Origin of the sequence: uncultured Campylobacter sp. (assembly GCF_938041645.1) — a bacterium.
In the GTDB taxonomy this organism is placed as follows: domain Bacteria; phylum Campylobacterota; class Campylobacteria; order Campylobacterales; family Campylobacteraceae; genus Campylobacter_B.
The window spans coordinates 1-114,570 of record NZ_CALIST010000055.1; the positions used below are offsets into that span (position 1 = coordinate 1).

Genomic DNA, 114,570 nt, shown 5'->3' on the forward strand with positions numbered 1-114,570 from the left:
TTCCGATCTTATATCTTTAATAAATTTAGAGTAAAATTATATAAAATTTTATATGCAAAGGAGCTTAAATGAAAGAAATTTATCCAAGCGGTTTCGCGCCGAAAAAGGCGCATTATGCGCCGGGCATCTTAGACGACGACGGCACGCTCTACGTCTCGGGGCAGCTAAGCGTGGATCCGCGTACGGGGGCCATCGCGGAGAGTCTTGCTGCGCAGACCGCGCAGGCTCTAAGCAACGTCGCGGCAGTGCTGGCCGCCGCGGGTGCGGATAAAGGCGACGTGCGGATGTGCCGCGTCTATACGCCTGACGTCGCGAATTGGGACGTGATCGACGAGCAGTACGCGCTGTTTTTCGGCGCGCACAAGCCCGCCCGCGTCGTGGTGCCGACTACGGCTCTACACTTCGGCTGCCTTGTAGAGATCGAGGCCCTCGCAAAAATCAAAGAGAAAAAATAGGAGTGAAAATGAGCGATTTCATCTGCACGGGCTGCGGTAAGCACGCGCCCATCGATACTTTGAGTTATAAATGCGACTGCGGCGGGCTGTATAAGCTAAACTCCGACGCGCCTAAATTTAACCCCGCGCTCGTAGATCAAAGCGAGTTTAGCATCTTTAGATACCGAAGATTTATGGGCATCGACACGGCTAAATTTAGAGAAATTTCGATGGGCGAGGGGCTTACGGCGAGCGTAAAATTCGGCGAAGACCTCTATCTCAAGCTCGATTACGCGATGCCTACGCTTTCATTCAAAGATCGCGGCGCGGCGGTTTTGGTGTTGCATGCTAAAAATATCGGCGTGAAAAAGGTGCTGCAAGATTCCAGCGGCAACGCGGGCAATGCCGTGGCGGCGTACTGCGCTCGCGCGGGCATCGAGTGCGAAATTTACGTCCCGAAGGGCACGTCGCCTAAAAAGATCGATATGATCAAAAGCCACGGCGCGCACGTCACGGTATTTGACGGCAGCCGCGACGAAACGGCGGATGCGTGCCGCAAAAAGGCCGCGCAGGAGCAGATCTATTACGCCAACCACGTTTATAATCCGATCTTTTACGAGGGCACGAAGAGCTACGTTTATGAGATCTACGAGCAGCTGGGCAGGGTGCCGCGCAATATCTTTATCCCCGTGGGCAACGGCACGCTACTGCTGGGCGCTCAAGCGGCGCTGGGCGAGCTATATGAGGGCGGTCTTATCGAGGCGTTGCCAAAAATTTTCATCGTTCAGGGCGAGCGTTGTGCCCCGCTTTTTGATGCCAAAGGTGCGGCGCGAGCGATAGAGCCGCAGCCGACGCTAGCGGAGGGCATCGCGATCGCAAGACCGATGCGTGCGGGCGAAATTCTTGGCTCTAGCTACGCGGGCGAGCGCGAGGTGATCTTGGCGAGCGAGGGCGACATACTGCCTGCTAGAGCGGCTCTTGCGCGTGGCGGATTTTACGTCGAGCATACGACTGCGGCTACCTACGCGGCATATCTGCGCTACAAAGAAAGCCGTGATCTGCAAGGAGATAGCATCATCCCGCTTTGCGGCGCGGGGCTAAAGAGCGATCATTAAATTTAAGCGCCAGACGGATTTGTGCGGCTAGCTAGCGGCGAGGAATTTAAAATTTTCGCCGCTTTAAATTTAGTGAGTTTGTGAGCCAATGTTTTAGCGAGATGTTTAAAATTTACGACGCTTAGGCTTTTAAATTTAAATTTACACCGAAGCGCGGAAATGAGCCTTAGCCCTTGGTGTGATGCAATGATACGGCGCGTTTTATGAGAGCGACTTTACTGCTGGCGGAATTTGTAAAATTTTATAAAAATAAGCTCACGGGGCAGGGCGCAAGCCCTCTGTTTTGTTTATAAAATTTAGTCATTTTTTATCGCTCTTGGCGAGCGAGCTTCTACGCAGAGGATAAATTTGTGCGGCTATTTCGAGTTTTCTTTAGCAATAAGCGTAAATTTAAGCACAAATTCGCTTTTTACCGCAGTGTAGGCGTCTCGGTCAAACTCGTAGCGCTTGCAAAGCTCTAATTTAAGCGCCTCGTACCGCTTGGCGATATCCGCATTCGCCCGCAAAAAATCTCTAAAAAATATCTCATCCGCATCGCCGAAATTTCGCAGATGCACGTGAAAAACGCGCTCGGCAAATCCCGCTTCGGTGTAGCCCTTATTTAGGCTGCAGCGGCTCCCCTTTTCACTCATTAGCAGATAGCCCGCGTCTATCAGGCGCTGTTTGGCGGCGGCGATATCCGAGCACTCGATCAAAATATCTATGATAGGCTTCGCCCAAATACCGCTTACCGCGGTGCTGCCGATATGGTGGATCTTGGTCTCGCCATGATCTCGCAGCAGACCGCGCAGAATTTCGCGCTCCTGCCTAAACCAAACGCTCCAGCGCGGATCGTGCGGCACGAGACGTATTGGAAAGAGTCGCCACAGCTCCTGCAGGCTCATCGAAAGGAGTTTATTGCTCATCTTAACTCCAAAGTATTGGGTGAAATTTGAATGAATGGCGGGTAGATAGGGATTCGAACCCTAGAAGGCTGACGCCTTACGCGCTTTCGAGGCGCGCTCCTTCGACCGCTCGGACATCTACCCGAATGAAAATGTAATTTAAGCCAAAAATGGCTTAATAACAGATTTAAAAATAAAATTCCGCCTGAAATTTCGCCTGATTTTGCGATCGGGGGTTGAAATTTAACGGCGCAAATTTAGATTTCGTTTTAAATCCACGGCTTAAGGTACGGCGCGCTTTGGGCATAAAATTTGCTTTCGCGCATAGTTTTGGGCACGGAATTTTACCGCTTTATGGATGAAATTTTACGCAAAAGCATATCGTCGCGGCGGAGAAAAATCACTCGCCGTTTATAAATTTCATGCGCCGCCCTACAAAACCGAGATAAAAATTTTGATCTCGTCTCCGCCGTAAAACTCAAAATCCGTTCCAAACGCTCTTTTTAGTTCGCCGGCCTCAAAAAAGCTCCAAATCTTGCTCCAAAATTTTGCTACATTTTGCGGCTCATTTGGGAAACTAAAAACGGCGTATTTGCCGCTTCTGATCTCCAAGGCTTCGTCGCCGCGGGGCGCTTTAGCGCCGATAAAGATATCGTAAAGCCCGTCGGCGCCGTCTTCGTAATCGTAATAGATGCCGTAAATCTCGCTCTGCCCGTCATAGCACTCTTTCATAAATTTTGCCCACAGCGCGGGAATTTTGCCGCTTTCGCCTAACTCGTCCGCATTTTTCGTGCGGGCTTTTAATCCGTAAATTTTAAATCCGTCTAAATACGAAATTTTGATTTTTTCGCTCAAATTTTACCCTTTCCGCTACTGCTCTAAAAGCTCCCTTGCTTCTTTTGCGATCGCGACGTCGGTGAAGCCGAAAAGCTTAAATAGCTCGCTCGCGTTGCCGCTCTCGCCGAAGCTTTGCATGCCGTGTACCGCGTCTGCAAATTTATACCACTCAAGCGCGCTTGCGGCTTCGACGGCTAAAATTTTAGTTTGTGGCTGCAGGATTTGCGCCAAATAATCTGCGTCCTGCTCGCACAAAAGCTCGAAGCACGGCGCGCTTACGACGTTTGCGCCGATGCCTTGCTCTTGCAGGATCGCTGCCGCTTTTAGGCAGAGCGAAACCTCGCTGCCGCTTGCGATGAGCGTGATACGTGCCTCTTTGCTCTGCCTTAGCAGATACGCGCCGTTTTGCACGTCGCCCAAAACCGCCTTAGGTAGCGGCTCAAGTCCCTGACGCGAGCAGACGAACGCTGCGGGGGCATTTAGAGTAAGCGCCGTGCGCCAGCATTTTACGTTTTCGTTGCCGTCCGCGGGGCGGAAGGTGTAGAAGTCTGGCATCGCGCGGAAGGTGCTAAGCTGCTCGATAGGCTCGTGCGTCGGCCCGTCCTCGCCCACGCCGATACTGTCGTGCGTGAAGACGAAATAGTGGCGCAAGCCCATCAGTGCCGCGAGTCGCGCACCCGTTTTGAGATAGTCGCTGAAGATAAAAAACGTCGCGCTAAACGGGATGAAAAGCCCGTACCTCGCAAAGGCGTTGCCGATCGCCGCCATCGCGTGCTCGCGGATGCCGAAGTGTAGATTTTTGCCGCACGGAAAGTCGCCGCCGCCTTTTAGCTCGGTCTTGTTCGATGCCGCCAAATCGGCGCTTCCGCCCAAAAAGCCCGGCACCGCGTTTGCGATAGCGTTTAAAATTTTACCGTTGCTATCGCGCGTGGCGACCTTAAGCCCGCTAAAATCAGGGAATTCTATCTTGCTAAAATCGGGATTTAAAAGCTCGTTTAAAAGCGCTCTTTTTTCATCGCTTAGTTTCGCGAGCTTCTCCTTCCAAAGCCGCTCTTCCAAATCACCCCTCTCAACCGCGGCGCGCGTCGCAAAAAGCACGTCCTCGCTTACGACAAAGCTTTGGGCGGGATCAAAGCCTAGACTTTGCTTGGCGCGCGCAAGCAGTTCCTCTCCAAGCGGCGCGCCGTGCGTCTTGGCCGTGCCCTCAAGCTCGAGCGCACCCTTGCCGATCGTGGTGTTTGCGATGATGAGGTAGGGTTTGGTTTTATTTTTTACCTCGTCAAGGACAAATTCTATCTGATCGAAATTATGTCCGTCGATGCGCGCGACCTCAAAGCCCTGCGCTTCAAATCGCACTTTCACGTCCTCAAACCACGCGATATCGGTGCTGCCGTCGATCGTGATGCCGTTAGAATCATAGATTATGGTGAGATTATCGAGGTTGTGTCTGCCCGCAAGCGCGCACGCTTCGTAGCTGATGCCCTCCTGCAGATCGCCGTCGCCGCAGAAGCAATAGACGCGGTGATCGATGATCTCGCTTCCTTCCTCGTTGAGCAGATGCGCGGCGTATTTTGCGGCCATCGCAAATCCGACTGCGTTTGCGACGCCCTGACCGAGCGGTCCGGTAGCGATCTCAACGCCCGGAGTAGTGATCTCCGGGTGGCCCGGGGTTTTGGAGTGTAGGCGCCTGAAGCTTTTCAGATCGTCCATGCTCAAATCGTATCCGCTAAGATAGAGGTAGCTATACACGAGCGCGCTTGCGTGCCCGCCCGAGAATACGACGCGGTCGCGGTTTAGCCACGCGGGATTTTTGGGATTGTGGCGGACCTTGCTCATAAAGACGCTCATCACGTCGCTTAGCCCCATCGGCGTGCCGGGATGGCCCGAGTTGGCGCTTTGGATCATATCCGCGCTTAGAAATTTGATCGTGTTTGAAATTTTACTTAGCTGCTCGCTCGACATTTTTCATCCTTTCAGGTATTTTTCTATCAAATTTAAAACCAAATCGCGTAGGCTCGCATCATAGCCGCTCATTGCGCCGCTTACCTCGTCTATTAGGCGCTGCTTGTAGCTTCTAGCACCTGCAAGTCCGAGTAAATTTACGAAGGAATTTTTCGCGCCGTCCGCTCCTACCGGCTTGCCCGCGCTTGCTTCGTCGCTCGTGGCGTCGATGATGTCATCCTCGATCTGAAATATAAGCCCTAGTTTCAGGCCGATCTTATAAAGCTCATGCGCGAGCTCGTCATTTAGCCCGCCGATTATGGCGCCTAGCTCAAACGCCGCAGCGATGAGCGCGCCAGTTTTATGCAGATGCAAAAACTCAAGCTCGTTTTGCTTTAGCGGGCTGTTTTCAAAACGGCAATCGATCGCCTGACCCAGCACCATGCCGCTGCTGCCTGCGTTTCGCGCTAGAGTTTTAATGCATTTTATCTTGATCTCATCGCTTAGGCTTGCGCTTGCGGCGATCAAAAACGCGTCGGTATTTAACGCGTCGCCGACCAAAATCGCCGTGACCTCGTCGTATTTTTTATGCAGGCTCGGTCGCCCGCGGCGCAGATCCGCATCGTCCATCGCGGGCAGATCGTCGTGGATAAGCGAGTAGGTGTGGATCATCTCAAGCGCCATCGCCATCGCCAGCGCACCCTCAAAGCGCCGCTCATCCACCGCCGAGACGACGCCTAGCAACAGCTGCGCGCGAAAGTGCTTGCCGCCCGCTTGCAGCATGTAATTGAGCGCCTCCTCAAAGTACGGATGAAAGCTCGGCGCCTTCAGCTCGTTGCGCTCCAAGTAGTCTTTAAATTTTTCTAAAATATCCATCAAATTCCTATCGCATGGTTGGGCTTTGGAGCCGCTTTTTACGCGTGGCTCGTTCGGCTACTCTTACTTTCCTGTGTTTATCAGCTTTTACGCTCGTTTCGTTTGCCGCGCTCGTACTTTTTACTATCTGTTTTATGACATTTGGTTGCGTCTTGCGTATCGTTTAAATTTTATCTCTTTTGTGTTCGCGCAGAGGCAAACGATCGAAGCACATCGCGATCGCTGCTTGTAAATTTTAAACCCTCCGATCGGCTGCTTCGCAAATTCTGAAACTATAAAATTTTAAAATTTCATCCGACTGGTCTGTTCAAATTTACCGCCTCAGCCCTTATCGCCGAGTAGATCGCCTAGGCTGCCGAGCCCTCCTAGCATGGACGCTGCGGCACCTTTCTTTTCATTTTCGACGAGTTTTATCGCGTCGCCTATCGCCGAAATTAGCAGGATCTGCAAGCTTTCCTTGTCGTTAAAAAGGCTATCGTCGATGCTTAGATCGAGCACCTCGCCCGCGCCGTTTAGCCTGATGGCAACCATACCCGCGCCTGATTTTACGGTAAATTCCTTGCGCGCATTTTCCTCCTCGATCTGCTTGGCCTTAGCCTGCATCTGATCGAGCATCTGCCCCATTTTCGAAAAATCCATTCCTTCGAACATCAAAAATCCTTTAAATTTTGGCTATTTTAGCAAATTTAAGCTAAATTTAGCGTTTGACTTGGCGTTGCGAGTTTTGTTCTCGACTTTGATTTTGCGGCGGGCACGCGCAGTCAAAAAGCGGCTTAAAATTTAGCTTGGGCAGGTAAAATTTAAATAAGAGACGTCATTAAAGCTTGGCGATGAAATTTATTTTAAAAGGAACAAAATGGGCGATTGGGGCTACAAAGCTTACGAAAACGACGAGGCGGCGGATTGGTTTGCTAGATTTTGGGAGAGCAAAAATTTTGATCTGCTGCAAAGCACGGCAGGAGAGTTCGATCCAAAAAATGAAAACTACGATGAAATCAGGGCTGCCGCGCACGTTTTGGCCTGCTTTGGCTCGCCGTATGCGTGTCCGTCGGATTTTTTAGATAAATTGCAACCGACTATCCGGAAAGTCGTTGCGATTTTGGAAAATATGATCAACCCGCCAAGCGACGAATGGGCTTTTCTTGAAATTTGGGAAAACTCGCCGCAGATAATAGACGAAGTTAAGCGGCAAATCACGGAGCTAAAAGAGCATTTAAAATAGCGCGGGCAGGATGACCGCTAAATTTGAAATCTTTTGACGAGTTAAAAAGCGATAAAATATGTCGGCAGATCAAGACCGCCCGAACGAACGCACGTCAGATATCTTTAAACTCTGCCGCGACCGATTTTTCCAGATTTTTCGCCTTGCCAAGGATCGTTATCGCCTTTTGCCTGCACTTGTTCACGCATCTGTAGCAAATCGTACAGCGCTCGCCAAATCTCGCCTTGCCGTGCGTGATTTTTATATTTTGCATCGGACAGGATTTCGCGCACTCTCCGCATCCGCTGCATCGCGCCGTATCTAGGATCGGTTTGCGCCTGGCAAACGGCGTTTTGTCCCAAATTTTCATCCAGAGCCGTTGTCCCAAAAGCCCCGCGATGCGGCATAGCATGCCCAGCCCCTCTTGCGGTGGATTGCCCGCGGCAAATGCCTCCGAGGCGCGCTCTAGCTTGGCGTTTGCCTCCTTGATTAGGCGCTCGTTTTTCTGCGCCGAATAGCTAAAAATCGCCACGTCGAGGATAAACGCGGGCATTTTCACGTGCGCGCCGCCCATTATCTTCGCGCCAGCCCGTTTTAGGATCCTAGCCGCGCAGCCCTCTCCGTCGCCGCTAAAAATCTCCATCGTAGCGATGATAAAGACGTTTTTGCCACGAAAATTCGCGCTGTTTTCGCAAATGAACTCGCGCACGATCTGCGGCAGGTCGCTAAAGTAAACGGGATAGGCAAGGATCACGTCATCGTGGTGCTTTAGCAGCTCGCCGCAGCACTCATCCTCGATCGAAACCGCGGGGATGTCGCCGCCCAGACGCTCTATAAATCTCTCCACGCAATGCTTGGTATTGCCTGTGGAGCTGAAATAAATCGCTATCATTTTGTGAATCCTTTTAAATTCAGGCGCCAAATTTGCCCATTTTCGCCGAATTTTGCCGACCGCGTCAAATTTAACGCCAAACACTGACAAATATTTGGCGCGCTTCCCTTTTGTCCGTTTGATAACAATGGCTGTGTACCTTTGCCCAAATTTTACCGCAAATTTGGCAAATTTATTTTTGGAATTTCCCTAAATGCGGTAGTTTTTGAAAAAATTTATCTCAAATGGGCTCAAATTCGCACTATGCTGTAATTTTTGCGCTTTATAGGCAAGCGTAAATTTTATTCTCTGTAAACCATTGCGTTTTGGCTAGCGATGCGGTAAATTTTAATTCGTAAATTTCAAAAACAACAAAAATTCGGCGCAAAAGTTCATCCGCGGCACCAAACTTCACGCTCGAAAATCTAAATTTAGCGACGTAAAATTTGCCGAGCAAAGCAGCGTGGCTAAATTTAGCTTTAATTTAAGGATATTGCCCAAAATTCGCCGCTTACTCGTACGTCCGTCCCATTTCGAGCAGTTCGCCGAGCATTTCCCAGCCACCGCGCAGGGGCGCATCCTCGCCCGCGTGATCCATCAGGCCGCGCGCTCCGCACTCTAGCAGCGAAAACGGATCGAAATTATACCAGCCATGCCCGCCTGACGATACGATGCCGAAAAACTTGCTCTCGTCCGCAAGCTGTCCGCTAGCGCGCATCCTGCTAAGCTCCGCTAGCTGAAATTTTATAACCTCTGCGGAATACGCAAGCCAGCCGTGCTTGTCTGCGGCCTCGAATTTCAGGGGCCCCATTGGTCTTTTGCCCAAAGGACTCGCCTCGCGCTGTTTTTGCAGAGACGCTACCGCTTACGGCGATGGAATTTTGCTCTTGCGTTTTGCTCTCGTCGTTTTTTAGCTCGTCGTTCGTAAATTTTGCCTCGCTTGGCGCGGTTTTAAAATTTGCGGATCTGCTTTCGTCAAATTTTATCTCAAAGCCCTCCGGTAGGTAGCGCATTATATCTGCAGCGGTTTTTGGCTCCTCCGCCGAACGAAACGTATCGCCGCCGCCCGCAGGATCATCTTTGCAGAAGTGCGCAAGCTCGGGCGCTCGCTCTATCTCAAGCCACGCCTCATTAAATCCCGCCCTCTCGCTTTCAAACGCCGCGCTTAGGATTTCAAGCATTAGCTCTGCGCTAAAGGGCTCGCCGCTGCGCGCTTCAAGCAGCCTCAAAAGCGCGAGTAGATATGCGTCCAGCTCCTTGTTCGCAGCCCCGCTCGCTTCAAATTTTTCCACCATTTCGCAGACGGCGCCATAAAATTCTTCGTAGTTCAAATTTGCTCCTTTTTTGTGGACTGACAAGCGGCTAGAGCGGGCTGTTTGGAGTAAAATTTAGCGCAAATTGCGCCTCTTGCGCGTGATGTGGCAGGCGCGCTTGCACACAAGAGGGCAAAACTCCGCGTAAAGAGCTAGCGTTTGTAGCCGTAAATTTTTAAGCTTTGCTCGCCCGACTCCATCTCAAATCCAGGCGCTCTAAATAGCGCGCTATGGTATCAAGGTCCTGGCTTTTGTGCCCCGGCGGTAGCAGTGCGCCGCGGCTTGTGAAGTCGTAAAATTTCGCAAATTCTATGTATTCTATCTCGGCGTAGAAGGTGGGCTTTTCGCTCGTCGTGAGGCGCTGCGAGATGTAGTTTTCGCAGATGCCTTGCGCGTACTCTGCGGCGGGCAGAGCGAATCTGATCTCGTTTACGCAGGAGTCGAAGAAATCATAAATTTCGCACTGCCTTGCGGGCGAACTCTCGGCGCAGATCGTCGCAAAGAGCTTGCGCCATTTTGCGTCGCTCATAAAGCCAAAGCGAAACTCGGCTAGTTTTTTACCCAACTGCGCTTTGTATTTTTCGTAGTGCTGCGGCGAGGCGAAAAGCTCCTCGAGGCGCGGTGCCATGCTATTTTACGATTTCGTTTTGTGCGTTTACCTGCACGATTTTTGGCTCGAAATCTTTCGCTTTTTTAGCGCTAATCTGAGCGTAGGCCACGATGATGACGATATCTCCGACGCAGACTTTGCGCGCAGCCGCGCCGTTTAGGCAGATCTCGCCCTTTTTCTCGCCGCGGATCACGTATGTGGCGAACCGCTCGCCGTTATTGATGTTTAGGATTTCGACTTTTTGATATTCGTAAAGCCCCGCAGCCTCGATGAGCTCGGGCCCGATCGTAATGGAGCCCACGTAGTTGAGGTTGGCGTCCGTCACGCGCGCGCGGTGGATTTTGCTTGATAAAATTTCGATTTTCATCGGCCGTCCTTTAAATTTAGTCTAAATTTGACCCGCCTCGCGCCGCGACGAGCTCGCTCACGACCTGCTTGTCGCTGAAGGGGTGCTTCACGCCCTTGATCTCCTGGTAGGTCTCGTCGCCCTTGCCCAAAATAGCGATCATCTCGCCGTTTTTGGCAAGATCTATCGCGCGCGCGATAGCCTCTTTGCGATCCGCAATCTTTAAAATTTTATCCTTTCGGCGCATACCGGCGCAAATCTGCTCGATGATCTCGCTCGGCTCTTCGCTGCGCGGGTTATCGCTCGTGACGATGCAAATTTTGGCAAAGTGCTCGGCGATGGCGCCCATTTTCGGACGCTTGCCGTGGTCGCGATCGCCTCCCGCACCGAAAACCGCGATGATCTCGCCGCTTGTGCGCAGCGCGTTTAGCACCTTTTCGATACCGTCTGGGGTATGGGCGAAATCGACGATTACAAGCGGGTTTTTATTTACGATCTGCACGCGACCCTCGACGCCGCCGAAGTTTGCCAGGGCTTTTGCGATCTTTTCGTTCGGCAGCTTGGTCAGAATTTTAACCGCCGCAAACGCCGCGGTAAGGTTGTAGAGGTTAAACTCGCCGATCAGATCGCTTTGTAGCTGCGCATTATCGCCGTTTGGGGTGCGCACGAGCGCGTCGATGCCGCCCTTTAGTCCATACCCGCTTACGCCGAAGCTCGCGGCGTTTTTGATGCCGTAGGTAAGGGCGTTTACAGGGTTAAATTTAATATGCCCATCGTCGGCGTTTATGAGCTTTGGCGCGTCGTCTGCGAAAAACGAGCTTTTTACCGCGGCATATTCTTGCATACTGCCGTGATAATCGAGATGATCTTGGCTCAAATTCGTAAAAATTTTAAGCGCAAAATTTAGCCCCTGGATGCGGTTCTGCGCGATCGCATGCGAGCTTACTTCCATAACGAAATACTCGCAGCCCTGCTTGCTGGCTTCATAAAGATAGCTCATCGTCTTAAAAACCGAGCTCGTCGTAAGCCCCTTCTCGTCGATTCTACGCTCGCTTATGAAAGCGCCGCGCGTGCCGCTTAGACCGCAGCTAAAGCCCAGATCCAGCAGCGTCGAATAGATCGCCGCCGCGGTCGTCGTTTTGCCGTTCGTGCCCGTAATGCCCACGATTTTGATGCGCGGATCGATATTTAAAAGCTCCTTCGCTTGCGAGATAGAGATGATCTGCGCGCCTTTTTGCGCCGCTTCGGATTCAAATTTAGCGTTTGCGTCTGTGCGCATAAAAAAGCAGCCCATCTCGCACTCGGCGGAGTTGTCGGTGATAAAGCTATTTTCGAGTCGTATTTTCATGATTTTTGATTTTTTGCATCAGCGCTTCGAAGCGCTCGTCGCCTGCGTACGCAGCAGCCGAGCTTTCGACGTAATTAAGCCCCATCTCGTAGTAGCCGTTTTCTATTAAATTTTCTAAAAATTCTATCATCTCGCTTTTATCCGAAATAGCGATTTTAGAGGAAAAAATGATCGATTCGAAGGCGTCTTTAAAGCCCCTTTGGCCTACCGCCCGCATAAAATCGGCATAGGCGATAACGGCGATCTCGTCCTCGGCGCCGGGTTCGGAGGCTGCTTCGCTCGCGATCTTTTCGTTGATGGAGTTTAAAATTTTAAAAAGCTCCGCGGTTTGAGTTTTGGGGCTGAGGTTGTAAAAATCAAAGAGCATAAGCGCTTCTTCGCGGTCTGCCAGCGCGGTCTGGCAAAGCTCAAGTAAAAATAAAATTTCTTCCTCGCCGCTTTTTTCGTAGGCGAGCGAAAAATACAGCTTTGCAAGCTCGAATTCCCCGCGCGAAAAGGCTTTTAGCCCCAGCTTTTTATAATTCAAACTCTTCGCCTTCGGGGATGTTTACGACGCTAAGCTCCGGATGTATATCCATGCGAAGCTGGCGCTCGACGCCGTATTTTAGGGTCTGCGCACTTGCAGCGCAGCCGTGGCAATGCCCGGTAAGGCGGACATAGACGACGCCGTTTTTTATGCCTAAAAGCTTCATATCGCCGCCGTCGTTTTGAAGCATCGGACGGATTAGCTCCAAGCTGCCTTGTACCGGAGCTAGAAGCTCTTCATCGCTAAATGGTATCATTAAAATTCCTTATTTTAGTTTTGGCGCATTATATCCAAAAGCGATAAAAAAAGGCTTATCGGGGATGAAATTTAATCTTAAATTTTGCGCGAGGACGCGGATTTTGTGCCATAGATCGCAAAGAATTTTATACGGTGCGGAGGAATGGAACTATGATTTTAAAATTCTATCGATTCGGTAAGGACGAAGCCCGCGAATTATCGGGCTTGCATATATTTAAATTTGACCTATTTGCGCCATAAATTTGGCATGAAATTTCAGCTGAGCCGATGGTTAAATTTGAGATGAAATTTTGCTTGAGCGGGAGAGGAAATTTAAAGTGATTTTGTCTAAAATTATTGGGATAAACGCCGATACGATTAAATTTTATAAAAACAACCCTGCTTTTAATCGTAAAATTTTGCGGCATACAAAAGCCTGGACGGCGAATATTATTTTAAAGCTCGCAGATGAAATTTACGCTATGTTTTATATCGATCGCGGCTGTGAAATTTCAGTGCGGGCGCGTGCAATCACGGCAAAATTTCTATCGGAGTGCCGATTTTTACGTGCTCAAAAAGCTCGTCCATATCGTCATTGACGAGCGCTATGCAGCCCTCCGTCCAGTCGCCGAACGCCGCGATACTCTGCCCTAGGTAGCTAAATTTATTCGGTAGCCCGTGGATCTTGATATCGCCGCCTGCGCTCTTGCCGAGAGATTTTGCGTGCGCTACGTCGGTTTTGTTCGGATAGGAGATGCCTAAATTTAGATGATACGCCGAGTTTGGATTTTTGCCGTTTATGGTGTAGTTGCCCTCCGGGGTTTTGCCGTCGCCTTGAACCTCCTTGTGCCCTTCAGGCTCGCGTCCGAGGGCGATTTTGTAGCTTTTCGCGACGCCTTTTGAGGTTAAAATTTCAAGAATTCGTTTGGATTTATAGACGCGGATTTTAGAAATTTGCTCGCCGTCCAATGCTTGCTTTAGCGGAATTTCGGAGTTGATCGTTTCGATATTTTTATAGCTAAGATAATTGTCCAATGCCCATGCCAAGCCCGCAGCTACGATAACAAGCGGAAGTAAAATTTTAAATTTCATAGAAGAAATTTCGGGAGTGATCCCGAAATTTTATTTGCTGATTAGCTCGATATAAGCCATCTCTGCGGCGTCGCCCTTGCGAAGGCGGGTTTTGATGATGCGAGTGTAGCCGCCGTTTACGCCTGCGTATTTTGGGGCAATCTCGGTGACCAGCTTATTTGTCGCAGCCTTATCTTGAAGCGCCGCGAAAACAAATCTATGCGCCTCGCTGTCGCCTTTGCGCGCGCGAGTGATTAGCTTCTCGGCATAGCTTCTTAGCTCTTTTGCCTTAGGAAGCGTAGTTTCGATCTTGCCGCTAGTAACTAAAGCGATGGTTAAATTTTTAAGCAGGGCGGCACGGTGAGACGAAGTGCGCCCTAGCTTCCTATATCCGTGATTATGTCTCATTTATTGTCCTTCATTCTTTTGTCTTTGAGCCTTCAGCTCGTCAAGCTTGCGTTTTAGCTGCTCTTTTTTATCGCCGAGCTCTTGGTTGCCGATAGGATAACCGATCTCCTCCATTACGGCTTTGATCTCCTCAAGCGATTTTTTGCCTAAATTTTTAAGGTCTTTAAGCTCGCTCTCCTCCATAATTGCTAGCTCACCGATAAATCTAATATCCGCGCGATCTAGGCAGTTAAAGCTTCGCGCGCTTAAGCTTAGATTGCTAACGCTCTCAAAAAGCTTTGCAAACTCGGAATTTGCGGGGATCGCTCTACCGAAAGTGTCCGCAGCGCTGATATTTACGATACCTTTGAAAACCGCCAGCTGCTGATACATCGCCTCAAGTGCGTTTTTAAACGCATCTATCGCGCTGATCTGACCGTCGGTAGTGATCGTAAAGACCACCTTTTCGTAGTCGGGATTATCCTCTACGAATACGTTTTCGATATCGTAAACAGCCTTGGTTACCGGGGTAAAAAACGCATCCAACGCGATAAAATCGGCGTCTAAATTTTCTCTGATCTCTTCGCTTGGGACGTAGCCGATGCCCTTTTCGATGATGAGCGTAAATTTAAGATCGGCATCCTCGTTTATCGTAGCCAGATAAGCGCTTGGATTTACGATCTCTACGGCGTCGTTATTTAGGTCGCTGCCGTAAATTTCCTTAGGTCCTTTGAAGCTGTATTCTACGACCTCGCGCAGGGAATCGCCCTTGATTTTAAACCTTAAGCCCTTTAAATTTATGATAAAAGCCGCCATATCCTCGAGCATACCGCGCATGCTGTCGAATTCGTGGCTTACGCCTTCGATTTTAACCGCAGTCGGCGCAAAACCGACCGTGCTCGTATAAAGTAACCTTCGTAAAGGATGAGCTAGAGTGACGGCATATCCCGTTTCAAAGGGATATGCTATGATTTTAGCAACATTTTCGCTGACATTCTCAACCTTTATTTCAGTTGGCATATGAGCTGATGTTGTGATTTTTCTCATATTAGCACCTACTATTTCGAGTAAAGCTCTACGATAAATCTTTCCTCTACAGGAATAACAACTTCTTCTCTCTCCGGAACTCTAGAAAAAATTCCGTATCTTTTCTCTTTTTCTACATCTACCCACGCTACGATGCCGGTCTGTGCAGTAAGATCCAGCGCTCTTGAAATTTGCGGGTTATTTTTGCTCTTTTCGATCACTTCGATCTTTTGTCCTGCGCGGACGGAGTAAGAAGGGATATCGACGCGCTTGCCGTCTACCAAGATATGTCCGTGCGTAACGAGCTGGCGCGCAAATCGTCTAGTCGTAGCAAAGCCCATGCGGTAAACGACATTATCTAGTCTCTGCTCTAAAAGCTGAACCAAAATCGCTCCGGTGTTACCCTCTCTGCGAGCCGCTTCGGCAAATAGCCTACGGAACTGCTTCTCGCTTACGCCGTACATAAATTTAGCCTTTTGCTTCTCGCGAAGCTGTGAGCCATATTCGCTTAGTTTAGCGCGTCTTTGTCCGTGCTGACCCGGAGCGTAAGGGCGTTTTAAAAGCGCGCTCTTGCCCGCAAGCCTTCTTTCGCCCTTCATAAATAGATCGACACCGAGCCTTCTTTCTAATTTTTCAACCGGTCCTGTATATCTAGCCATAAATTTCTCCTTTTATAATTACACGCGACGTCGTTTAGGCGGTCTGCAACCGTTGTGCGCAAGAGGAGTGATGTCTTTGAAATATGTAACTTTAATCCCTTCTACGCTACCTACGCTTTTAACGGCGGTCTCGCGTCCGCTTCCCGGACCCTGAACCTTGACGCCTACCTCTTTGATGCCGTGCTCTTTGGCTTTGTTTAACGCGTCCTCGACGGCTTGCTGCGCCGCATAAGGGGTGGATTTTTTGCTGCCTTTAAAATTTAAAGCGCCCGCACTGCTCCACGCGATCGCGTTGCCCATCTCGTCTGTTACGGTAATCATAGTGTTGTTAAACGTAGCGGAGATGTAAACTATGCCTTTGGCGATATTTTTTCTGACGGTTTTTTTCTTAACTACTTTTTTTTGTGCCATATCTCAATCCTTATTTAGCTGCCGCGCCGACGGTTTTGCGTTTGCCTTTTCTGGTTCTGGCGTTCGTTTTTGTTTTTTGACCGCGAACCGGGAGGCCCTTTCTGTGTCTTAAGCCGCGATAGCCGCCCAAGTCCATAAGCGCTTTTATATCCATAGCCACTTGTTTGCGAAGATCGCCTTCGACCATATAGTGCTCTTGGATCTCTTTTCTGATAGCGGCGGCTTCATCTTCGCTCAGATCGGCGACTCTTTTATCGTAAGAAATTCCTGCCGCATCGAGAATTTTTCTCGACGTAAATAAACCTATACCGTAGATATAAGTTAGTCCGTATTCAATCCTTTTTTTCTTTGGTAGATCTACACCTGCGATACGAGCCATAACTTATCCTTGTCTTTGTTTATGTTTTGGATTTTCACAAATAACGTGAACAACACCTTTGCGCTTGACAATTTTACATTTGTCGCACATTTTCTTAACGGATGGACGAACTTTCATTCCACTCTCCTAAAATTTTCTCCACTTTAAATGCAAACTGCACCTAGGTTTAATGAAATTTCAAAAGCGAAAGTATCAAACCAACTGTTTTCAAAATAGTGGGGATTTTGAAAACACTTCTTCCTACAGTTTAGTCGCAAAATCGCGAGTATATCTAAATTTAACTTTATCCTTACTTATAGCGGTAGGTGATCCTGCCTTTATCGAGGCTGTACGGGGTCAGCTCAACTTTTACGCGATCGCCCGGCATTATCTTGATGTAGTGCATACGCATCTTGCCCGCGATATGACATAAAATCACGTGTTTGTTATCGAGCTCGACCTTAAAAGTCGCGTTCGGCAGCGCTTCTATGACGTTGCCGTCGATCTCTATGACGTCGTCTTTTGCCACAAATTCTCCTTTCTTTTAAATTTAAAAAGGGCGATTATATAGAATTTAAAATTTTAAACAGCTTAAAAGAAATTTAAAATAAGCAAAATTTCAGATTTATTTCGCTACGCGCGCAGTATTTTACAAAAGCGAGGCGGCGCTCTTTTTAAAATTTTAGTATAATGGCTCAAAAAATTTTAAAGGAAAAACATGAAATGGCAAGACGGCAGACGAAGCTCAAACGTAGAGGATGACCGCGCAAGCAGCATGCGCACGAGCTCGGGCTCGCTTGGGATGCTGATCCCGATCATTAGGTTTTTGCTCGGCTCAAAGATCGGGCGAATAGTGCTCGTAATCGGCGTCGTAGCGTATTTTATGGGTTACAACCCTTTGGCGCTTTTAGACGGAGGCGCCAGCACGCAAAGAGAGCCGACCGATAGCCCGCAGGAGCAAGAAAAGCTTGCCTTCGTCTCGGCAGTGCTAGCTCAAACTGAAGACGTTTGGGGCGAGATATTTAAAAGTGCGGGCGCGCGCTACGAGGAGCCCGGACTTCGGCTTTTCCGCGATCAGATCGCAAGCGGCTGCGGCTTTGCGAGCGCGCAGACGGGACCCTTTTATTGCCCGAGGGATCATAAAATTTATCTCGATCTCGGCTTTTTCGACGAACTTGCGAATAAATACAAAGCGGGCGGTGACTTCGCGCAGGCCTACGTCATCGCGCACGAAGTAGGGCATCACGTTCAAAATTTAGTCGGCACGCTGGAGCAGGTCGCCACTCTAAAAAGGCGCGCTCGCAGCGAAGCCGAGCAAAACGCGCTTCAGGTCAAAGTCGAGCTGCAGGCGGACTGCTACGCGGGGGTTTGGGCGCATTATCTAGCAAAAGCCGGGCGCGTGCTGGAGGCGGGCGACATCGACGAGGCGCTAAATGCCGCCAGCGCGATCGGCGACGATACGTTGCAGCGCAAATTTAGCGGTCGCGTCGTGCCCGATTCCTTCACGCACGGCACCTCGGCACAGCGCAAAGAGTGGTTTAAAAAGGGCTTAGCGGGCGGAAACCTAAAAGCCTGCTCGTTTGAGCCGTAAGGATGGGCTTTGAGCTAGCTTGCGGACCAAATCAAGGGCAGTCTAAATTTTAAAAATTAACGCCGAGCTTGAAGGCAGAATTTTAGAATTTTAATGGTCGGCGATTAAGAAGCTTGGCTTTCGCGCGATATTTTATATAAAAGCCTTATCTTAAACAATACGCGAGCAATCTATATGCTAATTATGCTTCAGTAAAATTTACTACTTTTGAGCAAACATTAAAATTCCAATTTAAATTCTTATTTTAAATCTTATGACTTTACTTATAATTATAAATTTGTATAAATTCTATAAATAAATTATTTATTTACCTCTATTTTTTATCTCAAATTCAGGGGGGGGGGTAGAATATCGCCGTATTTTCTAAATGAGGAGTTTTTATGAAAAACGTATTTTTAGTTGCCTTTTTGGGTGGAATTATGGTGCTATTTAGCGGTTGCGCTAGTATTATTAAGGGCGGAGGCGACGAGAACTTTACCTTTAAATCCGATCCTACGAGCGCACAGGTTACTATACTGGACTTGAAAGATGCCAATAAAACTATCGTCCAAAACCATACTCCTTTTAGCATCGCGCTACATAAAAAACATGCGTTTTTTAGCGGTGGAAAATATTGGGTGCAAGTTACCAAACCTGGTTATAAAGATATCGGTTTTGAAATTAAAGGCACCGTAAATGGTTGGTATGCAGGGGGTAATCTGATATTTGGCGGACTTCTTGGCTATCTGATTGTTGATCCTGCGACAGGTGCTATGTGGAATTTGACCCCACAGTTAGCTAAAGATGAAAAGCAGATTGAAGCCAACGAGGGGATAATTACCATAAAGCTTTTGAGTGATCTAAGTAATGAGGATCAGGCTAAAGTAAGGGTAATGAAGCCTATAGAATACAAGTAGCGCTGCTAAATTTAACTAGGTAAAGCAAATGATTTTTTTAAATGCTTTACCTAAATCAAAAGAATGAGATATGGAGAATTTAGGATTAATATTGGGGGTAAAGCTTCTAGTTGGTTTTTTTAGTTGGGGCTATAATATCGGTTTGTCTAAAATTTTATTATCGTGCTAAAAATATTCAAATGCCTGAAAATACTATAGCAAAAGTATTTGGTGCTACGTTATTTTACGCTCTGTTTTTATTGGAGGCATTATTTGCCCTCGTCGTTTTACTTGTGCTATATGCGCTGGACTTAATAGTGTGTTCGCTTAAAATTCCATTTAGGGTAATTAACCGAACGGATTTCGAGAGATTTTATTATCTCCATTTGCCGATAGCGACGATAATAGTTGTAGCTATAATGTTTCTGGCACCGGCATTAAATTCTATGAAGTGAAAAAAAGGATAAAAAATGAAAATTTTAGTAATTATTTTGCTGTCTATTACCGCAAGCTTTTGTTATGGAGAATGTGATAGTTTTGAATGCCAAATTAACGCTATTTTGAATAAGTATCCAAATTATAATAAAGAAGCAATGCAAGAGCTTACCGCTCTTGCGCAGCAAAATTCTGAGAATTTGCGAATTATGCAAAATATGGGACCCATGGCTTTCTATGATAGAAACTATATGCCAACCAATAAAACCAGAACTAAACAACAAGAAGCTCAAGATAATCAACAAATTATGAAAAGATTGGCTAATCTGGACATAGGTGGTACAGAGGCACAAAATGCTGCAGCCAATGTATTAGCTTCTAGGGCTACAGCCCAAGAAAGGCAATTGATTGATTTACAAGAGGAAGAATTGGATTATATGCAAGTAAAAGCTCAACAGGAATTTGATAATGCTAAATATATTAACAAATTGCGAATGCTTGAGGCCCTTAATACGCCGGCTCTAGCTGATATAGGCTATGGAAGCAAAGGCGGATACTCTATGTCTCCAGAGGAAAGAGCTGCTTATGTTAGAAAGTTGACTGGTGATCCTTTGGCTCAAGCGTCTGCAATATCAGAAATCAATGCTTTAAATAGCAGATTAGATGCCGATAGAGATAGGCAAACTGCGGAATATAATCTTAAAAGATTTAAACTGGCTGAGAGCAGAAAAGTCAATACTAAAAAACGCGAGGATATAGCGTGCTTTAGTTACCGAATTTCAAAATAGATAGAATTATATTGCTTTGACGAGTAGCCTTGCCTTAAATAGAAAATATTTTTAAAATTTTGTAATTTAGTTGTAGAGCATAAAACTTGTTATCGTCGGCTATACTCTTGCTTGCAATTTACCTATAGCGTTTATATATTGATAGGCACTTATTTTTTGTGCTCTACTTTCATCATAAGGTAAAATTTTGAAGCTTTGATATAATTTACGAGGTAAGTTTTGCGCGAGGCTAAAATTTGTGTATCGTACCTCGCTGCACTGCTTTACCTCCGCTCGGCAGCCTTATCAGCATCGCATGCCGCTACGTAAAACAAGAAAGCGGATATTTCGCAGCGTTTTTGCCCGTGAGTGCGGCAAGGAAAAAGCGATAAGCTCCTAGAAGCTTTGCGCGGCGGCCTCTTTCAAAAACCGCTTGTTTATGAGCGAATTTTCGATGTCGGGGTGAGCTAGAATGATTAAGTTTTTCATATTTTCCTTTAAAATTTTGGTGTGGGGCGATAAAATTTGCCGCTAAAATCGCAGATATAGCTCCGATTTAGAAATTTCGCTTTCAAATGATCGGCGGAATTCTAAGGCAAAATTTCAAAGCGAAATTTTAATGCCGAAGCTTCGACGCTTAAATTTGACGCCGAAATTCCGTAGCAAATTTCAGCGCATAAATTTCATATAATTAAAATTTAGCGCCCAAATGCGCCGGAGCCCCGCTTCAAAACGCCGCTTGGCGCTTTATTTCCCCGCAGCTAGCAGATCCGCGAGCACCTTTGCCGCGTGATCTTTCGCCTTGACGCTTTTATAGACCTTTAAAATTTTGCCGTCCTTGCTGATCAAAAAGGTCGAGCGCACGATGCCCAGATACTCGCGCCCGTAGTTTTTGCGCACCTGCCACGCGCCGTATAGCTTGGCTACTTCGTGCTGCGGATCGCTCAGCAGGATGTGTTTTAGGCTCTGCTTGGCGATGAAGCCCGCGTGGGATTTGGCGCTGTCGGGGCTGATGCCTACGATCACGCAGTCTGCGGCGATGAAATCATCGTATGCGGCGCTAAATTCGCACGCTTCGGTCGTGCAGCCTGGGGTGTTATCCTTGGGGTAAAAATACAGCGCGACCCTCTTGCCTGCGAAGTCTTTTAGCGCGACGCTCGCGCCGTCGGCATTTTGCAGCGTAAAGGCGGGTGCTACGTCTCCTGCTTGCAGCGTGATTTTGCGCTCGCGATCCTCTGCGCTAAACTCGCCTTCGATCTGTGTTTTTTTCTGCATATCGTGTCCTTTTTTTTGAAATTTTCGGGCTCGTAGCCCAAATAGCGGCTAAATTTTAATCTTTTTTCATAAATTTATCCTTGCTTGGATAAAATTTTGCCCCGCGCCGCAGCTGCGCGCGATCGGGTGGATCGCAAGCGAGATCGTTCCAGACAAGAGCGGGCTAGGGGCTTACTTTGCGGCACGCGTAAAAACATTTTGTTGCACATGCCTTGAGGCAGTATGGTACGAGAGCGCTTCGTATCTATCGTGCCACGCAAATCCAGGTTCCTTACAAGCAAAATAACGCTCGTTTTCACAACCCTTCTTAATCTACTTTTAGCTTTTTAACGATATGATTCTGCAAATTTTAACAAAGGAAATAACATGAAAACGCTCGTGATCTTATCGCATCCCAATTTCGCCGCCTCACGTGTGAACAAAGCCCTATCACAGGTCGCAAAGGGGGCTACCGGCATAGAGGTACGCCATTTGGAGGGACTTTACGGCACCGATACTGCGCGCATTGACGCTCGCGCAGAGCAAGACGCGCTATTGGGCGCTGAGCGCATCGTATTTTTGTACCCGATGTACTGGCTAAACGTACCGCCTATGCTAAAAGCCTATATCGATATCGTCTTTTCGCATGAGCTGGTGGGTTCCGGCGCGCTTAAAGGCAAGGTCTTGCAGCTTGCGCTAAGCGTCAGCACTCCGCTTGGCGAATACTCCAAACAGGGCGCTATCGGCTTTAGCTTGGATGAAATTTTAACGCCGCTTAAGATCACGGCAAACTATTGCGGGATGGACTTTGCCGTGCCGTTTATCAGCAGTGGATTTGAGCCGGGCGAGTTTGGCGACGATGCCGTAGAGGCTGCAGCTGCACGCTTTGGTAAGCTTTTGCGAGGCGAACTAGGCCCCGACGAGTATCAAATTTAGCAAAGCAAATGCCCGCTACCCGCGGTTACGAGCTGAAATTTTACAAGAGTGATTTTATCCGCGGAATCTACGCCTTTTAACGAGCCGATCGGTTCGATGATCTGTCCGTGCTGCTATCTATCGGCGGGCGCGGTTAGCGCGTGTCGCTTTGATCCGGATCGGCTCACTCTCGGTGCGGACATCTGCGCGAGGATCGATCACTACTGCGCAAAGCGGCGGCGCATCGCGAGCGCGTAAAATATGAAAGCGCATTGCTATAAGCGAGCGGGCAGAGTGAAGAGGGGTCTGCGTTTCATAAATATATCGCGCGTGGACTTACCTGCTGCATAGATGCAAAGCCTGCGCGAAACGTGCACTGCGGCAAAATAGGGCAAGACCGCTCTTGGTGTTATTGGGGCTGGATGTCGCCGCGCGGGGTGCATCTGCGCGCATGAGAGAAAAGAGCGCTTATAGCGCGATTTGAGCTGCTACGAAATTTGATTTATCAAAAGAGATTTTTGAAGAAGGAGCGAAATTTATAAAATTTCACTCTTTGATTTTGTGATGTTTAAAGCGTGCACATCGGTTCGCACAATGCAGGATTATTTTACGCCGACGATGATTTGAGTAGCTTTTATGATCGCGGTTACTTCGTCGCCGACTGCTAGCGCCAAATTTTTAACAGAGCTGTTTGTGACGATCGCGCTTAGATTCTCACCGCCTGCGGTTCTGACATCGATTTCAGCATTGATTGCGCCCTCTTTAACGGCGGTGATTTTGCCTTTTAGCTGGTTCGCAGCACTTAGACGAAGATCATTTTCTCCCTTTGAAATGATGACATTTGGGGCTTTGAATAAAAATACCGCCTCTTTGCCCGCTTTTAAGTCCAAAGTTTTTTCAGAATCAACCGTCACGGTCGCTTTTAACACGTCGCCGCCTCTGGTTTTAGCTGTGATTAGCGAATTTACCGCACCTATTTTTACGTCGCTTATCGCGACGTGAAGCTGATTTCTAGCACTTATTGCCATAGTTTCTCCTTGTAAAAAAATTACGAGCAATGTTAGCGGCAAATCCTTAAATGAAATTTAAAAATGCTGCATGTAAGAAATTAATTTGATTTGTTGCGAATTTATATTAAGTCCACTTTTTAAATTCCTAGCTTGCATTATGAAAAATAGCGTTAAAAAATAGATGAAATTCTAAATTTGCATATTAAATCGAGTCATTTTCCTTGAAATTTTGCGTTTTTTTAGAGCTCTGACGCAAAATTTAGCGTTTGTTTTGCGCATCTGCGAAGTGTACATCCGGATAGAAAATTTATCTCAAATTACGCCTAGTAAGGCTTTAAGAGCGCTCCGCTCACGCCTGTTCGCTGAATTTTACGCCTCGCGCATCGGTTTTTACGAGTGGATTTTGGCGAGCGAGGCGATTTTACATTTGCTTTAAAATATGGCGAGCAGTGCGCTTTGAGCGCAAAATTTTAGCGCACCTTGCTTTGCAGAAAATCACGCAGAATCATCGCGTGGTTGCAGTGCTCGTCTTTTGCAGCGTATAGTAGCGTGACGACCGGCTCGTTTTTAACCTCTTTCAAAAATTCAGCTACGGCGGGATTTTGCTCAAGCTCAGCTAAGTAAAGCTCCTTAAAATGGGCGAAATTCTCAGGCTTATGCGCGAAAAGCTTGCGTATTTCGGTGCTAGGCGTTATGTCTTTTGCCCACATATCAAGCTCCAACGCATCTTTTTTTACGCCGCGCGGCCATAGCCTATCGCAAAGCACGCGAAATCCATCCTCTTCCTCTGCGCTCTCATAGACGCGCTTAATTTTAAATTTTGTCATAGTTTGCTCCTTTAAATTTGCTAATCCTTGATGAAATAATCGCCGTCGAAGCTTACGAGCGAGTATTTGCGCTCGCCCCCAAGCGCTTCTACGAGCTCCGGTACGCTAAGAAACGTGAGGCTGTCGGCGCCTATAAATTTGCAAATTTCATCCGTGCTCATATTTGCGGCGATCAGCTCGCGCACGCTCGGCGTGTCGATGCCGTAGCGCTCGGGATACTTTAGCTCCGGGCTTGCGATGCACATATGTACGCGCGCCGCGCCCGCATGGCGCAGAAGCTCGACGATCTTTTTGCTCGTGGTGCCGCGCACGATGCTATCGTCCACGACGACGACGCTTTTGCCGTGCAGTGCCGCCGCGATCGGATTTAGCTTGAGTTTGACCTTTAAATTTCGCACCTCTTGCGTAGGCTCGATGAAGGTGCGGCCGATGTAGTGGTTGCGCACGATCGCCATCTCGAAGGGCAGCTTGCTCTCTTGCGCGAAACCAAGCGCCGCCGGCACGCCGCTATCGGGCACGGGCACGACGAAATCGGCCTTTAGCTCTTTACATTTTCGCGCGAGCGCCGCGCCCAGCTTTTTTCTGACCTCGTATACGTTTTTGCCCTCTACGACGCTGTCGGGGCGCGCGAAGTAGATGTATTCAAACGCGCAAATTCTAGCCTCCGCGGCTTTTAAAATTTCAAGCGAGCTAAACTCATCCTTGCCCTCTTCGAAGATCACCATCTCGCCGGGCTTTACGTCGCGGATGAACTCGGCCCCTACGAGATCAAATGCGCAGGTTTCGCTCGCGACGATGTAGCCGCCGTCTTTTAGCCTGCCGATGCTGAGCGGACGCACGCCGTAGCGATCGCGCACGGCAAACATCTTCGAGCGGCTCAGGATTAGAAGCGAATACGCGCCCACGCACTGCTGCAGCGCCTCGACGATGCGATCTTTTAGATGCTCCTGCTTGCTGCGTGCGATGAGGTGCAGAATGTTTTCGGTGTCCATGCCGGACTGAAAAATCGCCCCCTCGCTTACGAGCTTGCGGCGAATTTCGTCTTTATTGATCAAATTTCCGTTATGAACGATCGAGATCTCTCCTAGCGCGTAGTTGCCAGCTACCGGCTGTGCGTCCTTTAGGCTGTCTGCGCCCGCGGTGCCGTAGCGGTTGTGGCCGATCGCGATATTGCCCTTTAAAATTTCAAAGCTTGCGGGGCTAAAAACCTCCGTCACGAGCCCCGTGGCTTTGATCGTTTTGATATGATGATTAAAGCTCGAGCTGATGCCGCTTGCCTCCTGGCCGCGGTGCTGCATGGCAAAAAGCCCGTAATACGCGGTTTTAGCCGCACCTTCGGAATTTATGACTCCCACGATTGCGCACATTTTCTAACCTCTTAAATTTTATTTTTTAGAAATTTATCTATATTTTGTTTTATCATTTACGGCTCGCCGTCCGGCATTTTGCCGACGCCTTATTAAATAGATCGACTGAAATTTTAAACATCTCGGCGATATTCTCTCCATCTTTGGCGTAGCTACCGAATAGACCGACTTTGTAAATTCCAAAGCTTTCAAGCTCGGGCTTTAGCTCACGTAAAAAATTTAAAATTTCATCTTTAGTTGGCATTTTTTCCTCTTAAATTTAGCCGCAAAGGCCTAGATTCCTAAGCAGTCGTCGATACCGTAAAGCCCGCTATTTTGGGACGCTAGCCAAACTGCGGCCTTTATCGCGCCTCTGGCAAAGGTCGCGCGCGAAGTTGCCGTATGATTTAGCTCGATAAATTCGCCATCTCCGTAAAATCCCACGGTGTGGCGCCCGACTATATCGCCTCCGCGCAGCGACATCACGGCGATCTCGTCCTTGCCGCGCTCGCCGATGAGCCCGTCGCGACCGCTTACGCGCACGTCTTTTAAGCTTAGCTCGCGTGCGCTTGCGGCGCTTTCCGCAAGGCTCATCGCCGTGCCGCTCGGGGCGTCTTTTTTGTGGCGGTGGTGCATCTCTAAAATTTCGCAGTCAAAATCGCGCAGGCTCCTGCTGGCAAGCGCTACGAGTTTATTTAGCACCGCGACGCCCAGGCTCATATTCGTAGCGTGCAGTACGGGCATCTTCGCGCCGCATTCGTGCAGTAGCCGCTCGCCCTCTTCGCCCAGAGCCGTCGTGCCGATGCAAAGCGGCTTTGGGTGCGAAAGCGCAAATTTCATTAAGCTTATCGCGCCGTCTCGGATCGTGAAGTCTATCACGACGTCACAGCAGCTAAAAAGCTCGTCGTAGCTGCTTACTACGGCGCAGCTTGGCGTATAATCAAGCGGAGCAATCGTGTAGATCACGCTTGCTCGCGCCTGATCGAAATTTTTCAGGCATTCGTAGATCATCGTGCCCATTCTGCCACTTCCGCCGTGAATTCCTATATTTATCATCGCCGCTCCTTAAATTTTAATCCGCTTAGTATAGCCAAATTTTGCTTACACTACCTCTCTACGCCGAGATTTAGCGGGATGAAGCTGTTTTGTTTAAGCTCGGCTTCGCTTGGTTTTTTGATCTCTATGCGAGAGGCTCTTACACCGCGCTGCACGAGTGCCGCTTGCACGGCAGTCGCCCTGGCAAGGGCTAACTCATCAAGACGTGAACGGGTAAATTTCTGCGCCCCTATCAGCTCCTCCATCGCCTCATCGCCGCCGGATTTGATGCCGTATTTGATCTTAAGCGCCGCTATGGCTTCATCCGTGGAGAGGCCTTGTTTATTGGACATCAGCGTGAGGGTATTTTGCAGCGAGCGCCTCTTAAACTCGTGAGTATCGAACTTTTCGTTATACGCAGAGTTTAGGATGATCTTAAGTTCGGGCTTGGCTTTTGCGACCTTGGCTAAATCATCTATTTTAGAGTTTTCGCTGATTAAAATTTCGCTGCTCGCCGCCTCAAAATCGATACTTTCGAGCTTTTTCGTATCTACGCCCGCGATCTTTCCCATAAATCTAAACGGACTTAACACGATGTCAGATAGCAGCTTTTTGACCGCGCCCCAAACGAGCGCGCCGTAGCTAAATTTCGGATCGCTCAGCGTGCCGCTTAGAGGCAGGCTAATATCGATCTGATCGTCGCTGTCCTTTAGGATCGATACCACTAGACCGATCGGAAGGCTAAGCGCGTCCTTGCTCGCTACCTCTTTGCCGAGCTCGAAGCGGTCTAAATTTAGATCATTGCTTGCGTTTAGCTTGCCATCGTCGATTTTGTAGGCAAGTTTTAAATTTAACTTGCCGCCCGCGATTTCGTTGCCGATATATTTGGCGGTATATGGCGATGCGGGCACAAGCGGGATCTCCTTTAAAACGACGTTTATGTCGCTTTTGCGTTTAAAGTCCATCGGATAGGCGCGCGCCGTGATGCTCGCTAGCCCGCTTCCGCTTACGAGCGAGCTAAGCTTGATATCCGCCGCTCGCTTCGGGCTGATCTCGCTGATGCTTGCTTTCATATCGCTGATGCGCAGTTTAAAGGGTGTTGCTAGACTCTCATCGGTGAAATTTAAACTTCCGCCGCTAAGCGAGATATTTTTTACGCTCCATGCAAAGTTTGCCTTGCTTTTTGCGGGTCTACTAGGCACAGCTTCGGCGGGCTTTGCGGCCTGTTTTGCCTGCGCGGCGGGTTTTATCAGCGAGAGCAAATTTAAACGCCTGTCTTTATTTAGCGAGATATTTGCCGCGGGTGAGCCAAGAGCGATCTTGTTTAACGTGAGAGAACTTGGGCTTAGCGCGATTTGCGCGACATTCAGCGACGCAAGGGAGAAAATTTTATCTCTGCCCGAGCTTAGCGCCAAGCCCTTGCCGGATAGCTTTGCTTCGAGCGATAATGCGTTTGAAAGCTTCAGCTGCCCTTGCATAGCGAGCTCGCCTGCGATGGAGCCCGTGATAAATTCCGCCGCATATTTGTTAAAGACGCCCAAGTTCGGCGCGTTTAGGCTGAAGTTCACGCCTATATTAAGCGGCGCGATGCTAGCCTTGCCGTCCGCGTTAGCGGTGATCTCGCCCGTGATAAGGCTTGCTTTTATACCGAAAGGCTCGGCGAAATTCGAGCTTAGCCCGCTTAGCGTGGCGCTGAAATCCTTGATCTCGTGCACGTTGTTTTTGACGATAAAGCTCTCGCCGATCTTAGCCTTTGCGCCCGTTACGGAGGCTTCGCCGATCTTAAATTTTAAAGCGGGGCTTTTGGAGGGCTTTTTAGAATCTAAATTTGCACCGCTTGCCGTAGAATTTGCATCCGCTTGGTTTGTGGCGCTAGAACTCGCCGTTTTTTTGGGGCTTGCGGGATTTTTAGAGATCGCGCTTAAAATCGCCAGATCGTTTATGCTTTTGGCGCCGCTAACGCCCACCTCCGAGTTGAAAAACGGCGCGTTTAGCAAAATTTTATCCACGCCAAGATTTAGATCCGCGACGTTAAATTTCACCCCTTGTACGCCGAAGCTTTCAAATCCGCTAAAAATTCCGTTTTTGTTTGCGATTTTGGAGTTTGAAATTTTAGCAAACTTCAGACTTGCGCCGTTTTGCATGCCCTCTTTGTCATAGCTAAACGCGCCCAGCTCGGTTGCGGCGACCGAAATTTTATCGCTGCGCGCTAGCGTAATCTGCGTGTCCGCGATATTAAAGGCGCCAAAGCCCGTATGAAGGGCTGTATCGTTACCTTCGGCGTTAAATTTCAAAAAATTTTCGGTGATTTTAGTGTCGTTTGAGACGACCGAAATTTGCGGGTTTGCAAAGCTTGAGCGGTTTAGATCTACGCTTTTTACGGCTGAGTTTAGCCGCAAGTTCGCGCCCGTTTTATTAAAATCCAGCGCAAAATCCGCGACCTGCGCCCCTTCAAAGCCCGTGGAAATTTTGGTTTCGTTCATATCGTATTTTGCGCCCGAAAGCAGCATCTGCGGGATCGCTACTTCGCCAGAAATTTCATCAGAAACGTCCGTATTTAGGCTGAAGCTCGGGATTTTTAGCGAGCCAAGAGAAATTAAGCTTTGATCTTGCAAAATTTCTAAGTTTTGCAGCTCGAGCTTTGAGTTTTCAAGCGCAAATTTTATATTTTCATCGAGGCTCAATCGGTAATTCAGCGTGGCGGAAAGAAAGCCGTTTTTAAGCCGCACGCCGCTAGGATCGAGATACGATAGCCAAAACGGATCGATTTTCAGCCGTTTAAGATCTATTTTGCCGTGCAAGCGCAGAGGCGCCAGATCGATGGCTCCATCGAAACTCAGCGAGTCGTATGTGCGCGAAACGGCGCTTAGATCGTGCTCGCCGATCGTTTCGTCCTTTAAGCTTAGCCCGTTGATCTCATAATTTAGCTCGGTCGAGATGAGCGAAAACGGCCTTTTCAGGGAGTTATCGACGTAGCCCAGAGAGCCGCGCTCGATCTTAAAATTATTCAGCGTGACGTTGAAGCTGGAGTTTTCATCCTTGTTTTCGCTCTTTTGCTCCGAAAGTAGCGGCTCGAAATTGAAGGTGCCGTTTTGCTCGCGCTCAACGTGAAATTTAGGGGATTTAAGATGCAAAATTTCTACCGCGAGAGTCTTTTTAAAAAGCTTCGAAAAACCGATTTTTAAATTTATCTCATCGGCGCTAAACAGCGGCTTAAAGGTGCTAAGCTCTGGCTTGGTGACGTTTAGCTCGTAGGTAAAGGGGTTAAATTTGGCGTCCTGCACGCTAAAGCTTGCTCTGCCCTCTAAAATTTTAGGCAGCGCTTTTTCGATAAAAAGCGGCACGCCGAAAAAGCCTGCAAGCACGTAAAACAGCGCAAATCCGCTCAAGCCGCAAGCAAACTTACGCCAGTGTTTTATAAAAAATTTTTTCATTTTTCCGCTCATTAATTTTGATAGCGTAAAATTATATCCAAAAATTTCGTGCAAAGGGTTAAAATTTGCTGGTTCACATCTGCTGCTCGGTCGATTGCGATTATTTTTTGCGCCGCTTAAAAGAGCTCACGCAAGAGCCGCTAATGGGCTATTTTTACGATCCAAACATCCACCCCTATGGCGAATATGTTCTTAGAATGCACGATGCAAAGCGGGTTTGCGAGAATTTAGGGATTAAATTTATCCCGGGCGAGTATGATTTTCAGGGCTGGCTGCAGGGTGCGCGCGGGCTTGAAAACGAGCCAGAAAAGGGCGCGCGCTGCGAGTTTTGCTTTGATTTTCGCATGCAAAAAACAGCCGAGCTCGCGCTAAGTTTGTGCGAGCGCAAAATCACTACGACTCTTCTTATGAGTCCCAAAAAATCGCACTCTCAACTTTGCGCCTCGCTACAGCGCATCTGCGAGCGCTGCGGACTGGAGTTTATCGCGCCCGATTTTCGTAAAAACGGCGGCACGAACGAGCAGTTTACGCTCGCGAAAAAAGACGCGCTCTATCATCAAAACTATTGCGGCTGCATCTATGCGCTTGCGGCGCAGCGGAATGATCAGCAAAGGGCTGAACGAAATTCGGGCGGAAGTTTGACGGCGGATTTGAGACGAAATTCCGCCCCCGATGCTGAAATTTACGAGCTAATGTCGCCGATCGATAGGCAAATCTTGCCCGCTTCGGTAGAGGAGAAGTTGAAATTTTACAAAAAGCTTTGTGCTATCGAAAGAAAAGGGGTTAAATTTAGCGTGCTGCGCGATCGGTTTTTAAATTACCGCCTGCTGCGCGCATGGATTAAATTTGACGGCAAGGTCGCGCCTTCGTTTGTGCTATTTGGCTCGCATTTTACGCGCGAAAACGTGAAGTTTAGCATAGAGCGCGAGTGCGAAATTTTTTGCAGCGACAAAGGCGAGATTAAAATTTTAAACCTGGCGAAATTTAACGAAATTTCAAGATCAAATTTCAAAAGCGTATCCGAAATGCTAAAAAACCCGCCGAGTCTCGCGCGCCAAAATAAAACTCGCGCCGCCCTGTGCACTGCTGGCTCGCTCTCGCCGATCATCGTCACGGACGAGATAAGAGCCGCCAAAGTTCAAATTTACGGGCTCTCGCGCATATTTTTAGACGTTAGGGAAATTTTAGTAAGAATTTGATAAGATTCCAAAATTTCTAAAAAAGGCAGATCAATGATAGATATAAACGAAATCCTCTCCATCCTACCTCATCGTTTTCCGTTTTTGCTGATAGATCGCGTCGAAGAGCTCAGCATAGGCGAAAGCATCAAAGCCTATAAAAACGTAACCTATAACGAGCAGATCTTTCAGGGTCACTTCCCAGGCCACCCGATCTATCCTGGCGTAATGATAATCGAGGGCTTAGCTCAGGCGGGCGGCGTGCTGGCGTTTAAGAGCATGGAGAAAGAGGGCGTCGATCTAAGCGACAAAGTCGTGTATTTTATGAGTATCGATAACGCTAAATTTAGAAACCCGGTCCGCCCCGGCGACAAGCTTGAGTATCGCATCAGCGTAATCAAACACCGCGGACGCATCTGGGTGCTAAAGGGCGAAGCCTACATCAACGACGGCGCCACGCTGGCCGCGCAGGCTGAACTTCAAGCGATGATAATGGATAAATGATGGCTAAAGTTCACCACACGGCGATCATCGAGGACGGCGCGCAGATCGGAGCCGAGGTTGTGATCGAGCCGTATGCTTTCATAAGCGCGCAGGCTAAAATCGGCGAGGGCTGCACGATCAAACAGGGCGCGCGCATCATCGGCGATACGCAAATCGGCGAGGGCTCTAAAATTTTTTCATACGCGATCGTGGGCGAAATTCCGCAGGATATGAGCTTTGAAGAGGGCGAGCGCACGGGGTTAGTCATCGGCAAAAACGCTACGATTCACGAGTTTTGCACGATTAGCTCGGGCTCGCATAAGGGCGACGGATTTACGCGCATCGGCGATAATCTCTTTATGATGGCGTATTGCCACATCGCGCACGATTGCGTGCTGGGCAGCAACATAATCCTAGCAAACAACGCTACGCTCGCAGGTCACGTCGTAATGGGCGATTATGCCGTTATTGGCGGACTTACCCCCGTGCATCAATTCGTCCAAATAGGCGAGAGCTGCATGATCGCGGGGGCTAGCGCGCTTAGTCAGGACGTAGTGCCGTTTTGCCTAGCCGAGGGAAATCGCGCCTATATTCGCGGGCTAAATTTAACGGGCATCCGCCGCCGCTTCGATAAAGAGACGGTCGAGACGATAAATCGGGCGTATAAATTTTTATTCAACCAAGGCGGGGGCTTAAAGGAGCAGGCACAAATTTTATTAAACGAAACGAGCGATCAAAACGTGCGCAAGATGTGCGAGTTTATAATCAACACAAAACGCGGAATTCCGCTAGATAAAGGTAAAATTTAATGGCAAATAAGTGCAGTTTTTGCGGTGAGACGGGCGCGGACGGGCGTCGTATCTATCCTAACGACGACGGTACGGCGGCTATTTGTAGCTATTGTATCGATATGGCATATGCCGCTATCCACGGCAGCGAGGGCCAAAATGAGGCGATACAAAATCAAAATAAAGAGATCGATTTCGAGGCTATCAAGCCAAAGGCGCTGATGGAGGTACTAGACCGCTACGTCATCGGCCAGGAGCGCGCTAAGAAAATTTTTAGCGTCGGCGTTTACAACCACTATAAAAGAATTTTCAGGCAGACCGACGCGAAGGGCGACGATACCGAAATTTCAAAATCAAATATCTTGCTTATCGGGCCTACCGGCAGCGGTAAGACGCTTATGGCGCAGACCTTGGCGAAATTTTTGGACGTGCCGATCGCCATTAGCGACGCTACGAGCCTAACGGAAGCGGGCTACGTCGGCGAGGACGTAGAAAATATCCTCACCCGCCTTTTGCAGGCCGCGGATGGCGACGTAGAAAAGGCGCAGCGCGGTATCGTATTCGTAGACGAGATCGATAAGATCGCGCGAATGAGCGAAAATCGCAGCATCACGCGCGACGTAAGCGGCGAAGGTGTGCAGCAAGCGCTGCTTAAGATCATCGAAGGAAGCGTCGTAAATATCCCTCCAAAGGGCGGCCGCAAGCACCCAAATCAGGACTTCATCCAGATTGATACGACAAATATTTTGTTCGTCTGCGGCGGTGCGTTCGACGGGCTAAACGAGATCATCAACCGCCGCATCGGGCAGAACGTGTTAGGGTTTAACCAAACCAAGCGCAGTAAAAAAGAGAGTTTAAATTTACTAAACATGGTCGAGGCCGACGATCTGGTGCATTACGGCATAATCCCCGAGCTCATCGGGCGATTGCACGTAGTGGCTACGCTAAATGAGATCGACGAAAAGGCAATGGTTAGAATTTTAACCGAGCCGAAAAACGCGATCTTAAAGCAATATCAAAAGCTCTTTGCGATAGACGGCGCAAATTTAAAATTTGACGACGACGCGCTAAGGGAGGTCGCGAGCCTTGCGATCAAGCGCAAAACCGGTGCGCGCGGACTTCGCAGCATAATCGAGGAGATCATGATCGATATTATGTTTGATCTGCCTGAGCTTAAAGGCTATGATGTCATCATCTCGAAAGAGGTCGTAGACGGCGTCTCCAAGCCGATACTTGTAAAACAAAATTTAACTGCATAAAGGGGATAAATGTTACTTGATTCGATTCTAGGATTATTTTCTAGGGATATGGGTATTGATCTAGGCACGGCAAACACGCTTGTGCTGCTAAAAGATAAAGGCATCATCATCAACGAACCGAGCGTCGTAGCGGTGCAAAACGAACGCTACGGCAAGCAAAGGATCATCGCCGTGGGCGCCGAGGCTAAAGAGATGCTCGGACGCACTCCCGGCGATATCGAAGCGGTGCGCCCGATGAAAGATGGCGTTATCGCGGATTTTGATATGACGGAGAAGATGATTAGGTATTTTATCGAAAAGACCCACAAGCGCCGCTTTTTCGTAAGCCCGCGCATCATCATCTCGGTTCCTTACGGGCTAACTCAGGTCGAACGTAAAGCCGTGCGCGAAAGTGCTATGATAGCGGGCGCGCGCGAGGTTTATCTAATCGAAGAGCCGATGGCTGCGGCGATCGGTGCGGGGCTTCCCGTAAATGAAGCGCGCGGCTCGCTGGTCGTGGATATCGGCGGTGGTACCACAGAGATCGGCGTCATCTCTTTAGGCGGCATCATTAGCGCCAAATCCGTTCGCGTCGCGGGCGATAAGATCGACGCAAGCATCGTTAATTACGTCAAAGAAAAATATAGCCTGCTTATCTCGGAGCGCGCCGCTGAGGAGATTAAGATCAAGATCGGCACGGCGGTGCAACAGCAAAAAGATCTTACATACACGGTCAAAGGGAAAGACCAGATCAGCGGGCTTTTAAGCTCGGTCGATCTTACGAGCGAGGACGTTAGAGAGGCGATCAAAGACTCGATCAGAGAGATTGCAGACGCGCTGAAATTTGTGCTAGAGAGCATTCAGCCAGAAGTCGCCGCCGACATCGTTGAAAACGGCGTCGTACTAACGGGCGGCGGCGCGCTCATTCGCGGATTGGATAAATATCTAAGCGACACCGTAAAGCTTCCGGTTTTCGTCGCGGACGAACCGCTGCTTTGCGTCGCAAACGGCACGGGAAAAGCCCTAGAAGAGATCAAATCGCTAAAACAAGCGGCAAATGACTAATCTCAAACTCCTCCTCGTCGCGGTTTTGCTGGTAGCCGTTTCGCTTACGTTCGGCTCGTATATCCACGGCAAATTTATCGGATTTGCAGGAGGAATTTTAGAGGTTTATTACGGCGTGAGCGATCGGGTAAAAAGCGCTGTAAACGAGCATTTTAACCAGGCAGAGACGATCAAAGCTCTACGAGAAGAAAATGCCGAGCTAAAAAAATCGGCGATGCTGCTTAGCACGTTCGCGGGCGAGCTGAATAAAATTTTGATCGATAAAAATAGCTCTATTTATGAGCCCAAAGTCCAGCTCGTAAAGGCGTTGAGCTACGCGAATCTAAACGACTACAACAAATTCTTCGTAAATTTTGAAAATTTTAACCCAAACAAAATTTACGGCCTCATCAGCGAGGGTAAAACCGCAGGAATTTTAGTAAATAAAGACGGGCGCCCGCTTGCGATCTTACAGCGCGACGAAAAGAGCAATTTCTCCGTTTTCATAGGAGATACCCAAATTCCTGGCGTCGCAGGCGGCGAAAATAACGAGCTCGTAGTCAGATACATCCCGCAATGGCTCAATCCCAAGGTAGGCGATGAGGTACTTACCAGCGGCAAGGACGGGATTTTTTTTGCCGGCGTGCCGGTAGGAAAGGTTAAAGAAATTCAAAACGGGAAGCTATACAAAAGCGCCGTCGTAGAGCCCTACGTGAGCTCCGAGATGCCGGCGTTTTTGTATGTCGTTACAAAGGAAAATTGATGCCCAAAAGAGATGATATTAAGACGATTTTGCTGATCGGCAGCGGTCCGATCGTAATCGGTCAGGCGTGCGAGTTCGATTATAGCGGCACGCAGGCTGCCAAGACGCTAAAGAGCCTCGGATACCGCGTAGTGCTAATAAACTCTAACCCCGCTACCATTATGACCGATCCCGATTTTGCCGACGCTACCTATATCGAGCCGATCACCAAAGAGAGCATTTTGCGTATCATAAAGCGCGAGGGCGTCGACGCGATCCTGCCTACGATGGGCGGACAGGTCGCGCTAAACGTCGCGATGGAAGCTTACGAAAGCGGCGAACTAGCAGGGGTAAAATTTCTAGGCGCCAAGCCTGAAGCGATAAAAAAGGGCGAGGATAGAGTGAAATTTAAAGAGGCGATGATTAAGATCGGAATGGATCTGCCCAAATCCAAATACGCTTACAACATCGAAGAGGCGATGGCTGCTGCAAATGAGATCGGCTTTCCGCTCATTATCCGCGCCAGCTACACCCTGGGCGGCGCAGGCAGCGGCGTGGCGTACAATATCGACGAGTTTAAAGAGGTCGCGCAAAATGGGCTAGACGTGAGCCCGATAAATGAAATTTTGATCGAAGAGAGCCTGCTTGGATGGAAAGAGTTCGAAATGGAGGTGATCCGCGATCATAAGGACAACTGCATCATCGTCTGCTCGATCGAAAATTTCGATCCGATGGGCGTGCATACGGGCGATAGCATCACGGTTGCGCCCGCTCTGACGCTCACCGATAAAGAATACCAGGCGATGCGCGACGCGAGTTTTAAAATTTTGCGCGAGATCGGCGTGGATACGGGCGGCTCAAACGTGCAGTTTGCGGTAAATCCGCAAACGGGGCGGATGATCGTCATCGAGATGAACCCGCGCGTAAGCCGCAGTTCGGCTCTCGCGTCCAAAGCCACGGGCTATCCGATCGCCAAGGTCGCTACGATGTTAGCGGTAGGCTTTAGCCTGGATGAGATCAAAAATGACATCACCGGCACGCCCGCTAGCTTCGAGCCTGTGATCGATTATATCGTGACTAAAATTCCGCGTTTTGCGTTTGAAAAATTCCCCGGCGCAAACCCCTATCTCGGCACTGCGATGAAAAGCATCGGCGAGGTGATGGCGATCGGGCGAAGCTTTAAAGAGAGCATTCAAAAGGCGCTGTGTTCGCTGGAGAAGGGCTACTTCGGCTTCGTAGAGCTAAGCTTAAGCGAAAAAGATCTCATCTTCGGGCTTCGCAACGCGCAGCAAGATAGAATTTTATATATCGCTCAGGGCTTTAGAGCGGGTATGAGCGTGGATCAAATTTATGAGCTTAGCAAGATCGATCGCTGGTTTTTGAGCCAGATCGAGCAGATCGTTAAATTTGAAGAGCGCATCGATATGGAGATCATCAACGACGCGGCGCTTTTGAGACAGGCCAAGAGCTGGGGCTTTAGCGATAAGATGATCGCAAATTTGATCAACAAAAAGGATAATTTGGGCCTTACGCAAAACGATATCCATTTTGCCTGCGCCAGGCAGGGCATAGGTCTAGAATACAACGAAGTAGATACCTGTGCGGGCGAGTTTGCGGCGCTTACCCCGTATCTGTACTCCAGTACCAACATAACGCCTGCCATCGCAAGCCGTAAAATTTCAAAAGATAATAAAAAAGTCCTCATCATCGGCGGCGGTCCGAACCGCATCGGACAGGGCATCGAGTTTGACTACTGCTGCGTGCACGCTAGCTACGCTCTGCGCGATATGGGCATTACCACGATAATGTATAACTGCAACCCAGAAACCGTCAGTACCGACTACGACACAAGCGATATTTTATACTTCGAGCCGATCGATTTCGAGCACGTTAGAGCGGTCATCGAGGCTGAGGGCCCCGACGGCGTGATCGTGCATTTCGGCGGCCAAACGCCACTAAAGCTCGCCAAGCGCCTAAGCACCGTGGGAGCCAAGATCATCGGCACGAGCGCGCGCACGATAGACGTAGCGGAGGACCGCAAGAAATTTAGCGAGTTTATCGCAAGCATCGGCGTTAAGCAGCCGAAAAACGATACCGCCATAAGCGAAGCCGAAGCAATCGAAAAGGCCGCTGCGATCGGCTATCCGGTGCTCGTGCGCCCTAGCTACGTGCTCGGCGGTCGCGCGATGAGGCGCGTGCATAGCGAAGCGGAGCTTAGGCAGTATATGAGCGAGGCGGTGCGCGTAAGCGATCATTCGCCGGTGCTTATAGATAAATTTTTACTTGACGCGACAGAGCTCGACGTCGATGCGATCTGCGACGGACGCGACGTGTATATCGGCGCGATAATGGAGCATATCGAAGAGGCGGGCATCCACAGCGGCGATAGCGCGAGTATTTTGCCGCCGCTTAGCCTAAGCGCGGAGATGATCGATCTGGTAAGCCGCCAAACTAAAGAGATCGCGCTAAATCTCGGCGTCGTGGGACTTATGAATATTCAATTCGCGATTTTTGAAAACGAGCTTTACATCATCGAGGTAAATCCGCGTGCGAGCCGCACCGTGCCGTTTGTAAGCAAGGCGAGTGGAATTCCGATGGCAAAGGTCGCTACTCGCGTAATGTGGCAGGGGGGTCTGCGCGAGGCTTTGAAATTTTACGACGAGTTCGGCGTGCTGGTCGAAGAGAAGGGAATTTTAAAACCGCGTATTAAAAACCATATCTGCGTCAAAGAGAGCGTCTTTCCTTTCAACAAGCTTGCGGGCGCGGATCTGATCCTGGGGCCCGAGATGAAAAGCACCGGCGAGGTGATGGGTATCGGCGAAAATTTCGCCAAGAGCTTTGCTAAATCGCAAATCGGCGCGAGCAATGCGCTTCCAAGCGGCGGCAAGGTATTTTTGTCGCTAGCTGATCATGACAAACCGCGAGCCGTAGAGCTTGCACGCGCGTTTACGGATGCGGGCTTTAGTATCGCCGCTACGAGCGGCACTCACAAGCTGCTAGGCGAAAACGGCGTAGAGTGCGAGTTTGTCTATAAAATCAGCGAGGGTCGCCCAAATATCGAGGATAAGCTCAAAAACGGCGAAATTTCGCTCGTCATCAACACTAGCGATAGTAAATCAAGCTCTACCGACGCCGCGAAGATCCGCCAGAGCGTGCTGCGCTTTAGACTGCCGTATTTTACGACGATGAAGGCGGCGATCGCGGCTACGCGCTCGATCTGTTCGATAAAGGACGAATCCGCGCTTGAAGTTAAAACGCTACAGGAGTATCTAAGCGGAAGGTAGCATCTTACAAGAATCATAGAATTTAATCATTGAGTATTTTGGCTTAGTGGTTAAATTTTACGATTTAAAATTCTAGGGATATGAATATATAAGTCAAAATAGGCTTTTGTAGTCCATATTAGAAATCAGCGCATATATATCAGATATTAAAATCCCCGTCGTCGACACAGCTCATCGTTCATTACTATTGAGAAAAGCATCTCGTTATCGAGATAATATGTCTGATAAATATATTTAATGCCAGCATCTTTTGCTTTCGAGCCATCACTCAAGCTCATATTAAGAATTCTACAGCTCCTATCTACTATATCGTATTTATTTTTGTTGTTATGAAGAAATATACTATATAGCCTTTGCTTATATTTTTCTCTATCTATATTTGGTGCAGTAATATGAAATGTGTATTTGATCGTTATAGTATCACTTTTACAGACTAAAATAGGGAACATAGTAGCAATTTCACCAACCTCTTGTTTTAAATCATAATCACTCATGATCTGAACTGCAATATTTTGATTGCATCCGTCATTAGCAAATGAAATGCTGATCCCCAATAGAATAAAAAATATTGTTTTACGCATTTTTTAACCCTTCTGTTATTTGCATATATTTTCCACGCTATGCTTACTAAATAAATTTTTAGATAATTCAATAATCATATTTTTTGCAAAAATTGTCATCTACCGTAACTATATAAAAAGGCTCATTGTTGCCAAAAAAGTATATAAAATTTGCTTTTCGGTTTAAACCTAAATCCTGAAAAGCGTCCAAGCCAGGACAGATTGAATCAGCTGCGATTTTATCGAGTGACCCATCTGCTCTTGAATATGCAGCTTCTTTTTTAGACATTTTTTGAGATCTTTTTAAATCAGTACCGACTATCATCGTATTATTTTCGCATAACAAACCAATATATGCTTTTTGTTCTTGAAATAATGAATTAGTATTTACTAGGAACTTTTTTACCTCTTTACCATCACATGCATCATAAGCGAACGAAGCGCTGATTGCCAATAAAAGAAAAAATATTGTTTTACGCATTTTGTGACCCTTCTGTTATTTGTATATATTCTACACGCTATGGTTACTAAATAAATTTTAGATAATTCAATAATCATATTTTTTGCAAAAATTGTCATCTATCGTAACTATATAAAAGGGCTCGTTACTATCAAAAAAATATATATAATTTGCTTTTCGTTTTAGACCTAAATTTTGAAAGGTATCTAAAACAGGGCAAATTGAATCGACTGCGATTTTATCAAGTTTTCCTTCTACTTTTAAATACGCAGCTTCTTTTTTAGATATTTTTTTAGATCTTTTCAAATCGGTACCGGTCATCATTGTACTATTTTTGCAGAAAAAACCAATATATGCTTTTCGTTCTTGTAAGAACGAGTTATTATCTACTAGAAATTTTTGTACCTCTTTATTATCGCATGCATCATAAGCGAACGAAGCGCCGATCGTCAATATAAGAGAAAATATTATTTTGCGCATAGCGTAAAACCTTAAAATTATTTATCAGCAGAAAATTCGCGCAAGCTCGCTAAAGTTTTACCTCTTTGCTCGTTAAGCTCAACGCATATTTCTAAAGCATTGGAGAATTTTTCAAATGCGGTTTTTAGTTTATTTGTATCTTCATTGTTACAACAAAACGACGTTAATTGCTTATCTCCCATATAGATATCTACTGAATTTTGCGAATATTGTGAATTCTCCATCTTCGTAATTCTTAGTTTTATTCCCTCAGAATATTGGGTGACGATGTTCATAACTTCAGATTTATCCGCTCTTTCTTTGATGATTAGTTTCAAAGTGATCTCCTTATTTAAAATTTAAATTATGATACCCCCCCCCTTTTTTTACAAAATGCTTAAATTTAGAAATATTAATTTTAAATTTTTATTGTGTTTGCCAATAATTTTTATATCAAAGCATAGAGTAAATGAGAGTTTTAACGCTTAGATTGGTAGTTAATTCGTAAGTCGGTATTGAAGTAGATATCGGATATAGAAATTTATATAAATCTTGGTAATTAAAGATTTTTCTAAAAGTTTTAAAACCTCAACAATTATACTGTCATTTACTTACAAACTCGGTAAAATCACTGATTATTATCGCTAGGCACCTTTAAAATTTGAACTAAATTTCACGTTTTTAGAATTCTTATTAAAACTGAATGCCGTTAAAGCCGCTAATTTATATTTTTTCGCGATAGCATATCTTAAAATTCTGATTAAATTTAACACGGCGGCAGATTTTAAAATTTACCGCCTTTTTTGCACTTTAACTTTTGGGGCGGTTTTTACGCCTTGCGATTTTGCCTGCGGGCGTTCGATGATGCGGATATTGGCGTTTGAGCGGAGCCTGTCGTTGAACTCGGCGACCGCTTTTTTGCGCTCAGAGGTCACGTAGCCTTCGATCGCCCTATCTTGCACGCTGTCAAAATCAAGCGTACGAAGTCCTTTTTTGTCGTTTACGTAAAACATCTCGTAGCCGTTGCGCGTAGGGATGATCGGCGAAAATTTACCTTGCTCGACATTTGTGACGATATATTTCAGCCCCTCGTCCATTTGGTTGGCCTTGAGGGTTCCCTTCATCACATACACGTCGCTCGGACGGAGCTTCGGATTTGCGCGGATCTTATCGAGCGGAGCTTGCGATTTTGCGATATAGCGGGTGAGCGTGATGCTGTCGAAAGTCGTGAATAATGAACTATTTTGGCTATAGAATTTTTTGACATTTTCAGGGGTCGTGCGGTGCTGTACGTCTGCGAATATCGAGCCATAGAGCTTTTCTTCAAGCAGTGTGCGGCGGACATTTGCTTTAAAGTCATCGTAGTTTATACCTTGCTTTTGCACGGCGGTTTTGAGCTGGTCTAAGCTAAGCTTATTTTGATCGGCGATTGCTTTGAGTCTCGCATCGATCTCCGCGTCATTTACCGCGATGCCGCGGCGTTTAATCTCGGATTGTTGCAGCTTTTGCCCGATTAAAATTTCCATCGCGGCTTGCGGCGAAGTGCCCGTTAGTTTTTGAACTTTGGCTAGTTCGTAGCCGGTGATCGGCTCATTATCTACCACGGCGATGACTCCGTTTACTACTTCGGCATTTGCACAAACGGCACATATCATTGCGGAAAAAAGCAGTTTCTTTATCATTTTTAACCTTTATTTAGTCTTTTTGCTTTATAATTACAAGATCGCGATTATAACATTAAATGGTAATTTTTGCAAAGGAATTTTATGATAGTAACTCGTTTTGCGCCGAGTCCTACGGGATATTTACATATCGGCGGACTTAGAACGGCACTTTTTAGTTATCTTTACGCTAGGGCAAACGGCGGCAAATTCCTGCTGCGTATCGAGGACACTGATCTGAAGCGCAATTCGCAGGAGGCTGCTAAGGCGATCGAGGAAGCTTTTAAGTGGTGCAATCTGGACTATGACGGGCAGATCGTGTATCAAAGCTCACGCTTCGATCTTTACAAACAATACGTCCAAAAGCTGTTAAATGAGGGCAAGGCATACAAGTGCTATATGAGTAAGGACGAGCTAGACGAGCTGCGAGCGCAGCAGGAAGCTCGTAAAGAGCGCCCGCGCTACGATAACCGCTACCGCGACTTTACCGGCACGCCGCCTGCGGGTATCGAGCCTGTAATACGCATCAAATCCCCGCTTAGCGGCACGATAGAATTCAAAGACGGCATCAAGGGCGATATTAAATTTAACGTAGAGGATATTTTGGACGATTTCATCATCGCCAGAAGCGACGGCACGCCTACGTATAACTTTACGGTCGTGATTGACGACGCGCTGATGGGCGTCACGGATGTGATCCGCGGCGACGATCATCTAAGCAATACCCCGAAGCAGATCGTGCTGTATAACGCGCTGGGTTTTAAAATCCCGAAATTTTATCACGTCGCGATGATCAACGGCACCGACGGCAGCAAGCTGAGCAAACGCCACGGCGCTACCGACGTGATGGAGTATAAGCGCATGGGCTATCTGCCGCAAGCTCTGCTAAATTTTTTAGTACGCCTGGGTTGGAGCCACGGGGATGATGAAATTTTTAGCATGGAGGAGATGAAGCGATACTTTGATCCTAACCATATCAGCAAGAGCTGTAGCACCTTCAATCAAACCAAGCTTGAGTGGCTCAATGCGCATTATATTAAAAACTCGGGCGATGATGAGCTTGTCTTGCAGCTTGTGGAATTCGGCGTCGATATCCGCTCGCACGCGAAAAAACATCTCATCGCCCAGCAGTACAAACAGCGTGCAAAGACGCTAGTGGAGATGGCTGAGGGCATTAAAATCCTTCTAAACCGCCCGAGCTGCTATGACGAGAAGGCGTATAAGAAATTTGTAACCGAAAGTTCGCTAAGCTTACTCGCAAAATTTTCGGATACTCTAAGCGCAAATTTAAATGCAAAGGAGTGCGAGGAAAGGACGATGGGGTTTTTGGACGCAAACGGCGCCAAGCTAAAGGATCTTGCTCAGCCGCTGCGCGTCGCGATCACGGGAGGCAGCGTTAGTCCGTCGATTTTTGAAATTTGTGAAATTTTAGGAAGCGACGAAGTTAAAACGAGAATTTCAAATTTAATCAAAAAAGGATTATAAAATGGCTAAAGTAAACGTTGAAGCGGCTTTGAAGTACCATATAGGCGGTAAAATCGGAACGAATGTAAAAACCCCATGCGCTACGGCGGAGGATTTGGCGCTTGCATACACGCCGGGCGTCGCGGAGCCTTGTAAAGTGATCGAAAGTGATCACGAAGCTGCGTTTAAATACACTAATAAAGCCAATCTCGTAGCCGTTATCACTAACGGCACGGCGGTTTTAGGCCTCGGAGATATCGGCGCAATCGCCGGAAAGCCCGTAATGGAGGGTAAGGCGGTTTTGTTTAAAAAATTCGGCGGCGTCGATGCATTTGACATCGAGATCGACGAAAAAGATCCTAAAAAGATAATTGAAATTTGCAAAGCACTTGCGCCTACGTTCGGCGGTATAAATTTAGAGGATATCAAAGCTCCCGAGTGCTTCGAGATCGAGCGCGAGCTGCAAAAAGCCGTCGATATCCCCGTCATGCACGACGATCAGCACGGCACCGCGATGATTACGGGCGCAGGGCTAATCAATGCAGCCCTCATCAGCGGCAAAAAGATCGAGGATATGAAGATCGTAGTCAGCGGCTCGGGCGCTGCTGGCATAGCGTGCGCAAAGATGTATCGTAATTTAGGCGCCAAACATATCATAATGCTCGATTCCAAAGGGGTGATCCACAAGGGCCGCACCGATCTTACCGAGCAGAAGAAAGAATTTGCCCTAGACACCGCAGATCGCACGCTAGAGGACGCGATGAAGGGCGCGGATATGTTTTTGGGCCTTAGCAAGCCGGGCGTTTTAACTAAAGAGATGGTAAAGACTATGGCGCCGCATCCAATCATTTTTGCGCTTGCAAATCCGGTACCGGAAATTTATCCAAGCGAGGTCGAGGAAGTAAGAAACGATGCGATCGTAGGCACGGGCAGAAGCGACTTTGCAAATCAAATCAATAACGTTTTGGGCTTTCCGTATATCTTCCGTGGCGCGCTTGACGTAAGAGCCAAAAAGATTACCGAAAATATGAAGATTGCGGCCGCTCGCGCGATGGCGGATCTTGCTCGCGAAGAAGTTCCTGCAGAAATCCGCAAGATGCTGGGCAAAGATAGCTTAAAATTCAGCAAAGACTACGTGATCCCAAATCCTTTCGATCCGCGCGTATTTGCCGTGATCTCGACGGCGGTTGCAAAAGCTGCGGTGGATGACGGCGTCGCTCGCGTCAAAGAGTTCGACGCTGCGGCTTATAAAAAGAGCCTAGAAGCCAAAAAGCTATGATTCCTTGCTCCTGCACGAGGCGAGATTAAATTTAAGAGGCGTAAATGAAAGATTTGGCTTTACTTACCGATTTTTATCAGCTTAGCATGATGCAGGGCTATTTTTTTACGAAGCCCGATCAGACGGCGGTTTTTGACGTTTTTTATCGCAAAAACCCAAGCGGCGGCGGTTACGCGATATTTTGCGGCTTAAGCGAGGTCGCGGATTATATCGAAAATCTTAAATTTAGCGATGACGACATCGCGTATCTAAAAAGTCTAAATTTATTTAAGCCGGAATTTTTGAAATTTTTAAGAGGCTTTAAATTTAGAGGCGAAATTTACGCAATGGATGAGGGGCAGATCGTATTTCCGCACGAGCCGCTGATCCGCGTCAAAGCAAACATTATGGAGGCACAGCTCATCGAGACTGCGATCCTAAATACGATAAATTTCCAAACTCTCATCGCTACGAAAAGCTCGCGTATAAACTTTAGCGCCAAAGGTGATTTGGTGATGGAGTTTGGCTTGCGCCGCGCTCAGGGGCGAAGTGCGGGCATCTACGGCGCAAAGGCCGCGATTATAGGCGGTTGCAGCGCCACGTCAAACGTGCTTGCCGCAAAGAAATTCGGCGTGCCCGCGATCGGCACCCACTCGCACTCGTGGATTCAGAGCTTTGATAGCGAGCTGGAGGCATTTCGCGCTTACGCTAAAATTTATCCGGATAGCGCGCTTCTGCTCGTCGATACCTACGATACGCTCGCAAGCGGCGTGCCGAATGCGATCAAGGTTTTTGAGGAGCTGCGCGCAAGCGGTCATAAGCCGCTTGGGATTCGCATCGATTCGGGTGATCTGGAGTATCTAACTAAGCAGGCGCGTAAGATGCTCGACGCGGCGGGCTTTGAGAACGCAAAGATCACTGCGTCGAATGATCTAGACGAATACGCGATCGATCAACTCAAGCTTTTCGACGCCAAAATCGATAGCTGGGGGATCGGCACGAGGCTTATTACGGGCGGAGATAGTTCGAGCCTCGGCGGCGTGTATAAGCTAAGCGGTATCGAAAAAGATGGCGAGATCGTGGCTAAGATCAAAATTTCAAACGATCCGCGTAAGATCAATAATCCCGGCTACAAGCAGGTCTTTAGACTCTACGACAAAGATAACGGCATGGCGCTTGCCGATCTGATCGCGCTTGATGAAGAGAGCATAGATGAGAGCGCGCCGCTTGAAATTTTCCATCCGCTTTACACCTACAAGCGTAAAATTTTAACGAATTTCAGCGCGCATAAGCTCTTGCGTCCTGTTTTTAAGGAGGGCAAATTCGTAGGCGTGCGCCGCACGGTAAGCGAGATCGCGCGTTTTAGCAAGGAGCAAAAGAGCAAATTTTGGCTCGAGCACCTTCGCAACGTCCATCCGCAAAGCTACAAAGTGGATCTCTCTCAAAAGCTTTGGGATATCCGAAAATCACTCATCAACGAGTGTAACCTAAATTTAAAGGAGAAATATGTTTAAAGTTCTATCGTGCACCGCTTTGGCGTTAGTTTTGCTAGGATGCGGCTCAAACCAGCTCCGCCAATCCCCGGATAGCGCTATGAATAAGCAAGCACAGAGCGAAAAAACCATAACTCAAGAGAACGCAAAGACCTTCTATTTCGTCGATGAGCAGGGCAAAAAGCTATCGCTTAGCTCAAACGACGATTTCAATACCGCCGTGTTAAAGGACGATAGCGGCAAAAGCTACGACCTCAAGCGCGACCGCGCCGCCGACGGCATCTATATGGAGAACAAGGACGGAGTGAGCATCCACTTCAAAAAAGGTGAGGGCATAGTGGAGTTTAGCAAATACAAATCCATCCCGATCACCGAGGTCAAATAAATCCTGAAATTTTTGGTTAAATTCCGATTTAGCGCCGGAATTTAACCTCTTTTCCTGCGCTAAATTCGGAGAAAGTTATGTTATTAGGCAAAATCGATTATCTAAATTTGCTCCCATTTCACGTATTTTTAAAATCCCTTCCGCTGCCGTCTTATGTTAAAAAATCTATAGAATTTAAAAAAGGGGTGCCGAGCAAACTCTGCGCCGATCTTTATAATTGCAGGATAGACGCCGCAGTAATCTCCAGCATTGAAAGCCGCCGCGCAAAATACCGCAAACTGCCTCTGGGAATCGTCGCAAAGCGCGAGGTTTTAAGCGTACTCGTGCGCAAAAACTCGGCGCCCAGGCTTGATCCCGCGTCGATGAGCTCAAATATGCTAGCTCGCGTGCTGGATCTTAGCGGCGAGGTGCTAATCGGTGATAGTGCTCTAAAGGCGCTGCTTTCGCAGGGCAAGGATAAATTCTACGATCTGGGCGAAATTTGGCAGCAGCGTACGGGCTTGCCCTTTGTTTTCGGGCGGCTGTGCTGCGTGAAAAACGATAAGACTTACTCGCGCCTGGCGACGAAATTTTTACGTTCGCGCATTAAAATTCCAAGATATATCCTGCAAAGCTACGCCTTTTCGCGCGGCATAAAAGAGCGTGAAATTTTAAATTATCTGAAATTTATAAGCTACAAAATCGGCGTCCGCGAGGAGTTGGCGCTGAAAAAATTTATCGCTAAAGCCAAAAAATTAAAATTTAATCCGGTTCAAAAGGAGGAACTATGAAGTCTTACATCGACGGCTTGCTGCTAAATTTAAAGCGCGCCAATCCCGGTCAGGAGGTCTTTATCCAGGCATCGACCGAGATTTTATACTCGCTCATACCGCTTCTAAAGCGCGACGAGCGATACGTGAAAAATAAAATTTTAGAGCGCATTTTAGCGCCCGAGCGCACGATGATGTTTCGCGTCGTCTATATGAGCGACGGCGGCGAGCCCTGCGTGCATACGGGATATCGCATAGAGTTCAACTCCGCTCTGGGCCCTTACAAAGGCGGTCTGCGCTTTCATCCGAGCGTAAATTTGGGCGTTTTAAAATTTTTAGGGTTTGAGCAAATTTTTAAAAATTCCCTCACGGGTCTTAATATCGGTGGCGCAAAAGGTGGCGCAAATTTCGATCCTAAGGGCAAGAGCGACGGCGAGATTATGAGATTTTGTCAAGCTTTTATGCTTGAGCTTCACCGCCTAATCAGCTCCAACACCGACGTGCCTGCGGGCGACATCGGCGTGGGCGGCCGCGAGATCGGCTATATGTACGGCGCGTATAAAAAGCTCACCCGCAGATTCGACGGCGCGCTTACGGGCAAGGGGCTAAGCTGGGGCGGCAGCCTTGCGCGCACCGAGGCTACGGGCTACGGATCGGTCTATTTTGCAAACGAGATGCTTGCTACCAGAGGCGATTCGCTGCACGGCAAAATTTGCACGATCTCGGGCGCCGGCAACGTTGCGATCTACACAGCCGAAAAGCTCTATCAAATGCAGGCTAAGCCCGTCACCGTAAGTGATTCTACGGGCTTTATCTATGATGCCGAGGGAATCGACGTGGCGCTTCTTAAAAAGCTAAAAGAGCAGCTGCGCGTGGGGCTTTGCGAATATATCAAGGAGCGTCCTAACGCAAAATTTATCCCAGTTAGCGCCTATCCCGCAGGCCGCAACGACGTGTGGAGCGTGCCGTGCGACGCTGCATTTCCGAGCGCTACGCAAAATGAGCTTAATCTGCAAGACGTAAAGACTCTCTATGCCAACGGATGTCGCATGGTTTGCGAGGGCGCGAATATGCCAAGCACGCTTGAGGCGATCGATTTTATGCTCGCGCAAAAAGACTTTCTTTTCGGTCCTGCGAAAGCGGCGAATGCTGGCGGTGTGGCTACAAGCGGGCTTGAGATGGCGCAAAACGCGCAGATGGCGTCATGGAGCTTCGAGGAGGTCGATAGCAAGCTGCGCGAGATCATGCGCCACATATTTCGCACCAGTTACGAGACCTCGAAGGAATTCGGCGCGGAGGGCAATCTCGTGCTAGGCTCGAATATCGCGGGCTTTCGCCGCGTAGCCGATGCGATGCTGGATCAAGGCCTGGTTTAAGCTCAACTCGCTTTATTTTGTCAAAAGCGGCAGCTCGCTTTTAAATTTAGCTCTTTAAATTTACGGCGAGCTTTTGGTTGTTTTGATAAAATTTCAATCGTTTGCGCCAAGAATATAGCCGCTCATCGCTATAATTTGCTTTATGCGCCTTGCATTTACATCTTGTGCGCTACGTAAATTTAAATAGTGCCGATTTTAAATTTAGCCGCAAGCGTGCAAAGTCCGCCGCTGCCAAATTTTATCTTTAAATTTGGCGGGTAAATTTTGCCCGTTAAAGCTTTGAAATTTGACGTTTAAAATTTAACTCGAAGCCGCTTTAAATTTAGCCTAAATTTTATCTCAGCTCGCCCGCGCAGCGCGTAAATTTAAACCGAGCACGGGCTGAGCGTTTACCGCAGTTTGGCATAATGGCGCAAATTTTATCCAAAGGTTGCAATATGAAAAAATTTATAGTTTTACTCGCCGCCGCGTCGCTGTCGCTTGCGCATGCGGACGTAACGGATATCCTAAAGCAGGGCGCGAGCGTACTCGGTGCGACTCAGAGCGGAAACTACAAAGAGCTGCTCGCTTCCGCTACGAACCGCGCCGCAAGTGAGCTCGCCAAGGGCTACATCCACAGCAAGACCGCTAAAATCGAGCTTCCTCCTTCGCTTAAGGCGGCTGCGAAGCTTGCGAGAAAGGTGGGCGGCGATAAATGGGAGCAGCAGCTCGTCGTGAGTATGAACGATGCCGCTACCAAGGCGGTGAGCGGTGCGAGCAAGATATTTTTGCAAGATCTGAAATCGATGAGCGATGCCGACGTTAAAAAGCTCATCGGCGGCGGCGACACCGCGCTTAGCGAGTATTTGCAGAGTAAATCGGGCGCGAAGCTGCGGGCGGTTTTCAGACCGATCGTAAGCGATATGATGAGCAAAAACAGCTTCGCGACGGCGTATAACGGGCTAAATTCCTTCGCGCAAAGCAAGATCGCGGGCAATGAGGCGGTGCAAAACATCGCGCGCGGGCTGGGTGCGAGCGAATATCTGCCTAAGCAGGGCGAGGACTTGAATGATTACATCACGCAAAAGACGCTGGATGGGCTATTTGCGGTGATGAGAGAAAAAGAAAGCGCGCTTCGCGGCAGCGCCGTCGGCAAAGGTGCGGGGATTTTAGGCAAGGTGCTTAAATAAAGCTCGCGGCGAGGTTTTGGCATAAATTTCGCCGTATAGCTACTTTCGGTTGCTTCGCGCCGCCGCCCGCGTAGTCTAAAGCTGCGCGCAAAGTGTCCGCTCGCACGAAGCGGCTGCTTGCGGCAAATCATCGGGTGAGCGGCGAAATTTAGAAGTTCGTTTGTCACGCGCTTGCGGTAGGCTTGCTTTAGACGATAATCTTAGCGCGGAGTTTAGTCTGCGAAATTTGAAACTGTAAAATTTAGAAATTTAGCAAGACGCAAAGGATTTGAAATTTTAAAATTTCACGCGGAGTTTTAGAAATTCGTACGGCAATTGAATGCGCGTATATCTAGCGTCTGCGTCTGAAATTTTACAAAGCGGCGGAGTATCGGAATAGCAGAGCGGTAACAGATAAGCGTGTAAGAGTAAAGCAAGAAAGCCGTCTTGTAAATTTCATCGCTTTTTAAATTTACGCTTTTTACGCTTTGAAGTTTTAACGCTTTGATCGGAAGCATTTCTTTGCTGATACACGCCGTCATTTTTATACTCCGTTAGCTTTTTGCCGCAGTATGAGCAAATTTGATCGGTATCTTTGACGTCCTCGTACAGGTAAAATTTAAAGCAGTCCTTGCACCACATATATTGCGGATATCTTTTTATGCTCTTTTCAGGATGGAAGACGAGGTAAAAAAACGAGATACTAATAAGTAAAACCAAAAATCCCGAGATAAGAAAAGGATATCCGATTTTGCTTTGTATTCCTGCGGGATCTTGCGTTGTAAAAATTTCTATAGATATTATTAAAAGGTTTAAGCCTATCAAGGCATTAATCACTCTACCTATTTTTTTGTTTATGAAAATTCCTGCAGAAACAAATAATAAACCGATGATAAAAATCTTGATAATATAGACCGGCTCAACTGCGCTCCAGCCCCCGTATTTAAAATACATCTTTCCGCTAAAGCAGCCAAGAATACTTTCAAATACAAAAAATGCGCCCAAAAGTATTAAACCTATCCTAGTGCTCATTTTTTATTCCTATGGCTTTTTTGAGATAGTTGTCATTGTTTGAATAGCGCCTCATTAGGCTGTAGCTTGTCGTCGGGGGCATACTTTCATTAAGCATATCGTTAGCAAAATTTATCAAATTTAATAAAATATCTATTTTAGCCATCAATGCTGTATTCACCCTTTCGCCCTCACACCTCTATAACCACATCCTTATACTTTTCATAAAGCCTCGGCTTTAAAATTTTATCACGATACTCTTTGCCTGCCTTAGTCATACATATCCAATGGCTAAATCTGCTCCATGTGTTAGGGTCTTTCCAAGTTATCTCTGCTTTGGGAGCGATGTTCTCCTCCTCTAAAAATTTATACCCAAAAAAGAAATTATCTCTAAAATAGATCCACTTCTCATAAAGCGACATACCTAGATCGATCTTGGATAAATTCGTATCGAAGTCAGCCCATTTCTTTCTTAAATTTCCGCGCTCTATACCGAAGTCTATCATACCCCCTAAAAATAGCTGTCCCATTACTCCGAAGTATTCTCCCGCGTATGTCGGATAGGCTGAAATTTCAGGATTATCTTCGTCCGCTAGCTTATAGTCGCTTTGGATAATCCCATATAGTTCAAACCATTCGTACCAATCAAAGATTTCATATTCAAGGTAATCCAAAATATCTTTTTTTCTGGTACCGGGAATTTGAGCTAATATGCGAACAAACGAATCCATCCAGCAATCAAATCCTAAAGCCTTATAAAGTTCTTCATCTTTGTTAAAAACCCAGCCGTATAGTTCATTCGGTTTCAAAATTTTAAATTTCATAGTATCTCCTTTTTAAATTTAATCGGTTGCCGATAGAATTTACCTCATCGATCCGTTTGGTTGATCTCATAAACTCGTTAATATAAAAATTATTTGATTCCGAGAGCTTGGGCATACTTTTTATTATTTCATCTAAATCGACGCTCTTTATTTCGGCGCAATTTTTTACATCGCCGCAGATACCGATAAAAATAAGATCGTCTCTGTTTTTGCCTATAAATTTACCCTTTGCGTAATAGCCGCCTTCAAATCTTTCATAGGCTATATAATATAATATTTGCTTTAAAATTTCACTTTGATCCAGCTTAAAATAGGTGCAGAATTCCACGCCCTCCATATCTTGCGATATGTCGGTGGCGCCTACGGAGCTTTTTTCATATTTTTTAAGATCTATTTTTCGGATATTGTTTTCATCTCCTTCGCCAATTGCTCCAAGCGCGCGAAAATCCATATCTATCTCGCCGTAAATATCAAAAAACAGATAGCTGCCCTTAAAGCTTTTATAGGCGAATTCCTTTACGGCGTCCTTAACAATTTCAATATTTGCAAGCGTAACTTCGGTCTTTTTACAAGATTCGTTTTTTATCTCGACTTCGATCATCTAGGCTCCTTTATTTGCCTTGCTAAATTTTAATCCGTTAGCCATTTTACCACGTATTCCAATAATTCCTCTAAATTCTCGGCTCCGCAACTTCCTTTGAGTTTGTTTTCCGTGGCATTGACGAAAAACCAATCCTCGTCATCTCTATCGACATTTATTTTTATCGGCTTTTTCCCGCTCTCGCCATCGATTTCGATCCACCAGCCCGGGTTATCGACCGTTTCCAGCGTAAGTCCGTATTGATGCTCCCATTCTCCGTCGCATTTGGAAGCATACCAGTTTTGTATGAGTTTTAGATTATTCATTGCTCCTCCTTTAATTTTATAAATTTTAAAATTCTAAATTTGTTAGGCTTTGATATTGCAATTGAAGCAGGGCTTCTTTGCTATTTAAATTTAATCGCTTATTAAAAATTTCTTTTCCACGCCATCTTTATTTACGGTGATTATCTTCGAGTTTGGAATATTTAAAAATTTTATAGCTTTTTCGTCCAGCTCTGACAATGGCTCTTCGTGATTATATTTGGTTTTAAAGTAATATAAGAAAAGATCGGCCGTTCGATTTTCATCCATAAGTTGCATTATGCACCTATCGTTTGAATCGCCGCTACCATATCGGTTTATCATCATAAACGGCTCGCAGCTCTTATGAAACGGGAAGTGGCCGAAATTAAAAAGATTGCCGACGAGCTCAAATACAAGGACAAAAAACAGAAATAAAATGAATAGTTTAATTCCTCTACGTTTCATTACGGCGTTTCCTAAATTTTGAAATCAAAAATTCGTTTGTGTTTTAAATGCCAGACGATATTTGCGCTCAAGTCGCGGGTGTACTCAAGCGCTAGTAGCGGTCTGGCGCAAAATTTACGACGCTATCTCGCTTTTTGCCGCGCCAGCTGCGGCGGATTCGCTTTCATCCATAATGATGAGCTGTTTTGCGCGCTTAATCTTGGCATCGTCGCGAAACGCCGCGCGCACCTTGTCCATGCCGGTGTAAAATTCCTTCATCAAAACAAGGCACAAATACGCGCCGAATTCCGTCGTACGGATGATCTCGCCCTCGATTCGCACGGCTCCTGCTAGCCTTAGCAGGCTAAGTTCTCTGCCCAGTTCGCGGCGCAAATTTAGATCGTTTGCGGCGTTAAATTTAGCGATATCGATCTCGCCGTTAAAAAGCTCGGTCAAAAAGAGGTATTTCGCGCGCTCGGATCTGCTAAAATCGCAGGTAGCGATGACGGTGCTTTCGTTTTTGCGCACCCTGCTTGCGTACTCTTCGAGGTTGAACGCATTTACGAGCAGCCTGCCGCCTAGGAAACTAAACGCGCCGCTTCCGATGCCTACGTATTCGTGGTTTGTGCCTACATACTCGTCGCTCATATTTGATTTTTCGCGAGCGAAAGCCCATGCGTTGCTGCGGTGCCAGCTAGAAAATTCCTTGCAGATGATGGAGTAAAACTCCTCCTCGTGATCTACATTGCTAACGCCGAGACTTCGTGCTATTTGATCGCGCATCAAAGGGGATTTCATCAGCGGATACAGCGTGATCTGCTCCGGTTTTACCGCCTTTGCTGCTTCAATGTCGCGAAGTAAAATTTCGCGCGTTTGAAACGGAAAGTTAAAGATCAGATCCAGGCTTAAAATCGGTAAAATTCCGACCGCTCGGGATAGCTTTTCTTGCAGAATTTCGCCCGAGCCGAATTTGTCGTAGCGCGACGCTTTGCGTAAAATATCATCATCAAAGCTCTGAACCCCCACGCTTAAGCGGTCTATGAGCCCGCGAAATCGCAGCAAGCTCTCAGGCTCGATGTGGTTGGGATCGCTCTCGCACGAGACCTCTTTGATGCTAAAAAGCGACTTGGCAAGCTCCAGCGTGCGCGCTAACTCATCCTCGTCGATTAGCGTCGTGCCGCCGCCTACGTAAAGCGTCTCAAAGTCGTAGCCTGCGTCCTTCGTGCGCTGCATCTCGGTGCGTAGCGCGCAGAAATACGCCTTGCACGTACCGCGCTCGTAGGCGTATTTATGAAAGGAGCAGTACGGGCAAAACGTGTGGCAAAAGGGCACATGCATGTAGAGCATATATTTTTTATCAGAGTTTGGAATTTTAGCGATATTTTCCTGCGCGATATCGATTCTAAGAGAGTTATAAAGAGATTTTTGCATGGTTTCGGCGGCGTATTTTTTAGCGAAGCTATGCACCATTTGACTGATAAAATTCATAAAACTTTAGCCTTTTTTAAACTTAAAAATTAATTTTTGAAGTTTATCGAAAACTAACTTATAAATTTATCAAGAATTCAATAAAAAGCGTAGCACCGCCATATATATTAGCGTAGGAAGCGCTATCGTCACGAGCGAATTACGAAATTTAGCATGCACGCAAAACGCCATAATCAGGCAAAATAGCAGCGCCGCCGTTTGCAAGATGTCCGCGCCAAAAGCCCGCTCGCCCGAAAAGCTAGGCAGCATAGTTTTAAGTGCATAGATTGTCAAAACGACCATTATCAAAAGCCCCGAGTTTTTCTGCAGATACGCCAGATTTGGACTCGCGGTCTTTTTCTTAAAAAGCAGCAGCGGCAAAAATCGCGTCAAAATCGTAGCGAGCGAGGCTAGAAAGATATAGGGCAAAATTTCCACTACCTACCCCTTTTTAGGAATTTTTGCAGCCTGCGTCCCGCGCGCGAAGATCGCTCGAAGTATTTACGAAAGAGCAGCAGTACCGCAGTGCCGAAAATCAGAGTGCCGAATAAAAAGTATTTTGCAGGAAAGATAAAAAGCCCCGCAAACGCGCAGGCAAAGCCCAGAAATAGCACTTTGTATTGCGGATTTGCTTTGAAAACCTCATAGGTAAGCATCGCAAAAAGCGCCGTCAGGCTAAACTCGACCCCGCTAAAATCAAGCTTTAAGCTTGCCCCCAAAACAGCCCCCGTAACGACGCCCGCAACCCAGTAGGATTGATTTAAAATCGCGGTTAGATTATAGAGCAGATCAAGCTCTTTTAGTCTTAGCGGCGTTACGTGTCGCTTGCCGCTAAGCTCCTCGGGGCGCAAAAACGCACGCGCTTTTAGCAGCGCAAAGGTTTCGTCCGTAAGGGCATATACGGCGTAAATTTTATGACGCACGAAGCGCAGCTCGTCCAGCAGCGACATCGTGTAGAAAAAATGGCGAAAATTTAGCAAAAACGCCACGACGAAGGTATCTACGAGCGAGGCGTGGGTTACGATGAATGCGATCAACACGAACTCCACGCTGCCTGCGTATATAAGCAGCGAGGTCAGCGCCAGAGCCCAGACGGGCAGGTCTTGGCTGATGCCGTAGATACCAAACGCCAGCCCCAGCGGCACGTAGCCCATCATCACGGCAAGGGTGGATCTGAAAATTTCAAATTTACTCATAGCTTTCCTAAATTTAAAAGGGCGATTGTAGCTAAAATTTTATTAAATTTTACAGGGCGCGCAGGCGGGATCTGCGCTGCTGCGAGCTGGTTTTGCGCGGTTATGCGTCGCAAGAGGAGCTGTAAAATTTACTCGGTTCGCCGCCGTAAATTTTAAAATTTAGCCTGCGTAGAATTTTGCGAAATTTTAAAATTTCGGGGAGCGGATCTTTAAATTTAGCCTAAAATACGTGGCGCAAAAGCACGAATGCAAACGCCGAAAGCAATGCCGAGACGGGCAGGGTGATGATCCACGCTAGCCCGATCGGCTTCATCAGCGACCAGTTCGTGCTGTGATTTACCAAGCCGATACCCAAAATCGCGCCGATTAGCACGTGGGTCGAGGAGATCGGAAGCCCCAGCACCGATGCCGCCATGACGACGACGGCGCTTGCGAGCTCGGCGCTAAAGCCCGAGGCGGGGTGGATTTTCGTAAGATTGGTGCCTACGGTGGCGATCACCTCTTTGCCGATGAACCAAAGCCCCGCTATGAGGGCTACTGCGAACATTATCATAATCTGCTGCGGCACGGGAGTGGAGGGATTGATACTATTCGTAGCCATCGTATCGATGATGGCGGCAAACGGACCCACGGCGTTTGCGATGTCGTTGCTGCCGTGCGAAAAGGCAAAGCCGCTAGCAGTGAGTACCTGTAGCCAGCTAAACATCAAAAACGCGGATTTGTTTAAATTTGAGCGGCGCAGGGTTTTAGCGAAAATAAACATCAAAAGCCAGGTAATCAGCGTCGACATACCGATGATGAGGTAGTTGTAAAAATTCGTAAGCCCGAAATTTAGATTATGCAGCCCCTTAAATATCAGCATCGCCGAGATTACGAAAGCTCCGATACCGGCTACGGCTGGAATTCCGTACTCTAGGGCTTTGTGGGATTTTAGCTTCTCTTTTTTCGCGTCAAGCTCGATCACCTTTTTATAATACTCGCTATCCAGCTCGCTTGGATCAAAATCGGGATCGCGCATCGCGTAAATATCGTGATTTAGCGCCTCTGCATAGGCGATCTTTTGAATGTCGTCCAGGGTCTCGAAGGTCTTTTTATGCAGCTTGCGGAGGGATTTTTTTTCGCGCTTTATGCGGTCGATCTTTATTTGAGCGTAGCGGTTGTAATCCAAAATGTAATGTTTGATGAGCCAGAAAATTCCAAAGGAGATCACGCCGCCTAAAATCGGCGAGAGCACCCAAGAGATCGCTATTTTGCCGATCTTATCCCACTGCACGAGCCACAATGCGGAAGTCTCTGCGGTATTAAGCAGGGCGCCTAGCGTAAGCCCCGAGCCCACGATGCCGCCGATGATCGCATGAGTAGTAGATACGGGCAAGCCCTTTCTGCTGGCAAAAAGCAGCCATGCCCCCGCCGCAAAAAGCGCGCTCATCATTACGTAGATAAAGTCTCTCGGATGCACGTCCATTTTGCTAAGATCGATTATGCCGCTGCGGATCGTCGAAGTTACTTCGCCGCCTGCGATTACCGCGCCGCTTGCTTCAAATACCGCTGCGATACAAAGGGCTTGTGCGATGCTAAGAGTGCCGCTTCCGACGCTGGTGCCGAAGGAATTTGCCACGTCGTTTCCGCCGATATTAAAGGCCATAAAGATGCCCAAAAATACCGAAACTAAAAATAGCATTTTATCGCCGCTTCCTATAAAACCGAATCCCCAGATAAGAAAATAGATTGTTACGCCGCAGAATATGCCGTAGAAAATGAGACTTATCTTGCTAGATTTCATAGCTCTCCCTTAAAATCCGCGAAATTTTACCACACGCGCCTTAATCCCCACTAAATCGCACGGGCGAGGTATATTAAATTTTACTTTTAAAAGCGAATTTAGTGGCGCGCGCTAAGCTTTATTAAATCAATACTTCGTTACAATCCACATTAAATTTTAAAACCGAGGCGAAAAATGTCTAGAATTCCGCTGCAAAGCCCGTATTTCGGAATATTCGTAATGCTAATCCTAGCTTTTTGCGTCTTTTCGCTCATCGTTAAACTATCCTCTTTGGTAGGCTCGCGTTTGGCAGATAGACGCGACGAGCGGCTAAAGGGCGAAATTTACGAAAGCGGCCCCGAGGCCGTCAAACAGCCCAACCGAATGAACTCCCACTTTTTTTTGATAGCCGTGCTTTTCATACTTTTTGACGTCGAGATTATCTTTATGTTTCCGTGGGCGGTAAATTTTAAAATTTTAGGCGTGTTTGGGCTCGTGGAGATGGCGTTTTTCATCGTATTATTAGGCATCGGTTTCATCTACGCCTGGAAAAAAGGAGCGCTAAATTGGCAGAGCATAAGATAAACTACGCGCGCGAAAACGGGCTTCCCGTAGTTCTCACCACCGTCGATAAACTGATCGCGTGGGGCAGGAGTAACTCTTTGTGGGCGATGACGTACGGGCTTGCTTGCTGTGCGATCGAGATGATGGCGGCGGGCGCGGGCAGATTTGACTTCGACCGCTTCGGCACGATATTTCGCGCAAGCGCCAAGCAGTCGGAGGTGATGATAATCGCGGGCACGCTTAGTAAAAAGCACGCCGAGTTTACGCGTCGCCTATACGACGCGATGCCCGAGCCCAAATGGGTCATCAGTATGGGTAGCTGCGCCAATACCGGAGGGATGTTTAATACCTATGCCACCGTGCAGGGTTGCGACCGAATAGTGCCCGTGGATATCTATCTGCCCGGATGTGCGCCTCGTCCCGAGACGCTACAGTTTGCGCTGATGGTGCTGCAAAAAAAGATCCGTACCCAAACTCCGCGCCGCGCACAAAAGGCAAAAAGGCTGATCTGATGAGAAAGTATAGCCCAAAAAACGATGCGAGCCAGAAAAATTACTATAAAGACAGATTTTTCATCCCCGAGGAGACGCAGAAGCTAGACGCAAGCGCGAGCGATTTTAAAGACGATTTGGATGCGCTTGAAGGCGTCCAAATTTTAAACTCATATGTGGAATTTAACACCCTTGTGCTCTATGTGGAGTCTGCGCAAAATTTAGCGGCGCTGCGTGCGCTTAAGAGCGCGGGATATGAAATTTTGTGCGAGCTAAGCGGCGTGGATTTCACCGAGGCTCGCGGCGGCATCGAGGTTTTTTATCAGCTTTTGGATATCAAAAGGGCGCGCCGCGCGCGGCTAAAGTGTTTCGTGCCGAATGAGAGCTTTTTACAAAGCGCTGCGGGCATCTATAAAAGCGCGAACTGGGCGGAGCGCGAACTATACGATATGATGGGCGTTTGGATTGAAAATCATCCGAACTTGGCGCGCCTAATAATGCCCGATGATTGGTTCGGACACCCGCTTTTAAAGTCCTATCCGCTGCAAGGAGACGAGTTTGCCAAGTGGTACGAGGTGGATAAAATTTTTGGATCTGACGCGCGCGAGCGGATCGGCGAAGAGAACCGAAATTCCGCATTCGTGGATGAAAAAGATACCTTTAACTTCGCACGGCTCTATCACGAGAGCGGTTATGGCGAGCCGCGGCCGCAAGAAAAAATTTTACAAGAATATCAGGAAGAAGGCGGCGTGCGTTTCGTAAAACGTGTTAAACGCGGAATTTACAAGATCATCACAAAGAGAAAATAATGCAAAATCCAAGCAAGCTAAGACCGTTTTTCGAAAACATCGAGTACGAGCGCGAGGGCGCGAATATGATCTTAAATTTCGGTCCGCAGCATCCAAGCGCGCACGGCCAGCTAAAGCTAGTGCTGGAGCTTGACGGCGAGCGTATCGTGCGTGCCCGCCCGGGCGTAGGCTACATGCACCGAGGCATCGAAAAGATGGCGGAAAATATGATCTACGCGGAATTCGTCCCCGTAACCGACCGCGTCGATTATGTCGCATCGGGTTCGAACAACTACGGCTTTTGCGCCGCGGTTGAGAAGCTCTGCGGCATCGAAGTGCCGCGCCGTGCGCAGATCATCCGCACGATTTTGCTGGAGCTTAATCGTATCAGCTCGCACCTTCTGTTTTTGGGTACGCACGCGCTTGATATCGGCGCGATGACGGTGTTTCTCTACTGCTTTCGCTCGCGCGAATACATACTTGATCTCATAGAGAAATACTGCGGCGCGCGCCTTACGCACAATAATATCAAAATCGGTGGCGTATTTTTGGATCTGCCTAACGGCTGGTTAGAGGAGATGTTGAAATTTTGCGACGAATTCCCAAGCGACATTAAAGAGCTTGAAGATATGCTCGATACGAATAGAATTTGGCTAATGCGAACCGAGGGCGTGGGCGTGATCTCGCACGAAGACGCTCTTAGCTGCGGCTGTAGCGGAGTAACGCTGCGCGCTAGCGGGCATGCTTGGGATATCCGAAAAGAAGAGCCCTATCTCATCTACGACGAGCTTGATTTTGACGTGCCGTATGCGAGCGAGGGCGACTGCTACGCACGTTATAAATGCTATATGGCGGAGATGCGCGAGAGCCTTAAAATTTTGCGCCAGTGCGCGAAGCTCTATCCGCTGAGTGATCCGCAAATTTTAGCGATCGATCCCGCTTACGTAAATCCTAGCAAAGAGCAGATCATGACGCAAAACTACTCGCTGATGCAGCATTTCGTGCTGGTTACGCAGGGTTTGCGCCCGCCCGTGGGCGAAATTTACGCCGCGAGCGAGAGTCCTAAGGGCGAACTTGGATTTTATATCCGCTCGATGGGCGAAAGCCGCCCGTACCGCCTTAAGATCCGCACGCCGAGCTTTTGGCATTGCGCGGTCTATGAGGAAATTTTACCGGGGCAGTATCTTGCCGACGCCGCGGCGATCATCGGCAGCACTAATATTATCTTAGGCGAGGTGGATCGATGAAGCGCTATGATTTGAGGCATCTGGGCGATAAATTTTTAAACCGCATGGGCGAAATTTTAAAAAATTCCGCTCGCGGCGAGACGATGATCTTTATGTTTGAGATGGGCGATTTCAGCGCGGTTCAAAAGAGCGCCGATCTGGTGGAGGGGCTAAATTCCACGCTTTTAAGCTCGATCCGCTATAACCAAGTCGATTGGATGGTCGTCGCCAAAAAGGGGAGAGGATGAAAATTTTAAATTTCGCGTCGCTGCTTAGCCTGCAAAATCCCACGCTCGCAGAAGGTTTTAAGAGCGCTGAAATTTTAAGCGTATCGCCGCTGCAAGATCCGCATCTTCCAGGCGAGCTGATAAAATGCGAGATCGGCGCGCAAAGCTTCGTGCTGGCGCTAATCTGCGCTAGTTTTTGCGACGAGCCATATTTCGCAGATCTGGATCTGGAGTATCTAAGCGGCGAAAGCAGCGTGGGCGAGGAGGAGATCGAGCAGATCGCGGAGTTTCTGCAAAGCGGCTGCGACGCGCTTTTGATCGATGATGCGCTCGTTAGAACCCATCCCGACGCCGAAAATATCAAAGCCTTTCTATCTCTCATAGCGGCGAAGTTCGGTGTTAAAATTTTAAATTTACGCGGCGAGCAAGCGGATTTGGGCGCGCAAGGGCGGGCAAATTTAAGTCCTCTAAAAGAGCCTGAGAATTTCGACGGCGCCGTGGTTTTCAAACACGATGCGGACGACCGATTAATCGGCGGAAGGTATTTTAGTATGGTCGCAAAGATCAAGCACGGCGATCGCGTCCGCATAAAGACGCCGCACCTAAATTTAGAAAAAGAATTTATTTTGGATGAGGAGCTAAAGGGCACGATCGCGCTTTTAGGCTCGCGCGGGCAGGGCTTTGGCGGTTATAATTTCGAACTCGCAGAAATTTCTAAGGTTTAAAATGGCAAAGATCACGATCGACGGTAAAGCTTGCGAGTGCGACGAGGGTGAGTATATCTTGCAGGTCGCGCGTCGCTGCGGCGTTTTTATCCCTGCGCTTTGTTATCTAAGCGGCAGTACGCCGACGCTCGCATGCAGGCTTTGTATGGTCGAAGCGGACGGCAAGCGTGTCTATAGCTGCAACGCCAAAGCCAAAGACGGCATGGTCATCTACAGCCGCAGCCCCGAGATCGACGCCGAGCGCGAGGCGATCACGCAGGTTTATTGTATCAACCATCCGATGGCGTGCGGGGTTTGCGATCAAAGCGGCGAGTGCGAGCTTCAAAATTTAGCTCATCTGATGCGCACAAATACCCAAAGCTACGCTATCCGCGATACGGCGCGCGAGGTGCAGGATTGGGGATATTTGAGCTACGATCCTAGCCTTTGCATCGTCTGCGAGCGCTGTATCACCGCCGCAAAAGACCGCTTGGGCGTGGATGCGTTTAAGCTCGTTCCGCGCGGCGGAGACGCGCTTAGTAAGGAGCAAAAGGACGCGATGCCAAAAGACGCCTACGCCGTGTGGAATAAGCTGCAAAAAAGTCTAATCGCGCGGGTAAATGAAAATGATGATTGCGTAAACTACGGCGAGAGCGCGGCGGTCTGCCCGACGGGGGCTTTGGTAGAGAGCGCGTTTAAATACGTTTCAAACGCCTGGGAACTGCGTCAAATCCCAGCTTCCAACCCGCACAGCAGCGATTGCGAGCTGCTTTATTACGAGATCAAACGCCGCGGCATAGGCGATCCGCGTGAAAAAATTTATCGCGTTAGCAGTGACATAAATTTTAGCGTTCTGCATGCAGGAGCGCGCTTTGGCTGGGATTTCTCAAACGAGCGGGCGAGCAAAAACGAAGCGGTTTTTAACTGCATCGTGCGCGGCATCGAGGACGGCGAGATTAAAAATATTAAATTTAATAGCTTCATCACCAATGAGGAAGCTCGGATTTTAGAGCTTTTGCGGCAAAAATTTAAGCTCGCTCTGATTAACGACGAAGCGCTTGCGTATCAAAAATTCCTGTGCGAATTTTCAAAGCTTAGCGGCACGAAATTTTATAATGCGGATTCACAGACGATTAAAAACAGCGATTTTATAGTAGTTTGCGGCACGTTTTTACGTAGCGACGCTCCAAATCTAGGCTATGCGGTAAATAGCGCCTGCAAGCTAAATAAGGCAAGCGGGATCTATTTTCATCCGTTTTGCGACGAGGGCATTAAGGGCTTTAGTAAAAATTTCATCCATCAGCCGCACGCCGCGGGGTTGGAGGCGCAGATCCTGCTTTGGATCTTACAGAAATTCGGACATGATTTGCCTGAGTGGCTGGATACGAAACTTGCGGCGGAATTTAAAATTTCGCGCGCCGCGGCGAAGCAAAATTTAGACGAGAAACCCGCGGGTTCGCGAAATCATGAGAATTCTGCGGAGGCAAATGGTGCCGAGAACGTTGCGAGTGCGAGCGGCGACGAAGATTCCGCGAGCGCGGACGGCGGCGCTGAAAATCCCGCAAAAAATTCCGCGCAGAATTCTGAGAATCCCGCGGAAAGTAAAATTTCAAATTTTGCCCGCGCGCTGGGTCTGAACGAGCAGAAAGCGGATGAGCTTTTGGCTAAAAAGGAGCATTTTTCGCTCATCATCGGCGAGGATTTTATCCGCACGCCAAATAGCGCCACGCTCGCGCGCCTAGCGGCTTTAGTGCAGCGCTACACACCATTTAAAGTACTAGTGGTGCCACCGCGCACTAACAGCCTGGGCGTCGCGCTCATCTGTGAGCTTAGCGCGCAAGAAAATGCGGGCGAGACGCTAGGCTACAATGAAGCGGGCGATATTAGCTTCGGCGTGCTGGAAGCCGATCTGGACGCGCCTAGCTTGGTGCAGCAGGAGGGCACGTTTACGAACTACGACAAGCGCGTAGTGCCTAGCAATGCGGCGCTTGATTACGGCGGATACGAGCTAAACGACATCGCCTGTGCGCTTGGGGTTTGCGCGGAGTACGCGATCGACTATACGCCTAGCTTGGGTGCGGATTTTGAGCCGATTAAATTTGACGATTTAGAAAATTTCTACGACAACGGCGGCGCAAATCACCGCGGATATGAGCTGCGAAACGAGGAGCTCGCTGCTAGCGAGGAAGAGTTTGAAATTTCGCTTTCAGCGCCGCTTAGCGCGGGCGCGGGCGAAATTTTAATCTATGAGGCAAATCCGCTGCATCAATTCAATAAATTTAGCGGCGCAAGCAGCGGGCTGGGCGAAGCGGGCGCGCTGTATCTAAGCCCTGGCATCGCCGAAGCTCTGGGCGTAAGCGCGGGCGACGTCGTTAAAATTTACCAAGCAGACGGCGCGAGCAACGATAAAAAAACTAGCGACGCGGGCAAAACGAGTGCCGCTAATGATAAAAGCGGCGCCGGTCGTGCAAAAAAAGCGGATCGTGCAAGCGGTACTCGTAAAGCCGATGCCGCCGGTAATGAAAATAGCGAAAGCGGCGCAGAGGGGCTCGTAAGCTTAAAGCGCGAAATCGTCGCTAGCGTAAAGATCGATCCAGGCTTTAGCGGGGCCTATCTGCCGTATTTTGATGAGAAGCTGCGCGGCGAGATGTTTTTCAAAACCTCGCGCTATGCAAGGGTGAAAATCGAGAAAATTTCAAATTCCAAAGGAGAGGGCAGATGAGCGATAGTGCATTTTATTTCGTAGCTACCGTCTTAAAGGCGCTCGTGATTTTAGCCGTCATCGCGCTGCTCTCAGGGCTTGCGACCTATGCCGAGCGCAAAGCGCTTGCCTTTATGCAGCGCAGGATCGGACCCTCTATGGTCGGGCCTGCGGGACTTTTGCAGGTGGGCGCGGATATGATAAAGCTTTTTACCAAAGAGGACGCGATCCCTGCGCGGGCGAATAAGCTTCTTTTTAAAATCGCGCCGATAATATCGGCTACGGGAGCTTTCGTGGCGCTTTCGGTAGTGCCGCTGCTGCCGGAGTTTACTATCGGCGGGCGGACTATACAGCCGATTTTAAGCGATATAAATGTGGGAATTTTATTCCTACTCGGAGCTAGCGGCACCTGCGTTTACGGACTGCTGATCGGAGGGCTTGCGAGCTACAATAAATGGGGCACTATAGGCGCGTTTCGCGCGTTTTTGCAGATTACCTGTTTTGAGGTGATAAACGGGCTTAGCCTAATCCCTATCGTGATGATCACCGGCTCGCTTTCGCTTATAGACATCGTAAGCGCCCAAAGCGGCGGCATCGACAAGTGGTTTATCTGGAAAGAGCCCGTCTGTTTCGCGCTATTTCTCATCGCCGCTTTCGTAGAGTGCAACCGCACGCCGCTATGCCTCACCGAAAACGAAACCGAGATCGTAGCGGGCGCGGGTACGGCGTATTCGGGTATGCGCTGGGGTATGTTTTTTATCGGCGAGTACGCCAATATCATAACCTACTCAGTTGTTACGACGCTGCTGTTTTTGGGCGGATTTAACGCGTTTTGGTTTATCCCCGGCGGCGTTATGATGGTATTAAAATCAAGCCTCGTGTTTTTCTGCTTCCTATGGGCGCGCGCGGCGTGGCCGCATCTACGCCCCGATCAGCTGATGGGGCTTTGCTGGAAAGTCTGCATGCCATTAGCTCTTGCTTGCGTGCTAATTACCGCGCTAGCGATCGTTTAAGGAGGGTACGATGGCAAGATACGCCCAGATCGATAAACGAACCCCTATTAAATCCGGCGGTGATAAGCTTCGTAGATTTCTAACCCGCACCTTTCGCGGCGAGCTTTTCGTGGGGCTGTGGGTGGTGCTAAAAAATATGTTTAAGCGCGGCGGCTCGCACACGCTTCGATATCCTATGGAAAAATTTGTCATGCCGCCTAGATACCGCGGCGTGCACAAGCTTATGCGCCTGCTTGAAAGCGGCAGCGAACGCTGCATCGGATGCGGCTTGTGCGAGAAGATCTGCGTGGCAAACTGCATCGCGATGGAGACCAGCCTCGGCGCCGACGGCCGCAAAAAGGTAGATAACTACTCGATAAATTTAGGGCGCTGCGTCTATTGCGGGCTTTGCGCGGACGTCTGCCCCGAGATCGCTATCGTGCACGGCTGCGAATATGAGCTTGCTAGCGAACAGCGAGCCTACTACGGCTTCAAAGAGGATCTTTTAATTCGCGGCGAAAATTTATGCTTAAACGGCGCGGCGCAGGAGTTTGCAGGCTACGGCAGCCTGGATGAAAACGCAGGCGCGCGGATCAAGGTGACGCCGAACGCTTATATAAAAAGCGACGCCGCAAGCGACGAGCTAAGCTTAAAGAGCGCGGATTCAAATTTAAAAAATAGCGCCGTGGAAAGCTCCAAAAAAGAGGGTGCCGCTAGCGATAAAATTCTATTTTCAGGCGCGGACTTAAGTGGCAAAATTTTATCCGAGCGACAAAATACCGAACGGGCGAGCTTAAAGGAAAGCTCCACCGCGGACGTCGAAAACTCTAAAGAAAATTCCGTTACGGACGCTCAAAATTCCGCGCTTGATTCGCAGCGAAATTCCAAAGAAAGCTTCGCCTCTCAAAGCGCCGATGATTCCACTACGGATAGTAAAAATTTGGCGGAGAATTCTAAAGAAAATTTCGCTCCGCAGAGCGCCGACGATTCCGCCGTTCAAAGTAAAAATTTTAAAGAGAATTCGGTTGCGCCGCACGTCGAGAATTCCACAGGCGGTCTTGCTACAGACGACGATTCCGTGGAAAATTCTAAAGAAAATTCCGCCATGCAAGACTCGGGGAGTTCCGTCGCGCGAGGTAAAAAATCTAAGGCAAATTCCAAAAAGAATTCCATTGCGGAAGCTGAAAATTCTACGTTTGATTCGGTGCGAAATTCCAAAGAAAATTCCGCCTCGCAATGCGCCGAAGATTCCGCCGCGCAGGGGGAGGAGCAATGATACAAACGCTTGCATTTTATTTTTTCAGCGCGGTTTGCCTGGTGCTTTTCGGCATCAGCGTTTTTAGCAAAAACGTCCTTTACGCCCTTAGCGCGCTGGCCGGCGGCATGGTCTTTATGAGCGGATTTTTCTTTTTGCTGGATGCGGAGTTTTTGGGCGTAGTGCAGATCATAGTTTATACTGGCGCCGTGATCGTGCTTTACGGCTTCGCGCTGATGTTTTTGGGCGCGGACAAAAACGTAAGCGAGCCGAAAAAAGGAGCAAGGCTATTTTTCGCGCTTAGCGGCGTGATCGCATTTTTGCTCGTGATTATCGTGCTTGGTGCGGTGGTTGCGAACAACGTAGAAACGCTTAAAATTTTAAACACCGACGACACCGAGGCGCTTGGGATGATTATCTTTACGAAATATCTGGCGATTTTCGAGCTTGCCGCCGTGATGCTGCTCGTGGCGATGATCTGCGCTATCGTGCTTGCGCATGAGCAGATGGACGCGAGCCTGAGCTACGAAGAGAGCGAGGGATAAAATGGGTCTAAATCACTATCTGATCGTCGCTGCGATGATGTTTGGGCTCGGGCTTGCAGGTATGATGAAGCGACGGAATTTAATAATGCTCTTTTTTTCGAGCGAAATTTTATTAAACGCCGCAAATTTAGCTCTTGTCGCCGTGGCGAAATTTTACGACAACATAAACGGCGAAATTTTTGCGCTTTTCATCGTCGCAATCGCTGCGAGCGAGATGGCCGTGGGGCTTGGACTACTCATCTTGTGGTATAAGAAAACAGGCAGTATCGAACTTGACAGCTTCGTAAACTTTAAAAATCCTTCCAAGGATGGGTCTGATGCTTGATACCGTTTTTGTGTGGCTTTTAATCGCCCTTTTCGCACCGCTTGCCTCGGCGATCTTCGCAGGTGTTTTCATTCGCGCCAAAGATAAGATGTTTATTGGCGTAGTCTGCTCGGCGCTGGTGATTTTAAGTACTATCGCGTCGCTTGCTTTGATGGAGCTCGTCTCTGACAACCGCCTAATCAGCGTAAGCTTAGCCGATTTCATAAGCACGGGATTTTTGGACGCAAAATTTAGCTTTCTCATAGATAGCGTCAGTGCGGTGATGATGGTGGTCGTAGGCATCGTATCCAGCGTCGTGCACGTGTATTCGATCTACTATATGTGGGATGATGAAAACTTCGCTAAATTTTTCAGCTTCCTGGGCCTTTTCGTATTTTCGATGCTGGTTTTGGTAACGAGCGATAATTTTTTAGGACTTTTCATCGGTTGGGAGGGGGTCGGACTCTGCTCATGGCTGCTAATAGGCTTTTGGTATGATAGGAGCAATTACAGCTGGTGCGCCAACGAAGCTTTCATAATGAACCGCATCGCAGATCTTGGGATGCTGCTTGGAATTTTTCTGATCTATTTAAATTTCGGCTCGCTGCGGTACGAGGTGGTGTTTGCGAACGCAGCGAGCTTGGAGCCTGAAATTTTAACTCTGATCGCAGCACTTTTATTTATCGGCGCGATAGGCAAAAGCGCGCAGTTTCCGTTCCATACCTGGCTTGCCGACGCGATGGCGGGTCCGACGCCCGTGTCCGCGCTTATTCACGCAGCGACGATGGTTACGGCGGGCGTTTATCTGGTGATCCGCGCAAACGCAATTTTCGCGCTCGCGCCCGAAGTAAGCGGCTTTATCGTCTGCTTGGGCGCTTTCGTGGCGGTCTTTGCGGCGTCGATGGCGCTGGTTCATAATGATCTTAAAAAGATCATCGCCTACTCCACGCTTTCGCAGCTTGGCTATATGTTCGTAGCCGCGGGGCTCGGGGCGTATTGGATCGCGCTATTTCATCTGGCGACGCATGCGTTTTTCAAGGCACTTCTATTTTTGGGCGCGGGCAACGTAATGCACGCGATGAAAGACGATCTAAATATCCAAAATATGGGCGGATTATATAAGTTTATGCGACCGACGGCGATTTTAATGTGCATAGGCTCGCTCGCGCTTTGCGGATTTTATCCGTTCGCTGGTTTTTTTTCAAAAGATAAAATTTTAGAAGCGGTGTGGAGTGCGGACGCATATTTTATCTGGGCGCTGCTGTTTGCGGGCGCTGCGATGACGACGTTTTACAGCGTGCGTCTGATAATGCTCGTGTTTTTCGGCAAGCAAAATTTTACCCACCATCCGCACGAGGCGAAAGGCTTTGCCCTCATCGCGATGGGCGTGTTAGCCGTGCCTGCAGTGATCGCGGGCTTTTTCGAGCACGATTTTGCTGAGTTCGTGCTTAGCATACTACCGGGCTTTAAAGCTTCGATCCCGCACGGCGTGGAGGTAATTTTGATCGCCATAACGCTAGCGATGATAAACGCGGTAGCGATCGGCACGATTTGGACATACGGCAAGGGCAAATTTAGCCAAAATTTAAAGAACTGCAAATTTTATAAAATTTTGATCGCTCAGTATTTTATCCCGCAAATTTACGAGCGCGTGATCGTGCGCGGATACGCTAAGCTTAGCGAGATCTGCGCTAAATGCGACGGCGCGATCATAGATGCCAGCGTCGATCTGATCGCTCGCGTGGCGGTAAAAAGCGGCGAAGGTGCGGATCGCGTAAGCAATAGCGGAGATTTGAGCGCAAATTTAAGGTGGATGGTTTTGGGATCTTTCATTTTGCTGATTTTGGCGTTTGCGCTGTGAGGTGGGCATGGAATACTTTTTAAGTTTGGTTATATTTTTTCCGGCGGTAGCTGCGGTTTTGGGCTTTTTGATCGACGAAGCGAGCATTAAGACCTACGCCGTTACGATGAGCTTTATAGAGTTCGTGCTTTCGCTCGTTTTGTGGATACTCTACGAGCCGGTGGACGGCATCGCGTTTAGCGTGCTGCACCCTTTCATAAGCGAATACGGCATCAACTACTTCATCGGCGTGGACGGAATTTCGCTGTTTTTAGTGATCCTAAGCACGCTGGTTACATTTTTAGCGCTGCTTAGCCTAAGCATTAAAGAGCGCGCCAAAAATTTAATCATCTGCATTCTGTTTTTAGAGATGACGATGGTGGGCGTTTTCGTGGCGCTGGATGCGATTTTGTTTTACATCTTTTGGGAACTTTCGCTTATTCCGATGCTCTATATCATCGGCGCGTGGGGCAGCGGCAAGAGAATTTACGCCGCGGTAAAATTTTTCATCTACACCTTTCTAGGCTCCATGTTTCTACTCGTAGGACTCGTAGCGATGAGCTATTTCTATCACGAGGCTACGGGCGAGTATAGCTTTAATATCCTAAACTGGCAGAGCCTATCGCTGCCGCTTAGTACGCAAATTCCTCTATTTTTGACATTTTCGGTCGCTTTTGCGATCAAGACGCCTTGCTTTCCTTTTCATACCTGGCTTCCGTACGCGCACGGGCAGGCCCCTACGATAGGCTCGGTTCTGCTTGCCGCCGTGCTTCTTAAAATGGGTACCTACGGCTTCGTACGATTTTCGCTGCCGCTATTTCCCGATGCGAGCGTGCATTTTAGCGGGATGATGTGCGCCGTGGCGATCGTTATGATCATCTATGCAAGCTTCATCGCCTTTGCGCAAAAGGATATCAAACAGGTTATCGCGTATAGCTCGATCGCGCATATGGGCGTCATAATGCTAGGAATTTTTTCAATGAGCCGCGAAGGAATGAGCGGCGCGGTATTTTTGATGATAAGCCACGGTATCGTAAGCGGCGGGCTTTTTATGCTTGTAGGCTTTTTATACGACCGCAGGCATACGAAGCTTTTTAGCGAGTTCGGCGGGCTTGCGCGGGTGATGCCGCTTTATGCGTTTTGCTTTTGCGTCGTGCTGCTAGGCTCGATAGGACTTCCGCTTACGATCGGCTTTGTGGGAGAATTCCTAAGCCTTGCGGGGATTTTTAAGATCAACTTTAGCTATGCGCTCTTGGGCGGGCTTGGCATCATAATGGGCGCGATCTATTCGATGAATCTTTATAAAAAGACCTTTTTCGGCGCGCTCGTGCATGATGAGAATAAAAAGCTAAGCGATTTAAACAGAACCGAGCTTTGCTCTATCATCCCGATCTGCGTGCTAGTGGTAGTGCTGGGCGTCGCGCCGAATCTGATGTTAAAGAGCATCGAGCCCAGCGTGACGCAAAGCCTTGAGTTGATGTTTAAAAAAGCCTCTCAGACCGCGACTCGCGCCTATATCGAAAAAGCAAATTTTAAGGTAAGAAGCGATGCAAAATAATCTTTTAAATTTAGCCTCGATCGCGCCTATGGCGATGCTCGGAGGATTTGCCCTGCTGATGCTCGCGGTTTCGCTTTTTGCGCGCACGCTATCGTATAAATTTTACGCCGTCATCACGATACTGGCGCTAGCTCTGGGCTTCGGGCTTGTTTTCGGATACAACAGCGGCATACGCGGGCTTTTTGACGTGATGCTGGTGGACGGAATCGCGACGCTATCGATGCTTATCATGCTCGCAGGCTCGATATTTTTCATCTTTCTATCTTTGGGCGCAAGAAGCGCGCACGAGTACCACACGGCGGAGTTTTTCGTGCTGTTTTTATTCGTGCTTGTGGGCTATGAGTTTATGGTCGCGAGCGAAAATTTAATGATGATCCTCGTTGGGCTTGAGACGGGCTCGCTGGCGCTTTATACGCTAATCGCGCTTCACAACCGCGCCAGATCGGTCGAAGCGGCGCTAAAATACTTCATAATGGGCGCGCTGGGATCGGGCTTTTTCGCATTCGGCGCGGCGATGTTTTTTCTATCGACCGGCTCTATGGAAATTTCAAATATCGCGCAGATCGCCAAGAATTCAAATTTACAAACCAACGTCCTGCTTTTCGCCGCCTGCTCATTTATGATCGTCTCGATAGGTTTTAAGCTCTCGCTGATCCCGTTTCACACCTGGACGCCCGACGTTTACGAGGGCGCGAGCTCCGCTATGGCTGGCTTTTTGTCCGTCGTGCCCAAGATCGCGGGCTTTGTCGTGGCGATCAGGCTATTTGAAGCGCTGCAAAGCATCGGCGTGCAGTGGCTAAACATCGTGCTCTACGCCTTAGCGGTGCTTACGATGAGCCTATCAAACCTCATGGCGCTCGTACAGCGCGACGTCAAACGGATGCTCGCTTTCAGCTCCGTTTCGCACGCAGGCTTCGTGCTCTGCGCTATCGTGATCGGCTCGACGCAGGCAAACGCGGCGCTTTTTACCTACTGGATACTATATGCCGTGGCGAACCTCGGTGCGTTTGCGTTCATCTGGTGCGTGCGGCAAAGGCGCGCCCGCTCGTTAAATTTAAAATTTAAAACCCAAAGCATTGCTTTAAATTTAAATGCAAACGGCGAGGAGGGGAATTTTATCTCAAACGCAAAGCTCTCTTTTTCGCAAAATCACGAGCTAGGTTCTACCGGCGAGTTAAATTTGAGCGCGAACGGACAAAATTTAGCTTGCGGCGAGCGGAGCTTTAAAGCAAGCGAGCAAAATTTTAAAGCGAGCGAGCTCAGCGCGGAAGCGATCCCTTTCGGTACTGAAACTTGCGAGCCCGGCGCTAAAATTTGCGAGCAAAGCTCCAATTTCGCGGCTCGCTTCGAGCATCCGTTTGAGAAATTTGACGGGCTGATCCGCACCCATCCGCTCTTTGCGCTATGCGCAGCGATTTTTATGCTCTCGCTTGCGGGCATTCCGCCGTTTAGCGTGTTTTGGGGCAAGATGTATCTACTAAGCGCGGCGGTCAATTCGGGCTACTTTGCCCTCGCCGTCATCATGGCGGTAAATAGCGCGCTCGCGCTGTACTACTACCTGCGCCTCATCGTGCGTATGTTTTTGCACGAGCCGCGAGAGGACGCGGAGCTTGACGGCTCGCTGGGAGCGGTCTCGGTGCAGATAAAATTTGCCGTCGTGCTAGCTAGCGTGGCGTGCGTGTTGGCGCCGTTTTTGGTGAAATTCCTAACCGGCGCGGTAAATAATTTCGTCTTTTTAAGCGGGTATTAAGAGTTATTTTTTTAAGCGAATGAGATGAAGAATTCCAAAGAGTGGTTAGATGATTTAAAATCAAGAGGGTTCATAGGCAAAGATGTAGAGCTTGCCAATATCGCGGAACATATTGACAAGGAAAACGGAAAGTATATTATTAAAAATTTCTATGGTCCTCGCGCAATAGATCGCGTATTGAATTTAACTAAGATTATTTGCGAGCTTGAAGTAGAATTTAGAGATTGTGATTTTTATAGTCTAAGCATATCAGGAGTTATAGAACAAAAAATAAGTTTTATCGGTTGTAAATTTAGCGAAGCGGTCTCATTTGAAAATTCTAAATTTAAAAAATGCGTTTCGTTTGAGAAATCCGAATTTAATAGTATCGTTAACTTCTCAAATTGCATATTTGAAAAATCGGTAAATTTCGATAATCCTGACGAGAAAGAATATTCAAAACTAATAAACTTTTCTAATGTTATATTTCAAGACAACGCTTATTTTAATAATATCATATTTAATAATCGTGCGGACTTCCATGGGGCTATATTTAAAAAAATAGTATCTTTCTATGGCGCACGATTTAAAGACTTTGTAAATTTTTCCGCCACTATATTTGAGGGAGATTTAAATTTAGTAAATTCTAGACTGGACTTTGAATATGAAGATTTGAAGCAAGCTATAACCAAAGCTGCAGAAAATAGCTCAATTAAAGAGGTGGCGAATGATTTCCGCGATAGTTTTAGGACTTTAAAAAATATCGTAACTAAAACAGGGAATCATCTTGATGCTATAAGGTATCGTGTTTCTGAATTGTATTGTAAGGAGATAGAGCTAGAGGACGATCTTAAAGATAAAGAATCTAAAGATCCGGCAAGAAAGAATATTAAAAATTTTATAGATTTAATGCTATTAAAACTTTATCGCGTTACGAGTGACCATCATTCAAATCTCGTAAAAATCGTAAATATTGCCGTCACCATCGTAGTGCTTTATGGAGTCTTAAATTGGTTTTTCCCTCGTTTGTATGTATGTTTGGAAAAAGGAGAGTATGTCTTACAAAATTGGTTGTTTTTATCTGTTTTTATTTTTATAGTAGTTGTGTTTATAATTTGGATTATAAGGGCGGTCGCTCAAAGGTGGAAAAATCTCGTAATTGTCCTAATACTTCCAATTTTCCTTATTGCTATGCTTCAACCTATGTCCAAATCTTTTTTACACTATTCATTTGTGTCAGAATTAAATGATATCCTTAATACCATAGGTGTATTTATTCTTATATTTTTGTTCCTTATTTGCGGATATACCTATATCTCTGAAAAGATGGGATATATAATTTCTTACGTTTTTTATATTTTTCTCTATGTTTGCTTTATAGTGTTTTTATTAGTTAGGCCCGAACTTTTTAATCCATTTAGCGGGATATTTCAAAGCACAAAAATAGAGCCCGATAAATTTAGAAGTTATGTATTAGAAAACAATGAAAGTGCACCAAAGGAAATTTTAGATTTAATAGAGACCAATAGCAACAAAAATATGGATTATAATATCAAATTAATTTCCGATCATCGTCTTAAAATTTTAAAGAAAATAGATAGTATAAATGGTCAGTCAAAGCCCAAAGAAAGATCAAATGTATTCAGTTATTTTTGCCTTTCTGCATATTTAGAAGAATCTAAAAATGATAAAAAATATGTGCAAATTTATAACATTCTTTTGGATGACGAAATTTCGGAAATATCTAGAAAAATATCAAAAGCGGGTTATTTGGTTTATACTTTTATTATGCTTTTGATTATTTACTCTCTTACAAAAACGGCGCGTCGCAACTCCATCGTACCTAGTTAAACAGCATAGATCTTTTAAATCTCGCGGCGAAGAAATTTTAAAATTTCACGCTCCAGCTCTTGTGGCGGCGCTGAAATTTTATCCGCGAACTGCGAGCGGTTAAAGGTGCGTTGGCGCTTTGCAAGCTGTACCGTGTGCAGGCTTACGAGCTGCTCGCACTGCGCCCGTGAGATCTGCCCGCGCAAAAGCTGCCCGCATTCCTTTAGCCCGATGCAGCCCAGCGCCCTACACTCCGTGCCGTAGCGGGCGAATAAGAACTCCGCTTCCTCTAAAAGCCCGCGCTCAAACATCGCCTTCGTGCGTGCTTCGATGCGTCCTGCAAGCCACTGCTTGGGCGCGTCGATCTCAAAAATTTTAATATCCGAAATGACGGGCGCGGCGGTGTTTTCGCGCAGAAATTTACTCGGCGCCCCGCCGCAAAATTTATAGATGCTTAGCCATTTTTTTAAACGAAAGCTGTCTGCCGCGCTAAGCTTTGCGGCAAATTCCGGATCGATCTGCTGCGCTAGAGCGTAAATTTCATCGTTTGAAATTTCGCTTTTAAAATCGGGAACCTTCGGCGCCAGCCCGCTTAGCATCGCTTTTAGATAAAATCCGCTGCCCCCAGTGATTATCAAAGGCGCTCCGCTACGCTCTGCAAAAGCCCGCGCGGCGGCGTATTCTTTGATAAACTCGCCGACGCTGAAGTACTCGTTTGGGTAGATTAAATTTACGCCGAAGTGCCTGATCTCGCGCAGCTGCTCCTCGCTTGGCTTGGCGCTTGCGATGTCGATCTGCCGATAAATGCAGAGCGAATCCAGGCTCAAAATCACGGCGCCGGTCTCGCGCGCGATACTTAGTGCAAGATCGCTTTTGCCGCTTGCGGTGGTGCCGATGATCGCGATCTGCGGGCTTGCGTGTGAGTTTTGATTTTGGTTCAAGGCATTTCCTTTCGTAAATTTTTCGTTCAAATTATATCAAATTTAGAGCTATTCTTACTTTTTTTTGATACAATGGTGCCCAAAATAAGGGGCAAAATGGCTAAATTTAAAGAAATTTTATCCGATATCAACGAATTAATAGTTTTTAAACACTCGGTTTTCGCGCTACCGTTTATCTTTACGGCGATGATTACCGCGAGCAAACTGCAAAGCGGCTCGGTATGGTTCGGCTGGAAATTGCTTTTTTTGGGGATTTTATGCGCGGTGAGCGCGAGAAGCTTTGCAATGGCGCTAAATCGCTACTTGGACGAAGATATCGACCGCGCCAATCCGCGTTGTGCTTCGCGCCCTAGCGTGGACGGACGGATCGGACGCGGGAATTTACTGTTTTTCATCATCGCAAATGCAGTGGTTTTCATAGCGGTTTCGGCGCTTATAAATCCTTTGGCGCTTAAGCTTTCGGTGCTGATTTTAGCGGCATTGGGCGGGTATTCATATTTTAAACGCTTTAGCGAAACCGCGCATTTAATGCTCGGCTTTTGCTTAGGGCTTGCGCCGATTGCGGGAGCGATCGCCGTTAGCGGCGTAATTCCGCTATGGTCGGTGCTGCTATGCTTTGGAGTAGTATTTTGGGTAGGCGGCTTTGACGTGCTGTATTCGCTTCAAGATATGGAATTTGACCGCACGGCTGGGCTTTACAGCATCCCCGCGCTTTACGGCAAGGAAGCTTCGATGTTTATCTCCAAAATTTTTCACGCCGTGGCGGTGCTTTTTTGGCTGCTGTTTTGCGCAGCGGCAAATTTAGGCTTTTTTGCCTATCTGGGCGTGGCTGCGTGCGCGGCGATCCTGTACTTCGAGCATAGGATCGTGCAGAAAGATTTTAGCAAGATTGATCGCGCGTTTTTCACGCTCAATGGCTACTTGGGCGTCGCCTTTTTTGCTTTTGTTTTTGTAAATTTATTTTAAGGAACCCCTATGGATCTTAACACTATCATCATTTTAGGACTTTGCGTCGTTATATTTTTGATGTTTTTCGTCATATATTTTAAGGATAAGCAAGCGGATAAAAAATTCGAGCGCTTCGATCAGGTGTTGACCGATGCTATGCAGGAAAATTATCTGCTTAAAAAGAAGGTCGAGGAGTTAAAAGAGATGATCGATTCGGGCGGCAAAGTCGCTCCTAATATCGATATAAACGCGATTGCCGACGTAATCGACGAGACGATAGAGCAGAGACTAGATGTAGTGCCTACGATGATCGACGAGCGGGTAGAAAAGCAGATCAGACCGCTACTAGATCAGCTTAAAGAGCTCATCGGCTCGGTAAGAAAATAGCCAGAGCAATATAAAAATAAAATTTTGCAAAATCGCTTTGTTTTTTATATAATCGCCGCAAATTGATATTAAGGCAAAATATGTTAATTGATAAATTTGGACGAACGATCGATTATTTGCGCATTTCAGTTACGCAGCGGTGTAATTTCAGATGCAGATATTGCATGCCGAGCACGCCGTTTAACTGGGTGCCGCGAGAGAATATTTTAAGCTTTGAGGAGATGTTTTTATTCGTCAAGGTCGCGATCGACGGCGGCGTGAAAAAGATCCGTATAACCGGCGGCGAACCGCTGGTGCGAAAGGGGATCGAAGATTTTATAAAGATGATTGCGGATTATGCTCCGGACATCGATCTTGCGCTTACTACCAACGGATATTATCTCAAAAACTACGCGCGCGCCTTGAAAAATGCGGGGCTAAAGCGCATCAATATGTCGCTTGACTCGCTGCGTCCGGAGCGGGCTAAATTTATAGCTCAGCGCGGCGTGCTTTATAACGTCTTAGAAGGCCTTGACGCTGCGCTTGAAGCGGGACTAAAAGTCAAGCTAAACACTGTCGCGCTAAAAGGCATCAACGACGATGAGCTGATCTATTTGCTGGAATTTGCCCGCGAGAAGGATTGCCAGATTCGCTTCATAGAATTTATGGAAAACACCCATGCCGGCGATCTTACAGGATTAAAATCAAACGAAATTTTAGATATTTTAAGGCGTAAATTTATCTTTACCGCTCTGCCAAAATTGCAGAGCTCGCCCGCGTCGCTTTACGCGCTCGGGGACGGCTACACCTTCGGCATCATCGATCCGCACAAGCACGATTTTTGCGAGAGCTGCAACCGCATCAGACTAAGCGCCGAGGGGCTTTTGATCCCGTGTCTTTACTTCGAGGACGCGCTAAGCATCAAAAAGGCGGTCAAAGAGGGCGACATCGCCGCAGCCGCCGAAATTTTGGCTAAAATTTTAGCGAATAAGCCCGAAAAAAATCGCTGGCAAGCGGACGCTTCGAATGAAATTTCAAGCCGTGCATTTTACGAGACGGGCGGATGAGGCTTGTTGAGAGCTTTTTAAGTATCCAAGGCGAGGGCAAATACGCAGGCAGGCTCGCGTTTTTCTTTCGCTTTGCGGGCTGTAATCTGCGCTGCGAGGGCTTCGGCGGCGAGTGCATTTCGCCAAAGACCGGCGAGACGCTACGCGGCTGTGATACGATCCGCGCGGTTTTTACAAATCACTTCGAACATGAAGAAATTTTAAATTTAGCGCAGCTTTTGAATAAAATTCCAAATTTATCCGCTTCATCCTGTTCTGCACCTGCACGCTCTATGCCGGGCTTTTGCGCCGCCGAGCCTTTTTCTGAAAGCGATACTTTAAATTCCGCCGCCGCGCAAAAGCTTCCCCGTCCAAACGATAGCACAGAAAAATCTTTAAATTTAACGAGCAAAAATTCTTTAAATTCCGCGGTGCAGAATTCTTCAAATTTAAAGCCGCAAAGCTCAGCCTCACCGCAGAGTGCTAAGCTTCACCAAAAGCCGATCGTCGTTATCACCGGCGGCGAGCCGATGTTGCATCACAAAGAGGCGCTATTTTACGAGTTCGTCTGCGAGCTGCTTGCGCGCGGACACGCAGTGCACTTCGAAACCAACGGTACGATTTTCGTGGATTTTGAAAAATTTCCCGCTTACAAAAGCTGCGTTTTTGCGATCTCGCCTAAGCTCTCAAACTCCGCCGAGCCGCGCGAACGCAGGTTAAACTTCGCCGCGCTACGAAATTTAAAGCAAAACGCAAAGGATAGCTTTTATAAGTTCGTCATCTCGCCCGAGTTTGACGCGCAGCCCGAGATCATAGAAATTTTAGCGGCGTGCGAGAGCGAGGTTTATTGCATGCCGCGCGGCGCAGATCGTCGCGAGCTGGAAAGCGGCGCGCAATTTTGCGTGGATTTTTGCTTAAAAAACGGCTATAATTACTCCGATCGCCTGCACATTAGAATTTGGGGCGAGAAGGACGGGGTATGACAATTAGGAAATTATACGAATTCGAAAACGCTCACATCGTGCGCCTGTGCGGCTCGAAGCGGTGCCGCACGAGCATCCACGGCCACTCCTACAGATGCGAAATTTTACTTAGCTCAAATTTTTTGGATGAAGCGGGGATGGTTTATGACTTCGGCTACATGAAGCTCGGTATCCGCGAGCTTATCGATAGTTTCGATCACGCCACGACGATCTATGCGCGCGATGATGCGAGCTATATCGCGGATCTTAAAAAACACAGCGCGCGCTGGGTACAGATACCGCTAAATCCGAGCGCGGAGCAGTTTTGTAGAATTTTTTTCGTCCTAATTGACCGACTTTTGAGCCTGACTCAGATGCAAAACGGCGAGCGCGAAGTAAAGCTTCACAGCGTCATCGTGCACGAAACGGCCACCGGCTACGCGCAGTGCTTCCGCGAGGACGCCTACAATGCGCAGATGGGCGAGATCGCGCTGGATGAGATAGAATTCTCGCCCGCCGTGCGCGAGGAGTGGAGGCAGCCGGAGCTTTGGCAAAAGCTTCTACGCGGTGAAAAAATCATCTATCCAAAGGACTGCTGATGAGAAATTTCTTTAAATTTGGCGCGGGGCTCGTTCGCATTTTTGCCGCGTGCGCGATCTTTGCCTGCGCGCTTGCCTTGGGCGGTTGCGACGATGAGAAAAAGGATACCTTGCAAAAGCCGCCGGTAGATAGCGAGGTGCCGAAGGACGTGCCTATCGCGCCTAGCGAGCCTAAAGTCGATATAAATGCCGATATGCCGCCGCTTCCGGTGACCGAATAGGACGGAGCGTTGAAAAATCGGCGGCTAAATTTGAAAATTTTTAAAATTTGCGTGGTTCGTATGCGACGTGCAAGTGCGATTTTGGCGTCATTTTTGCCCGTGCGATCTGCGCAAAGAAATTTTAAATTTTATAAAGCCCTAATTGCGAAATTTTATTCTTGGCGCGAGAGATACGGCGCAAAACCGAGGTTGAGAGCGCGCGCGGTAAATTTTGGCGCAATAAATAGCAGCGGCAGCTTTGAAAGGTTTTTAAAATTTCAAAGGCGCGGAACAGGTCTGTTTTATCTCGCGCCGAAAAAATTTGCGTCTAAATTTAATCGTTTCGGCTCTAGCCGCGCAAAATTTTATCCTGCAAATTTAACCCTCTGGCGGAAGTGATGGATTATCTGTATCAAAGCGCCCTGGGCTTTCATAAATTTTTCGCGTTAGCTGCGGCGATTTTAACGATAATTTATCTGATTTTTACCCAGCTTAAGATCGATGCGGCGGCAGAATTTTGCTCGCGCGGTAAGGCTTTAAATTCCGCCGTCTCCGCGCCGCAAGCTGAAAATTTAAAGCAAAAGAGCAGATCTGGGCTTAGATTTCTTAGGCGCATCAGGCTGTTTTTGCCGATATATTATGCGACTCTCGCGGCGCTGATAATCAGTGGAAGCGTGATGTTACCGGTGTTGTGCTTTGATCTGAGCTTTAGAATTTACTTCATGGCGGTCGGATCGCTAGCGATGATCGCGCTTAGCGCGGTATCGTACAAACGGCTGAAAATAGCGTATCTAAGCCAAAGCTTTGCGCCGTATCAGCGCAAAATGCGGGTGATTTTGGGGCTAAACTTAGCGATAATTTTGATAGCGAGTGTTATTTGATGGTATATTTTTACGATAAGCTTGCAGGCGAACAGAGCCTGATTTTGCAGAATGATCAGTTTTTGCACCTAAAGGCCAGACGAGCAAGGGCGGGCGAGCGCATAGACGTGCGAAATCTTGAGGACGGGGCGAGTTATCTATATGAGATCGCCGAAATTTCGCGCAAAGGCGCGGCTTTGAATTTAGTTTTTAAAAGCTCCGTTTTTACGCCGAGCCACGATTTTTGCGTCGCTTGGGCGGTCGTCGAGAGTGCCGTGATCGAAAAGAGCCTGCCTGCGCTAAACGAGATGGGCGTCGGGCGGCTTGTTTTGGTCTATGCTGATCTGTCGCAGAAAAATGTGCGGCTCGATCTGCAGAGGATGGAGCGGATTTTGATCAATTCGTCGCAGCAATGCGGGCGAAATTCCATCATGCAGATCGAGGTTTTGGGCGGCTCGGACGAGCTGGCGCAAAGATATGAAAACGTAAGCCTGATCGATTTTGGCGGCAAGAACATCGACATTTTCGGCGGCGATGAGATCGCGTTCGTCGGCCCCGAAGGCGGATTTTCGCCGCGCGAAAGGGAGAAATTCAAAAACGCCTATGCGCTTAATAGCCCTTATATTTTGCGCTCAAACACCGCGCTGATCGCAACTTGCGCGAAGCTGATGTTTTAAACGCTCGGCAAATTTTAAAATTTAAAAAGTCGTACGCTTTAAATTTTGGAATTTAAAATTTCGCCTGCGCGACCTTCGTGTTTTATCGTGGCTTAACGCGCGGCGCGTATTCGCCGCAGCATATCTTCGCGCGCTGTGCTTGCACGCATAGCAGGCTGCGACAAATCAAAATTTTACCCGCAAAGCGGGCTAAATTTTAAAATTTCGCGTCCAAAAAAGCTTATTCAAAAAGAAAATCCGCGCTTTGTCGAGAGTTTTTTAAAACCCTTTGAATTTGCTTTTTAGATAAAAAAGTTGTATAATCGCAACCTTTTAAAATCATCAAAAAGGATCAAAAATGAAAAAAGATATCCATCCAAACTTTGTCGAAACGACCGTTACCTGCGCTTGCGGAAACACTTTTAAAACGCGCTCGAACAAGCCTGAGATCCGCGTCGATATCTGCTCCAACTGCCATCCGTTTTTCACTGGCAGCGAGAAGATCGTAGATAGCGCGGGTCGCGTCGAGAAATTTAAGCAAAAATATGGAATGAAATAGTTGCTATATCTCATTCCTACGCCGATAGGAAATCTAAGCGATATCTCGAGCCGCGCGCTTGAGGTATTGCAAAGCTGCGAAATCCTAATCTGCGAGGATACGAGGGTTTCAAAAAAACTTCTAAACTTATTATCCGATAAATTTCAAATTTCATTTAAAATTTCACAGTTTTACTCGCTGCACACGCACAACGAAGCGGAGTTTTTCGCAGGCTTTGATGCGGCGCTTCTGCGCGAAAAGGTTTGCGCATACGTAAGCGACGCCGGCATGCCCTGCATCAGCGATCCGGGAATTGCGCTCGTAAAATTTGCGCAACGAAGCGGCGCGCCTTACGAGGTGCTTAGCGGCGCAAACGCTCTGCTGCTCGCAGCCGCCGCAAGCGGACTAGTGGAGAAAGAATTTAGCTTTTTAGGCTTTTTGAATAATGACGGCGCGCAGCGCAAAGCCCAGATCCTAAATTTAATGCAAAGCCCCTATCCGTGCGTGCTCTATGAATCTCCAAAGCGCGTGATAAAGCTAATTGAGCAGATCGCGGGGATCGACGCGCAGCGCAAAATTTTTGCGATCAAAGAAGCTACCAAAAAATTTGAAACCAAATTTTTTGGTAGCGCCGCAGAGGTTTTGCTGAGCTTAAACGGCGCAAATTTAAACGGCGAATGGTGTGTCGTGATTGACGGCGCAGGCGAAAAGAGCTTTGAAAAAATCACGCAGGAAGATATTCTGTCGCTTGAGATTGCGCCGAAAATAAAAGCAAAACTACTCTCAAAAATCAGCGGCGAACCCGCCAAAGAAATATATAAAAATTTGATACGCTAAGTCATATTTTAACCGTTTTTCGCTAAAATCCCAAAATGATTATTTACGGCAAGCAGCTGTTTTTGCATCTTTTAAACCGGCATCCGCAGAAATTTATCCGCATCATCCTTGCCAAGGAGTGCGAGAAAGAAATTTTTAAAAAGATTGCCGCTACCGGTGTAAAGATCGAGCGCGCCGATGCGAAAAAAGCTCAAGCCCTCGCTCGCGGCGGCAACCATCAAGGCTTCTTGGCCGAGGTGGAGGAGTTTAGCTTCGGCGATCTTGCTAGCGTCAAAGACGATAAATTCGTGCCGATCCTTTATGGGCTTACCGATGTCGGGAATATCGGCGCGATAATGCGCAGCGCCTATGCTTTGGGCACGGACAGCGTGATCGTCGTCGCAAATAATCTAAATATGGCGGGCGTAGTGCGCGCAAGCTCGGGCGCGGCGTATGAGCTAAACGTCGTTAAGGTCGCAGACGGGCTTAGCGTGATAAACGAGCTTAAACAAAGCGGCTTTGAAATTTACGCCGCGAGTGCGGACGGGACGAACTTTAAGGAGTTAAAGCTCGGCGCGAAAAACGCACTCGTAATGGGGAACGAAGAAGAGGGGATACCTGCTAGGACGCTTAAAAAATGCGACCGCGCGGTATCAATAAAGATGCGCGAAGGCTGGGACTCGCTTAACGTAAGTGCGGCATTTGCGATACTGTGCGATGGAATTTTAAATGGAAGAAATAAAAGAGAAGTTAAATAATACGGACGAGCAGGCGGAACAAACCGAGAAGCTGGAGCAAACACAGCAGCCAGAAAATAGCGATCTAGATAAATTAAAATCTATGGATCTGATCGAGATAGCGCGCACGACGCGCATCGACGCGCAAAATTTAGAATACATCATCAACAAAGACTTCGAGAAGCTAGCAAATTTTAATGTTAGGGGCTACATTAAAATTTTAGAGCGCGAGTTCGGGCTGGATCTGTCGGACTGGATAAGCGAGTTCGAGATCGCAAAAGAGGGCTTTGTGCCCGTTAAAAAGGCCAAAGTCGAGCAGGTCTATGGTCAAAGGGTCAGCCCTAATAAAAGCGGCAGCGGTTGGCTTTTATGGCTGCTTGCAATGGTATTAATCATAGGCACAATCTTTTATTTCGGACTTTATAAAAGCTTCGGCGAATTTTTGGGCTCGCTTTTATGGGAACAAAACAAAACCACCTACTCGGACGCTCCAATCGTAAATAACACTCAAAAAAAGCTTGAAAATATCGGTATCGACGTCGTTTCGCACAACACTACAGATGAAAAATTCGCACTAAAATCGGATATCAATGCAGAAGCTGCTGCGGATGAAAATTTAAGCTCGCTAAACGCGCTGGATCGCTCTATCAGGATCGAGCGCGCGAGTGCCAAAACGGAGGAAAATTCCACCGACGAAAACGCCACGCAAAGCGCACCTGCGCCCAGCAAAGATATCGTGCTTAATCCACGCGGCAAGATGTGGATCGGGATCATTGATCTAAAAAGCGGCAAGAAGCGCGAGATGGTCATCAATACCCCTTACGTCGTCGCTTCGCAAGGAGACGAGGATCTGCTCATCGCCACCGGGCACGGAATGTTTGAGGTCGGCAAGGCGGACGGCAATGTGAGCTTCAACGAAAAAAACACTCAAAAGCTCCGCGTCAAAGACGGCAACGTCACTAAAATTTCAACCGATGAGTTTCAGCGCCTAAACAAAGGCAAGAAGTGGTAAAGTCTCCGCTCTCGTGCGCGGTTTTTTGCTCGTAGAATTTTGCCGCAGAGGACAGAGGGTAAAATTTCAGCTCGCTGTGGTGCGCAGTTTAAATTTAAACCCGCGAGCGTAAATTTAAAGGTTCGAACTGCGCCGCATTGGATAAAATTTCAAGCGTTGCGGCCGCTTGCGGTAGCGCGGTAAATTTAAAGGGCATCGTTCGAGGCGCGGCGTAAAAACGGCAGCTTTGATCGTTATTGTTTTGATCGGATGTAAATTTAAGTGTCGCAGCAAAGTGTCGACGCGCTAAATTTAAACGATCAATGTCTCGGCGATTTTTTAAATTTTAGCGAGGCAAGGGTTTTAAACGCCTTAGCGGTATAAAAGCGCCGCCGCATTGCCACTAAGGCTTGAAATTTAGCTTTCGCGCGGCACGAGCAGATCGCGGCGTTAAAGCGCAAAATTTTAAATAAAGCTTGAAAATTACTTTAAGATAAGAGGTTTAGGATGTTTGACGAAATCCGTTTTTCAAAAATCGAGCGTTTGCCCAATTACGTTTTTGCCGAGGTTAACGCCATAAAAATGGCGGCGCGCAGGGCCGGCGAGGATATAATCGATTTTTCGATGGGTAATCCCGACGGCAGGACGCCGCAGCATATAATCGACAAGCTTTGCGAAAGCGCGCAAAAGGACAAGACCCACGGCTACTCCGTAAGCCAGGGCATCTACAAGCTGCGACTTGCGTGCGCGAATTGGTACAAGCGCAAATACGGCGTGATCTTGGATCCAGAAAGTGAGATCGTCGCCGTGATGGGCTCAAAAGAGGGCTTCGTGCATCTAACTAGCGCGATCATAAATCCGGGCGATGTCGCGGTAGTGCCCGATCCTGCGTATCCGATCCACACTCAAGCCTTCATCATCGCGGGCGGTAACGTCGTTAAAATCCCGCTTGCCTATGATGAGAATTTAAATTTTAATGAAAATAAATTTTTCATCGATCTACAAAGAACTTTCGACGAGAGCATTCCGCGCCCAAAATACGTCGTCGTAAATTTCCCGCACAACCCTACCACTGTCGTCGTGCAAAAGAGCTTCTACGAGCGGCTCGTGGCGATGGCGCGACAGGAGCGGTTTTATATCATCAGCGATATCGCTTACGCAGAGATCGCTTTTGACGATTACAAAACACCGTCCATTTTTGAGGTTCAGGGTGCGAAGGACGTCGCAGTCGAGGCGTACACGCTTTCTAAAAGCTACAATATGGCGGGCTGGCGCGTGGGTTTTGTTGGCGGTAACAAAAAGCTAGTCGCCGCGCTTAAAAAGATCAAATCTTGGTTTGATTACGGTATGTTTACGCCGATCCAAGTAGCCGCCACGATCGCGCTGGACGGGCCGCAAGAGTGCGTAGAGGAGATCCGCGCGAGCTATGAGAAGCGTAGGAATTTTTTGATCGACGCTTTTGCGGACGCGGGCTGGCAGATCGCAAAACCTAGCGCGTCGATGTTTGCGTGGGCGAAATTGCCGCCAGCGGCGGCTCATCTAAGGAGCATGGAGTTTTCCAAGCAGCTTCTTACTAAGGCGTGCGTCGCCGTAAGCCCGGGCGTTGGCTTTGGCGCGGCGGGAGACGATTATGTGCGGATCGCCTTTATCGAAAACGAAAACAGGACCCGTCAGGCCGCTAGAAATATAAAAAAATATTTGAAAGAGATCTGATGAAGGTAGCGATTTTAGGCGTCGGTACCGTAGGTAGCGAAGTTGCAAATATTTTGATCAAAAACAAAGATATCATTCTTGCGCGTGCAGGCGTTAGCATAGAGCCCGTAATCGGGCTAGTGCGCGATACGAGCAAAAAAAGGGACGTGCAAATTCCGCTTAGCAGCGACGCTAGGAGTATCATCGAGCGCGATGACATCGACGTTTTTGTAGAGCTTATGGGTGGAATAGAAAAGCCCTACGAGATCGTAAGCGAAATTTTAAAGCGCAAAAAAGCGGTCATTACCGCAAATAAGGCACTTTTGGCTTATCATCGCTACAAGCTCCAGGCTCTAGCGGGCGATACGCCTTTTGGATTTGAAGCGAGCGTGGCGGGCGGAATTCCGATCATTAAAACTCTGCGCGAGGGGCTAAGCGCCAATCGTATCGAAAAAATAATCGGCATCGTAAACGGCACGAGCAACTTTATCCTTACGAATATGATGCAAAAAAACGAGAAATTTGAGGACGCGCTAAAGCGAGCTCAAGAGCTCGGTTACGCCGAAGCCAATCCAAGCTTTGACATCGGCGGGTTCGACGCGGCGCATAAGCTTTTAATCTTAGCTAGCATCGCATACGGCGTGCACGGCGATCCGGAAGATATCCTAATAGAGGGGATCGAGGAGATCACGCAGGAGGATATCTATTTTGCGCGCGAATTTGATTTCATAATCAAGCTGCTTGCTGTAGCCAAGCGCGCGTGCGATAATAAAGTCGAGCTGCGCGTCCATCCTGCGCTCATTTCAAAAGATCAAATGCTCTCAAAAGTAGACGGCGTGATGAACGGCGTGAGCATCTACGGAGACTGCGTCGGCGAGAGTATGTATTACGGACCTGGCGCGGGCGGTAGTGCTACGGCAAGCGCCGTTATAAGCGATCTCATCGACATCGCGCGCGATAACAAAAACCCGATGCTCGGATATAAAATTTTACCGAGTAAAAATTTTATGCAAATTCTGCCTAGCGAGCAGATCCGCACGAAGTATTATTTTAGGTTGCGCGTGCGCGACGAGAAAGGCGTGCTTGCGAAGCTTACGAACATTATGAGCTTAAACGATCTTTCGATCGACAGCTTTTTGCAAAAGCCGAAGCTCAAAACGGACGAGGAAGTGACGCTGTTTTTCACGACGCATACGTGCTGTGAGAAAGACATAAAGCGCGCAATAAGCGTGATCGGCGGCGAAAATTTCATCACGCAGAAGCCTTTTATGATCAGGATCGAAAGCTAAGTTGAGCTTAAAAGAATACATTTTTGGCTTTGCCTGCGAGGACCGTGCGGCGGAATTTTTACGCGGCGAAGGATTTGAAATTTTAAAGCGAAATTTCCGCTGCCGCTTCGGCGAGATCGATATTGTCGCGCGCAAAGACGGGATTTTGCACTTCGTAGAAGTAAAGGCCACGAGCGGCGATTACGACGCTGCAGAGCGCGTAACTAGTGCTAAGATGGATAAAATTTTAAAGGCGGCGGAATTTTATCTGATGAGCTGCGATGCGGATGAGCCGTGGCAGATCGACGTCGTGGAAGTTTATCCAAAGCAGATAAAATTTATCGCCAACATATCTTTTTGAATTAGAATTTTTATTATTTATTTAAGATAATGAACTATAATCCGCGGAATTTTAACACAAGGAGAACATTATGGGAAAGTATATAGAGCTTACTTCGGAGAATTTCGACGTTATTAAAGAGGGTGTCGCGCTAGTCGATTTTTGGGCACCTTGGTGCGGGCCGTGCCGTATGATCGCCCCGATCATCGAGGAGCTTGCGAACGATTACGAGGGCAAGGCTAAAATTTGCAAAGTAAATACCGACGAAGCGCAGGATTTGGCGGTGCGGTTCGGCGTGCGCTCGATCCCTACGATTCTATTTTTCAAAGACGGCGAGCTAAAAGCTCAGCTCATTGGCGCGCAATCTAAGCAGATCATAGCCGACAAACTAAACTCGCTTCTGTAAATTTTAAAAGGGCGGCTTTCGCCCTTTTTTTCTCCTACTCATCGTTTTATTAATTAAATTCGTAAATTTAGCGCTCGCGACTTTACTTAATAAAATAATTAAGGAGAAAAAATGTTAGATTTAGCAATTATCGGCGGCGGCCCTGCGGGGCTAGCGGCGGGGGGTCTTTATGCTACAAGAGGCGGTTTAAAGGACGTCGTGATGTTTGAGATGGGGATGCCCGGCGGGCAGATCACCTCAAGCTCCGAGATGGAAAACTATCCGGGCGTCGCCGCAGTAACCGACGGGATGAGCTTTATGGCGCCTTGGCAGGAGCAGTGCTTCCGCTTCGGCTTAAAGCATGAGATGGTGCGCGTGCTGCGCGTCTCAAAAGACGGCGACGGAAATTTTACGATCTATCTCGAGGGCGATCAAACACGTCGCGCGCGTGCCGTTATCGTCGCTACGGGTTCTACTCCGCGCCGCGCGGGGATTGAGGGCGAGGATGAGTTTTTCGGTCGCGGCGTCAGTACCTGCGCGACCTGCGACGGGTTTTTTTACAAGGGCAAAGAGGTTGCCGTGCTAGGCGGCGGCGACACGGCGTTAGAAGAAGCGCTGTATCTAGCTAAAATCTGCTCCAAAGTCTATCTGATCCACCGCCGCGATGAGTTTCGCGCTGCGCCTTCGACCGTGCAAAGGGTGCGCGAAAGTGAGAATATCGAGCTTATTACAAGCGCGCTCGTAGAGCAGATCAAGGGCGATGCAAGCGGCGTAACGGGCGTCGTCGTCAAGGATAAAACCAGCGGCGCCACGCGCGAGCTGCAGCTGCCTGGGATCTTCGTATTCGTGGGGCTTGACGTGCGAAACGAGGTGCTAAAGGGCGATGATGGCAAGTTCATCTGCGATGTCACGCCCGGCGGGCAGGTCGCGGTAAATTTAAAGATGCAAACAAGCGTACACGGGCTATTTGCGGCGGGCGATATGAGGCAGGATGCGCCTAAACAGGTCGTCTGCGCGGCAGGTGACGGCGCGGTTGCCGCACTTAGCGCGATCGCATATCTGCAAGGACACGATAAATAGGCCTATATTCGGCGTAAAATTTCACGGCGCGGCGGGCGAAGCTACTTCCGTCGCGCTTTTTAAATTTAAAAGCCCGCGTCAAATTTGAATGAAATAATGAAATTTTGACGCAAGGCGGCTCAAATTTAAAATTTCGTCAAATTGAGCCGCAAAATAATGCTATCGTCTTTTGCGGAAACGCTTCCGAGCCGAAACGTCTTTTAAAAATTCAGATAAAATTTTATTGTCTTTCGTAGAAAGTTGCAAGGGCGTCTTCCGCCGTTTTTCTATTATTAAATGCCGATCTTATCTTAATAACATCATCAATTATATCTTTAGTCACTATAAATTTATCCGATAAACTTACGCTCTTATCGGCATTCACGATAAAATTTAATTCGATCGCAGCCTGTGGCGGCAGCTCTGCTGCCCTTCCAAGCTGTAGCCTTATTTGGCTAGGCGTTAGCTGCGAATAATAAGCGACGTCTTCTAATGAATCAATAATATTACTCATATAAATCGCAGAAGTTTTTGGTTCACCATCCTTTAGTATTTCATCTTTTAATTTATCGTCGTAATCAACTGGCTTTTTTTGAAATGAGTAATCTATTTTGCCTCTGTCTTTGAGCTCCTCTTGAAATTTCGTCTCATTTATTTTGCAATGTTCATTTGCCAATTTAAGTAAACGCTGTTGTTTATCATCAGATTTATCTTTATAGAAAAGCACGGCACCTCTTAAAGACGTGTTTAGCGTAGCCTCTTTATATTTTTTGTTAAAGGCATCTACATCGACCTTTACTTTCTCCATATCCACGTCGCAAACCATCTTAACTGTCTTTAATCCGCCGTTTTCCTCTTTGCTCCAGGTGATATTTTTGCAGATTTTCGAACCCTCGATCGCCGTACCGATATTCATCGATTTGAAATCCGGCAGGGTGTAGTTTTTGACAAGCTCTAGATCGTTATCGCCGCATCCCGCAAAAATAAATGCCGCAAGCGCAGCGCCCAATACGTATTTCATACTCGCTCCTTCAAGAAAAGTTAACGAGCAATGCTAGCCATCTCTGTTTAATAACGGATAAATTTAGAGCTGAAATTTGAGATAAATTCGCGAAGTACGTGGCTAAAAGCGTGAAAGATAAAATTTAAAGATAGAATTTTAAAAGAATTCGGCGAGAGAGGGAGGGAATCGAACCCCCCGGAAAACGGTCAACCGCCCTCCTATCGGATTTGAAGTCCGCAGACGCCACCAGGTCGCCATCCTCTCCAAATGCGGGAATTATAGCGAGATAAAATTTATTTAGCTTTAAAGAGGCTAAATTTTAAGCCCTTTCGGCTCATTATTAGCGACGGCAGGATTATGAGCGCACCCAAAAGAAGCAGGCTCATCACCAGACATATTAACATCCCAAAGTAGATCGTAGGCCAGAAATTGCTCATCATCATCACGCTAAAACCTAAAATGATCGCAAACGACGTATAATACATCGCGTATCCGATACTTGCGTGGCTCGCGCGGATTGCCGCGGCCTCGTCGCCCAGGCGCGCAAACTCCCGTTTGTAGCGGTAGATGTAGTGGATGACGTCGTCCACGCCGATACCGATGCTGATCGCCGCTATCGTGATGCTCATGATATCCAGCGGAATGCCCGCAACTCCCATGATGCCGAAGCAAGCGCAAAGCGGGATTAAATTTACGACGATCGCGATGAGCGCGTATGACAGCGAGCGAAAGATGATCACGAAAAGCACGAAAAGCACGAGCACGGTAATACCCAGAGTGCCTATCTGCGAGCTCATCAGGCTTTGAAGCATATTGTTATAAAGCACCATTATGCCGCTAATCTGCACCGTGACGTTATCTTTAGCGAGCAGGGAGTCCAGATCGCGCTTAAGATCGGCTAGGAATTGCGCTCTGCGAAGATTTGGATCGCTATCTATAGTGCGGATGCTAAAGTGCGCCTCGTTCGCTTCGATATTTACAAAGGGCGAAAGCACCAATTCGCGATAGTTTGCGGGCATTTCAGAGTAGATCAAAGCAAGGCTTAGATCGTCCAGATCGCGCCCCTGATTGATCTGCTTGCCGAGCTTCAAAAGCGATGCGAGCGAGCTTACGTTGCCGATAAACTCGTGTCCCGTGACGTTTTTGTCCTTCAAAAAATCATCTATTTTGCCGATGATACGCATCTTTTCGGATGTGAACCAATACTGCGGCTTGTTTTCGTTGGCGGCGTATTCGGCTTCGAAATCGCCAAAATCGTCGCTCGCGGTGGAATTCTGCTCTAAATTTGCGGCGCGGGTTTGATCTGAATTTACGGCGTCGCTTGGTTGTGTTGCCGCAGCGGGGCCTTGCTCGGACAAATTTTTATCATTTAAATTTTGCGCCGTGGCGGTAGAATTCTGAGTAGCGGAATTTTGCACGATAGAATTTTGCCGAGTAGAATTTGCCGCAAAATTTCGCCCAGCGGGATTGGAATTTTCACCGCTCTTAAAATTTGCGCTGCCGTTTACGGAATTTTCACTCCCGCTAGCAGTATCTGCGCCGCCTACGCTTTTAAATTTAACGACGATATCAAGCGGGATTGTTCCGCCGAGATTTGTATCGATGACCTCCATACCCGCGCGGATATCGGTACTTTTTTTGAAGTAGCCGATGAAGCTGTTTTCGACGCGCAGCTGCGAGATGCCGTATAGCCCGAAGATCACCGCCGCAGCGCAAACGCCGTAAACCGCGCCTCTGCTACGTAGCGCCGTTTCGGCGCACCAAAGCGTAAATTTAAAGTGCTGCTCGAAGCTGCGGTTATTGTGCGTGCGCCTTAGAAGCGACATAACCGCGCCGAATACTCCAAATGCCGTAACTAGCGAGATACTGATGCCTACGCTCATCATAATTCCCAGAGAAATTACGGGTTTTATATCGCAAAATATTAGCGACATAAAGCCGATAACGGTCGTAAAAATCGCGAAAAAGCAGGGTCTTGCGCGCTCGCGCAGCACCGCATAAACGAGCTGGCGCTGCGAAAATGCGTGAAAGCGCGCGCTAAACTCGCGGTAGGCGACGATTAGGTGGATACAGACCGAAACCGTTATGATGAGCTGAAGCGCTATGAAATTTGAGCTAATCACTGTGACCTCAAAGCTCAAAAAGCCGAATAATCCCGCTGCAAGCACGACCGAATACGCGCAGATGATGAGTGGCAGCAGGATAAATTTCGCCTGTCTAAAAAAGAGCCAAAAGCAAGCTAACAGAAGCACCAAGGCGCCGAGTCCGTAGGTCGCCAGATCCGAGCGGACGTAGCCTACCATATCGTCGGCGATCATATTCAGTCCGCCTAGAAACAATCGGTCGCCCGCAAATTCCTTCTCAAAGCCTTCGATCAGCGCGCGCAAAGCCATGATGTCGCGGTGATCCTTTTCGCGCAGCTCGTCGCGGTAGGATTTGAAATTTTGCTCCGAAGCTTTAAGCGCATCTTTGAGCTGTGAAATTTGGGCATTGGAGCGGTTGCCTTCATGTTCTGCTTGCTCTAGAGCGCCCTTAGCTTCGTCTCTTAGGCGCAAAAGCTCGTCGTAGCGGGCCTGCGGCTTTAAATTTATTAAAATTGCGGTAGTGCGAAAATCGGCGCTTACTAAATTTGACGCGTAAAAGGGGCTTGTGGCAAACTCGCGCCTAGCCGCGGTTAAATTTACGTCCGCGTCGGTAAGGGTGGGTATGTGCTTAAGCAGCTCGCTCATACCGCCACCTTTGTTTAGCAAAAGCGGCACATTCGTGATATCCGTGACGCTAGCGACGAAATCAAGCTTGGAAAAAGCTGCGTCCATCTGCGCTATTTTGCGGATCGTCTCGGGCGCTAAAAGATCGCCCGCGGGAGTGTATGCAAGCACCAAGAAATTCGGCGTTTCGTAGCGTTTGGATACTTCGCGCCAAATTTGAAGGTCCTCGTCGTTATCAAGTAGAAGCGTCTGGCTCGAAGCATCGATCTCAAGCTTTGTGGAGTAATATCCGAAAAAGAGCGCCAGCGCCGTAAACAGCGCAAGCGTGATTTTTGGAAACGCGACGATTAAGCGAAAAATTTTTTTCAAATACCGCTCTTTTTAGGCGCGCTGCTATTCGCCGCTATTGATGACGGTGGAATTTAGCCGCTTTATGAGCTCGTCAAAACCCAAGCTTTGCGTTACATCGCCTAGCTGCGAGCGGTAGGTCTGAATTAAACTAACGCCCACGATATCGACATCGTAGATGCGCCAATCAGAGCCGTTAGGATAAAATTTAAAATCGATGTCGTAATTTTTCTGCTCGCCGATGACCTGCGTTTTTAGCACGCGGCGTTTATCGCTCGGGCTTTGTTTAATTAGTACCTTCATATCCTGATCGGTATAAAGCGAAAGCTTTTCGATAAAGGAGCGCTTTAGATGCGCCTCGAAGGCTTTATTAAATTCCGCGATTTGCGCAGGGCTAAGGCTAGCGTAATGTTTAGCAAGGGAGAGCTTTGCCATCATTTTATAATCAAAATAGCCGTCAAAAAGCGCAAAAATTTTTGCGGGCTTTGCGTCTTTCGGGGTGCTGCTTCGCATGATGCTTACGGCCTCGGCGACCTTTTGGCTCATCACAGGCTCGATATCCGCATCGCTAATAGCGTGCGCCGAAATCAAAAGCGCTCCGCAAAGCGCTAGAACTTTTAAAATTTTCATTTTCATTCCTTTATTAGTTTCTCGCGATTTTGCTCGTAAGCATCGCGTAAAAATGGATATAGATCCACTGCATCTTTGGTCATTTTTTCATAAAATTTCGGATCGCGCGAGTAATCGTTAAATATTCTAAATCCATTGACGGAGTTTCGAACGGTGCTATCTTTAATATAGTTTATCGGATTTGAAAAATAATCTCCTACAAGTCCAGCTGTATCGCGCAGATTGCTCTGTCCTAAGATCGGCCAGACGATATGCGGACCTGCCGGAACGCCCCAATATCCGAGCGTTTGCCCGAAATCCTCGTCGTGGCGCGGAATTCCGTAGTATTTGCCCGCCATATCGTTAAGCCCGCCGAAGCCAACGGTCGAGTTGATCAAAAACCGCTTCGTCTCGTCCCAAGAATTTTCAAATTTACCCTGCAGCAGGTTGTTTACGAGCCTCATCGGATATAAAATATTATAGAAAAAATTTGAAAACGCGCCCTGGATCGGATCGGGCATTACATAGTCGTAACCGCTGGCTACGGGGGTTAGTATATATGAGTAAAATACGTCGTTGAAGCTCGTCATTACGCGGTTATAGCCGCTAAGCGGATCGAAAACCTCGCGCTTGGCAAACTCCTCATCAAAACCATCCGTATCGCTAGGCGCTACGTCTTGCTTTTGCGAGCAACCGCAAAGTGCCAATGCTGCGGCTAAGAATAGAATTTTTATAAATTTCAAATGTGACCCTTCTTTATAAATCAAAGTGGCGATTTTACAAATTTAAAGAAATTTTGTCAATAAGTGTAAAATTTCGTATCGAATTTCCCTCTTTATATCGCAGAATAAAGCCTACAGCTCTTTAAGAAATATATCAGAGGATATATTATAAAATCACGCGAAAGTAAATAAGAAAGGATAAAAATGGATGCAAAATTTGCTTTGGAATTTTTGCTTGGTAAGGAAACATCGCTTCTAGCCAAGCACATTAAGCTACTTAAGGCTGTAGATGAGACTAAAAGTATTACAAAGGCCGCAGAGATCGTAGGAGTGTCGTATAAAAACGGCTGGGACGCGCTAAATTTAATCAACAACGCGAGCAAAAAGCCGCTCATCGTTCGCACTCAAGGTACTAAGAAAAATAGCGGCTCCGAGCTTACCCCTTACGCTCACAAGCTGATTCGCGCTTATGATGCTATCAGCCACGCGGGCGAGACGTTTTTGAGTGAAATTTTAAAGCTTGACGAGATCACCGAAGAGAGCCTTTTAAGCTTAGAGAAGATCGGCATGAAGCTTTCTGCGCGCAATCAGCTAAGCGTTGAGATTACGGATGTTCAAACAGGCGCTGTAAATTCTCAAATCACGGCTAAACTCGCAGGTAGCGAAATTTTATGTGCGACAGTAACCGTAGAGAGCGAAAAAAATTTAGGGCTAAAGGTGGGCAAGGATGTGCTGTTTTTATTTAAGGCTCCAAGCGTCATCATCGCTAAAGAAGCCTCGGAGAAGCTAAAACTTAGTACGGCGAATCAAATCAAAGGCACGATTAGCGAGGTCAAAATCGGCGCGGTAAACGCAGAGATCTGTCTAGACACAAGCTCGCACCAAAATATCACCGCGATCATCACGCGAGAATCTGCCACCGCGATGGCTCTAGGAGTAGGAGATGAAGTAACGGCGATCATCGAGCCTAGCGAGATCATTATTGGCGCGTAATAGGGTGAAATTGGGTGCGCAAAATTTTAAAATTTAAGGCGTAAATTTAAAATTTTAGATACAATTCAATTCTCGGTGAGAGCCGAAAAGAAAGGCATAAAATGAAGTTGAAAGCGGTGCTTTTAGGAATTTTAACCGCAGCCGCGCTTAGCGCAGGCGAGGTTAGCGTAGCAGCCGCTGCGAACACGACGTATGCGTTTGACGAGATCAAGGCGGAATTTGCCAAGCTACATCCGCAAACTACGCTAAATGTGAGCTTGGGTGCGAGCGGAGCGCTTAGTACGCAGATCAAAAACGGCGCGCCGTTTGATATTTTTATGGCGGCGGATATGAAATTTGCAGACGATCTGCATAAAGAGGGCTTTGCGACGGCGCCTGCCAAAACTTACGCAAAGGGCAAGGTGGCGATGTTTAGCGTGCGCGGCGTAGATCTTAGCAAGGGGCTTGAAGCTTTAAAAGACCCCAGCGTCAAAACGATTTCGATAGCAAATCCAAAGACCGCTCCTTACGGTACCGCAAGTGTACAGGCTTTCCAAAAAGCGGGAGTTTACGACGAGATCAAAGGCAAAATCGTAGAAGCAAAATCGATCGGCGAGGCTCTTTCGCAAGCACTTAAAGCTTCCGACGTCGGATTTATCGCGGCCAGCGCGATGTATGCGCCTAAGATGGCAAAGGACGGCTGCAACGGCAAGCCTTGCAAGCAGGGCGAAAATTTCGTCTTGGTCGGTACCGACCTCTACGAGCCGATAGCTCAAGGCATGGTCGTGCTAAACCGCGCCAAAGACAATGCTGAAGCCAAGGCATTTTATGATTTTATCCTAAGCGATAAGGGCAAAGAGATCTTTGCTAAATACGGATACGAGTTTTAATGATTAGAGCGAGAATCAACGAAATTTTACAAAAAGACGGCATCCATTCTGTAGGATTTATCGCAGGCGGCATCAAGCTACGTGGCGTATTTCTGCAGCTAAGTAGCGAGCTTAAGGTGGGTAGCGAAGTTTACGTGGGCTTTAAAAGCACCGATGTGCTTTTATCTCGCGAAGCCCTAAGTGGTGTATCTAGCGAAAATGAAATTCACGGCAAGGTTATGAGCCTAAGCTTAGGTGAAATTCTATGCACGCTCAGGTTTGAAGGCAAGATAAGCTTTGATGTGCTCATTAGCGCGCATTCTGCGCAGGAGCTTGCTTTACGTGAGGGCGACGAGGTTTTCGCATACATTAGCGCCACTGCGATATATATAGAAAAATATGATAACGATTGATTGTAAGAAAAAAATCAGTGATGATTTCTCGATTGATGCTCGCTTAGAGATTAACAAAGGCTCGTTTGTGTGCCTATATGGGCGCAGCGGCAGCGGTAAGACTACACTGCTGCGCATTTTGGCTGGATTTTTGCGCGCAGATAGTGGTAGCATAAAAGACAGCGATCGCGTGCTACAAGAAGGCAATGAATTCTTAAGTGCGGGCAAGCGCAGGATCGGCTTTTTGTTTCAAGACTACGCACTTTTTGAGAATATGAGTGTGACGGGCAATCTGCTTTTTGCCAGAAACGATCCGCAAAAAGCTGCAATGTTGCTTGAAATTTTAGAGCTTAGCGAGTTTGCAAAATCTGGTGTCGAGGGTCTTAGCGGCGGACAGAAGCAGCGCGTAGCACTTGCTCGCGCACTGATGCAAGAGCCTGAAATTTTGCTACTTGACGAGCCGCTTTCGGCGCTTGATTTTACGATGCGCGAAAAAATCCAAGAGTATTTGATAAAGATCCACGAGCAGTTTCATCAGACCGTGATCTTGGTAAGCCACGACGTAAGCGAGATTTATAGGCTTTGCAAGCGAGTTTATGAGATGAAGGACGGCAGGATCGTCCGCACCGGTACGCCGGAGGAAATTTTTCTTAAAACAAACGGCTCGCAGAAGTTTTCTTTCGCGGGCAAGGTTGTTGATTTGCAAGCACGCGACGGGATCAAAGTAGCCGTCGTAGCGATCGGCAGCCAGCTGTGCGAAGTGGTGCTAAGCAATGCAGAAGCCGATGGCTTGCAAGTAGGCGATAAGGTCAAAGCGGGTGCCAAAGCCTTTAATATCACTCTGCGTAAAATTTAAACTTACAGACAAGCTTTTAGGTGCGCCTAAGTAGGAAACTTCAACTAGATTAGAGATTTAAATACAGGCTCTTGTGGAATTTAGACGAGGGATTTTGCGAAATTTTAGCTAGATTTGCCCGCAAAATACGGTGAGATTTTAAAATTTCATTCGCATCGCGCTTAGATTTTCGTGAAACACAAAATTTAAACGCAGGCTAGAGTAAAACCGCAATGCAAGACTATATAGCGTGGGGAAAGTAAGCTTAAATTTTAGATTTTGCGCAGACAGGCGCCGTTAAATTCCTTCTTTGAATTTATTAATTGGCGTGGTCGGTTTATCTTTAAATTTAGCGACTTTTAGCTTACTTTTTTGGCAGGAGTTGCGCGAATTCTATCATGCGATCTTGGTAAAAATTTAATGTAAAGCTTCGCAAAAACTTAAATTTTTAGATTTGGAATTTTGCCTGGATTTTGTGGCTTTGAAATTTTAAAAGCTTTAACGGCTCAAAGCTTGCGTGCTAAACTCGCTTAATTTGCAAGCTGTGGCAAGGTTTTATTAACCCGGCCTTTTAGGTTTATACGAAATTTTAAAATTTCGTTTTGTCGGGCTCAATGTAATTTCGCTAGGTCGTTCAGAGGGCGTCGTTTAGCCTATCTTTCGTGAAATTTGCGCTCAGATAAATCCTGCCCGCTCAAGTTTTAAAGCTAAGCTAAGCTTTTTGAAATTTAGCTCAGCAAAATTCGTGACCTTAAAAATTTGCCAGCTTGGTAGAGAGCTTAAAGATTCGGCAGGATTTGCACGCTTGAAGAAATTTATTAGCCAAGCAATTTATAAAATTCCGCCCAGTTTGGCTTGCACGGAATTTTCAAAATTTCATTTTGCAAAGCCTTATGACTATGAGGTTTGCGTAAATTCTATCTAGCTTTGCCTCTAAATTTTAAAGTAGGGCTAGGCTTTTAAGATTTTATAGTTTGGGCCCAGCGGCTCGGCTCGGAGGATAAATGTTTGAAATTCTAAAGGGGCTCGATTACACGCCGTTTCTCGTTTCATTAAAGCTTGCCAGCTTGACGACGCTCGCGTTGTTTATCATCTGCGTGCCGCTTGCGTTTTTTATGGCGAGAAAAAATTTCCGCGGCAAAAGCGTGATCGAATCGATCATCTCGCTTCCGCTGGTGCTGCCGCCATCGGTGCTAGGCTTTTATCTACTCGTTTTTCTATCGCCGTATTCGGTGCTAGGGGAGTTTTTTGACAAACACTTCGGACTTCGGCTCGTATTTAATTTCAGCGGGCTAGTGATCGCAAGCTGTATTTACTCGCTGCCGTTTATGTTTTCGCCGCTAGTTTCGGGCTTTCGCTCGCTTCCGCGCTCGCTTTTTTGGGCGTGCGATTCGCTAGATAAGAGCTATTTCTCCAAGCTTTTTCGAGTCGCGTTGCCCGCGATTCGCCATTCTATGCTTAGCGCGCTAGTGATCTGCTTTGCGCATACGATGGGCGAGTTCGGCGTCGTGCTGATGATCGGCGGCAGCGTGAGCGAGCAGACTAAGGTTGCCTCCATCGCGATCTACGAAGCGACCGAGACGCTCGATTTTGCGCAGGCTCACGCGTATTCGGCGCTGATGCTTATATTTAGCTTCGTGGTACTTTTAATGATGCATTTTTTGGGTGCGCGCGGAGCGAAAATCAAAGCTTAAATCGGCTTTAAAACGAAATTTGCTAAAATCCCGCAAAATTTGGAATTTGGCATGAAAAACAAAAAAGACTTCGTTACCGAAAGATTTAACGCCGCCTTGATTTTAGGCACTGCGTTGCTTACGCTTGTAGTAGTTTGCGAGATTAGCTTTTTGCGCACTAGGATCGCTACGCAGCTTGATTTGCGGACGCGCACGGCGATTACTTTACTTAAAAATACCGACGAGTCGCTTTTTAGCGAGCTTGAAATTCTAAAAGAAACTATCCTTTCTTTAGACGCAAGGCACGAAGCTATGCAAAGCAAGCTTTATGCGGATTTGATCCGTAATGTCGTAAAATCTTCTCATAGATTTGACGCTATTTTTTATCTGCGCGCCCGCGGCGCGGAGCAGGAGAGCTTGGCGCATTTTTCATCGGATGCGCGTATTTCGGATCTTGGCGAGATACGGCTTGCGGATATCGCAAGCGAGCTAAAAAAGGATGAATGGGTATCGCGCTATATGATGATGGATGGGGCATGGCGGTATTTTTTAATCAAGCGCGTAAACGCTGATTCATATCTGCTAGGTTTTGCCAACACTGCTAGGCCGATTGCCAGGCTCTCTTCGCTGGGAGATATTTTGGTCTTTAACGCCGAAGGTAAATTTTTTAACGCTCCTGGCAGCGTAACCGATATATTAGGGCAGGATTTTGATTTTTCGCGCCTAGGCGAAGTGGTGAGCTTTGAAGACGAATCTGGGCTAAGCTTTGCATATCTTGCAAAATTTGGAGATAATTTTGTAATGGCTCGCGAACGAGCCGGCTATTTTTTGGGCGCGGACGATTTTATCGTCGTAGCGCTGGCAGTAGCGATTTTAGCTTATTTAATCCTTCTAATTTCAAATTTTACGTTTTTAAAAAAGCGCGTTTTTATCCCGCTAGCGGCAGTTCAAAACGCGCTGCGCCAAGGGGATTATCACTCCAAAATTCGCGATATAGAAGCGCTAAATCCGCTAAGTTCCGTCTTAGAAATTTCTAAATCCATAGACGAGGTTTTGAAGTCTAATCTGCGCCACGGAGATTTTAGCCTCAGCTTTAAAGATGCGCTAAAATACAGCTCCCTTTCAGTGCTTAGCATCGATAACGTCGCAGGCACGATCGAAAGCGCTAGCAACGGCGCACGCGAGCTTTACGGCGATGACGTCGTAGGACGGAATATATTCGCACTGCAAGTAGGCTCGTTTTACGATCACGCCTATCAAACCCAGCGCGCAAACTATGTCAAAGAAAACTATGTCGTAACCCGCCAAGAAACCAAAAATGGTGTCAAAGACCTCTATGTTAAAAAATCTTATATTCGCGACGGAAGTAAAATTTCAACTCTTTTTGTGGTGCTGGATGCGTCAAAATATCGCAGATTTTACGATGAGACTAAGCAAAAATATGAGTATTTAAATCACGCCCCTATCGTTACGCTCGTGTTTGACTACACTTCGGGCAAGATCGTGGATGCTAGCAAAAATATAAAAGAGCTTTGGGGTTACGAAGCGGCGCAGTTTTTAAGCGGCGAGATAAGGCTATGGGATTTGCTGGATGAAAAGGATGCGAATGAGGCTAAAAATGAAATTTTAAACCGCTTAGCCGATATGCCCGCAGAAGAGCTAAGCTTTTCTCAAAGCTATAAAATTCGCCACAATGACAATATCCGCTATAGCTACGAAGTGAGCATCTATGTCAAAAAGTCCGCCGCCAGGGCTGCGTTTTATTTTCAAAATATCGATGACGATGTTAAGGTGATCCGCGGCTTGCAGGAGGATTTGGACTTTTACCGCACCGTAATCGAGACTAGGAATTTTTGCACCTGCTTAATCGATCTTGACGCGCAGACGCTGTCGTTTGATAAAAATTACTTTAAAATTTTAAAATATCGCGGCAAAAGGCTAAACACTGCGATGAGCTTTGGGGAGTTTAGTTATGAAATTTACTTCGCGGATTTAGAGAATTTTAATAAAATGATCCGCGAATGCACCGCCGGGCTTAGGAGCGATTTTAGCTGCGAATTCCGTCTGCGAAACGCCGCTAATGCCTATACTTGGATCAGTATGCAAGGCTACGTCACAGAAAAGCACGGCTCTCGCTCTCGCCTTGTAAAAACTACGCTCGAAGATATCAGCTCGCGCAAGCAGACGGAGCTGGAGTTAAATTTAAACGCTAACGTGTTTTCGCGCTCGCTAGAGGCGATCTTAATTACAGATGAGAGCGGTCGAGTGCTGCGCGCTAATAACGCCTTTTATGAAATCACCGGCTATAGCGAAAGCCAAACTATCGGCAAAATTCCAAATTTCTTCGCTCCTACAGAGGGTGGGGCAGACGTGATGGAGAGGATTAGAAAAAATCTAGTTGGCAAACAGACCTCCTATAAAGATGAAATTTACGGACTAAAAAGAGGTGGTGGCACCTTTCCTGCGCTATTTACGGCGATCGCGATCAAGGACGATTTTTCGCTTACTTCAAATTTCATCTTGATGTTTACCGAAATTTCGCAGATCAAGCAAAAAGAGAGCGAGCTAGCCAAGATCGCCCATCACGACGCGCTTACCGGGCTTCCGAACAGAGTGTATTTTATGAAGGCTGCGCAGAGATTTACCGCAAACTCGGGCGAAAATTCTAAGCTTATGGCGGTGCTTTTCATCGATTTTGACGGCTTTAAAGCGATCAATGACACCTACGGGCACGAGGTTGGCGATATGTTTTTGCAAGCGATCTCAAAGGCGATGAGCGGGCTGCTGCGCAAGGGCGATATCTTAGCGCGCCTCGGCGGCGATGAGTTTGGCGCCATTATCGGCGATCTGCAAAGCAAGGACGCCGCGCATGTGCTATTAGACCGTCTGCTTGGAATTTCAAAGATGAAATTTAACCTCAAAGGCAACGAAATTAGCGCAAGCATCAGCGTTGGCGCAGCGTTTTACGACGGCAGCGAAAAGATCGATTTTCCAGGACTTTTATCGCGCGCCGATAGAGCGATGTATCGCGCCAAAACGAGCGGCAAAAACCGCTACTGCATCTTTGAGCGCGCCGAAGCAGACGGGCCTAGCGAGGAAGGGATTGCTGCGGCGATCGAAGAGGGGGAGTTTTTCGTGCTCTATCAGCCGATCATTAGCGGAGCGCAGATTTACGGGTATGAGCTGCTTTTACGCTGGGATCGCGGAAAGCGCGGAATTCTTGCCCCGCAGGATTTTGCGCAGATATTAAGCGAGCCGCGATTTGAGTTGCCGATCTCAAAATTTGCGTTTTCAAAGATGATGGAATTTAATGCTCAAACGGGCGCAAACTGCTCTATAAACGTAAGTTTAGCCGTGCTTACAAACGACGAATTTTACGATTTCGTAGCTCACAGCTTGCGAGACAGAGCTAATGCAAAAGGCGAGTTGATGTTTGAGATAACCGATTTTAGCGAGCAAAATTTTAAGGAATTCACCCCTGCGCGTGGGCGTTATGCAGATCTTGGGGTTAAATTTGCTCTTAATAGTGCAAATAAAAGCAATATTCCATTCTTGAATGCCCAGCCTTTCGATGTCGTTAAAATCGACCGCGAGCTCTGCCTTGACATAGGCAAGAAAAAAAATGCTATCCGAACGATGGTGGAGATCACGGGTAAGCTAAAGCGGGAGTTTGGTTTTGCTCTCGGTGCTCAAGGGGTCGAAAACGCGCTGTCGCTGCGGCTCTTAAACAATTTGAAATTTAACTATCTGCAGGGAAATTTTATCGCAAAAGCGCTTGATCGCAGGGAGATAGACGCTTTCATCGCGCGATTTAAAGATACGCCCAAGCTCGCAGCCATCGATAAAGATGAGTTTATCAGCTTTTTAAACGCGCTTGATTACAAGGACTTGGCGCTAAGCTTTATCGCGCGTAGCCAAACGGGCGAGCTTAGTCCCGGCGAGTTTGAAAGCTATAGAGCGAAATTCGGCGAAATTTTAAATAAAACTCAAAGCGCAGGCAGCGAGAAATTTGCGCTAACTACAGAAATACGTAAGCAAATTTTAGATATTCTTTCGCTTGATTACCGCGTTTTGGCAAGCTTCATTCAGAGCTTTAAAACGCGGCTGAATCAGTTCATAAGCGATTTGGAGGCAGCATGATAGATAGCGTTAGCGCCGATTTTGATCACGAGATACCCAACGGCTCGAGGCTTTATTTCGGAAAGAGCGCGCAGCTCAAGCGCGAGCTGGAAAATAAAGCGAGCGAAATCCTCGTTAAAAACGGCTTTAGCGAAATTTTAACGCCATATTTTTCATATCATCAGCACCTAAGCGTCGCGCCGCAGAAGCTTCTCAAGCTATCCGATCCCACGAACCACGAGCTTGCGCTTCGCGCAGACAGCACCGTGGACGTCGTGCGCATCGTGCGTAAGCGGCTGAAAGACGATAAGCTAAGGCGGCTATTTTATGTGCAGCCGACCTTCAAATACCCAAGTGACGAGTTTTATCAGATCGGCGCGGAGCTGATCGGTGAGAAAAATTTGCCTCTTGCGATCAAAATCGCGCAGGAATTTTTTAAAGAATTTGATCTTATGCCCGCGCTTCAGCTAAGCAATATCGAAATTCCGAAAAAAATTTGCGAAATTTTAAACCTGCCGCTTGAAATTTTTGAAAAGGGTAAGATTGAGACGCTGCTTGATCAAAATTTGCCTTGGCTGGACGCTACGGCTCGCGCCACGTCGTTAAAGGATGTGCAGGCTCTGCGCGCGCAGGTGCCTGAAGAGCTAAAGCCCTGCTTAGATGAAATTTTAAACCTAGGCGTGGATTATGAGCATATCCGCGTTTCGCTGCTGTATTACTCTAAAATGCGTTATTACGACGCGCTATTTTTTAGATTTTTAGACGCGGGCGCAGTGTATTGTAACGGCGGAAATTACGAGATTGATGGGCTAAAATCCAGTGGCTTTGCGCTGCTAGTGGATGCTTTGATAGAAAAAATTATGCAAAAGGATGAGAAATGAGCAAAGTTGACGTAGTCATCGGCGCCCAGTGGGGCGATGAGGGTAAGGGTAAGATCGTAGATATGATAAGCGCGAATTACGATTTTGTATGCCGCAGCAGCGGCGGGCACAACGCAGGCCACACCATCGTTATAAACGGCGAGAAATTTGCGCTGCATCTGGTACCCAGCGGCGTGCTTCATAAAAATATCATCAACATCATCGGAAACGGCGTCGTGATCAACCCCGACGTGCTGATTACCGAGATGGCGCAGTTTGAAAATTTAAAGGGCAGATTTTTCATAAGCGAGAAGGCGTTTTTAAATTTACAGTACCACTCGCTGATCGATCAGGCGCGCGAAAAGAGTAAGGGCGAGCTTGCGATCGGCACCACCGGTAAGGGCATAGGGCCTGCGTATGCCGATAAGATCGCGCGCACGGGGCACCGCGTAGCGGAGCTTTTGGAGCCCGAAAGGCTTGCCGAGGCGCTATCGCGGGATTTCGCTTCGCATGAGAGCGTTTTTGAAAAAGCGGGGGTTAAAATTCCTAGCAAGATTGAAATTTACGAGGAGCTAAAGCGCTATAAAAGCGCGCTTGAGCCATACATCGCAGATACCACGCACATGCTGTGGAAGGCGCTTGATTACGACAAGCGCGTGCTCGTAGAGGGGGCACAAGGAAGCCTGCTTGATATCGATCACGGCACCTATCCTTACGTCACGAGCTCGACGACTATCGCGGGCGGAGCTTGCAGCGGGCTTGGGCTCGCGCCGAAAGATATCGGCACAGTGATGGGAATTTTAAAAGCCTACACCACCCGCGTGGGCAACGGCGCGTTTCCTACCGAGGATAAGGGTCCGCAAGGCGAGGCAATGCGCGAGATCGGTAAAGAGTACGGCACCACGACGGGCAGGGCGCGTCGCTGCGGCTGGTTCGACGGGGTGGCTACGAAATACGCCGTGCGCCTTAGTGGCATCGACAAGCTCGCTCTTATGAAGCTTGATGTCCTAGACGGCTTTGAGAGCATTAAAATTTGCCGCGCGTATCGCTACAAGGGTGAGGAGATCGATTATTTCCCGATCGATTTGGAAGCTGCCGAGCCGGTTTATGAGCAGATGCCGGGCTGGGACAGCGTCAAAGGAATTTCAAAATTTGAGGATCTGCCGCAAAACGCGCAAAATTATATCCGCAAAATAGAGGAGCTAAGCGGCGCGAAAGTGGGCTTTATCTCTACCAGTCCCGAAAGAAGCGACACGATAATTTTATAAACCCGGTGAAATTTTAAAATTTCACCCGTTGCGGGCGGCGCGACCGCTCATAGAACTGAATTTAAAGGAACGATCATGCGAATACGACTACCACACGTGCCATATATCGCGCATAAAATAGCGCTGGATCTGCTAAACTCGGGCTGCGTTACGCTTAGTGCGGGCATAGAGCCAGTCGCCAAGGAAGCGGACGAGATCATAAGGGTCGATCTGCAAAAAGAAAGAGCGATAGACGAGCGCGCAAATGAGCTGATAGATGAGCGCATAAGCGAGCTAGATGAGATGAGCGTGAATAAAAAAGATATGTTTTGGCTCATCAAACGCCACATCGCAAACGACGAGAATTTTGAGCTAAATTTCGAGGATCGCTACGGCACCATATCGCATAAAATTTTAGAAACCGTTTGGAAGAAAAATTTGATCGATTACAAAGTCTCCGAAAACAGGTTAAAGACGATAATTTATAACGCGATCGAGGAGTATTTGAAAAGCTACCAAAAGATCGAAGACGAGGTCTATGAAAAGATCGAGGGCTACAAGCAAAAATTGATCCCAGGCACCGAAGAATACGAGCTTGTGTTTGAAAAGCTCTACGAAGAGGAGCTAAGAAAACGGGGCATGCTGTAATGAATGCGTATATCTACATAGAAAACGGCATCTATCTGCAAGCCAAGGCGTTCGGCAAGGGCGGCAGCGCATTCGGCGAGCTCGTGTTTAACACCTCCGCCACGGGCTACGAAGAGATCATCTCCGATCCCAGCTACGCGGGGCAGTTCATTATCTTTACGATGCCCGAAATCGGTATCGTAGGGATCAACGAAAACGACAAGGAAAGCTCTAAAATCCACGCCAGCGGAATTTTCGTAAGAAATTTTAACAACGAGCCTTCAAATTTCCGCTCGCAGATGAGCCTAGAAGATTATTTTCTGCAAAACGGAAAATTCGGCGTTTACGACATCGACACCAGATTTTTAACCAAGATGCTGCGCGATCAGGGCAGTTTGCGCGCCTTCGTCTCTACCGAGATCAGCGATAAGGCGGCTCTTAAAAAGGCGCTTAGCGAGTCTGCGCGCATAGAGGAGATCAACTACGTAAGCATCGTAAGCACGAAGGCGCCGTATAAGCACACATCTGGTCGCTGGGACGCCACGCGCGGAAGCTACGCTCAGCCCGCAAGCTGCGGCAAAAAGATAGCCGTGATCGATTACGGCGTAAAGCGAAACATCCTAAACGAGCTTTGCGATCTGGGGCTCAGCGTCGAGGTTTTTCCGCATGACGTTACGGCAGAGAGCCTGATTGCTAAGCTTAAAGATGGGCAGATCGACGGCGTGTTTTTATCAAACGGCCCTGGCGAGCCTCGCATGCTCAAAGAGGAGATCGCGCAGATCAAAAAGATGGTTGAGGCGCGCGTGCCGATTTTTGGAATTTGCCTAGGTCATCAGCTGCTAAGCAACGCGATGGGATATGAGACCTACAAGCTGAAATTCGGCCAGCACGGCGCAAACCACCCCGTGCAAAACCTGCGCACCAAATCGATCGAGATCACCGCGCAAAACCACAACTACAACGTCCCCGAAACGATCGCGCAGATCTGCGAGATCACGCACCGAAATCTTTTCGACGGCACGATCGAGGGCGTGCGCTACAGAGACTATCCCGTATTTTCGGTACAGCACCACCCCGAAGCCAGCGCAGGGCCTACCGAGAGCAAATATATCTTCAAAGAATTTCTTGAAATTTTATGATTTTGAAATTTTGCCCCATGAAATTTTACCGCGGCCCTGCGGTAAAATTTTAAATTTGCGGCAAGCTTTAAATTTTAATGCGGTCTTTGCGTAGTGAATTTAAGACTCGTTGCAGCCTGGATAATTGCAGGCTGGAGCGGTACGCAAAGCGCATTTTTGCAGACTGAGGATTGCCGCGGCGATTTTGGATTAAGCAGCTTTTTGGATGAAACGGATCTGTGCCAGTCGCGATTTTAAATTTAAACTGGCTGCGCGCCGCATGCTTTTCATTTGCGTGATTTTGCTTCCACGTAGCTTTTAAGCGCACGCGCGGCTAAATTTTACGCACTTTAAAGATCAGGCTTGGTGCGCTTAGCTCTTTCAAAATAGATCCTGCGGCACATTTCTCATAGCTTCAAGCCCTTTAAATTTGACGAACCGTTTTGTTGCCGTCAAAAGTTGCGCTAGTAAGCTGCCCTGTCGCCCGTAAAATTTTATCTAACGTCGCCCGCCCGTTAAAGTCTTATTGACGCAATTTTGCCAGTTATGCCCTAGTTTTTGATAAACTATACCTGCCCTTTAAACCTTATCGGCGCCGTTTCATTTCCCTCTAAAAGCTATTTGCCTAAAATAAAATTCCACTCCGCCGCGTAGTGAAATTTTACCTGCGTTTGCTTTGAAATTTTACTTTCAGCCGCTCTTAAATCTCTTTCGCATCGATAAATTTAATTCGCGTCACTTTAAATTTCTACTCCATTCCTAGGCTGCGGTTTTTACTCACGCTTGTTTTTTTAATCCCGCCCATATTTGCACCTAAAATAAGAGTTGTGTTACTTTATGGAATTAAATTTTTAACTTAACATTATTTTAAGCTCAATAAAAGAGAAAATTTGAAAGAATTTCGTTTGAAATTTCGCCTTGAGGGGTCTGCTATGAGCTGCGCTTTAAAAGAGCTGGACGTCTTGCTAGTCGAGGATGATACTAAATTACTAGCCTCGCTGCATAAGGCGTTTGAGGGTATTTTTAACAACGTTTACAATGCCCAAAACGGGCTTGAAGGTGTAAAAAAATTCAAAAAATTTAGCCCCAATCTCGTCATTACCGACATTTTAATGCCAATCGAGGATGGGCTTGAGATGATACGTCAGATTAAGCAGATCTTTCCGCATGCCCCTATCGTGGTGCTTAGCGGCTTCAGTAGGGAGGAGCAGCTAAAAGGCGTTATGGAGATTGGCGTCGAGCGGTATTACTTTAAGCCGGTAGATATCGCCGCATTTGTGCTAGAGATAAGCGCGCTGATGAAGTCTAAGCTGGACTCGGTACGAGTCGTAAATATGGGCGCAGGCTACGTATTTGACGGGCTCCGTCGTATTTTGCTGAAGGATGGCGAGCAGATCGTGCTTACTAAAAAGGAGCTTTCTTTTGTCTCGCTGCTAGCCAGTCGCGTGGGCGAGCTGGTACTTTACGAGGAGATCAAGCGTTATGTTTGGACTGAAGGAGCCGTAAGCGATACGGCGCTTCGTACCTTCGTCAAGCGTATCCGCGATAAAGTGGGTGGTGAAATCATAAAAAACGTCCCGAGCCTGGGATACAAGATCGAGCCTGAGCCTGCTTAAATTCCGTCGCGTTTTTGCCGCTTTGTAATTTACGGAATCCACTCGTAAAATTTTGCGTTTAAATATGCCGCGATTAATGCGGAGCGAGGTAGAATTCCGCGCCAAAGCACCACAGATTAAAATTTGACGCTCATCCAACTTACTAAATTTGACTTGATAAAATTTAACCTCTCAAGCTTTTCAAAAACTTCTTTGCTTAAAAGCCCAAACTAAAAATTTCTTGCTAAAATATCGCAAAATTCCGCGTTCTGCGAATCGTTCTAAAGGATTTGTTTTGAAAAATTTGCCCTCTAAAAATCTCTTTGTCTACACTAGCTCGCGTGCGCTACGTGCGGCGCTGCAAAACGAGAGCGGCGGCGTGCTGGCGCCCAGGATTACGTTGGCGGAATTCTACGAAAAGGCGCTTTTTGTGCCGGATCTTGTCGCTTGCGGTGAGATAGACCGCGCGCTTTTTATGAAACAAGCGGTAAACGAGAGCAAGCGCGCAGACGAGAGGCTTAAATTCCCTAGCGAGCTTTACGAGTTTATGCGCAACCGCGAGTATCTTTTCGGTTTTTTCAAGGAGCTTGCGACGGAGCGCGTGAGTATCGATGCGCTCGATCTTAGCGACACCTATGCGTGGTACGCCGAGCATTTTGAAATTCTGCGAGAGCTAGCGAGGGCGTATGCAAGGATTTTGCGTGAGCATGGATTTTACGACGAGATCACGCTGCCCGTGCTTTATGAACTAAACGAATCCTATCTGCGCGGATTTGAGCGGATAGAAATCAACATCGACGGCAATCCTAGCGCATTTGAGTTCGAGGTTTTTAAGCGCGCTGCGGAGCTGAGCGAGGTCGTACTGAGCTTTAGAGTCACGACTTTAAATTCCAAGCCTGTGCGTGCGGTGGAGGAGCTTTGCGGCATAAGTCTAGACGCAGGTTTTGCATACCGCGTAAATCTTAGTACGGGTGAAATTTTAAGCCGAGAGCCGCTAAGCATGGGCGGAGCGGTTGTGTGTAGAGGCTTTGAGTTGCGAAGCTTGCAGGCGAGCTATGTTTTTGAAAAAATTTCATCCTTCGTGCGCGCGGGCATCGCGCCGGAGCGCATCGCGGTAATTTTGCCCGACGAGAGCTTTGCCGGCACACTGCGGCTTTACGACGAGCGCATCGCAAGGGCTCGCAGTTCGCACAGGCTGCTAAATTTTGCGATGGGAGAGAAGCTTAAAGATAGCCTATTTTACGTAACGCTAGAGAAAATTTCGCAGTGCTTAAAAGAAGCGCGCATGCCGAAATTTGGCGTAGATTACCACGCATTCAAAAGTCCGAATGGAGGATTTTTGGATACGGGGGATTCCGCGACACAGCAAAATTTAGCGCTAGGGAATTTCGCTTCTGATAATTCTGCATCGCAAAATTTAGCACAGCAAAATTCCCCGTTTGATTGCGAAATTTTTTCAATTTCTAAAATGGATTTAAATTTTATATCTGCGCGAGAGTTTGAAAATACGGCAAATTTTGAAATTCTGCACGAAATTTCGGCGGAACGCGCGGATAGCGCGGGAGAGCAAAGCTTTTCTTTGGATATTGCAGAGTTGCAAGAGTCCTTGGAGTGTGCGCAGCAGCCCGATTATTCGGTTAGCGCAAAACAGCAAGAGCTTTTAAAGCAGCGTCAAGAGAGCCTACGACACTCTATGCAGCGGGAGCATATAGAGCTTGAGGAAGAAGATAGGTATTCAAAAAGCCCTAAACAGCGCGATCGCTTTAGGCACTCTAAAATGCGCGAGGACGCAGATGAATATCCGCAGCGCCCAAACCCGCAGGAGCTTGATCTGTTTTTTGCGAGTGTGGGCGTGGATGAGGCACTTTTTGGTGAGTTCGCACGCGATTTTGCAAAGCAAGTAAGCTTCGAGCATTTTGAGGCGCTAATTATCAAGCTTGTCTGTTTACCCAAAATTAGCGACGCGCTACTGCAAGAAAAGCTAAAAGAGCCGCTATATCTAATTAAAATTTTGCTTCGAAAATTTAAGGACGAAAACCTAAGCTTGGGCAATCTAATCGATCTTTTTTTGTTAGAAATTTCGCGCATTAAGCTTGATGATGTTCGTGGCGGAAAGGTCACGGTAATGGGGCTTTTAGAGAGCCGCGGACTGCAATTTGACGGCGTGATAATCCCCGATTTTAACGATGATCTGGTGCCTAAGCGCAGTAGCGGAGAGATGTTTTTAAACTCTGCTTTGCGCGCTAGAGCAGGGCTCATCAGCCATGCAGACCGCGAAAATTTACAAAGATTTTACTACGACGGCTTGCTAAGAGGCGCTAAAAAAAGTGCGATTTGCTATTTGCAAAGCGTCGAGAAATTGCCTTCGCGGTTTTTAAAAAGCTTTGAAGTGCAACAAGACGCGGAATTTTCGCAGGAGGATTATTTGCGGCTTTTTGGGAGAGAAGAATTTAAGCCCGCCTTATGCGGACAAGAAGATCCTGTGGCTCGCCATGATTTTTTTGCCGAGGAGCTATCGTTTTCGCGGCTGGATATGTTTTTAGAATGCAAGAGGAAGTATTATTACCGCTACATTTTCGGGCTAAAAGAAGGGCTAAAATTTGGCGAGGATAATGCGCTTTTAGGTAAAATTTTACATACGAGTTTTCAGCGTTTATATGAGCGAGCGGAGATGAAATTTAGCATGGAAAAATTTCGCTCTATTTATTCGCAGCTCGCGCGAGAAGCGGGCATCGCGCGCTTTGATGCAGAGCTTGAGCTAAAAGCTGTAGAAAAGCTAGCTAGGCTTTTGGAAGGGCATGAGCAAATTTGGAGCTTTAGCGGTAGTGAAGTATCGCTAAAAGGCGAGCTTGACGGAGTGCGGCTGAGCGGGCGGATCGACCGCATCGACGAAGACAAGACGGGGCGGAAGTTCATCATCGATTACAAACGTGGTTCAGCTAAAAAACATATGGAAAAATTCCAGCTTACGTTTTATCGCGCGCTTTTAGCCCAGGAGTGCGAATGCGCCTATCTATCGCTAAAAGATTGCGCGTTTGCAACTCCTGGCGACAAAACGCCTAGCTTAGAAAACCTACGCGAGACGCTAAGCTCTATCGGCAAGGAATTTGCAAGCGAGGTTGCTTTTACGCGCACGGAGGCGGTGCAAAGCTGTGAATACTGCGATTATAAAATCATTTGCAAGGGGCAGATCGATGGCAAAATTTGAAAATTATCTGGCGCTTGAAGCAAGCGCAGGCAGCGGCAAGACCTTCAATCTTGCAGTGAGGTTCATCGAGCTGGTGCTAAAAGGCGAGCCGATCAATGAAATTTTAGCGCTTACCTTCACCAAAAAAGCTGCTGCTGAGATGAAAACGCGCATCGTGGAGAAATTTCAAAATTTGCTGCTTTTGCAGGATGACTCGCTAAAGCCTAGCGCCGAGCTGGAGCAAATTTGTGCTGATTTGGGGCTAAGCGTGGATGAGGTTATGGCAGCGCAACAGCGCCTACTGCCTAAATTTTTAAGCGAGAGCCTAAACGTCTTTACCTTCGATGCGTTTTTTGCAAAAGCTCTGCGCTCTTTTGCGCTAAACAGCGGCATTGACCCAAGCTTTGAAAACGATGAAGGGATTTTGGGCGTGCAGCAGGCGGCGTTTTTAGGCGCGATTTGTAAAAACGAAGCGCTATTAAGAGAGGTCGTGGATTATGTAAGCGGCTCAGAAATGACAAAGAGCGAGTTCTTAAATAGCTTACAAAGCATTTGGAGAGGCGATATAAGCATAAATCCGCCCACGCTTCCCGCAAACTCCGCACTGGCAGAGATAAATGAAATTTTATCTCGCTTGCAAAAAGCGGCGAGAGATGCGGGCGTAAGCGCTGGAGCCGTAAATGGGCTAAGCCCTGTTAGTGATCTGTCAAAATTATCTTCGGGTTTCATTCTTTCGGCTCTTGCCAACGGTAGTTTCGATTATCCGCGCTCACAGCTTAAAAAAATTTCGTATCTTGACGGTGAGCTAGCAAGGCTAAAAGACGCCATAGCTCGCGAAATAGCGTGGATGGATGCGACATATGCGGCTAAGCTGGCAGGACTAATTAAAATTTATGCCGAAGCGCTTAAATCGGTGCAGCACAAAAGCGGCAAGCTCACGTTCGGCGATGTCACCGCAGCCGTGCACTCGCTGCTAAATCCAAGCGCAGAGACGTTGCGGGGCAACCGCGAGCTTTTGTATTTCAGGCTCGATTCTAAAATCACGCATATTTTAATCGACGAATTCCAAGATACCGACATTTGCCAGTATGAAATCATGCTGCCGCTAATCTCCGAAGCGCTTGCTGGCAAAGGGGCGGAAGAGCGCTGCGGTAGCTTTTTTTACGTAGGCGATAAAAAACAAAGCATCTATAAATTTCGCGGCGCGGAGAGAAAAATTTTTGATATTTTGCGCGAGCAGTTTAGCCAAATCAAAACGCAGAGCCTACCGCGCAATTATCGTAGCTTAAAACTTATCGTAAAATTTGTAAATGAGATCTTGCGCGATAAATTTGCGTCTTATGAAGATCAAATCGCAGCAAATAAGCTAGATAGCGATCTGCCCGCTTCGGTGCTGCAAAAAATCAAGGATTATCCTCTTTCTCATCCACAAATGCCACTATTTGAGGTGCAAAGCGACGATTATGGCTACGTAGCGGCATTTTCATACGACGATGTGCTAAAGGGGGCTGTGGAGCAAGCGCGCAGGCTTGTTGAGGAGTGCGGCGTAAGAGCTGATGATATTGCGATTTTATGCTGGAAAAATGAGCACGTAAGCGCGCTAAAAGAGATGCTATCGGAATTTTGCGAGGTGTGTAGCGGCTCAAATAAGGCTCTGCGTTGCAGCGAGCAGGTAAATGCCGTAATTCAATACGCGAAATTTTGCGTAGGTGGCGATGAAATTTATCTGCGAAACGCCGAAGCGATTTTGGGCAGGCGGCTTAAAAAAATAGCGGTCGATCTGCATAAAAACGCGCAAAAAACGGCAGAATTTATAGCTAGTGCGCTGAAATTAAATTTTGTTGATCCGGATCTGCTGCTGTTTTTTGAGACGCTGGCAAAATTTAATAGTTTTAGCGAGTATCTGTTTGCAAACGACGAAACGGAGGTATTTGCCAAGGAACAAAGCGGCATTAAAATTATGACCGTGCATAAGTCCAAGGGGCTTCAGTTTCCGCATGTAATCGTCTGCGACCGCATCGGAGGAAAAGGCCGGGGCGAGAGCTCAAAGCTCGCGACGGACTATGATTTTACCACGCATAAGTGGAGAATTTTTTATAAATTTGCGAGCAGAAAGAGCCTGGATGCGGAATTTGCAGCATTAATGGATGAAAACGATCGCTCTGCGCATGAAGAGGATATAAATAAGCTATATGTGGCATTTACCCGCGCCGAACGCTCGCTCATCATCGTAAAACGCTCCGAGGCAAAAATAGATCAATACAATTATAGCTTTTTTTCGCCTTACGCCAAAAAGACCAAGGGCGCGGGCGTAGTGGAATGGCTGGATATCCCGGATTTTCAATACGGCTACGTAATCCCAAGCTCCGTAAAATCAGAAGAGAAGCCGCCGCAAAAAAAGGTCGCGCTCGTAGCGGGCGAGCCTCAAGGCGCGCAAGAAAAAGCGGGCGGCGGCGAAACGGAAGCGCTAAGCGCGATATATTTCGGCGAGGCGCTGCACTATGCTCTGGAGATGAGCGAAGGATTTGCGGTGGATGAAATTTTGCGAGGAGTAAGCCTGGCAAGAGGTCGCTACGCTAAATTTTTAAACGATGCGGATTTTGAAAATATCGCGGCGCGGGCGCTTGGTCTAAGCAAAAACGAGGAATTTTTAGCTCTGATAAGAGGCGCTCAAGCTTATAAAGAGATGCCGATCAAAAGCGCGGAGAATGAACTTTTGCGCGTAGATCTGGCGTGCTTTGGGCAGGATGAAATTTTGCTTTTTGATTACAAGAGCTCCGAAAAATACCTCGCGCAAAACAAAGCTCAAGTGGCGCGGTATAAAAGCGTGATCCGCGAGTTTTATCCGCATGTGCGGGTGCGCGCCTTTGTGCTGGCTCTCGAAGCTGCGGGCGCTAGGTTGATCGAAGTAAATGAGGAGGGATAAAATTTTAAAATTTAGATGAAATTTGAGCGCAGATAGATTAAAGATAGCTTAAATTAAGCTATACGTAAGGATATTTCTATATAATCACAGCTCAAATTTTAATAAGGCGGAAACCATGACAGAAATTACAAAGCCTAGCGAAGTTAAGCGCGACTGGGTCGTTATCGACGCGACCGACAAAAGATTCGGTAGAATGCTTACCGAAGTTGCGGTATTGCTACGCGGCAAACACAAACCAAGCTACACTCCAAACGTGGATTGCGGAGATTACGTCGTTATCATCAACGCTTCAAAAGCCGTATT

The 114,570-nt window shown here is 47.7% G+C and carries 114 protein-coding genes, 1 tRNA gene and 1 pseudogene (1 of these 116 only partly in view); 68 read left to right on the forward strand and 48 right to left on the reverse strand.

Annotated features, from left to right (window positions below; genetic code table 11):
* The first annotated feature begins 68 nt into the window (after nt 1–68).
* Nucleotides 69–455 (forward strand): RidA family protein, encoded by a 387-nt coding sequence (locus tag Q0600_RS07685; protein WP_298758853.1) that lies wholly within the window; start codon nt 69–71, stop codon nt 453–455.
* A gap of 8 nt (nt 456–463) precedes the next feature.
* Complete coding sequence (locus Q0600_RS07690; RefSeq protein ID WP_298758857.1) at nt 464–1,549, forward strand: threonine synthase; 1,086 nt, start codon at nt 464–466, stop codon at nt 1,547–1,549.
* 356 nt (nt 1,550–1,905) lie between these two features.
* On the opposite strand, the gene Q0600_RS07695 is transcribed toward Q0600_RS07690, so the two are convergent.
* From Q0600_RS07695 to Q0600_RS07720, 6 genes are all read right to left on the reverse strand, one after another.
* Nucleotides 1,906–2,454, reverse strand: a complete 549-nt coding sequence (locus Q0600_RS07695) for a GrpB family protein (RefSeq protein WP_298758860.1) — start codon at nt 2,452–2,454, stop codon at nt 1,906–1,908.
* 35 nt (nt 2,455–2,489) lie between these two features.
* Nucleotides 2,490–2,577 (reverse strand) — tRNA-Ser (locus tag Q0600_RS07700).
* A gap of 288 nt (nt 2,578–2,865) precedes the next feature.
* Nucleotides 2,866–3,276, reverse strand: coding sequence for a GyrI-like domain-containing protein (locus tag Q0600_RS07705; RefSeq protein WP_298759111.1), 411 nt, complete (start codon nt 3,274–3,276; stop codon nt 2,866–2,868).
* A 27-nt stretch (nt 3,277–3,303) separates the two neighbouring features.
* The gene (tkt, locus tag Q0600_RS07710) at nt 3,304–5,232 is read right to left on the reverse strand and encodes a transketolase (RefSeq protein WP_298758862.1); all 1,929 of its coding nucleotides are present in this window, start codon (nt 5,230–5,232) and stop codon (nt 3,304–3,306) included.
* Nucleotides 5,233–5,235: 3 nt separating this feature from the next.
* Nucleotides 5,236–6,087, reverse strand: a complete 852-nt coding sequence (locus Q0600_RS07715; protein WP_298758867.1) for a polyprenyl synthetase family protein — start codon at nt 6,085–6,087, stop codon at nt 5,236–5,238.
* Nucleotides 6,088–6,408: 321 nt separating this feature from the next.
* Entirely contained in the window at nt 6,409–6,738 is a 330-nt protein-coding gene (locus Q0600_RS07720; RefSeq protein ID WP_298758869.1) for a YbaB/EbfC family nucleoid-associated protein, read from the reverse strand.
* 205 nt (nt 6,739–6,943) lie between these two features.
* On the opposite strand from Q0600_RS07720, the gene Q0600_RS07725 reads away from it, so the two are divergent.
* Nucleotides 6,944–7,309, forward strand: a complete 366-nt coding sequence (locus Q0600_RS07725) for a DUF4259 domain-containing protein (protein WP_298758871.1) — start codon at nt 6,944–6,946, stop codon at nt 7,307–7,309.
* Nucleotides 7,310–7,403: 94 nt separating this feature from the next.
* Here Q0600_RS07725 and Q0600_RS07730 read toward each other — a convergent pair whose 3' ends face one another.
* The 16 genes from Q0600_RS07730 to infA all read right to left on the reverse strand — a co-directional run bounded on the left by Q0600_RS07730 (nt 7,404) and on the right by infA (nt 16,980).
* Nucleotides 7,404–8,180 carry an EFR1 family ferrodoxin gene (locus Q0600_RS07730; RefSeq protein WP_298758873.1) on the reverse strand — a complete coding sequence of 259 codons (777 nt, stop codon included), beginning with the start codon at nt 8,178–8,180 and terminating at the stop codon, nt 7,404–7,406.
* 490 nt (nt 8,181–8,670) lie between these two features.
* Complete coding sequence (locus tag Q0600_RS07735; RefSeq protein ID WP_298758875.1) at nt 8,671–8,985, reverse strand: hypothetical protein; 315 nt, start codon at nt 8,983–8,985, stop codon at nt 8,671–8,673.
* Nucleotides 8,882–9,490 (reverse strand): hypothetical protein, encoded by a 609-nt coding sequence (locus Q0600_RS07740; protein ID WP_298758878.1) that lies wholly within the window; start codon nt 9,488–9,490, stop codon nt 8,882–8,884. The genes Q0600_RS07735 and Q0600_RS07740 overlap by 104 nt, the downstream gene beginning before the upstream one ends.
* 157 nt (nt 9,491–9,647) lie before the next feature.
* Nucleotides 9,648–10,100, reverse strand: a complete 453-nt coding sequence (locus Q0600_RS07745) for a hypothetical protein (protein ID WP_298758881.1) — start codon at nt 10,098–10,100, stop codon at nt 9,648–9,650.
* 1 nt (nt 10,101) lies between these two features.
* Nucleotides 10,102–10,449, reverse strand: a complete 348-nt coding sequence (gene panD, locus Q0600_RS07750) for an aspartate 1-decarboxylase (RefSeq protein ID WP_298758883.1) — start codon at nt 10,447–10,449, stop codon at nt 10,102–10,104.
* Nucleotides 10,450–10,465: 16 nt separating this feature from the next.
* Nucleotides 10,466–11,776: a UDP-N-acetylmuramoyl-L-alanyl-D-glutamate--2,6-diaminopimelate ligase gene (locus Q0600_RS07755; RefSeq protein ID WP_298758886.1), complete on the reverse strand. Its 1,311-nt coding sequence runs from the start codon at nt 11,774–11,776 to the stop codon at nt 10,466–10,468.
* Nucleotides 11,754–12,302 (reverse strand): histidine kinase, encoded by a 549-nt coding sequence (locus tag Q0600_RS07760; RefSeq protein ID WP_298758889.1) that lies wholly within the window; start codon nt 12,300–12,302, stop codon nt 11,754–11,756. The genes Q0600_RS07755 and Q0600_RS07760 overlap by 23 nt, the downstream gene beginning before the upstream one ends.
* Entirely contained in the window at nt 12,292–12,558 is a 267-nt protein-coding gene (locus Q0600_RS07765; RefSeq protein ID WP_297963446.1) for a NifU family protein, read from the reverse strand. The genes Q0600_RS07760 and Q0600_RS07765 overlap by 11 nt, the downstream gene beginning before the upstream one ends.
* A gap of 512 nt (nt 12,559–13,070) precedes the next feature.
* Nucleotides 13,071–13,631, reverse strand: coding sequence for a L,D-transpeptidase family protein (locus Q0600_RS07770; protein ID WP_298758892.1), 561 nt, complete (start codon nt 13,629–13,631; stop codon nt 13,071–13,073).
* 30 nt (nt 13,632–13,661) lie between these two features.
* Nucleotides 13,662–14,018, reverse strand: a complete 357-nt coding sequence (gene rplQ / locus Q0600_RS07775) for a 50S ribosomal protein L17 (RefSeq protein WP_005869862.1) — start codon at nt 14,016–14,018, stop codon at nt 13,662–13,664.
* Nucleotides 14,019–15,044, reverse strand: a complete 1,026-nt coding sequence (locus tag Q0600_RS07780; protein ID WP_177387178.1) for a DNA-directed RNA polymerase subunit alpha — start codon at nt 15,042–15,044, stop codon at nt 14,019–14,021. It lies immediately after the preceding gene.
* An 11-nt stretch (nt 15,045–15,055) separates the two neighbouring features.
* Complete coding sequence (rpsD, locus tag Q0600_RS07785) at nt 15,056–15,682, reverse strand: 30S ribosomal protein S4 (protein WP_005869858.1); 627 nt, start codon at nt 15,680–15,682, stop codon at nt 15,056–15,058.
* 18 nt (nt 15,683–15,700) lie between these two features.
* Entirely contained in the window at nt 15,701–16,093 is a 393-nt protein-coding gene (rpsK, locus tag Q0600_RS07790) for a 30S ribosomal protein S11 (protein ID WP_177387174.1), read from the reverse strand.
* Nucleotides 16,094–16,103: 10 nt separating this feature from the next.
* Nucleotides 16,104–16,472, reverse strand: coding sequence for a 30S ribosomal protein S13 (gene rpsM, locus Q0600_RS07795; RefSeq protein ID WP_005869856.1), 369 nt, complete (start codon nt 16,470–16,472; stop codon nt 16,104–16,106).
* Nucleotides 16,473–16,475: 3 nt separating this feature from the next.
* Nucleotides 16,476–16,589, reverse strand: a complete 114-nt coding sequence (gene rpmJ / locus Q0600_RS07800) for a 50S ribosomal protein L36 (protein WP_005869855.1) — start codon at nt 16,587–16,589, stop codon at nt 16,476–16,478.
* A 172-nt stretch (nt 16,590–16,761) separates the two neighbouring features.
* A complete protein-coding gene (infA, locus tag Q0600_RS07805) occupies nt 16,762–16,980 on the reverse strand; it encodes a translation initiation factor IF-1 (protein ID WP_005869854.1) in 219 nt (72 codons plus the stop codon).
* A 189-nt stretch (nt 16,981–17,169) separates the two neighbouring features.
* Between infA and Q0600_RS07810 the strand changes: the two genes are divergently transcribed.
* The 3 genes from Q0600_RS07810 to Q0600_RS07820 all read left to right on the forward strand — a co-directional run bounded on the left by Q0600_RS07810 (nt 17,170) and on the right by Q0600_RS07820 (nt 20,140).
* Entirely contained in the window at nt 17,170–18,042 is an 873-nt protein-coding gene (locus Q0600_RS07810; RefSeq protein WP_298758898.1) for a neutral zinc metallopeptidase, read from the forward strand.
* Nucleotides 18,043–18,422: 380 nt separating this feature from the next.
* Nucleotides 18,423–18,938 carry a hypothetical protein gene (locus Q0600_RS07815; protein ID WP_298758901.1) on the forward strand — a complete coding sequence of 172 codons (516 nt, stop codon included), beginning with the start codon at nt 18,423–18,425 and terminating at the stop codon, nt 18,936–18,938.
* 449 nt (nt 18,939–19,387) lie between these two features.
* The gene (locus Q0600_RS07820) at nt 19,388–20,140 is read left to right on the forward strand and encodes a hypothetical protein (RefSeq protein ID WP_298758904.1); all 753 of its coding nucleotides are present in this window, start codon (nt 19,388–19,390) and stop codon (nt 20,138–20,140) included.
* Nucleotides 20,141–20,866: 726 nt separating this feature from the next.
* On the opposite strand, the gene bcp is transcribed toward Q0600_RS07820, so the two are convergent.
* The gene (bcp, locus tag Q0600_RS07825; RefSeq protein WP_298758906.1) at nt 20,867–21,394 is read right to left on the reverse strand and encodes a thioredoxin-dependent thiol peroxidase; all 528 of its coding nucleotides are present in this window, start codon (nt 21,392–21,394) and stop codon (nt 20,867–20,869) included.
* Nucleotides 21,395–21,760: 366 nt separating this feature from the next.
* On the opposite strand from bcp, the gene Q0600_RS07830 reads away from it, so the two are divergent.
* A complete protein-coding gene (locus Q0600_RS07830) occupies nt 21,761–22,309 on the forward strand; it encodes an NAD(P)H-dependent oxidoreductase (protein WP_298758909.1) in 549 nt (182 codons plus the stop codon).
* 581 nt (nt 22,310–22,890) lie between these two features.
* Here Q0600_RS07830 and Q0600_RS07835 read toward each other — a convergent pair.
* The 6 genes from Q0600_RS07835 to Q0600_RS07860 form a co-directional block, all read right to left on the reverse strand.
* On the reverse strand, nt 22,891–23,316 hold the full coding sequence (locus Q0600_RS07835) for a TOBE domain-containing protein (RefSeq protein WP_298758912.1): 426 nt from the start codon (nt 23,314–23,316) through the stop codon (nt 22,891–22,893).
* Between the two features lie 452 nt (nt 23,317–23,768).
* Nucleotides 23,769–24,125 carry a DUF488 family protein gene (locus tag Q0600_RS07840; RefSeq protein WP_298758915.1) on the reverse strand — a complete coding sequence of 119 codons (357 nt, stop codon included), beginning with the start codon at nt 24,123–24,125 and terminating at the stop codon, nt 23,769–23,771.
* A gap of 20 nt (nt 24,126–24,145) precedes the next feature.
* Nucleotides 24,146–25,492: an amidophosphoribosyltransferase gene (purF, locus tag Q0600_RS07845; RefSeq protein ID WP_298758918.1), complete on the reverse strand. Its 1,347-nt coding sequence runs from the start codon at nt 25,490–25,492 to the stop codon at nt 24,146–24,148.
* 52 nt (nt 25,493–25,544) lie between these two features.
* Nucleotides 25,545–25,736, reverse strand: coding sequence for a hypothetical protein (locus tag Q0600_RS07850; protein WP_298758920.1), 192 nt, complete (start codon nt 25,734–25,736; stop codon nt 25,545–25,547).
* A gap of 29 nt (nt 25,737–25,765) precedes the next feature.
* Nucleotides 25,766–26,527 carry a 4-hydroxy-tetrahydrodipicolinate reductase gene (dapB, locus tag Q0600_RS07855; protein WP_298758922.1) on the reverse strand — a complete coding sequence of 254 codons (762 nt, stop codon included), beginning with the start codon at nt 26,525–26,527 and terminating at the stop codon, nt 25,766–25,768.
* A gap of 50 nt (nt 26,528–26,577) precedes the next feature.
* Nucleotides 26,578–29,940: a DUF748 domain-containing protein gene (locus Q0600_RS07860; protein WP_298758924.1), complete on the reverse strand. Its 3,363-nt coding sequence runs from the start codon at nt 29,938–29,940 to the stop codon at nt 26,578–26,580.
* A 65-nt stretch (nt 29,941–30,005) separates the two neighbouring features.
* On the opposite strand from Q0600_RS07860, the gene Q0600_RS07865 reads away from it, so the two are divergent.
* The 7 genes from Q0600_RS07865 to carB are packed head-to-tail and all read left to right on the forward strand — an operon-like array spanning nt 30,006 to nt 38,697.
* Nucleotides 30,006–31,139, forward strand: a complete 1,134-nt coding sequence (locus tag Q0600_RS07865; RefSeq protein ID WP_298758925.1) for an epoxyqueuosine reductase QueH — start codon at nt 30,006–30,008, stop codon at nt 31,137–31,139.
* Between the two features lie 33 nt (nt 31,140–31,172).
* Complete coding sequence (fabZ, locus tag Q0600_RS07870) at nt 31,173–31,622, forward strand: 3-hydroxyacyl-ACP dehydratase FabZ (protein ID WP_177386946.1); 450 nt, start codon at nt 31,173–31,175, stop codon at nt 31,620–31,622.
* On the forward strand, nt 31,622–32,410 hold the full coding sequence (gene lpxA, locus Q0600_RS07875; RefSeq protein ID WP_298758927.1) for an acyl-ACP--UDP-N-acetylglucosamine O-acyltransferase: 789 nt from the start codon (nt 31,622–31,624) through the stop codon (nt 32,408–32,410). Before fabZ ends, lpxA begins: the two co-directional genes overlap by 1 nt.
* Nucleotides 32,410–33,648: an ATP-dependent protease ATP-binding subunit ClpX gene (gene clpX, locus Q0600_RS07880; protein WP_298758929.1), complete on the forward strand. Its 1,239-nt coding sequence runs from the start codon at nt 32,410–32,412 to the stop codon at nt 33,646–33,648. Before lpxA ends, clpX begins: the two co-directional genes overlap by 1 nt.
* 9 nt (nt 33,649–33,657) lie before the next feature.
* Nucleotides 33,658–34,692 (forward strand): rod shape-determining protein, encoded by a 1,035-nt coding sequence (locus Q0600_RS07885; RefSeq protein WP_005869818.1) that lies wholly within the window; start codon nt 33,658–33,660, stop codon nt 34,690–34,692.
* On the forward strand, nt 34,685–35,434 hold the full coding sequence (gene mreC, locus Q0600_RS07890; protein WP_298758931.1) for a rod shape-determining protein MreC: 750 nt from the start codon (nt 34,685–34,687) through the stop codon (nt 35,432–35,434). Before Q0600_RS07885 ends, mreC begins: the two co-directional genes overlap by 8 nt.
* Complete coding sequence (carB, locus tag Q0600_RS07895; RefSeq protein ID WP_298758933.1) at nt 35,434–38,697, forward strand: carbamoyl-phosphate synthase large subunit; 3,264 nt, start codon at nt 35,434–35,436, stop codon at nt 38,695–38,697. The genes mreC and carB overlap by 1 nt, the downstream gene beginning before the upstream one ends.
* A gap of 146 nt (nt 38,698–38,843) precedes the next feature.
* Here carB and Q0600_RS07900 read toward each other — a convergent pair whose 3' ends face one another.
* The 5 genes from Q0600_RS07900 to Q0600_RS07920 form a co-directional block, all read right to left on the reverse strand.
* Nucleotides 38,844–39,278, reverse strand: coding sequence for a hypothetical protein (locus Q0600_RS07900; RefSeq protein ID WP_298758935.1), 435 nt, complete (start codon nt 39,276–39,278; stop codon nt 38,844–38,846).
* 67 nt (nt 39,279–39,345) lie between these two features.
* Nucleotides 39,346–39,738 carry a hypothetical protein gene (locus Q0600_RS07905; RefSeq protein WP_298758937.1) on the reverse strand — a complete coding sequence of 131 codons (393 nt, stop codon included), beginning with the start codon at nt 39,736–39,738 and terminating at the stop codon, nt 39,346–39,348.
* 66 nt (nt 39,739–39,804) lie between these two features.
* Nucleotides 39,805–40,041 (reverse strand): hypothetical protein, encoded by a 237-nt coding sequence (locus Q0600_RS07910; protein ID WP_298758939.1) that lies wholly within the window; start codon nt 40,039–40,041, stop codon nt 39,805–39,807.
* A gap of 173 nt (nt 40,042–40,214) precedes the next feature.
* Nucleotides 40,215–40,514: a hypothetical protein gene (locus Q0600_RS07915; protein WP_297902594.1), complete on the reverse strand. Its 300-nt coding sequence runs from the start codon at nt 40,512–40,514 to the stop codon at nt 40,215–40,217.
* A gap of 453 nt (nt 40,515–40,967) precedes the next feature.
* Nucleotides 40,968–41,858: a peptidylprolyl isomerase gene (locus tag Q0600_RS07920; RefSeq protein WP_298758941.1), complete on the reverse strand. Its 891-nt coding sequence runs from the start codon at nt 41,856–41,858 to the stop codon at nt 40,968–40,970.
* An 84-nt stretch (nt 41,859–41,942) separates the two neighbouring features.
* On the opposite strand from Q0600_RS07920, the gene gltX reads away from it, so the two are divergent.
* The 7 genes from gltX (at nt 41,943) to Q0600_RS07955 (ending at nt 49,731) form a co-directional block, all read left to right on the forward strand.
* The gene (gltX, locus tag Q0600_RS07925) at nt 41,943–43,322 is read left to right on the forward strand and encodes a glutamate--tRNA ligase (protein WP_298758942.1); all 1,380 of its coding nucleotides are present in this window, start codon (nt 41,943–41,945) and stop codon (nt 43,320–43,322) included.
* A 1-nt stretch (nt 43,323) separates the two neighbouring features.
* The gene (locus Q0600_RS07930) at nt 43,324–44,580 is read left to right on the forward strand and encodes a malic enzyme-like NAD(P)-binding protein (protein WP_298758944.1); all 1,257 of its coding nucleotides are present in this window, start codon (nt 43,324–43,326) and stop codon (nt 44,578–44,580) included.
* 44 nt (nt 44,581–44,624) lie between these two features.
* Nucleotides 44,625–46,073, forward strand: coding sequence for a nicotinate phosphoribosyltransferase (locus Q0600_RS07935; RefSeq protein WP_298758946.1), 1,449 nt, complete (start codon nt 44,625–44,627; stop codon nt 46,071–46,073).
* Nucleotides 46,066–46,437, forward strand: a complete 372-nt coding sequence (locus tag Q0600_RS07940) for a hypothetical protein (protein WP_298758948.1) — start codon at nt 46,066–46,068, stop codon at nt 46,435–46,437. Before Q0600_RS07935 ends, Q0600_RS07940 begins: the two co-directional genes overlap by 8 nt.
* 77 nt (nt 46,438–46,514) lie before the next feature.
* A complete protein-coding gene (locus Q0600_RS07945) occupies nt 46,515–47,207 on the forward strand; it encodes an MqnA/MqnD/SBP family protein (protein WP_298758950.1) in 693 nt (230 codons plus the stop codon).
* Nucleotides 47,204–48,562 carry an NADP-specific glutamate dehydrogenase gene (gene gdhA / locus Q0600_RS07950; RefSeq protein WP_298758951.1) on the forward strand — a complete coding sequence of 453 codons (1,359 nt, stop codon included), beginning with the start codon at nt 47,204–47,206 and terminating at the stop codon, nt 48,560–48,562. Before Q0600_RS07945 ends, gdhA begins: the two co-directional genes overlap by 4 nt.
* Before the next feature lie 437 nt (nt 48,563–48,999).
* Entirely contained in the window at nt 49,000–49,731 is a 732-nt protein-coding gene (locus Q0600_RS07955; protein ID WP_298758953.1) for a DUF4197 domain-containing protein, read from the forward strand.
* Between the two features lie 435 nt (nt 49,732–50,166).
* Here the strand turns inward: Q0600_RS07955 and Q0600_RS07960 are convergent, their stop codons facing one another.
* The 9 genes from Q0600_RS07960 to Q0600_RS08000 form a co-directional block, all read right to left on the reverse strand.
* Nucleotides 50,167–50,742 (reverse strand): hypothetical protein, encoded by a 576-nt coding sequence (locus tag Q0600_RS07960; RefSeq protein ID WP_298758955.1) that lies wholly within the window; start codon nt 50,740–50,742, stop codon nt 50,167–50,169.
* A 170-nt stretch (nt 50,743–50,912) separates the two neighbouring features.
* Nucleotides 50,913–51,545 carry a hypothetical protein gene (locus tag Q0600_RS07965; RefSeq protein ID WP_298758957.1) on the reverse strand — a complete coding sequence of 211 codons (633 nt, stop codon included), beginning with the start codon at nt 51,543–51,545 and terminating at the stop codon, nt 50,913–50,915.
* Nucleotides 51,535–52,146, reverse strand: a complete 612-nt coding sequence (locus tag Q0600_RS07970; RefSeq protein ID WP_298758959.1) for a hypothetical protein — start codon at nt 52,144–52,146, stop codon at nt 51,535–51,537. Before Q0600_RS07970 ends, Q0600_RS07965 begins: the two co-directional genes overlap by 11 nt.
* Nucleotides 52,147–52,175: 29 nt before the next feature.
* Nucleotides 52,176–52,451 carry an immunity 53 family protein gene (locus Q0600_RS07975; RefSeq protein ID WP_298758960.1) on the reverse strand — a complete coding sequence of 92 codons (276 nt, stop codon included), beginning with the start codon at nt 52,449–52,451 and terminating at the stop codon, nt 52,176–52,178.
* 90 nt (nt 52,452–52,541) lie between these two features.
* Nucleotides 52,542–52,895 carry a hypothetical protein gene (locus tag Q0600_RS07980; protein WP_298758962.1) on the reverse strand — a complete coding sequence of 118 codons (354 nt, stop codon included), beginning with the start codon at nt 52,893–52,895 and terminating at the stop codon, nt 52,542–52,544.
* A gap of 114 nt (nt 52,896–53,009) precedes the next feature.
* A complete protein-coding gene (locus Q0600_RS07985) occupies nt 53,010–54,362 on the reverse strand; it encodes a coproporphyrinogen III oxidase family protein (RefSeq protein WP_298758964.1) in 1,353 nt (450 codons plus the stop codon).
* 69 nt (nt 54,363–54,431) lie between these two features.
* Complete coding sequence (locus Q0600_RS07990) at nt 54,432–54,779, reverse strand: AzlD domain-containing protein (protein ID WP_298758965.1); 348 nt, start codon at nt 54,777–54,779, stop codon at nt 54,432–54,434.
* Nucleotides 54,779–55,537, reverse strand: coding sequence for an AzlC family ABC transporter permease (locus Q0600_RS07995; protein WP_298043639.1), 759 nt, complete (start codon nt 55,535–55,537; stop codon nt 54,779–54,781). Before Q0600_RS07995 ends, Q0600_RS07990 begins: the two co-directional genes overlap by 1 nt.
* 220 nt (nt 55,538–55,757) lie before the next feature.
* Nucleotides 55,758–57,320 carry an inorganic phosphate transporter gene (locus Q0600_RS08000; protein WP_005869776.1) on the reverse strand — a complete coding sequence of 521 codons (1,563 nt, stop codon included), beginning with the start codon at nt 57,318–57,320 and terminating at the stop codon, nt 55,758–55,760.
* A gap of 174 nt (nt 57,321–57,494) precedes the next feature.
* Here Q0600_RS08000 and Q0600_RS08005 point away from each other — a divergent pair, with 174 nt between their 5' ends.
* From Q0600_RS08005 to Q0600_RS08075, 15 genes are read left to right on the forward strand one after another with little or no spacing between them, the layout of a single operon-like run.
* Nucleotides 57,495–57,884 carry an NAD(P)H-quinone oxidoreductase subunit 3 gene (locus Q0600_RS08005; protein WP_005869774.1) on the forward strand — a complete coding sequence of 130 codons (390 nt, stop codon included), beginning with the start codon at nt 57,495–57,497 and terminating at the stop codon, nt 57,882–57,884.
* Complete coding sequence (locus Q0600_RS08010) at nt 57,866–58,375, forward strand: NADH-quinone oxidoreductase subunit B (RefSeq protein WP_298020067.1); 510 nt, start codon at nt 57,866–57,868, stop codon at nt 58,373–58,375. The genes Q0600_RS08005 and Q0600_RS08010 overlap by 19 nt, the downstream gene beginning before the upstream one ends.
* A complete protein-coding gene (locus tag Q0600_RS08015; RefSeq protein ID WP_298758969.1) occupies nt 58,375–59,163 on the forward strand; it encodes an NADH-quinone oxidoreductase subunit C in 789 nt (262 codons plus the stop codon). The genes Q0600_RS08010 and Q0600_RS08015 overlap by 1 nt, the downstream gene beginning before the upstream one ends.
* Nucleotides 59,163–60,389, forward strand: coding sequence for an NADH dehydrogenase (quinone) subunit D (gene nuoD, locus Q0600_RS08020; RefSeq protein WP_298758972.1), 1,227 nt, complete (start codon nt 59,163–59,165; stop codon nt 60,387–60,389). Before Q0600_RS08015 ends, nuoD begins: the two co-directional genes overlap by 1 nt.
* Nucleotides 60,386–60,616: an NADH-ubiquinone oxidoreductase subunit E family protein gene (locus Q0600_RS08025; protein WP_177386790.1), complete on the forward strand. Its 231-nt coding sequence runs from the start codon at nt 60,386–60,388 to the stop codon at nt 60,614–60,616. Before nuoD ends, Q0600_RS08025 begins: the two co-directional genes overlap by 4 nt.
* Nucleotides 60,613–61,320 carry a hypothetical protein gene (locus Q0600_RS08030; protein ID WP_298758975.1) on the forward strand — a complete coding sequence of 236 codons (708 nt, stop codon included), beginning with the start codon at nt 60,613–60,615 and terminating at the stop codon, nt 61,318–61,320. The genes Q0600_RS08025 and Q0600_RS08030 overlap by 4 nt, the downstream gene beginning before the upstream one ends.
* Nucleotide 61,321: 1 nt before the next feature.
* Entirely contained in the window at nt 61,322–64,021 is a 2,700-nt protein-coding gene (locus Q0600_RS08035) for an NADH-quinone oxidoreductase subunit G (RefSeq protein WP_298758976.1), read from the forward strand.
* Entirely contained in the window at nt 64,018–65,013 is a 996-nt protein-coding gene (gene nuoH / locus Q0600_RS08040; RefSeq protein ID WP_298758978.1) for an NADH-quinone oxidoreductase subunit NuoH, read from the forward strand. Before Q0600_RS08035 ends, nuoH begins: the two co-directional genes overlap by 4 nt.
* Before the next feature lie 10 nt (nt 65,014–65,023).
* On the forward strand, nt 65,024–66,268 hold the full coding sequence (nuoI, locus tag Q0600_RS08045) for an NADH-quinone oxidoreductase subunit NuoI (RefSeq protein ID WP_298758980.1): 1,245 nt from the start codon (nt 65,024–65,026) through the stop codon (nt 66,266–66,268).
* The gene (locus Q0600_RS08050) at nt 66,265–66,792 is read left to right on the forward strand and encodes an NADH-quinone oxidoreductase subunit J (RefSeq protein ID WP_298758983.1); all 528 of its coding nucleotides are present in this window, start codon (nt 66,265–66,267) and stop codon (nt 66,790–66,792) included. Before nuoI ends, Q0600_RS08050 begins: the two co-directional genes overlap by 4 nt.
* A 1-nt stretch (nt 66,793) precedes the next feature.
* Nucleotides 66,794–67,117: an NADH-quinone oxidoreductase subunit NuoK gene (gene nuoK, locus Q0600_RS08055; RefSeq protein ID WP_297900585.1), complete on the forward strand. Its 324-nt coding sequence runs from the start codon at nt 66,794–66,796 to the stop codon at nt 67,115–67,117.
* Nucleotides 67,110–68,957: an NADH-quinone oxidoreductase subunit L gene (gene nuoL / locus Q0600_RS08060; RefSeq protein ID WP_298758986.1), complete on the forward strand. Its 1,848-nt coding sequence runs from the start codon at nt 67,110–67,112 to the stop codon at nt 68,955–68,957. The genes nuoK and nuoL overlap by 8 nt, the downstream gene beginning before the upstream one ends.
* A gap of 7 nt (nt 68,958–68,964) precedes the next feature.
* Complete coding sequence (locus Q0600_RS08065; RefSeq protein WP_298758988.1) at nt 68,965–70,494, forward strand: NADH-quinone oxidoreductase subunit M; 1,530 nt, start codon at nt 68,965–68,967, stop codon at nt 70,492–70,494.
* Nucleotides 70,484–72,244, forward strand: a complete 1,761-nt coding sequence (locus Q0600_RS08070) for an NADH-quinone oxidoreductase subunit N (RefSeq protein WP_298758991.1) — start codon at nt 70,484–70,486, stop codon at nt 72,242–72,244. The genes Q0600_RS08065 and Q0600_RS08070 overlap by 11 nt, the downstream gene beginning before the upstream one ends.
* Nucleotides 72,245–72,268: 24 nt before the next feature.
* A complete protein-coding gene (locus Q0600_RS08075) occupies nt 72,269–74,074 on the forward strand; it encodes a pentapeptide repeat-containing protein (protein ID WP_298758993.1) in 1,806 nt (601 codons plus the stop codon).
* A 14-nt stretch (nt 74,075–74,088) separates the two neighbouring features.
* Here the strand turns inward: Q0600_RS08075 and miaA are convergent, their stop codons facing one another.
* The gene (miaA, locus tag Q0600_RS08080) at nt 74,089–74,994 is read right to left on the reverse strand and encodes a tRNA (adenosine(37)-N6)-dimethylallyltransferase MiaA (protein ID WP_298758996.1); all 906 of its coding nucleotides are present in this window, start codon (nt 74,992–74,994) and stop codon (nt 74,089–74,091) included.
* A 96-nt stretch (nt 74,995–75,090) separates the two neighbouring features.
* Between miaA and mqnP the strand changes: the two genes are divergently transcribed.
* The 18 genes and pseudogenes from mqnP to trxB all read left to right on the forward strand — a co-directional run bounded on the left by mqnP (nt 75,091) and on the right by trxB (nt 88,478).
* The gene (gene mqnP, locus Q0600_RS08085) at nt 75,091–75,960 is read left to right on the forward strand and encodes a menaquinone biosynthesis prenyltransferase MqnP (protein WP_298758999.1); all 870 of its coding nucleotides are present in this window, start codon (nt 75,091–75,093) and stop codon (nt 75,958–75,960) included.
* 9 nt (nt 75,961–75,969) lie between these two features.
* Nucleotides 75,970–76,329 carry a hypothetical protein gene (locus Q0600_RS08090; protein ID WP_005869739.1) on the forward strand — a complete coding sequence of 120 codons (360 nt, stop codon included), beginning with the start codon at nt 75,970–75,972 and terminating at the stop codon, nt 76,327–76,329.
* Between the two features lie 80 nt (nt 76,330–76,409).
* Nucleotides 76,410–77,375, forward strand: coding sequence for a GTP 3',8-cyclase MoaA (gene moaA, locus Q0600_RS08095; protein ID WP_298759002.1), 966 nt, complete (start codon nt 76,410–76,412; stop codon nt 77,373–77,375).
* Nucleotides 77,372–77,614 (forward strand): annotated as a pseudogene (locus Q0600_RS08100) (7-carboxy-7-deazaguanine synthase QueE); the annotation flags it as partial. The gene moaA and the pseudogene Q0600_RS08100, both read left to right, overlap by 4 nt.
* Before the next feature lie 33 nt (nt 77,615–77,647).
* Nucleotides 77,648–78,337, forward strand: coding sequence for a 4Fe-4S cluster-binding domain-containing protein (locus Q0600_RS08105; protein ID WP_298759114.1), 690 nt, complete (start codon nt 77,648–77,650; stop codon nt 78,335–78,337).
* Entirely contained in the window at nt 78,334–78,915 is a 582-nt protein-coding gene (locus tag Q0600_RS08110; protein WP_298759005.1) for a 6-carboxytetrahydropterin synthase, read from the forward strand. The genes Q0600_RS08105 and Q0600_RS08110 overlap by 4 nt, the downstream gene beginning before the upstream one ends.
* Entirely contained in the window at nt 78,915–79,136 is a 222-nt protein-coding gene (locus tag Q0600_RS08115) for a hypothetical protein (RefSeq protein ID WP_298759008.1), read from the forward strand. Before Q0600_RS08110 ends, Q0600_RS08115 begins: the two co-directional genes overlap by 1 nt.
* Nucleotides 79,137–79,513: 377 nt before the next feature.
* A complete protein-coding gene (locus Q0600_RS08120) occupies nt 79,514–79,996 on the forward strand; it encodes a hypothetical protein (protein ID WP_298759011.1) in 483 nt (160 codons plus the stop codon).
* Nucleotides 79,996–80,652, forward strand: coding sequence for a 16S rRNA (uracil(1498)-N(3))-methyltransferase (locus Q0600_RS08125; RefSeq protein ID WP_298759117.1), 657 nt, complete (start codon nt 79,996–79,998; stop codon nt 80,650–80,652). The genes Q0600_RS08120 and Q0600_RS08125 overlap by 1 nt, the downstream gene beginning before the upstream one ends.
* Before the next feature lie 337 nt (nt 80,653–80,989).
* Nucleotides 80,990–81,190 carry a 50S ribosomal protein L31 gene (rpmE, locus tag Q0600_RS08130; RefSeq protein WP_177387662.1) on the forward strand — a complete coding sequence of 67 codons (201 nt, stop codon included), beginning with the start codon at nt 80,990–80,992 and terminating at the stop codon, nt 81,188–81,190.
* Nucleotides 81,191–82,006, forward strand: a complete 816-nt coding sequence (rsmI, locus tag Q0600_RS08135) for a 16S rRNA (cytidine(1402)-2'-O)-methyltransferase (protein ID WP_298759014.1) — start codon at nt 81,191–81,193, stop codon at nt 82,004–82,006.
* Between the two features lie 35 nt (nt 82,007–82,041).
* Nucleotides 82,042–82,743, forward strand: coding sequence for a 23S rRNA (guanosine(2251)-2'-O)-methyltransferase RlmB (rlmB, locus tag Q0600_RS08140; protein ID WP_298759016.1), 702 nt, complete (start codon nt 82,042–82,044; stop codon nt 82,741–82,743).
* A complete protein-coding gene (locus tag Q0600_RS08145; protein WP_298759019.1) occupies nt 82,715–83,734 on the forward strand; it encodes a hypothetical protein in 1,020 nt (339 codons plus the stop codon). Before rlmB ends, Q0600_RS08145 begins: the two co-directional genes overlap by 29 nt.
* A 486-nt stretch (nt 83,735–84,220) precedes the next feature.
* Nucleotides 84,221–85,426, forward strand: a complete 1,206-nt coding sequence (locus tag Q0600_RS08150; RefSeq protein WP_298759022.1) for an LL-diaminopimelate aminotransferase — start codon at nt 84,221–84,223, stop codon at nt 85,424–85,426.
* On the forward strand, nt 85,426–86,694 hold the full coding sequence (locus tag Q0600_RS08155) for a homoserine dehydrogenase (protein ID WP_298759024.1): 1,269 nt from the start codon (nt 85,426–85,428) through the stop codon (nt 86,692–86,694). The genes Q0600_RS08150 and Q0600_RS08155 overlap by 1 nt, the downstream gene beginning before the upstream one ends.
* Nucleotide 86,695: 1 nt before the next feature.
* Nucleotides 86,696–87,034, forward strand: a complete 339-nt coding sequence (locus Q0600_RS08160; protein ID WP_298759026.1) for a YraN family protein — start codon at nt 86,696–86,698, stop codon at nt 87,032–87,034.
* A 70-nt stretch (nt 87,035–87,104) separates the two neighbouring features.
* Complete coding sequence (trxA, locus tag Q0600_RS08165) at nt 87,105–87,419, forward strand: thioredoxin (protein WP_291938377.1); 315 nt, start codon at nt 87,105–87,107, stop codon at nt 87,417–87,419.
* A gap of 111 nt (nt 87,420–87,530) precedes the next feature.
* The gene (trxB, locus tag Q0600_RS08170; RefSeq protein WP_298759029.1) at nt 87,531–88,478 is read left to right on the forward strand and encodes a thioredoxin-disulfide reductase; all 948 of its coding nucleotides are present in this window, start codon (nt 87,531–87,533) and stop codon (nt 88,476–88,478) included.
* Between the two features lie 220 nt (nt 88,479–88,698).
* Here the strand turns inward: trxB and Q0600_RS08175 are convergent, their stop codons facing one another.
* From Q0600_RS08175 to Q0600_RS08190, 4 genes are all read right to left on the reverse strand, one after another.
* Nucleotides 88,699–89,478: a hypothetical protein gene (locus tag Q0600_RS08175; protein WP_298759032.1), complete on the reverse strand. Its 780-nt coding sequence runs from the start codon at nt 89,476–89,478 to the stop codon at nt 88,699–88,701.
* Between the two features lie 275 nt (nt 89,479–89,753).
* A complete protein-coding gene (locus tag Q0600_RS08180; RefSeq protein ID WP_298759034.1) occupies nt 89,754–92,537 on the reverse strand; it encodes an MMPL family transporter in 2,784 nt (927 codons plus the stop codon).
* Between the two features lie 24 nt (nt 92,538–92,561).
* Nucleotides 92,562–93,146 (reverse strand): ABC transporter substrate-binding protein, encoded by a 585-nt coding sequence (locus Q0600_RS08185; protein WP_298759036.1) that lies wholly within the window; start codon nt 93,144–93,146, stop codon nt 92,562–92,564.
* Nucleotides 93,147–93,148: 2 nt separating this feature from the next.
* Entirely contained in the window at nt 93,149–93,868 is a 720-nt protein-coding gene (locus Q0600_RS08190) for a VacJ family lipoprotein (protein ID WP_298759039.1), read from the reverse strand.
* Nucleotides 93,869–94,051: 183 nt separating this feature from the next.
* Between Q0600_RS08190 and Q0600_RS08195 the strand changes: the two genes are divergently transcribed.
* From Q0600_RS08195 to rplM, 14 genes are all read left to right on the forward strand, one after another.
* Nucleotides 94,052–94,840: a TOBE domain-containing protein gene (locus Q0600_RS08195; RefSeq protein ID WP_298061327.1), complete on the forward strand. Its 789-nt coding sequence runs from the start codon at nt 94,052–94,054 to the stop codon at nt 94,838–94,840.
* A gap of 101 nt (nt 94,841–94,941) precedes the next feature.
* Entirely contained in the window at nt 94,942–95,709 is a 768-nt protein-coding gene (gene modA / locus Q0600_RS08200) for a molybdate ABC transporter substrate-binding protein (RefSeq protein ID WP_298759041.1), read from the forward strand.
* Nucleotides 95,709–96,101 (forward strand): hypothetical protein, encoded by a 393-nt coding sequence (locus Q0600_RS08205; RefSeq protein WP_298759044.1) that lies wholly within the window; start codon nt 95,709–95,711, stop codon nt 96,099–96,101. Before modA ends, Q0600_RS08205 begins: the two co-directional genes overlap by 1 nt.
* Nucleotides 96,088–96,936 (forward strand): ATP-binding cassette domain-containing protein, encoded by an 849-nt coding sequence (locus Q0600_RS08210; protein WP_298759047.1) that lies wholly within the window; start codon nt 96,088–96,090, stop codon nt 96,934–96,936. The genes Q0600_RS08205 and Q0600_RS08210 overlap by 14 nt, the downstream gene beginning before the upstream one ends.
* A 983-nt stretch (nt 96,937–97,919) precedes the next feature.
* On the forward strand, nt 97,920–98,609 hold the full coding sequence (gene modB / locus Q0600_RS08215) for a molybdate ABC transporter permease subunit (RefSeq protein WP_298759049.1): 690 nt from the start codon (nt 97,920–97,922) through the stop codon (nt 98,607–98,609).
* Between the two features lie 51 nt (nt 98,610–98,660).
* Nucleotides 98,661–102,728 (forward strand): diguanylate cyclase, encoded by a 4,068-nt coding sequence (locus Q0600_RS08220; protein WP_298759052.1) that lies wholly within the window; start codon nt 98,661–98,663, stop codon nt 102,726–102,728.
* Nucleotides 102,725–103,588: an ATP phosphoribosyltransferase regulatory subunit gene (locus tag Q0600_RS08225; protein ID WP_298759054.1), complete on the forward strand. Its 864-nt coding sequence runs from the start codon at nt 102,725–102,727 to the stop codon at nt 103,586–103,588. Before Q0600_RS08220 ends, Q0600_RS08225 begins: the two co-directional genes overlap by 4 nt.
* A complete protein-coding gene (locus Q0600_RS08230) occupies nt 103,585–104,835 on the forward strand; it encodes an adenylosuccinate synthase (protein WP_297941702.1) in 1,251 nt (416 codons plus the stop codon). The genes Q0600_RS08225 and Q0600_RS08230 overlap by 4 nt, the downstream gene beginning before the upstream one ends.
* A gap of 75 nt (nt 104,836–104,910) precedes the next feature.
* Nucleotides 104,911–105,462 (forward strand): DUF507 family protein, encoded by a 552-nt coding sequence (locus Q0600_RS08235; protein ID WP_298759057.1) that lies wholly within the window; start codon nt 104,911–104,913, stop codon nt 105,460–105,462.
* The gene (gene carA / locus Q0600_RS08240; RefSeq protein ID WP_298759060.1) at nt 105,462–106,580 is read left to right on the forward strand and encodes a glutamine-hydrolyzing carbamoyl-phosphate synthase small subunit; all 1,119 of its coding nucleotides are present in this window, start codon (nt 105,462–105,464) and stop codon (nt 106,578–106,580) included. The genes Q0600_RS08235 and carA overlap by 1 nt, the downstream gene beginning before the upstream one ends.
* 911 nt (nt 106,581–107,491) lie before the next feature.
* Complete coding sequence (locus tag Q0600_RS08245) at nt 107,492–108,175, forward strand: response regulator transcription factor (RefSeq protein ID WP_298759066.1); 684 nt, start codon at nt 107,492–107,494, stop codon at nt 108,173–108,175.
* Between the two features lie 274 nt (nt 108,176–108,449).
* A complete protein-coding gene (locus Q0600_RS08250) occupies nt 108,450–111,362 on the forward strand; it encodes a PD-(D/E)XK nuclease family protein (RefSeq protein ID WP_298759069.1) in 2,913 nt (970 codons plus the stop codon).
* Nucleotides 111,349–114,267, forward strand: a complete 2,919-nt coding sequence (locus tag Q0600_RS08255) for a RecB-like helicase (RefSeq protein ID WP_298759071.1) — start codon at nt 111,349–111,351, stop codon at nt 114,265–114,267. The genes Q0600_RS08250 and Q0600_RS08255 overlap by 14 nt, the downstream gene beginning before the upstream one ends.
* A 115-nt stretch (nt 114,268–114,382) precedes the next feature.
* Nucleotides 114,383–114,570: the start of a 50S ribosomal protein L13 gene (gene rplM, locus Q0600_RS08260; RefSeq protein ID WP_005869672.1), read on the forward strand. Its footprint extends 238 nt past the window's final position; only the first 188 of its 426 coding nucleotides appear in the window; the start codon lies at nt 114,383–114,385; the stop codon falls past the right edge of the window.

Coding starts and splice junctions, on each gene's coding strand:
- Q0600_RS08185 (WP_298759036.1), bottom strand. CDS start 93,146: ATGAAAATTTTAAAAGTTCTAGCGCTTTGCGGAGCGCTTTTGATTTCG.
- Q0600_RS08035 (WP_298758976.1), top strand. CDS start 61,322: ATGGCAAAGATCACGATCGACGGTAAAGCTTGCGAGTGCGACGAGGGT.
- Q0600_RS07955 (WP_298758953.1), top strand. CDS start 49,000: ATGAAAAAATTTATAGTTTTACTCGCCGCCGCGTCGCTGTCGCTTGCG.
- nuoI (WP_298758980.1), top strand. CDS start 65,024: ATGGCAAGATACGCCCAGATCGATAAACGAACCCCTATTAAATCCGGC.
- carA (WP_298759060.1), top strand. CDS start 105,462: ATGAATGCGTATATCTACATAGAAAACGGCATCTATCTGCAAGCCAAG.
- Q0600_RS08110 (WP_298759005.1), top strand. CDS start 78,334: ATGACAATTAGGAAATTATACGAATTCGAAAACGCTCACATCGTGCGC.
- rpmE (WP_177387662.1), top strand. CDS start 80,990: ATGAAAAAAGATATCCATCCAAACTTTGTCGAAACGACCGTTACCTGC.
- Q0600_RS08075 (WP_298758993.1), top strand. CDS start 72,269: ATGAAGAATTCCAAAGAGTGGTTAGATGATTTAAAATCAAGAGGGTTC.
- Q0600_RS07920 (WP_298758941.1), bottom strand. CDS start 41,858: ATGATAAAGAAACTGCTTTTTTCCGCAATGATATGTGCCGTTTGTGCA.
- Q0600_RS07885 (WP_005869818.1), top strand. CDS start 33,658: ATGTTACTTGATTCGATTCTAGGATTATTTTCTAGGGATATGGGTATT.
- Q0600_RS07720 (WP_298758869.1), bottom strand. CDS start 6,738: ATGTTCGAAGGAATGGATTTTTCGAAAATGGGGCAGATGCTCGATCAG.
- Q0600_RS07745 (WP_298758881.1), bottom strand. CDS start 10,100: ATGGCACCGCGCCTCGAGGAGCTTTTCGCCTCGCCGCAGCACTACGAA.
- Q0600_RS07985 (WP_298758964.1), bottom strand. CDS start 54,362: ATGAATTTTATCAGTCAAATGGTGCATAGCTTCGCTAAAAAATACGCC.
- moaA (WP_298759002.1), top strand. CDS start 76,410: ATGTTAATTGATAAATTTGGACGAACGATCGATTATTTGCGCATTTCA.
- Q0600_RS08220 (WP_298759052.1), top strand. CDS start 98,661: ATGAAAAACAAAAAAGACTTCGTTACCGAAAGATTTAACGCCGCCTTG.
- bcp (WP_298758906.1), bottom strand. CDS start 21,394: ATGCAGAAAAAAACACAGATCGAAGGCGAGTTTAGCGCAGAGGATCGC.
- nuoD (WP_298758972.1), top strand. CDS start 59,163: ATGCAAAATCCAAGCAAGCTAAGACCGTTTTTCGAAAACATCGAGTAC.
- rpsM (WP_005869856.1), bottom strand. CDS start 16,472: ATGGCTCGTATCGCAGGTGTAGATCTACCAAAGAAAAAAAGGATTGAA.
- gltX (WP_298758942.1), top strand. CDS start 41,943: ATGATAGTAACTCGTTTTGCGCCGAGTCCTACGGGATATTTACATATC.
- Q0600_RS07815 (WP_298758901.1), top strand. CDS start 18,423: ATGAAAAACGTATTTTTAGTTGCCTTTTTGGGTGGAATTATGGTGCTA.
- Q0600_RS08090 (WP_005869739.1), top strand. CDS start 75,970: ATGGATCTTAACACTATCATCATTTTAGGACTTTGCGTCGTTATATTT.
- rplQ (WP_005869862.1), bottom strand. CDS start 14,018: ATGAGACATAATCACGGATATAGGAAGCTAGGGCGCACTTCGTCTCAC.
- Q0600_RS08005 (WP_005869774.1), top strand. CDS start 57,495: ATGTCTAGAATTCCGCTGCAAAGCCCGTATTTCGGAATATTCGTAATG.
- rpsK (WP_177387174.1), bottom strand. CDS start 16,093: ATGGCACAAAAAAAAGTAGTTAAGAAAAAAACCGTCAGAAAAAATATC.
- Q0600_RS08120 (WP_298759011.1), top strand. CDS start 79,514: ATGGATTATCTGTATCAAAGCGCCCTGGGCTTTCATAAATTTTTCGCG.
- Q0600_RS07780 (WP_177387178.1), bottom strand. CDS start 15,044: ATGAGAAAAATCACAACATCAGCTCATATGCCAACTGAAATAAAGGTT.
- Q0600_RS08025 (WP_177386790.1), top strand. CDS start 60,386: ATGAAGCGCTATGATTTGAGGCATCTGGGCGATAAATTTTTAAACCGC.
- Q0600_RS07695 (WP_298758860.1), bottom strand. CDS start 2,454: ATGAGCAATAAACTCCTTTCGATGAGCCTGCAGGAGCTGTGGCGACTC.
- Q0600_RS07900 (WP_298758935.1), bottom strand. CDS start 39,278: ATGCGTAAAACAATATTTTTTATTCTATTGGGGATCAGCATTTCATTT.
- Q0600_RS07835 (WP_298758912.1), bottom strand. CDS start 23,316: ATGGCAATAAGTGCTAGAAATCAGCTTCACGTCGCGATAAGCGACGTA.
- Q0600_RS07935 (WP_298758946.1), top strand. CDS start 44,625: ATGAAAGATTTGGCTTTACTTACCGATTTTTATCAGCTTAGCATGATG.
- Q0600_RS07850 (WP_298758920.1), bottom strand. CDS start 25,736: ATGCCAACTAAAGATGAAATTTTAAATTTTTTACGTGAGCTAAAGCCC.
- Q0600_RS08235 (WP_298759057.1), top strand. CDS start 104,911: ATGCGAATACGACTACCACACGTGCCATATATCGCGCATAAAATAGCG.
- nuoH (WP_298758978.1), top strand. CDS start 64,018: ATGAGCGATAGTGCATTTTATTTCGTAGCTACCGTCTTAAAGGCGCTC.
- trxA (WP_291938377.1), top strand. CDS start 87,105: ATGGGAAAGTATATAGAGCTTACTTCGGAGAATTTCGACGTTATTAAA.
- trxB (WP_298759029.1), top strand. CDS start 87,531: ATGTTAGATTTAGCAATTATCGGCGGCGGCCCTGCGGGGCTAGCGGCG.
- Q0600_RS08155 (WP_298759024.1), top strand. CDS start 85,426: ATGAAGGTAGCGATTTTAGGCGTCGGTACCGTAGGTAGCGAAGTTGCA.
- Q0600_RS08015 (WP_298758969.1), top strand. CDS start 58,375: ATGAGAAAGTATAGCCCAAAAAACGATGCGAGCCAGAAAAATTACTAT.
- rpmJ (WP_005869855.1), bottom strand. CDS start 16,589: ATGAAAGTTCGTCCATCCGTTAAGAAAATGTGCGACAAATGTAAAATT.
- Q0600_RS07970 (WP_298758959.1), bottom strand. CDS start 52,146: ATGATCGAAGTCGAGATAAAAAACGAATCTTGTAAAAAGACCGAAGTT.
- Q0600_RS07810 (WP_298758898.1), top strand. CDS start 17,170: ATGAAATGGCAAGACGGCAGACGAAGCTCAAACGTAGAGGATGACCGC.
- Q0600_RS07715 (WP_298758867.1), bottom strand. CDS start 6,087: ATGGATATTTTAGAAAAATTTAAAGACTACTTGGAGCGCAACGAGCTG.
- Q0600_RS07765 (WP_297963446.1), bottom strand. CDS start 12,558: ATGATACCATTTAGCGATGAAGAGCTTCTAGCTCCGGTACAAGGCAGC.
- Q0600_RS08210 (WP_298759047.1), top strand. CDS start 96,088: ATGATAACGATTGATTGTAAGAAAAAAATCAGTGATGATTTCTCGATT.
- Q0600_RS08230 (WP_297941702.1), top strand. CDS start 103,585: ATGAGCAAAGTTGACGTAGTCATCGGCGCCCAGTGGGGCGATGAGGGT.
- Q0600_RS07980 (WP_298758962.1), bottom strand. CDS start 52,895: ATGAAACGTAGAGGAATTAAACTATTCATTTTATTTCTGTTTTTTGTC.
- Q0600_RS08225 (WP_298759054.1), top strand. CDS start 102,725: ATGATAGATAGCGTTAGCGCCGATTTTGATCACGAGATACCCAACGGC.
- Q0600_RS07755 (WP_298758886.1), bottom strand. CDS start 11,776: ATGAAAATACGACTCGAAAATAGCTTTATCACCGACAACTCCGCCGAG.
- clpX (WP_298758929.1), top strand. CDS start 32,410: ATGGCAAATAAGTGCAGTTTTTGCGGTGAGACGGGCGCGGACGGGCGT.
- panD (WP_298758883.1), bottom strand. CDS start 10,449: ATGAAAATCGAAATTTTATCAAGCAAAATCCACCGCGCGCGCGTGACG.
- Q0600_RS08145 (WP_298759019.1), top strand. CDS start 82,715: ATGGAAGAAATAAAAGAGAAGTTAAATAATACGGACGAGCAGGCGGAA.
- Q0600_RS08030 (WP_298758975.1), top strand. CDS start 60,613: ATGAAAATTTTAAATTTCGCGTCGCTGCTTAGCCTGCAAAATCCCACG.
- mreC (WP_298758931.1), top strand. CDS start 34,685: ATGACTAATCTCAAACTCCTCCTCGTCGCGGTTTTGCTGGTAGCCGTT.
- dapB (WP_298758922.1), bottom strand. CDS start 26,527: ATGATAAATATAGGAATTCACGGCGGAAGTGGCAGAATGGGCACGATG.
- purF (WP_298758918.1), bottom strand. CDS start 25,492: ATGTGCGCAATCGTGGGAGTCATAAATTCCGAAGGTGCGGCTAAAACC.
- modA (WP_298759041.1), top strand. CDS start 94,942: ATGAAGTTGAAAGCGGTGCTTTTAGGAATTTTAACCGCAGCCGCGCTT.
- Q0600_RS07690 (WP_298758857.1), top strand. CDS start 464: ATGAGCGATTTCATCTGCACGGGCTGCGGTAAGCACGCGCCCATCGAT.
- Q0600_RS07965 (WP_298758957.1), bottom strand. CDS start 51,545: ATGAAATTTAAAATTTTGAAACCGAATGAACTATACGGCTGGGTTTTT.
- Q0600_RS07930 (WP_298758944.1), top strand. CDS start 43,324: ATGGCTAAAGTAAACGTTGAAGCGGCTTTGAAGTACCATATAGGCGGT.
- Q0600_RS08000 (WP_005869776.1), bottom strand. CDS start 57,320: ATGAAATCTAGCAAGATAAGTCTCATTTTCTACGGCATATTCTGCGGC.
- Q0600_RS08245 (WP_298759066.1), top strand. CDS start 107,492: ATGAGCTGCGCTTTAAAAGAGCTGGACGTCTTGCTAGTCGAGGATGAT.
- Q0600_RS08050 (WP_298758983.1), top strand. CDS start 66,265: ATGATACAAACGCTTGCATTTTATTTTTTCAGCGCGGTTTGCCTGGTG.
- Q0600_RS08115 (WP_298759008.1), top strand. CDS start 78,915: ATGAGAAATTTCTTTAAATTTGGCGCGGGGCTCGTTCGCATTTTTGCC.
- Q0600_RS08195 (WP_298061327.1), top strand. CDS start 94,052: ATGGATGCAAAATTTGCTTTGGAATTTTTGCTTGGTAAGGAAACATCG.
- Q0600_RS08150 (WP_298759022.1), top strand. CDS start 84,221: ATGTTTGACGAAATCCGTTTTTCAAAAATCGAGCGTTTGCCCAATTAC.
- carB (WP_298758933.1), top strand. CDS start 35,434: ATGCCCAAAAGAGATGATATTAAGACGATTTTGCTGATCGGCAGCGGT.
- lpxA (WP_298758927.1), top strand. CDS start 31,622: ATGGCTAAAGTTCACCACACGGCGATCATCGAGGACGGCGCGCAGATC.
- fabZ (WP_177386946.1), top strand. CDS start 31,173: ATGATAGATATAAACGAAATCCTCTCCATCCTACCTCATCGTTTTCCG.
- Q0600_RS08070 (WP_298758991.1), top strand. CDS start 70,484: ATGCAAAATAATCTTTTAAATTTAGCCTCGATCGCGCCTATGGCGATG.
- Q0600_RS08175 (WP_298759032.1), bottom strand. CDS start 89,478: ATGAAATACGTATTGGGCGCTGCGCTTGCGGCATTTATTTTTGCGGGA.
- Q0600_RS07905 (WP_298758937.1), bottom strand. CDS start 39,738: ATGCGTAAAACAATATTTTTTCTTTTATTGGCAATCAGCGCTTCGTTC.
- Q0600_RS07975 (WP_298758960.1), bottom strand. CDS start 52,451: ATGAATAATCTAAAACTCATACAAAACTGGTATGCTTCCAAATGCGAC.
- Q0600_RS08205 (WP_298759044.1), top strand. CDS start 95,709: ATGATTAGAGCGAGAATCAACGAAATTTTACAAAAAGACGGCATCCAT.
- tkt (WP_298758862.1), bottom strand. CDS start 5,232: ATGTCGAGCGAGCAGCTAAGTAAAATTTCAAACACGATCAAATTTCTA.
- gdhA (WP_298758951.1), top strand. CDS start 47,204: ATGAAGTCTTACATCGACGGCTTGCTGCTAAATTTAAAGCGCGCCAAT.
- Q0600_RS07730 (WP_298758873.1), bottom strand. CDS start 8,180: ATGATAGCGATTTATTTCAGCTCCACAGGCAATACCAAGCATTGCGTG.
- Q0600_RS07820 (WP_298758904.1), top strand. CDS start 19,388: ATGAAAATTTTAGTAATTATTTTGCTGTCTATTACCGCAAGCTTTTGT.
- modB (WP_298759049.1), top strand. CDS start 97,920: ATGTTTGAAATTCTAAAGGGGCTCGATTACACGCCGTTTCTCGTTTCA.
- Q0600_RS07725 (WP_298758871.1), top strand. CDS start 6,944: ATGGGCGATTGGGGCTACAAAGCTTACGAAAACGACGAGGCGGCGGAT.
- nuoK (WP_297900585.1), top strand. CDS start 66,794: ATGGGTCTAAATCACTATCTGATCGTCGCTGCGATGATGTTTGGGCTC.
- Q0600_RS08255 (WP_298759071.1), top strand. CDS start 111,349: ATGGCAAAATTTGAAAATTATCTGGCGCTTGAAGCAAGCGCAGGCAGC.
- Q0600_RS07995 (WP_298043639.1), bottom strand. CDS start 55,537: ATGAGTAAATTTGAAATTTTCAGATCCACCCTTGCCGTGATGATGGGC.
- Q0600_RS07840 (WP_298758915.1), bottom strand. CDS start 24,125: ATGACAAAATTTAAAATTAAGCGCGTCTATGAGAGCGCAGAGGAAGAG.
- rpsD (WP_005869858.1), bottom strand. CDS start 15,682: ATGGCTAGATATACAGGACCGGTTGAAAAATTAGAAAGAAGGCTCGGT.
- Q0600_RS08105 (WP_298759114.1), top strand. CDS start 77,648: ATGCCGGGCTTTTGCGCCGCCGAGCCTTTTTCTGAAAGCGATACTTTA.
- Q0600_RS07830 (WP_298758909.1), top strand. CDS start 21,761: ATGAAAACGCTCGTGATCTTATCGCATCCCAATTTCGCCGCCTCACGT.
- Q0600_RS07945 (WP_298758950.1), top strand. CDS start 46,515: ATGTTATTAGGCAAAATCGATTATCTAAATTTGCTCCCATTTCACGTA.
- Q0600_RS07770 (WP_298758892.1), bottom strand. CDS start 13,631: ATGAAATTTAAAATTTTACTTCCGCTTGTTATCGTAGCTGCGGGCTTG.
- Q0600_RS08065 (WP_298758988.1), top strand. CDS start 68,965: ATGGAATACTTTTTAAGTTTGGTTATATTTTTTCCGGCGGTAGCTGCG.
- nuoL (WP_298758986.1), top strand. CDS start 67,110: ATGCTTGATACCGTTTTTGTGTGGCTTTTAATCGCCCTTTTCGCACCG.
- rlmB (WP_298759016.1), top strand. CDS start 82,042: ATGATTATTTACGGCAAGCAGCTGTTTTTGCATCTTTTAAACCGGCAT.
- Q0600_RS08125 (WP_298759117.1), top strand. CDS start 79,996: ATGGTATATTTTTACGATAAGCTTGCAGGCGAACAGAGCCTGATTTTG.
- Q0600_RS07960 (WP_298758955.1), bottom strand. CDS start 50,742: ATGAGCACTAGGATAGGTTTAATACTTTTGGGCGCATTTTTTGTATTT.
- Q0600_RS07860 (WP_298758924.1), bottom strand. CDS start 29,940: ATGAAAAAATTTTTTATAAAACACTGGCGTAAGTTTGCTTGCGGCTTG.
- Q0600_RS07940 (WP_298758948.1), top strand. CDS start 46,066: ATGTTTAAAGTTCTATCGTGCACCGCTTTGGCGTTAGTTTTGCTAGGA.
- mqnP (WP_298758999.1), top strand. CDS start 75,091: ATGGCTAAATTTAAAGAAATTTTATCCGATATCAACGAATTAATAGTT.
- Q0600_RS07910 (WP_298758939.1), bottom strand. CDS start 40,041: ATGATGACCGGTACCGATTTGAAAAGATCTAAAAAAATATCTAAAAAA.
- Q0600_RS07685 (WP_298758853.1), top strand. CDS start 69: ATGAAAGAAATTTATCCAAGCGGTTTCGCGCCGAAAAAGGCGCATTAT.